General features: G+C 60.9%; 107 protein-coding genes (2 of these 107 running past the window's edge). 55 read left to right on the forward strand and 52 right to left on the reverse strand.

All coding sequences use genetic code 11. From position 1 onward, the window contains the following. The 4 genes in view from MB02_RS02300 to MB02_RS02315 are tightly spaced (at most 46 nt apart) and all read left to right on the forward strand, a layout consistent with a single transcriptional unit that may run on beyond the window. A protein-coding gene (locus MB02_RS02300) for an alkene reductase (RefSeq protein WP_082825909.1) crosses the window boundary here: on the forward strand, window positions 1-1076 show its 3' portion. Its footprint begins 4 nt before the window's first position; only the last 1076 of its 1080 coding nucleotides appear in the window; its start codon lies beyond the left edge, outside the window; it ends in the stop codon at window positions 1074-1076. Between the two features lie 46 nt (window positions 1077-1122). Next, complete coding sequence (locus tag MB02_RS02305) at window positions 1123-1914, forward strand: SDR family NAD(P)-dependent oxidoreductase (RefSeq protein WP_067531811.1); 792 nt, start codon at window positions 1123-1125, stop codon at window positions 1912-1914. A gap of 18 nt (window positions 1915-1932) precedes the next feature. Beyond that, on the forward strand, window positions 1933-2730 hold the full coding sequence (locus MB02_RS02310; RefSeq protein ID WP_067531813.1) for an SDR family NAD(P)-dependent oxidoreductase: 798 nt from the start codon (window positions 1933-1935) through the stop codon (window positions 2728-2730). Between the two features lie 7 nt (window positions 2731-2737). Next, window positions 2738-3493: an SDR family NAD(P)-dependent oxidoreductase gene (locus MB02_RS02315; RefSeq protein ID WP_170304603.1), complete on the forward strand. Its 756-nt coding sequence runs from the start codon at window positions 2738-2740 to the stop codon at window positions 3491-3493. A gap of 19 nt (window positions 3494-3512) precedes the next feature. Here the strand turns inward: MB02_RS02315 and MB02_RS02320 are convergent, their stop codons facing one another. From MB02_RS02320 to MB02_RS02350, 7 genes are all read right to left on the reverse strand, one after another. Beyond that, a complete protein-coding gene (locus tag MB02_RS02320; RefSeq protein ID WP_067531815.1) occupies window positions 3513-4313 on the reverse strand; it encodes an SDR family NAD(P)-dependent oxidoreductase in 801 nt (266 codons plus the stop codon). Then, window positions 4306-4962: a TetR/AcrR family transcriptional regulator gene (locus MB02_RS02325; protein WP_067531817.1), complete on the reverse strand. Its 657-nt coding sequence runs from the start codon at window positions 4960-4962 to the stop codon at window positions 4306-4308. Before MB02_RS02325 ends, MB02_RS02320 begins: the two co-directional genes overlap by 8 nt. 177 nt (window positions 4963-5139) lie before the next feature. Beyond that, a complete protein-coding gene (locus MB02_RS02330) occupies window positions 5140-5700 on the reverse strand; it encodes a carboxymuconolactone decarboxylase family protein (RefSeq protein WP_067531819.1) in 561 nt (186 codons plus the stop codon). Between the two features lie 73 nt (window positions 5701-5773). Then, a complete protein-coding gene (locus MB02_RS02335; RefSeq protein WP_235829395.1) occupies window positions 5774-6748 on the reverse strand; it encodes an alpha/beta hydrolase in 975 nt (324 codons plus the stop codon). 101 nt (window positions 6749-6849) lie between these two features. Next, the gene (locus MB02_RS02340; protein WP_067531821.1) at window positions 6850-7638 is read right to left on the reverse strand and encodes an SDR family NAD(P)-dependent oxidoreductase; all 789 of its coding nucleotides are present in this window, start codon (window positions 7636-7638) and stop codon (window positions 6850-6852) included. Between the two features lie 110 nt (window positions 7639-7748). After that, entirely contained in the window at window positions 7749-8747 is a 999-nt protein-coding gene (locus tag MB02_RS02345) for an alpha/beta hydrolase fold domain-containing protein (RefSeq protein ID WP_067531823.1), read from the reverse strand. 209 nt (window positions 8748-8956) lie between these two features. After that, entirely contained in the window at window positions 8957-9421 is a 465-nt protein-coding gene (locus MB02_RS02350; protein WP_067531825.1) for a VOC family protein, read from the reverse strand. Window positions 9422-9615: 194 nt separating this feature from the next. Between MB02_RS02350 and MB02_RS02355 the strand changes: the two genes are divergently transcribed. Next, window positions 9616-10152, forward strand: coding sequence for a nuclear transport factor 2 family protein (locus tag MB02_RS02355; protein ID WP_067531827.1), 537 nt, complete (start codon window positions 9616-9618; stop codon window positions 10150-10152). A 99-nt stretch (window positions 10153-10251) separates the two neighbouring features. On the opposite strand, the gene MB02_RS02360 is transcribed toward MB02_RS02355, so the two are convergent. Further along, the gene (locus MB02_RS02360; protein WP_067531829.1) at window positions 10252-10719 is read right to left on the reverse strand and encodes a nuclear transport factor 2 family protein; all 468 of its coding nucleotides are present in this window, start codon (window positions 10717-10719) and stop codon (window positions 10252-10254) included. Between the two features lie 164 nt (window positions 10720-10883). On the opposite strand from MB02_RS02360, the gene MB02_RS02365 reads away from it, so the two are divergent. Further along, on the forward strand, window positions 10884-11630 hold the full coding sequence (locus MB02_RS02365; RefSeq protein WP_067531832.1) for an SDR family NAD(P)-dependent oxidoreductase: 747 nt from the start codon (window positions 10884-10886) through the stop codon (window positions 11628-11630). 51 nt (window positions 11631-11681) lie between these two features. Then, window positions 11682-12644, forward strand: coding sequence for an aldo/keto reductase (locus tag MB02_RS02370; protein ID WP_067531834.1), 963 nt, complete (start codon window positions 11682-11684; stop codon window positions 12642-12644). 142 nt (window positions 12645-12786) lie between these two features. On the opposite strand, the gene MB02_RS02375 is transcribed toward MB02_RS02370, so the two are convergent. Genes MB02_RS02375 through MB02_RS02395 form a run of 5 tightly spaced genes read right to left on the reverse strand, consistent with a single transcriptional unit; the run spans window position 12787 to window position 16926 of the window. Beyond that, the gene (locus MB02_RS02375) at window positions 12787-13194 is read right to left on the reverse strand and encodes a VOC family protein (RefSeq protein ID WP_235829410.1); all 408 of its coding nucleotides are present in this window, start codon (window positions 13192-13194) and stop codon (window positions 12787-12789) included. 25 nt (window positions 13195-13219) lie between these two features. Then, window positions 13220-13828 carry an EthD domain-containing protein gene (locus tag MB02_RS02380; protein WP_067531838.1) on the reverse strand — a complete coding sequence of 203 codons (609 nt, stop codon included), beginning with the start codon at window positions 13826-13828 and terminating at the stop codon, window positions 13220-13222. 18 nt (window positions 13829-13846) lie between these two features. After that, window positions 13847-14773: a methylmalonyl Co-A mutase-associated GTPase MeaB gene (gene meaB / locus MB02_RS02385; RefSeq protein WP_067531840.1), complete on the reverse strand. Its 927-nt coding sequence runs from the start codon at window positions 14771-14773 to the stop codon at window positions 13847-13849. Continuing rightward, window positions 14773-15201 carry a cobalamin B12-binding domain-containing protein gene (locus tag MB02_RS02390; RefSeq protein ID WP_067531842.1) on the reverse strand — a complete coding sequence of 143 codons (429 nt, stop codon included), beginning with the start codon at window positions 15199-15201 and terminating at the stop codon, window positions 14773-14775. The genes meaB and MB02_RS02390 overlap by 1 nt, the downstream gene beginning before the upstream one ends. 3 nt (window positions 15202-15204) lie before the next feature. After that, on the reverse strand, window positions 15205-16926 hold the full coding sequence (locus tag MB02_RS02395) for a methylmalonyl-CoA mutase family protein (protein ID WP_067531844.1): 1722 nt from the start codon (window positions 16924-16926) through the stop codon (window positions 15205-15207). Between the two features lie 140 nt (window positions 16927-17066). On the opposite strand from MB02_RS02395, the gene MB02_RS02400 reads away from it, so the two are divergent. Continuing rightward, on the forward strand, window positions 17067-17936 hold the full coding sequence (locus MB02_RS02400) for a helix-turn-helix transcriptional regulator (RefSeq protein WP_067531846.1): 870 nt from the start codon (window positions 17067-17069) through the stop codon (window positions 17934-17936). Window positions 17937-18026: 90 nt separating this feature from the next. Here MB02_RS02400 and MB02_RS02405 read toward each other — a convergent pair whose 3' ends face one another. From MB02_RS02405 to MB02_RS02415, 3 genes are all read right to left on the reverse strand, one after another. Next, window positions 18027-18887 (reverse strand): SDR family NAD(P)-dependent oxidoreductase, encoded by an 861-nt coding sequence (locus tag MB02_RS02405; protein ID WP_067531847.1) that lies wholly within the window; start codon window positions 18885-18887, stop codon window positions 18027-18029. Continuing rightward, on the reverse strand, window positions 18884-19651 hold the full coding sequence (locus tag MB02_RS02410) for an SDR family NAD(P)-dependent oxidoreductase (RefSeq protein WP_067531850.1): 768 nt from the start codon (window positions 19649-19651) through the stop codon (window positions 18884-18886). The genes MB02_RS02405 and MB02_RS02410 overlap by 4 nt, the downstream gene beginning before the upstream one ends. A 107-nt stretch (window positions 19652-19758) precedes the next feature. After that, complete coding sequence (locus tag MB02_RS02415; protein WP_067532362.1) at window positions 19759-20844, reverse strand: Rieske 2Fe-2S domain-containing protein; 1086 nt, start codon at window positions 20842-20844, stop codon at window positions 19759-19761. A 119-nt stretch (window positions 20845-20963) separates the two neighbouring features. Between MB02_RS02415 and MB02_RS02420 the strand changes: the two genes are divergently transcribed. Beyond that, window positions 20964-21836, forward strand: coding sequence for a LysR family transcriptional regulator (locus MB02_RS02420; protein ID WP_170304604.1), 873 nt, complete (start codon window positions 20964-20966; stop codon window positions 21834-21836). On the opposite strand, the gene MB02_RS02425 is transcribed toward MB02_RS02420, so the two are convergent. Together MB02_RS02425 and MB02_RS02430 are read right to left on the reverse strand one after the other, a co-directional pair. Further along, window positions 21833-22906 carry a zinc-binding dehydrogenase gene (locus MB02_RS02425; RefSeq protein ID WP_067531853.1) on the reverse strand — a complete coding sequence of 358 codons (1074 nt, stop codon included), beginning with the start codon at window positions 22904-22906 and terminating at the stop codon, window positions 21833-21835. The two genes, MB02_RS02420 and MB02_RS02425, sit on opposite strands and share 4 nt — an antisense overlap. Beyond that, a complete protein-coding gene (locus tag MB02_RS02430) occupies window positions 22906-23430 on the reverse strand; it encodes a nuclear transport factor 2 family protein (RefSeq protein WP_067531854.1) in 525 nt (174 codons plus the stop codon). The genes MB02_RS02425 and MB02_RS02430 overlap by 1 nt, the downstream gene beginning before the upstream one ends. 165 nt (window positions 23431-23595) lie before the next feature. Between MB02_RS02430 and MB02_RS02435 the strand changes: the two genes are divergently transcribed. The 8 genes from MB02_RS02435 to MB02_RS02470 all read left to right on the forward strand — a co-directional run bounded on the left by MB02_RS02435 (window position 23596) and on the right by MB02_RS02470 (window position 32187). Next, window positions 23596-23997: a nuclear transport factor 2 family protein gene (locus MB02_RS02435; RefSeq protein ID WP_235829396.1), complete on the forward strand. Its 402-nt coding sequence runs from the start codon at window positions 23596-23598 to the stop codon at window positions 23995-23997. A gap of 56 nt (window positions 23998-24053) precedes the next feature. After that, window positions 24054-26168, forward strand: coding sequence for an oxidoreductase (locus MB02_RS02440; RefSeq protein WP_067531856.1), 2115 nt, complete (start codon window positions 24054-24056; stop codon window positions 26166-26168). Further along, the gene (locus MB02_RS02445) at window positions 26165-26971 is read left to right on the forward strand and encodes a sugar phosphate isomerase/epimerase family protein (RefSeq protein ID WP_067531860.1); all 807 of its coding nucleotides are present in this window, start codon (window positions 26165-26167) and stop codon (window positions 26969-26971) included. Before MB02_RS02440 ends, MB02_RS02445 begins: the two co-directional genes overlap by 4 nt. Window positions 26972-27208: 237 nt before the next feature. Then, on the forward strand, window positions 27209-28384 hold the full coding sequence (locus MB02_RS02450; protein WP_067531862.1) for a sulfotransferase family protein: 1176 nt from the start codon (window positions 27209-27211) through the stop codon (window positions 28382-28384). 11 nt (window positions 28385-28395) lie between these two features. Next, entirely contained in the window at window positions 28396-29343 is a 948-nt protein-coding gene (locus MB02_RS02455; RefSeq protein WP_082825911.1) for a haloalkane dehalogenase, read from the forward strand. Window positions 29344-29410: 67 nt separating this feature from the next. Continuing rightward, window positions 29411-30199, forward strand: a complete 789-nt coding sequence (locus tag MB02_RS02460) for an SDR family oxidoreductase (protein ID WP_067531864.1) — start codon at window positions 29411-29413, stop codon at window positions 30197-30199. Between the two features lie 89 nt (window positions 30200-30288). Further along, a complete protein-coding gene (locus MB02_RS02465; RefSeq protein WP_067531866.1) occupies window positions 30289-31146 on the forward strand; it encodes an SDR family NAD(P)-dependent oxidoreductase in 858 nt (285 codons plus the stop codon). A 12-nt stretch (window positions 31147-31158) separates the two neighbouring features. Further along, window positions 31159-32187 carry a zinc-dependent alcohol dehydrogenase gene (locus MB02_RS02470; protein WP_067531868.1) on the forward strand — a complete coding sequence of 343 codons (1029 nt, stop codon included), beginning with the start codon at window positions 31159-31161 and terminating at the stop codon, window positions 32185-32187. Window positions 32188-32205: 18 nt separating this feature from the next. Here MB02_RS02470 and MB02_RS02475 read toward each other — a convergent pair whose 3' ends face one another. After that, window positions 32206-33090: a helix-turn-helix domain-containing protein gene (locus MB02_RS02475; protein ID WP_170304605.1), complete on the reverse strand. Its 885-nt coding sequence runs from the start codon at window positions 33088-33090 to the stop codon at window positions 32206-32208. 117 nt (window positions 33091-33207) lie between these two features. On the opposite strand from MB02_RS02475, the gene MB02_RS02480 reads away from it, so the two are divergent. From MB02_RS02480 to MB02_RS02520, 9 genes are all read left to right on the forward strand, one after another. Beyond that, the gene (locus MB02_RS02480) at window positions 33208-34251 is read left to right on the forward strand and encodes a zinc-dependent alcohol dehydrogenase (protein WP_082825939.1); all 1044 of its coding nucleotides are present in this window, start codon (window positions 33208-33210) and stop codon (window positions 34249-34251) included. Beyond that, window positions 34248-35522, forward strand: a complete 1275-nt coding sequence (locus MB02_RS02485; protein WP_067531872.1) for a sulfotransferase family protein — start codon at window positions 34248-34250, stop codon at window positions 35520-35522. The genes MB02_RS02480 and MB02_RS02485 overlap by 4 nt, the downstream gene beginning before the upstream one ends. Window position 35523: 1 nt before the next feature. Beyond that, a complete protein-coding gene (locus tag MB02_RS02490) occupies window positions 35524-36765 on the forward strand; it encodes a DUF1214 domain-containing protein (protein WP_067531874.1) in 1242 nt (413 codons plus the stop codon). 5 nt (window positions 36766-36770) lie between these two features. After that, window positions 36771-37178, forward strand: a complete 408-nt coding sequence (locus tag MB02_RS02495) for a VOC family protein (RefSeq protein ID WP_067531875.1) — start codon at window positions 36771-36773, stop codon at window positions 37176-37178. Between the two features lies 1 nt (window position 37179). After that, complete coding sequence (locus MB02_RS02500) at window positions 37180-38037, forward strand: sugar phosphate isomerase/epimerase family protein (RefSeq protein ID WP_067531877.1); 858 nt, start codon at window positions 37180-37182, stop codon at window positions 38035-38037. Beyond that, window positions 38034-39161 carry a Gfo/Idh/MocA family protein gene (locus tag MB02_RS02505; RefSeq protein WP_067531879.1) on the forward strand — a complete coding sequence of 376 codons (1128 nt, stop codon included), beginning with the start codon at window positions 38034-38036 and terminating at the stop codon, window positions 39159-39161. Before MB02_RS02500 ends, MB02_RS02505 begins: the two co-directional genes overlap by 4 nt. After that, window positions 39158-39910 (forward strand): SDR family NAD(P)-dependent oxidoreductase, encoded by a 753-nt coding sequence (locus tag MB02_RS02510; protein ID WP_067531881.1) that lies wholly within the window; start codon window positions 39158-39160, stop codon window positions 39908-39910. The genes MB02_RS02505 and MB02_RS02510 overlap by 4 nt, the downstream gene beginning before the upstream one ends. Then, window positions 39910-40704, forward strand: a complete 795-nt coding sequence (locus MB02_RS02515) for an SDR family NAD(P)-dependent oxidoreductase (RefSeq protein ID WP_067531883.1) — start codon at window positions 39910-39912, stop codon at window positions 40702-40704. Before MB02_RS02510 ends, MB02_RS02515 begins: the two co-directional genes overlap by 1 nt. Before the next feature lie 167 nt (window positions 40705-40871). Next, entirely contained in the window at window positions 40872-42074 is a 1203-nt protein-coding gene (locus MB02_RS02520) for an amidohydrolase family protein (protein WP_067531885.1), read from the forward strand. Between the two features lie 48 nt (window positions 42075-42122). Here the strand turns inward: MB02_RS02520 and MB02_RS02525 are convergent, their stop codons facing one another. Together MB02_RS02525 and MB02_RS02530 are read right to left on the reverse strand one after the other, a co-directional pair. Then, a complete protein-coding gene (locus MB02_RS02525) occupies window positions 42123-42887 on the reverse strand; it encodes an SDR family oxidoreductase (RefSeq protein WP_067531887.1) in 765 nt (254 codons plus the stop codon). Between the two features lie 193 nt (window positions 42888-43080). Continuing rightward, the gene (locus tag MB02_RS02530; RefSeq protein WP_067531889.1) at window positions 43081-44295 is read right to left on the reverse strand and encodes an MFS transporter; all 1215 of its coding nucleotides are present in this window, start codon (window positions 44293-44295) and stop codon (window positions 43081-43083) included. A 227-nt stretch (window positions 44296-44522) separates the two neighbouring features. On the opposite strand from MB02_RS02530, the gene MB02_RS02535 reads away from it, so the two are divergent. From MB02_RS02535 to cofC, 6 genes are read left to right on the forward strand one after another with little or no spacing between them, the layout of a single operon-like run. Continuing rightward, window positions 44523-45398: an LLM class flavin-dependent oxidoreductase gene (locus MB02_RS02535; RefSeq protein ID WP_067531891.1), complete on the forward strand. Its 876-nt coding sequence runs from the start codon at window positions 44523-44525 to the stop codon at window positions 45396-45398. Window positions 45399-45404: 6 nt separating this feature from the next. Next, a complete protein-coding gene (cofH, locus tag MB02_RS02540; RefSeq protein WP_067531893.1) occupies window positions 45405-47813 on the forward strand; it encodes a 5-amino-6-(D-ribitylamino)uracil--L-tyrosine 4-hydroxyphenyl transferase CofH in 2409 nt (802 codons plus the stop codon). Continuing rightward, window positions 47806-48480, forward strand: coding sequence for an NADPH-dependent F420 reductase (gene npdG, locus MB02_RS02545; protein WP_067531895.1), 675 nt, complete (start codon window positions 47806-47808; stop codon window positions 48478-48480). Before cofH ends, npdG begins: the two co-directional genes overlap by 8 nt. Beyond that, window positions 48477-49238: a coenzyme F420-0:L-glutamate ligase gene (cofE, locus tag MB02_RS02550; RefSeq protein ID WP_067531897.1), complete on the forward strand. Its 762-nt coding sequence runs from the start codon at window positions 48477-48479 to the stop codon at window positions 49236-49238. The genes npdG and cofE overlap by 4 nt, the downstream gene beginning before the upstream one ends. Continuing rightward, window positions 49235-50194 (forward strand): 2-phospho-L-lactate transferase, encoded by a 960-nt coding sequence (gene cofD / locus MB02_RS02555; protein ID WP_067531900.1) that lies wholly within the window; start codon window positions 49235-49237, stop codon window positions 50192-50194. Before cofE ends, cofD begins: the two co-directional genes overlap by 4 nt. Window positions 50195-50196: 2 nt before the next feature. Then, entirely contained in the window at window positions 50197-50799 is a 603-nt protein-coding gene (cofC, locus tag MB02_RS02560) for a 2-phospho-L-lactate guanylyltransferase (protein WP_067531902.1), read from the forward strand. Window positions 50800-50802: 3 nt separating this feature from the next. Here the strand turns inward: cofC and MB02_RS02565 are convergent, their stop codons facing one another. The 6 genes from MB02_RS02565 to MB02_RS02590 all read right to left on the reverse strand — a co-directional run bounded on the left by MB02_RS02565 (window position 50803) and on the right by MB02_RS02590 (window position 58444). Beyond that, on the reverse strand, window positions 50803-51282 hold the full coding sequence (locus tag MB02_RS02565; protein WP_067531904.1) for a nuclear transport factor 2 family protein: 480 nt from the start codon (window positions 51280-51282) through the stop codon (window positions 50803-50805). A 61-nt stretch (window positions 51283-51343) separates the two neighbouring features. Then, complete coding sequence (locus MB02_RS17340; RefSeq protein WP_082825912.1) at window positions 51344-52030, reverse strand: energy transducer TonB family protein; 687 nt, start codon at window positions 52028-52030, stop codon at window positions 51344-51346. A 2-nt stretch (window positions 52031-52032) separates the two neighbouring features. Continuing rightward, the gene (locus MB02_RS02575; protein ID WP_067531906.1) at window positions 52033-54198 is read right to left on the reverse strand and encodes a TonB-dependent receptor; all 2166 of its coding nucleotides are present in this window, start codon (window positions 54196-54198) and stop codon (window positions 52033-52035) included. Window positions 54199-54381: 183 nt separating this feature from the next. After that, entirely contained in the window at window positions 54382-54816 is a 435-nt protein-coding gene (locus tag MB02_RS02580; protein WP_067531908.1) for a DUF2946 family protein, read from the reverse strand. A gap of 180 nt (window positions 54817-54996) precedes the next feature. Further along, on the reverse strand, window positions 54997-57234 hold the full coding sequence (locus MB02_RS02585; protein ID WP_082825913.1) for a TonB-dependent receptor: 2238 nt from the start codon (window positions 57232-57234) through the stop codon (window positions 54997-54999). A 244-nt stretch (window positions 57235-57478) separates the two neighbouring features. Continuing rightward, window positions 57479-58444, reverse strand: coding sequence for an asparaginase (locus tag MB02_RS02590; protein ID WP_170304606.1), 966 nt, complete (start codon window positions 58442-58444; stop codon window positions 57479-57481). Between the two features lie 98 nt (window positions 58445-58542). On the opposite strand from MB02_RS02590, the gene MB02_RS02595 reads away from it, so the two are divergent. After that, a complete protein-coding gene (locus MB02_RS02595) occupies window positions 58543-58842 on the forward strand; it encodes a non-heme iron oxygenase ferredoxin subunit (RefSeq protein WP_206598558.1) in 300 nt (99 codons plus the stop codon). Here the strand turns inward: MB02_RS02595 and MB02_RS02600 are convergent. Next, on the reverse strand, window positions 58839-60632 hold the full coding sequence (locus MB02_RS02600; protein ID WP_067532377.1) for a gamma-glutamyltransferase family protein: 1794 nt from the start codon (window positions 60630-60632) through the stop codon (window positions 58839-58841). The two genes, MB02_RS02595 and MB02_RS02600, sit on opposite strands and share 4 nt — an antisense overlap. A 74-nt stretch (window positions 60633-60706) precedes the next feature. On the opposite strand from MB02_RS02600, the gene MB02_RS02605 reads away from it, so the two are divergent. Next, the gene (locus MB02_RS02605; protein WP_067531914.1) at window positions 60707-61699 is read left to right on the forward strand and encodes a bile acid:sodium symporter family protein; all 993 of its coding nucleotides are present in this window, start codon (window positions 60707-60709) and stop codon (window positions 61697-61699) included. 24 nt (window positions 61700-61723) lie between these two features. Continuing rightward, window positions 61724-62983 carry an MFS transporter gene (locus tag MB02_RS02610; RefSeq protein WP_067531916.1) on the forward strand — a complete coding sequence of 420 codons (1260 nt, stop codon included), beginning with the start codon at window positions 61724-61726 and terminating at the stop codon, window positions 62981-62983. Window positions 62984-63106: 123 nt separating this feature from the next. Here the strand turns inward: MB02_RS02610 and MB02_RS02615 are convergent, their stop codons facing one another. Further along, window positions 63107-63919, reverse strand: a complete 813-nt coding sequence (locus tag MB02_RS02615) for a TauD/TfdA dioxygenase family protein (protein ID WP_067531918.1) — start codon at window positions 63917-63919, stop codon at window positions 63107-63109. 255 nt (window positions 63920-64174) lie between these two features. On the opposite strand from MB02_RS02615, the gene MB02_RS02620 reads away from it, so the two are divergent. From MB02_RS02620 to MB02_RS02630, 3 genes are all read left to right on the forward strand, one after another. Continuing rightward, a complete protein-coding gene (locus tag MB02_RS02620; protein ID WP_067531920.1) occupies window positions 64175-65008 on the forward strand; it encodes an aspartate dehydrogenase in 834 nt (277 codons plus the stop codon). 88 nt (window positions 65009-65096) lie between these two features. Beyond that, window positions 65097-66320, forward strand: a complete 1224-nt coding sequence (locus MB02_RS02625) for an FAD-dependent oxidoreductase (protein ID WP_067531922.1) — start codon at window positions 65097-65099, stop codon at window positions 66318-66320. A gap of 11 nt (window positions 66321-66331) precedes the next feature. Further along, window positions 66332-66868, forward strand: coding sequence for a cupin domain-containing protein (locus MB02_RS02630; protein WP_067531924.1), 537 nt, complete (start codon window positions 66332-66334; stop codon window positions 66866-66868). A 21-nt stretch (window positions 66869-66889) separates the two neighbouring features. Here MB02_RS02630 and MB02_RS02635 read toward each other — a convergent pair whose 3' ends face one another. From MB02_RS02635 to MB02_RS17585, 5 genes are read right to left on the reverse strand one after another with little or no spacing between them, the layout of a single operon-like run. Further along, window positions 66890-67702, reverse strand: a complete 813-nt coding sequence (locus MB02_RS02635; RefSeq protein ID WP_067531926.1) for a DODA-type extradiol aromatic ring-opening family dioxygenase — start codon at window positions 67700-67702, stop codon at window positions 66890-66892. Between the two features lie 4 nt (window positions 67703-67706). Further along, complete coding sequence (locus MB02_RS02640) at window positions 67707-67967, reverse strand: hypothetical protein (protein ID WP_067531928.1); 261 nt, start codon at window positions 67965-67967, stop codon at window positions 67707-67709. 1 nt (window position 67968) lies between these two features. Further along, entirely contained in the window at window positions 67969-68790 is an 822-nt protein-coding gene (locus MB02_RS02645) for an alpha/beta fold hydrolase (RefSeq protein ID WP_067531930.1), read from the reverse strand. Continuing rightward, complete coding sequence (locus MB02_RS02650; protein WP_082825915.1) at window positions 68790-69950, reverse strand: Rieske 2Fe-2S domain-containing protein; 1161 nt, start codon at window positions 69948-69950, stop codon at window positions 68790-68792. Before MB02_RS02650 ends, MB02_RS02645 begins: the two co-directional genes overlap by 1 nt. Further along, window positions 69947-70123, reverse strand: a complete 177-nt coding sequence (locus MB02_RS17585; RefSeq protein WP_156495384.1) for a hypothetical protein — start codon at window positions 70121-70123, stop codon at window positions 69947-69949. Before MB02_RS17585 ends, MB02_RS02650 begins: the two co-directional genes overlap by 4 nt. 73 nt (window positions 70124-70196) lie before the next feature. Between MB02_RS17585 and MB02_RS02655 the strand changes: the two genes are divergently transcribed. The 3 genes from MB02_RS02655 to MB02_RS02665 all read left to right on the forward strand — a co-directional run bounded on the left by MB02_RS02655 (window position 70197) and on the right by MB02_RS02665 (window position 73442). Then, a complete protein-coding gene (locus MB02_RS02655; protein ID WP_067531932.1) occupies window positions 70197-71177 on the forward strand; it encodes a 2Fe-2S iron-sulfur cluster binding domain-containing protein in 981 nt (326 codons plus the stop codon). Between the two features lie 76 nt (window positions 71178-71253). Next, a complete protein-coding gene (locus MB02_RS02660) occupies window positions 71254-72600 on the forward strand; it encodes a metal-dependent hydrolase family protein (protein WP_067531934.1) in 1347 nt (448 codons plus the stop codon). 131 nt (window positions 72601-72731) lie between these two features. Continuing rightward, on the forward strand, window positions 72732-73442 hold the full coding sequence (locus MB02_RS02665) for a GntR family transcriptional regulator (RefSeq protein WP_067531936.1): 711 nt from the start codon (window positions 72732-72734) through the stop codon (window positions 73440-73442). Window positions 73443-73499: 57 nt separating this feature from the next. Here the strand turns inward: MB02_RS02665 and MB02_RS02670 are convergent, their stop codons facing one another. The 3 genes from MB02_RS02670 to MB02_RS02680 are packed head-to-tail and all read right to left on the reverse strand — an operon-like array spanning window position 73500 to window position 76739. Then, window positions 73500-74258, reverse strand: coding sequence for an alpha/beta fold hydrolase (locus MB02_RS02670; RefSeq protein ID WP_170304607.1), 759 nt, complete (start codon window positions 74256-74258; stop codon window positions 73500-73502). A 10-nt stretch (window positions 74259-74268) separates the two neighbouring features. Beyond that, window positions 74269-75390, reverse strand: a complete 1122-nt coding sequence (locus MB02_RS02675) for an LLM class flavin-dependent oxidoreductase (RefSeq protein WP_067531940.1) — start codon at window positions 75388-75390, stop codon at window positions 74269-74271. 14 nt (window positions 75391-75404) lie between these two features. Continuing rightward, window positions 75405-76739, reverse strand: a complete 1335-nt coding sequence (locus tag MB02_RS02680; protein WP_170304608.1) for an MFS transporter — start codon at window positions 76737-76739, stop codon at window positions 75405-75407. A 284-nt stretch (window positions 76740-77023) separates the two neighbouring features. On the opposite strand from MB02_RS02680, the gene MB02_RS02685 reads away from it, so the two are divergent. Beyond that, on the forward strand, window positions 77024-79330 hold the full coding sequence (locus MB02_RS02685; RefSeq protein ID WP_082825918.1) for a TonB-dependent receptor: 2307 nt from the start codon (window positions 77024-77026) through the stop codon (window positions 79328-79330). Window positions 79331-79373: 43 nt separating this feature from the next. Here MB02_RS02685 and MB02_RS02690 read toward each other — a convergent pair whose 3' ends face one another. The 9 genes from MB02_RS02690 to MB02_RS02730 form a co-directional block, all read right to left on the reverse strand. Further along, entirely contained in the window at window positions 79374-81671 is a 2298-nt protein-coding gene (locus MB02_RS02690; RefSeq protein WP_235829397.1) for a TonB-dependent receptor domain-containing protein, read from the reverse strand. Next, complete coding sequence (locus MB02_RS02695) at window positions 81628-82581, reverse strand: FecR family protein (RefSeq protein WP_067531948.1); 954 nt, start codon at window positions 82579-82581, stop codon at window positions 81628-81630. Before MB02_RS02695 ends, MB02_RS02690 begins: the two co-directional genes overlap by 44 nt. Continuing rightward, complete coding sequence (locus MB02_RS02700; RefSeq protein WP_235829398.1) at window positions 82578-83159, reverse strand: RNA polymerase sigma factor; 582 nt, start codon at window positions 83157-83159, stop codon at window positions 82578-82580. The genes MB02_RS02695 and MB02_RS02700 overlap by 4 nt, the downstream gene beginning before the upstream one ends. Before the next feature lie 80 nt (window positions 83160-83239). After that, entirely contained in the window at window positions 83240-83854 is a 615-nt protein-coding gene (locus MB02_RS02705; RefSeq protein WP_067531952.1) for a class I SAM-dependent methyltransferase, read from the reverse strand. A 7-nt stretch (window positions 83855-83861) separates the two neighbouring features. Further along, complete coding sequence (locus tag MB02_RS02710; protein WP_067531954.1) at window positions 83862-84506, reverse strand: tetratricopeptide repeat protein; 645 nt, start codon at window positions 84504-84506, stop codon at window positions 83862-83864. A gap of 21 nt (window positions 84507-84527) precedes the next feature. Continuing rightward, window positions 84528-85283 carry an SDR family NAD(P)-dependent oxidoreductase gene (locus MB02_RS02715; RefSeq protein ID WP_067531956.1) on the reverse strand — a complete coding sequence of 252 codons (756 nt, stop codon included), beginning with the start codon at window positions 85281-85283 and terminating at the stop codon, window positions 84528-84530. Further along, on the reverse strand, window positions 85270-87321 hold the full coding sequence (locus tag MB02_RS02720; RefSeq protein ID WP_067531958.1) for an AMP-binding protein: 2052 nt from the start codon (window positions 87319-87321) through the stop codon (window positions 85270-85272). Before MB02_RS02720 ends, MB02_RS02715 begins: the two co-directional genes overlap by 14 nt. A 1-nt stretch (window position 87322) precedes the next feature. Continuing rightward, window positions 87323-87877, reverse strand: coding sequence for a thermostable hemolysin (locus tag MB02_RS02725; RefSeq protein WP_067531960.1), 555 nt, complete (start codon window positions 87875-87877; stop codon window positions 87323-87325). A gap of 115 nt (window positions 87878-87992) precedes the next feature. Further along, the gene (locus MB02_RS02730) at window positions 87993-89774 is read right to left on the reverse strand and encodes a DEAD/DEAH box helicase (protein WP_067531962.1); all 1782 of its coding nucleotides are present in this window, start codon (window positions 89772-89774) and stop codon (window positions 87993-87995) included. A gap of 332 nt (window positions 89775-90106) precedes the next feature. Between MB02_RS02730 and MB02_RS02735 the strand changes: the two genes are divergently transcribed. Then, window positions 90107-90862 (forward strand): SDR family NAD(P)-dependent oxidoreductase, encoded by a 756-nt coding sequence (locus MB02_RS02735; protein ID WP_067531964.1) that lies wholly within the window; start codon window positions 90107-90109, stop codon window positions 90860-90862. A gap of 98 nt (window positions 90863-90960) precedes the next feature. Here MB02_RS02735 and MB02_RS02740 read toward each other — a convergent pair whose 3' ends face one another. Next, entirely contained in the window at window positions 90961-91518 is a 558-nt protein-coding gene (locus tag MB02_RS02740; RefSeq protein ID WP_156495385.1) for a hypothetical protein, read from the reverse strand. A gap of 478 nt (window positions 91519-91996) precedes the next feature. Between MB02_RS02740 and MB02_RS02745 the strand changes: the two genes are divergently transcribed. From MB02_RS02745 to MB02_RS02760, 4 genes are all read left to right on the forward strand, one after another. Then, entirely contained in the window at window positions 91997-94459 is a 2463-nt protein-coding gene (locus MB02_RS02745) for a membrane-bound PQQ-dependent dehydrogenase, glucose/quinate/shikimate family (RefSeq protein ID WP_067531968.1), read from the forward strand. 393 nt (window positions 94460-94852) lie between these two features. After that, on the forward strand, window positions 94853-97189 hold the full coding sequence (locus MB02_RS02750) for a TonB-dependent receptor (protein WP_067531970.1): 2337 nt from the start codon (window positions 94853-94855) through the stop codon (window positions 97187-97189). Between the two features lie 60 nt (window positions 97190-97249). Then, window positions 97250-98026, forward strand: coding sequence for an SDR family NAD(P)-dependent oxidoreductase (locus tag MB02_RS02755; RefSeq protein WP_067531972.1), 777 nt, complete (start codon window positions 97250-97252; stop codon window positions 98024-98026). A gap of 76 nt (window positions 98027-98102) precedes the next feature. Further along, window positions 98103-99896, forward strand: coding sequence for a flavin-containing monooxygenase (locus MB02_RS02760; protein WP_067531974.1), 1794 nt, complete (start codon window positions 98103-98105; stop codon window positions 99894-99896). Here the strand turns inward: MB02_RS02760 and MB02_RS02765 are convergent. After that, window positions 99893-100702, reverse strand: coding sequence for an SDR family NAD(P)-dependent oxidoreductase (locus MB02_RS02765; RefSeq protein WP_067532380.1), 810 nt, complete (start codon window positions 100700-100702; stop codon window positions 99893-99895). The two genes, MB02_RS02760 and MB02_RS02765, sit on opposite strands and share 4 nt — an antisense overlap. A 135-nt stretch (window positions 100703-100837) precedes the next feature. Between MB02_RS02765 and MB02_RS02770 the strand changes: the two genes are divergently transcribed. Continuing rightward, window positions 100838-101464, forward strand: coding sequence for a Rossmann-fold NAD(P)-binding domain-containing protein (locus tag MB02_RS02770; protein ID WP_067531976.1), 627 nt, complete (start codon window positions 100838-100840; stop codon window positions 101462-101464). Further along, window positions 101458-102225 (forward strand): SDR family NAD(P)-dependent oxidoreductase, encoded by a 768-nt coding sequence (locus MB02_RS02775; RefSeq protein ID WP_067531978.1) that lies wholly within the window; start codon window positions 101458-101460, stop codon window positions 102223-102225. Before MB02_RS02770 ends, MB02_RS02775 begins: the two co-directional genes overlap by 7 nt. A gap of 1 nt (window position 102226) precedes the next feature. Here the strand turns inward: MB02_RS02775 and MB02_RS02780 are convergent, their stop codons facing one another. Together MB02_RS02780 and MB02_RS02785 are read right to left on the reverse strand one after the other, a co-directional pair. After that, window positions 102227-103441 carry a cytochrome P450 gene (locus MB02_RS02780; protein WP_170304609.1) on the reverse strand — a complete coding sequence of 405 codons (1215 nt, stop codon included), beginning with the start codon at window positions 103439-103441 and terminating at the stop codon, window positions 102227-102229. A gap of 10 nt (window positions 103442-103451) precedes the next feature. Next, complete coding sequence (locus MB02_RS02785; protein WP_067531982.1) at window positions 103452-104636, reverse strand: cytochrome P450; 1185 nt, start codon at window positions 104634-104636, stop codon at window positions 103452-103454. Between the two features lie 436 nt (window positions 104637-105072). Here MB02_RS02785 and MB02_RS02790 point away from each other — a divergent pair, with 436 nt between their 5' ends. The 6 genes from MB02_RS02790 to MB02_RS02815 all read left to right on the forward strand — a co-directional run bounded on the left by MB02_RS02790 (window position 105073) and on the right by MB02_RS02815 (window position 111643). Next, window positions 105073-105966: an LLM class F420-dependent oxidoreductase gene (locus MB02_RS02790; protein WP_170304610.1), complete on the forward strand. Its 894-nt coding sequence runs from the start codon at window positions 105073-105075 to the stop codon at window positions 105964-105966. 186 nt (window positions 105967-106152) lie between these two features. Next, window positions 106153-107910, forward strand: coding sequence for a cation:proton antiporter domain-containing protein (locus MB02_RS02795; protein WP_067531986.1), 1758 nt, complete (start codon window positions 106153-106155; stop codon window positions 107908-107910). Window positions 107911-108081: 171 nt separating this feature from the next. Further along, window positions 108082-108762, forward strand: a complete 681-nt coding sequence (locus MB02_RS02800) for a TetR/AcrR family transcriptional regulator (protein ID WP_067531988.1) — start codon at window positions 108082-108084, stop codon at window positions 108760-108762. 76 nt (window positions 108763-108838) lie between these two features. Then, window positions 108839-110299: an FAD-binding protein gene (locus tag MB02_RS02805; RefSeq protein ID WP_235829399.1), complete on the forward strand. Its 1461-nt coding sequence runs from the start codon at window positions 108839-108841 to the stop codon at window positions 110297-110299. Window positions 110300-110311: 12 nt separating this feature from the next. Further along, on the forward strand, window positions 110312-110842 hold the full coding sequence (locus MB02_RS02810) for a VOC family protein (protein WP_067531991.1): 531 nt from the start codon (window positions 110312-110314) through the stop codon (window positions 110840-110842). Between the two features lie 12 nt (window positions 110843-110854). Then, the gene (locus MB02_RS02815; RefSeq protein WP_082825941.1) at window positions 110855-111643 is read left to right on the forward strand and encodes an SDR family oxidoreductase; all 789 of its coding nucleotides are present in this window, start codon (window positions 110855-110857) and stop codon (window positions 111641-111643) included. A 98-nt stretch (window positions 111644-111741) separates the two neighbouring features. Here the strand turns inward: MB02_RS02815 and MB02_RS02820 are convergent, their stop codons facing one another. After that, window positions 111742-113028 (reverse strand): DUF1214 domain-containing protein, encoded by a 1287-nt coding sequence (locus MB02_RS02820; RefSeq protein ID WP_156495386.1) that lies wholly within the window; start codon window positions 113026-113028, stop codon window positions 111742-111744. A 159-nt stretch (window positions 113029-113187) separates the two neighbouring features. Then, window positions 113188-115343 carry the 3' portion of an arylsulfatase gene (locus MB02_RS02825; protein ID WP_067531996.1) on the reverse strand. The gene runs 232 nt beyond the window's last position, so the window shows 2156 of its 2388 coding nt (coding positions 233-2388); its start codon lies beyond the right edge, outside the window; the stop codon is at window positions 113188-113190.

Genomic DNA, 115343 nt, shown 5'->3' on the forward strand with positions numbered 1-115343 from the left:
GCGACGACATCTTCTCGCCTGTAAGGCTGGGCGATCTGGAACTGGCAAACCGCGTGGTAATGGCGCCGATGACGCGCGACCGCGCGGGGCCCGGCGACGTCCCGACCCCGGTGATGGCGGAATATTATCGTCAACGGGCGGGCGCCGGGCTGATCGTTACGGAAGGCACCCAGCCCTCACCCGCGGGCAAAGGCTATTGGCGCACCCCCGGCATTCACAGCGAGGAGCAAGTGGAAGGCTGGCGCGCAGTGGCCGATGCCGTTCATGCCGAAGGGGGCAGCATCGTCATGCAATTGATGCATGTCGGCCGCGCTGCCGTGCAGGCTAACAAGGACCCGGAGGCGGAAACCATCGCCCCTTCGGCTATCCCGTGCCCCGATCCAATTCCCGGTCCCGACGGTGTGCCAGTGGCCACGGCAATGCCACGCGCGTTGGAAACGGATGAAATCCCCGGCGTGATCGCGGAATATGTCAAGGCGGCTGAAAATGCCCGCAGGGCCGGGATCGACGGCGTGGAGCTGCACTGTGCCAGCGGCTACCTGCCGATGCAGTTCCTGTCATCCAACAGCAACCAGCGCACTGACGAATACGGCGGTCCGGCAGAAAATCGCATTCGCTTCGTGGTCGAAACGCTGGAAGCGCTGGCCAGGGCGATCGGCCCCGGCCGTGTCGGCTTTCGCATCTGCCCCGGCATCAAGCTCAACGGCATGGACGACGCCGACCCTAGGGAAACCTACAGCACCTTGTTGAAGGCGGTCGATGGTCTGGGCCTGGCCTATTGCCATCTGATCCACATTCCCAACGAGGGGTTCGATTCCCTCGACATGGTCAAGGCCAACTGGTCCGGACCGGTTATCGAAAACAACGGGTTGAAGCTGGATACCGCCAAGGCCGTTCTGGCCGAAGGCAAGGCCGACGCCGTGTCGTTCGGCTATCTGTTCATTGCCAACCCCGACCTTGTGGATCGCTTCCGCACCGGGGCCCCATTGGCCAGGGCGGACAAGGCCAACTTCTACACCGGCGATGGCGACGACCATCGCGGCTACACCGATTATCCAACGGCAACGGAAAACTGACCGCACGGGCTGATCCCGGCGGCGAAACAAAACGAGAGGTGTTTGAATGAGCAAGATGCTGGAAGGGCGCGTGGCGCTCATCACCGGTGGCGGTCAGGGCGTAGGCCAGGGCGTCGCGCGGGCCATGGCAGAGGCAGGTGCGCATATCGCAATTGCCCAGCGCAATGCCGAACAGGGCGAGGAAGAATGCGCATATCTCCGCGACACTTATGGCGTGGAAGCGATGTTCATAAAGACCGACGTGACCCAGCGCGATCAGGTGGACGCGATGGTCAAGGCCGTGGTCGACCGCTTCGGACGACTGGAAATTCTCGTCAACAACGCGGGCGGCAGCTTCCCCAAGCGGATAGAGAACCACACCGACGAAGACATGGAAGGCTCGTTCGCGCTTAATTACTACGCCGTGTTCTGGGCTATGCGCGCGGCATTCCCGACCATGAAGAAGCAGAAGTACGGCCGTGTCGTGAACATGGGTTCGCTGAACGGCGTCAATGCCCATATGTTCACCGTGGCTTACAACGCCAGCAAGGAAGCGATGCGCGCGCTCACCCGCACCGCGGCAGTCGAATGGGGTCCATACGGGATTACCTGCAACACCATTTGTCCTTCAGCGACCAGCCCGGCGGCCAAGGAATACTTCGAGCATAACCCGGAAATGGCCGAAGCAATTCTGTCGCAGGTTCCCGCCGGACGCTTCGGCGATTCCCAGAAGGACATCGGCCCGGTAGCCGTATTCCTCGCCAGTGAAGGCGGCGGCTATGTCAGCGGCGACACGCTGTTCGCCGACGGTGGTTCCCAGGTCAATGGCGTCTCCTGGCGCCCCGAAGTCGAAGACTGAGAGGAAACACCAATGCAAATGGAACGGCTCAAAGGGCTGCGTGCCGCCGTAACCGGCGGTGCGCAGGGGATCGGCGCGGCCATTGCCCGCCGCCTGGCAGAAGAAGGCGCGCGGGTTGCGGTGCTCGACATCAACGGAGACGGTGCGGCTAAAGTCCTGCCGTCGCCTCATATCGGCCTGGCCTGCGACGTTACGGACAGCGCTTCGGTCGACAAGGCGTTCGCTGAGATCAAAGCAGCGTTCGGCGGCATCGACGTGCTGGTCAACAATGCCGGACGCGGGTCCGCCCCCGGTGACGGGATGGACAAATACTATGCCGCTCAGGCCGAACAGGCAGAGGGCAAGGACGTGTTCATCGATCAGACGATCCATTGCGAAGATGCCGGATGGCTGGCGGTGATGGACATCACACTGAACGGCACCTTCCGTTGCACTCGGGCGGCGGTGCGCCTGATGGCGCAAGAGGGTATTGGCGGCTCGATTGTCAACATTGGCTCCACCGCCGCCGTGCAAGGCAACGGACCGATCCCCTATTGCACCGCCAAGGCCGCGATTGTCGGCATGACCCGGTCAATGGCTCGCGAACTGGCCGGGCGCGGTATCCGCGTGAACGCTGTCCATCCCGGTGCGACGGAGACTCCGATCTACAATGGTCTGCCTGATGAAGTGAAGCAGGCAGTCGCCAGCGACAGTTTGCTGAATCGCATGGCACAGCCGGAAGAAGTCGCTGGCGCAGTGGCGTTCCTCGCCGGATCGGACGGCAGCTTCGCCACCGGCAGCGTGGTCACTGTCAACGGCGGCGCCTATTTCATATAGAGGGAGCATGCCTGTGACATTGGAAGGCAAGGCTGCAATCGTGACCGGCGGCGCACGCGGTGTGGCCAAAGGCGTAGCCGCCGCACTGGTCAAGGCTGGCGCCAGTGTGCTGATCGTCGATCGCGAGGAAACCCTGGGCCGGGAGACAGAGGAGGAGTTGCGCGCATTTGGACAAGTCGCCTTCTTCCCGATGGATTTGACCCGGCATGACGACCTGCCCAGTATTGTCGATGCCGCTGTCGCACGCTTCGGCAGGCTCGACACCTTGGTCAACGCGGCGCAGGCATCTCGACAATTGTGGTTCATGGATACGACCGTCGCAGATGCCCGTGTCGCCTTCGACACTGGTTTCTGGCCGACTTTCATTCTGATGCAGGCGGCTTACCCGCATCTTCTGCAAAGTAAGGGGTCTGTCATCAATTTCGGCAGCGGCGTCGGTTTTTCAGGCAGCCCGACACAAGCATCCTATGCCGCCGCGAAAGAAGCGATCCGCGCCATTTCCAAAGTCGCGACCAACGAATGGGGCCCCAAGGGAATCCGCGTCAACGTAATCTGCCCGTTCGCCAATTCGGAAGGCGTACAGGCCTGGGCCGAACAAAACCCTGAAACTTACGCTGCCCAGCTCGCTGGCGTTTCGCTGCGCCGTATCGGTGATTGCGAAAAGGACATTGGCGCAGCAGCCGTATTTCTGGCCAGCGATGCTGCTGCCTATATCACCGGTCAGACATTGATGGTGGATGGCGGCCAGACCAAAACGGTCTGACCGCCATCCCATTTTCCGTTCAGCTGTCCGGTCCGAGATCCGGCACCCAGCCTGCACCGTTGATGTGCGATCCGCCATCGACGAAGAGCGTATTGCCGGTGAGGTAACATGCATCTTCGCTGGCCAGGAACACCGCAACGCCACCGATGTCCTTTTCCGGATCGCCCATGCGCCCCATCGGATTTGCCGCCGAGGTCGCGGCGGCCATCTCTGGCTGGAGCTCCTTGAACTTGCGATAGCTGGCCGAAACGGCCGCAGGGCAGATGATATTGGTACAAATGCCATAACCCGCCCATTCGCGCGCTGCGGTGCGGGTATAGGCGCGCAGGGCTTCCTTGCCCGCGTTGTAGTCAGCCGAACCCATGTGCGCATTCACCCCGTTGAGCGAAGCGATATTGATGATACGCCCCCAGTGTTGCGCCCGCATGTGAGGCAGCGCCGCTTCCATCGACCATTTCGCCGCATAGAGGCACATGGCCATGCAGCGTTCGAACACTTCGTCGCTTTTTTTCTCTATGCGGCTGATGGCGTCGCCTCGATAGGCATTGTTCACCAGGATATCGATCGAGCCGAACTTGTCGACGCAGGCGGCGACCGCACCGACAACGTCATCCTTCTTCGTTACATCGCAACGGAAGAATTCAGCCTTTGCGCCCAACTCGCGCAGTTCTTCCGCCACTTTCCTGCCGCGTTCCTCATCGAAGTCAGCGACCAGAACTGCCGCCCCTTCCTTCGCGAAACGCAATGCCATACCATGTCCGATACCGTCAGCCGCACCGGTAATCATCGCCGCACGGCCGGCCAATCTTCCTTCACTCATCTCTATCTCCCACTGTGTTGAGTGCGCCATGAAGGAACAGTTTCACGACCATTCCCGCATAACGCTCGATCTCTCCGCCACTCGGCAAGGGGTGGAGGAAACTGAAACAGCGCTGCCATTCGGCGAGCACCATGGCGAGGAACAGTTCCGCCCGTTCCTTCCCATCTTCCCCGGCCAGCCCCGCATCCCGCAGAAATTCAGCGATGGGACAGACCAGATGTTTGTGCTGGAGCACATCCACCGCGCGAACGATTTCCGGAAATTCCATACCTTCGCGCGAAACGAGGATGGAGAATCTGGCGCTGCTGTCGGATGACAACGTACGTGTGAGCGAAGATGCAAAAGTGTGGAGAGTCTGATCCACAGGCACCGCCGGATCGTAGGCGATGCGGGGGAAGGCACTCGACCCGGAATCCAGGCATGCTTCGAACAGGCTCAGCTTGCCCGGAAAACGATCATACAAGGTGCGGGTGGAAACTTCCGCCCTTTCCGCAACCTTGCGCATTGTCACCGCGCGATAGCCCAAGGCCGCGAACAGATCGCGCGCAACAGCCAGAAGATGCGCCGTCTTCAGTCGGGAATCCGCTGCTGTCGGCCGCCCCCTGCGGCGCGGCCCGGTTCCATCCACCGCCTTCCCACTTTGCGCCATAGCGCCCTCTCCTAGTCGATTCCCGGTCGCGCCGTTTATTCACAACGTATGTTGCAATTTTTTTCCGAGACAGCAAGAGACATGGCCGTTCCGGACCATGAAATTTTCTAATAGTAACGGTGAGAAAAATAATGCCCGTGCCGATTATCGGGCACGGGCATTATTCAGAACTTCGTCTTATTCGGCCGCTTCGGCAAACGGCAGGCAAACGCTGTCGAAACCGAGCACATGGGCAACACGCCCCAGCCCGATCCACGCGGCGACACAATGGGACAGATCGACAAGTTCAGCATCTGAATAAAGCGCATGGGCGCGTGTCCAGAAATCCTCATCGTCAGCCAGGACCTTCGGTTCTTCCGCGAAACGTTCCGCATATTCGATCGCAAGGCGCTCGCGCGGATTGAACACGGGCGACGTCCGCCATTCAGGCACAGCGGCGTAGAATTCTTCGTCCGGTGCGGGACCGTTGTCGGACACCAGATGCTCCGGGCGCTGACCGGTCGCCGCAAACATCGCCTGCACGTCACGCGCGGCGCGGAACTGCTGGCAGATTATACAGCCGTTGATCTGAGCAATACGCGACCGCGCACCCTCGAACTCCCGCAGGGGGAGCTGCGAATGTTGATAGACCGCCTTGGAAAACTCACTCGCGGCCGCCATGATTTCCCTGGCGTGAGTGCGCGAAGCATAGCCATAAGGGTCCGCCCCGTCGCTTTCGGGAAGCGAAATCCGGATCATAGTCATCTCTCCTGTCACTGCGGCAACCTGCGTGCCGTTGTAAATCTGTCGTGCCTGTTTTCAGGCGGCCCTATCACGAATTCCAGCAGTCCGCGACAAACCGCGCGATTTCGCGGCCCATTTCGCCATCTTCAGGTCCGGCGAAGAACCCGCCATGCGGCATCGCCTCGAAAACGTGCAGTTCCGCCGCGACATTGGCCTCACGCAACTTGCGGTACATGCGCACGGTGTTGGACAGGAACAGGTCCCGCGTACCCGATTGCAGAAGCGTGCGCGGGAAATCTTGCACATCACCGAACAGAGGTGACAGGAAGGGATCGTCCAGCGCATGTCTATCGGCATAGAGCGCGATGCTGTCGGTCAATCGTGATTTGAGCACGGTGTCGATGCCCAGCAGCGTCTCGAAACTGTCGCCGCTTTCGGTCAGATCGACTTCCGGCGACAGCAGGACCAGTCCGGCAGGCATCGGCAAGCCTGCCTCGCGTGCCCGCAGCATGAGTGCCGCCGCGAGATTGCCCCCTGCCGAACCGCCACCGACCACTATATTGCTCGCGCCCCTTTGCCCGACTTCATGCGCATAGACGGCCAGGCAATCATCGAGCGCAGCGGGATAGGGATGATCGGGCGGCATGCGATAATCCACCGCCAGCACCTCACTCCGATGCAAGGCAGCCTGCCGCACCGCACCCGCCCGGCAGAAAGCACCCGCACCGAAGACCAGCCCCCCGCCATGAATGTCGATATAGAGACGCCGGTCCTCCGCCCCCACCGTACCCGGCCGCGCCCGGTAGGCGGCAACGCCAGCCACGTTCTCCGTCTCAACCGCGATAGAGGGATCTTCCGGCGCCGAGTAATGTTCGGCCATGATCCGGTCGACCTGAGTGATCGCCTGCCGCCACGCTTCCTTGTCGGACGCCGGAGGCATAGGCAACGAGGGCACCGTTGCATTGGCACGGAGCGCCGCAGCCGCGGCCGCACTGATGGAGCGAGGCCACGGAATCTTCCGTGCGCCCAGCATCACACCTTCATCGTCGATATTATCCGTCACGGCATCCCCCCAATGCAATCCAGGTCGGCCATCCCACCGGTTCCGGGTGCCGGTATTCCGTATTGAACGGAGCACGGCACCCGCAAGCCAATGTGGAGCCCTTACGCTTCGGGAACGCCCGGAGCGCCCGGGAAGCCTTCGTAGTACTGGCCGACAGTCATGCCGCCATCGACCACGATCTCCGCGCCTGCGAGATAAGACGATTCATCGCTCGCCAGGAAGAGCGACGCCGCGGCCACTTCTTCCGGCCCGCTGACCCGCTGCAACGGCACATTGGTGAAGCGTTCGTTGACCTTGTCGCGCGAACTGCTGTCGAAATTGGTCATTGCCGTGTCGACGCCGCCGGGGTGGACCGAATTCACGCGGATACCGCGATGGCCCAGTTCCATGGTGGCAACCTTGGTCAGGCCTCGCACGCCCCACTTGCTCGATGCGTAGGCGCAAAGCCCGTTTGCACCCTTCATCCCATCGACCGAGGAAATGTTGACGATAGAGCCCTTGCCCCGTTCGATCATGCCTGGCGCAACAGCCTTGATGCCAAGGAATTCGCCAATCAGGTTGACCCGCAGCACGCGCTCGTAATCTTCCAACGTGGTCGACAGCAGGCTCTTGAACATCAGGATACCGGCATTGTTGACCAGCACATCCACCGGGCCGAGATCGGCTTCCACCTGCTTCACGATGCCTGCCCATTCCGCTTCGCTGGTAACGTCATGGCGATAGAAGCGCGCGGCATCGCCCAGCTCGGCGGCGAGGGCATTGCCTTCTTCTTCCAGCACGTCCGTGATGGCGACCTTGGCGCCTTCGGCCACGAACAGGCGGCTGGTCGCTGCCCCCATTCCCCGCGCACCGCCCGTGATGATCGCTACCTTGCCTGAAAGTCGGCCCATAAAAATCTCTCCTGTCGTTACAAATCAGATTGCGCGAGGTTCATCACCGCCAAGCGCATGTTACACAATCATTCCATCCCCGGTCCGGCTGGCAGGAAACGGCATTCCATTCACGTACTCCGGAGGTGCCGCAAAAAGAAATCGGCCATTACGTCGATTGCCTCTCGCGCTTCGGGCATATGCACCGTGTACCAGTGGGCATGGGGCATCGCCTCGTAAACGAAAAGGTCCGCAGCCACCCCGGCGCGACGCAATGCGCGATGGAACGAGGCAGTGGCGCTCAATATCGCATCTCTTGTCCCGCTCAACAGCAAGGTCGGCGGAAAATCCGCGAGTTCCCCCCTGATCGGCGAGACGCCAGGATCCTCTGGGTCGGCATCGCCGACATAGGCCCGGATCTCGCTGAGTTCATGATCGACCGGCAGAATTCCTTCGCCCCAGAACCCCATCAGTGTGAATATCTGGGCTGTATCGCCAAGATCGGTCAGGTCGCCGCCGGCAGTGAATACCCCACAGCAGGCAGGAAACGGCAAACCTTCACGCCGAAGCCGTACGACGGTCTGACCGGTCAGAAATCCGCCAGCGGAAGAGCCATAGATGCCGATCTGGCCCGGTTCATGATGGTCGAGCACTGCCTGGTAGACTGCCACCGCATCATCGACTGCCGCAGGATATGGATGTTCCGGTGCAAGACGATAGTCTACCGCAATCACGGGCACTCCGGTTGCTGCCGCGACCGGAATCGCTTCAATCAGCGATCCACCACCCAGCACGAATCCACCGCCATGCAGGTTTATCAGCACTTTGCCCGCGTTATCGGCGCGCACTTCCTTGGGCCGGACCATCGTGCATGGCACCCCGGCGATTTCCATCGGCTCCAGATCCACCGGATAGAATTGTTGCGCGATCCCGTTCAATGCCTGCAACTGCTTGTCGACATGATTGCGCAGGGCCCACATCGGGATCGGTGCATCCGCTGGCGGGGGCGAGCCATCGCCCCATGGCGGCGTGGCCAGGAATGTTTGTGCTTCCTCACTGATCCCGCGCGGCACCTGAACGAGCCGTCCACCGAGGTTCACTACACCGTCTTTGTCGATCCGGTAGGCCAATCAAGGCTCCTCCAGTTGGAATGTTTCAGGCGAAGTGGATCGGGTCAGGCAAACCGCGCAGTGCAGCGGTCCTGTCAATCATGGAAACGTGCGCATTTCGGGATCGGCCTGCAGCGCCCATGCCATACGGTTTGGACACCGTTACCACCGCGATTCTCCCAGTCGGATTTTATTTGTGAGGAGTAACTTATTTCGAACGCAGGAAGCCGTCAATTGGCCGGTTGATCAGGGTAGCCAGGCCAGATGGCACGCATTTGCACCAGTTCGATCCTCAGACCGTCGGGATCAGTGCAGAACATGATTTCGCCGTAACCCTGATCGCATCGGCTATCATCCAGCCTTTGCCCGCCATATTCCACTATCCGGCTGGCCGTCTGGTCGAGGTTTTCCACCCCGACGCACAGATGCACCCGCCCGCACTGGTTCGCAGGGCCGCCGGTTACGGATCCTGCCGGGGGATGATTTTTGACCGTCCAAAGTTCGATCCGCGGCCCTCCGGAACGATGTTCGAGAAACTGCGTCCGTGCGACAGCACCGGGAATACCGAGCAATGGACCGGCGGCATCGGTCGTCCCGCCATCCAGCGGGGTGAAGCCCAAGCCTTCGACATAGAATCGAATCGATTTGTCCATATCGGCGACATAGATTCCAAAATGGGGAAAGCTCAGAATCATTGCGTTGTCTCCCGGAAGAAATGTCCCGCTTTTGATTGTCGTGTCAGCTTATGGCGCTCAATATGCGTTGCAACTGTCACTCGATGATGCGCATATATTTCCATGTCCGCGATGGGAGAGCGAGTCTGGCAATGCTGCCAAACAGGCTCCGCTTCCCCATTCTTAGTGTAGAACGGAAACCTTTGGAGAGAAAAATGGCCTATACCCTGCAGCAGCTATCCGACCTGGAAGACATCCGCACGCTGAAGCATCGTTATTTCCGTGGCATCGACACGGCGGATGCCGATTTGCTGTCGGGCCTGTTCACGGATGATCTCGCGGTCGATTATCGTGGCGGCAATTACCGTGTGAGCCTGACCGGCCGTGAAAACATGCTCGAATTCCTGGCCAACAGCTTCCATTCAGAGGCTGTAGCCATGCACCACGGCCACATGCCGGAAATCACTCTGACAGGTGAAGATACGGCCACGGGTATCTGGTACCTCGAAGACATCTTCATCAATCTGATGAACCAGACTCACACGATCGGCAGCGCGATCTACAAGGACGAATACCGTCGTGAAAACGGACAGTGGAAGATCGCCCGCACCGAATATGATCGGATCTTTGAGCTGATCACGCCGATTGCCGACAGTGCGGAGCTGACCTCTCATCATCTCGCCAAATTCGGCCGCAAGCCGGAAGAACGGACCGACATCAGCGCGATGATTTCCTGGACCGAGGCTGCCTGAACGCGATTTGGGCCGGTGCCGAGTATTCTCGGCCCGGCCCCCTCGCCGATCCCGCCGCCATACCCAAGGCTGCGGGATCGACGCGAAGGCCGTAGGGATTTAGGCAGACAGATCCGCCATTTCCGGTATGGGCGGCATTTCGGGTGTGTTGTAGGCATAACCCATTTCTTCATACCGTTCCGAAATGCGCCACCCTTTCTCAGTGCGCACCAGCTTGTCCCGATACCACAGCCCGATGAAGAACACCTGCTCGGTGCCGTCATCCTTCTTGAAAACCATTGGATTGAACAGGATCGTGCGGCTCTTTGCCTCATCCCCGTTCAATTCCAGCTTGGTTGTCGCAACCATGTGCTGAAATCTGGGAAAGCGCTTCATGGCAGTGGCCAACCAGCTCTTGATCTCGCTGACAGTGCCCTTTTCGCCCCCGGTTTCCGTGTAGTCGATCCGGGCATCGGGTGTGAACACATCGTCCAGCCCATCCCAATTCCGCTCATCAATCGCGAAGGAATAGCGTGAGAACAGATCCTGAATCTCAAGCCGGTCGGAAATTTCCTGCAATGACATCATGGGGCATCCTCCTTATTTCTGCCAATCCGTTAACGCCGACGCCGAATCGAAACGCAATTTCGGCATGACTGCGTTGGACATAGTTGAAACGCGTAGCCGCTTGACGCAAGGCTACGTCGGGAATCGGTAATTCAGCCGGAAGCCATAAAGGCGGGAGAGGAAGTATGCGTTTCGAAGGAAAATCGGCGGTTGTAACCGGTGCGGCATCTGGCATCGGCCTTGCCGTTGCCCGCCGCCTGGCATCCGAAGGTGCGAATTTGGTCATCGGCGATCGCAATGCGGAAGGGCTGGAAGAAGCTGCCCGCTCGATCGGCGGTTCTACCGTTGCCATGCCACTGGACGTGACCGACGCTGGCTCCTGCACCGCGATCATCGAACGTGCGGTGGAACTCAACGGCGGCCTCGATGTCCTCTGCAATATTGCGGGCGTGCTCGATTTCGGGCGCGTGGGGGATATCGACGAAACCCGCTGGGCACGCGTCATCGCCGTCAATCTTACCGGCGTTTACCTGATGTCGCGCGCCGCGATACCGCACCTGATCGAAAGTCGCGGGAATGTGGTCAACATGGCGTCGGCTGCGGGCCTGGTCGGCGTGCCATTCAATGCCGCCTATACCGCATCGAAGCATGGAGTGGTCGGCCTGACCAAGTCCCTCGCTCTCGAACTTTCGAAAGAAGGCGTGCGGGTCAATGCCGTCTGCCCGACGGGGGTGAACACCCCGATGATCGCTGCCGCACCACCGGAAAACATCGACTGGGAACTGGTGATGCGGGCAACCCCCTGGCTAGATGGCGGGGAAAACTGCGAACCGGAAGACATTGCCGATGCCGTCGCCTTTCTCGCGTCACAGGAAGCCCGCCGGATTACCGGTATCGCATTCCCGGTCGATGGCGGCCAGACCGCAGCCTGATACCTACCTCGAATCCGCCCAAGTATTCCAAATTCACGCAAGGAGATTCACATGCTCAAGAAAGTCATTCTCGGCAGCACCGACCTCAATGTCAGCCAGCTATGCTACGGCACGAACATGTTCGGCACGGCCATCGACCAGGATCGTGCCAACGCCATTCTCGACAAGTTTGTCGAACTGGGCGGCAACTTCATCGACACCGCGCGTATGTATGGCGACTGGATTCCGGATGCGCCCACCGGCGCGAGCGAGCGTACGATCGGCGGCTGGCTTAAGGCGCGCGGCAATCGCTCCGACGTGGTTATCGCGACCAAGGGCGGCATGTTCGATTCCCGCGCAGGCGACTACCGCAACCGCGTAAACCCCGACGATATTGCCAAGGACCTCGGTGAGAGCCTCGATCACCTCGGCATCGACACGATCGACCTCTATTTCCTTCACATGGACAATCCGGAAGTGCCCGTGAAGGAACTGATCGACGCACTGGCCGAGCATCAGGCCGCAGGCAAGATCCGTTACTATGCTGCTTCCAACTGGGCTGCAGACCGTATTGTGGAGGCTAACGAATACGCGAAGTCGGCCGGAAAACCGGGTTTCATCGCCTCCGAAACGTTCTGGGGCCTTGCCAAGCCGAACGAGGAAGCGTCAAACCAGCAGGGCTACGTGCATTACTACGAAGGCGAATACGAAACGCTGCACAAGACCTTGCCGATTCTTCCCTATGCCGCCACCAGCGGCGGATATTTCGCCATGCGCGACAAGGGCGAAATCGCTGAACACATCGCTGCCCGTTACGCCAACCCGGCGAATGACAAGCGCTTTGCCATGGTGAAAGAGCTGGCCGGCAAGCACGGTGTTTCACTCAATGAAATCGTCCTGGCGTACCTCCTCAATCAGCCCAATCAGACCATTCCGATCTTCGGTGGTTCCAGTCCGCAGCGGATCGAGGAAGGCGTAAAGGCTACGGCGATCACGTTGACCGCCGATGAACTTGCGCAGCTCCGCGCGGACTAAGCAGGACAAAGAACTACCCCGGCCGAATACCGGGGTGGTTTGACCAAAAGCAGAGGGGCCCCGGTCATGCGACCGGCGGCCCCTTTGCTTGTCCACGAAGCGATCCGGAGCGACAACCCCAGACCAATTTGGCAAACTGTGGTCAGAGAATCTGAACGACCTCGATCAGATGGCCTTCGCAGTCTGTCACGAAGGCAACCTTTATCCCATGTTCGGGATCGGTCCTGGCAGCGTCCACCTCTGTGCCGCCTGCTGCCACCGCCCGCTCCACAAACCGATCGACATCGTCGGTCTGGAAGCCGAGAATGACTTCATCGTTGGTCGGTTTGGGAGCGTCGAGAAACTTGAGCAGGACGAAGGTCGGACCACCATCTGCCGTCGGCGCAAAGAGGATTTCGGAAATAGCTCTTCCCCCGATCCTCGCATCCACCCGGCCCGTCTCCACGAGGCCGCAAACGCTCTTGTAGAATGCCGATGTGGTTTCAAGGTCGTCCACCAGCAGCTTGGTGAATCCGAAATGAGTACTCCTGCCCTGCCCCATAGCCGCCACTTTCAATCGTAATATCCAGGAATGCTCATTCCGCTGCTGTCTTGAGCAGAAGCTCGACCGGAGTTTCCTCTCTCCTCACGCGGAGCTTGACCACATCCAACCCGCTTGGGGCGACGGTCTCGACCTCCAGAGGCAGCCACAACACGGCCTGAGCCGGAAACGCCGGGTCTTTCCACGAAGTGACAAAGTCAATCGACACGCCGGCCCGACCAGTGGCCAAGCGGCCAGCCCATGTCAGCACCTTGCTCCGCATTGATGTGTCGTCTTCGTCCCAACGCAAAAGCCACGCCTGTCGTTCGCTCGGGATTGGGTCAGCATGGGCGGAAAAGACATGTTCCTCCGCCCCTGCCGGAGCGATCTTCGACCGGTCCATGAACTTCAGTTCGTCCGCTCGCATGATTTCGCCTACCGGGCCGTCCATCAGGCCCGCCGTGCTTCCCATGTCGCCGCGTGCCCAGAACTCCGAAATGGTGTCGAAGCCGATATTCTCGTTATCGATCAGATGATTGCGGACATAACGGGCGAAAGGGAAATACTTGATCGCGAGCGGTGCGTGATTTTCTTCGTAATAGCGCTGGAACGCGTCACGCGTGGAATCCGGCTTGTGCACCAACACGCAAATGCTCTTCATCATGCCTGCTATCCTCTCTCCTCATCCCTGACCCGTCAGCTTTTCTATTGCGCTATAAGGATCGAGCTTACGCGCTTCGACTTCAGCCAGGATTGAATCGCCTGCATGGGCGATGGCTTCTCGTGCCAGTCTTTCCCGTAACAAGGCAAGCACTTGTTCACGCTCTCTCAGGCCGGACCGCTGGGCGAACCCTCCGCTTTCGTCCAGATGGGCCCGATGGGCGGCAATCGCATCGACAATCTCGACCGCCCCTTCGCCCGCATTCGCCACCGCCCGCAACAGCGGTGGCCGCCACGTTTCATCCGGCCGCGACTGTTCGCGCAGATGCAACATCAATTCGAATTGCCGCTGCGTAGCGGGATAGCCCTCACGATCGGCCTTGTTGACGACAAAGATTTCGCCTGCTTCCAGAATGCCGGCCTTCACCGCCTGCACTTCATCGCCCAGCCCGGGAACGCCGACGATAATGGTCGTATGCGCCAGATTGACGACGTCGATCTCATCCTGCCCCACGCCGACCGTCTCGACAATCACGGCATCGAAGCCCATCGCATCCAGCACGAGACAGGCATCGTGAGTGGAACGAGACAGGCCACCAGCCGAACCGCGCGTACCGATCGAGCGAATGAACACGCCTGGATCGAGCGTGTGTCGCGCCATTCGCACTCTGTCCCCCAGGATAGCGCCCCCGGTAAACGGGCTGGACGGGTCGATCGCAACCACGCCGACACGTTGTTCACGCGCACGCAGTTCCGCAACGATAATGTCGGTCAGCGTAGACTTGCCCGCACCGGGCGGCCCGGTGATGCCGATGACATGCGCTCTGCCGGTATGGGGAAAAATGCGCTTGATGACTTCCGCCCCGCGAGGGTCCCCGTCATCCAGCCAGGTAATCGCCCGGGCTCCGGCCCCGATCTTGCCGTCGAGCAAGTCTGCAGCGATGCCCATCAGACTGTTTCAGCGGCCTGCTTTTCCGACCACCATTCTTCCAGATAGCGGACAATCTCGCGCGTATCCGCACCCATAGTGAAGATCTTGTCGACGCCCGCTTCGAGCAGCACCGGCTTGTCCTCTTCGGGGACCACTCCTCCGGCAAGTAGCAGTTTGTCCTCTGCCCCCGCTTCCCGCAACAACCGCGCCAGTTTGGGCAGGCTGCGCGTATGGCCGGCCGACAGGGTCGATATGCCCACGACATCGACATCCTCCTGAATCGCTGCGGCGACAACCATTTCAGGGGTTTGCTTCAGGCCGGTGAAAATCACCTCGAGGCCAGCCTCGCGCAGGGCATGGCCGATCACTGTGACGCCAACGGTGTGAGTATCCATTCCCAGTTTCGCGAGCAATACGCGCATGCGGCGTGCCGGTTGTGCAGCCATAGCTCAAACTCCCGACATCTGGCTGTCGGGCGTGTGTACGCCAAACACATCGCGCATGGCATTGCACAGTTCACCGTGCGTTGCGTAGACCTTCACTGCTTCCAGGCACGGCGGCACCAGATTGTCTCCGGCACGCGCAGCCTCCCGCACTTTTTCCAACGCCGCATCGACGGCAGCCTGATCGCGGCGAGTACGCAGGTCACGGACCTTTTGCACCTGTTCGTCTTCCATATTGCCGTCGAGCCGGAATATCTCGATCTCCCGCTTCTCTTCTTCCAGCCGGAGATGATTGACGCCGATCCACTTGCGGCGCCCTTCCTCGATGTCCTTGTTCTGCTCGTATTGTTCATGGCCCAGCGCACGCTGGAAATAGCCCTGTGCAATCGCCTTGGTCGCACCCCCCATCGCGAAGATCTTGTCCAGTTCCTGAAACGCGGCATCCTCTATCTGCTTGGTCAGCGTTTCGACATAGTAAGAGCCGGCGAGAGGATCGATGGTCTCCGCCACGCCGGTTTCATGGGCGACGATGTGCTGCAAGGCGGCACCCACGCGAATGGCATCCTCTGCCGGCAGCGCATGCGCCTCGTCATAGAGCGGCGTCGTCATTGCCTCGCCCGCTCCGCCCAGCGCACAGGCCGTGGCCATGATCGCGAGACGCCCGATATTGTTCAAAGGTTGCTGTAATGTCAGCGCAATGGTGGTCGGGGACGTCATCATGCGGATCTTGAGCGCCTCTGGCCTGGTCGCTCCGTACCGCTCCTTCATCAGCCGCGCCCAGCATTTGCGGAATGCGCGGAATTTGCAGATCCCTTCGAAGAAATCCATGTCCACGTTGACGACGAAATGGTTGAGGTATGGCGCGACCGTGTCGATATCCAGGCCACGCTCCAGCGTCGCGTCGATATAGGCACAGGCAATCGCGAGGCTGAACGCAATCTCCTGTACCGGATTGGCCTTGGCGGGTTGCAACTGCGCCGAAATGATCGACAGCGGAGCCCAGTTCGGATGGTTGCGAATGATGTACTCGATGCAATCCGTCGCAATGCGAAGGCCATGTTCCGGCGGATAGATGTAACGCCCGACGCAGGTATATTCGATCAGGATTCCGTTGACGATGTGCAGCACGAAATCCTTGGGATCGACACCTTTCTTTTCCAGCGCGGCGATAATCATCGCCAGATTGACCGGCTGCGGCGCGTTGCACACGCTCATCAGGTACTGCAATTTGTCGAACGGCAAATCGAACGCGGCCTCCAGATCCTCGAGGCTATCCAGCGCCATGCCCGCGCGTCCGACTTCACCTTCGACCATCGGGTCGTCGCTGTCATAGCCGTTGGTGGTCGCCAGATCGTATTCGAGAATAAGGCCGGAGAGCCCCTGATCGAGCATATAGCGCGCACGCTTGGCCCAATCCGCGCCTTTCCCGAAGCCAGTCACCTGGGTCATGGTCCAGAAATCGGATCGATGGCCATTGGGGCGGGTCGAGCGGGTATAGGGATATTCCCCCGGATAGCCGCAGTCCGCGAGATAATCGAACCCGACCTGTTCGAGATCGGTCGGCGTATATAGCGGCTTGATCGGCCATTTGAGCGATTGCGTGACGAATGGATCGCGACGTTCCGGATGCTGCGAAACGAACGGAGCCCGTGTCTCGGCTTCCCAGCGTTGCGTCTCCGCTTCGATATTGTCGTTCGCTACGACGAAACTCTTGATTGGCTTGTTCATCCCGTGCCTCTCCTGCACCGACCACCTGCTTTTCCGGCATGCTATCGGCCCCGTGCAAAGCACCCAAAGGGAATCGGCAGGCGTAGAGCGCTTTGCAGCAATTTATCGCAATTTATAGCACTATATCGTATATATAGGCGATGACGCCGCTACCCATCCGTGAAGCGCAACGCCTGCCCAGTCTCGTGACCGGACGCATTCCCTTGCCCGGCGTTACGATCGAACTTTGCGCTTTCCCCGAGGTGCAGCCGGAAACCCTGGTTGTGACCGAGGAGGAATCATTGCTCTCGCTCGGTCTTTCCCGCATGCTTACGGGGTCGGAAGGGCGCATTGCAGGTGACCGCAGAGCTCCTTTCGTTCGCTTTGGCGCGTTAGGCTTCCGACCGGCCGGAATACCGATGGAGATGCGGTTCGACGGGGGCGCGTTTCATACGATACGTTGCCGGTTCGAACCATGGATGCTGGCCGACGGATTAAGCCCCACCCGCCTGACCGATACGCAACTGGCAGCCTGTTTCGACATTCGCGTCCAGACGATCGAGGAGGCCATGCTCCGGCTGGCGGCTGAAGCCGACCACCCCCGTCCGGACAGCGAAGCTCTCGCCTCCGCGCTCATCGCGACCATTCTGGTGGACCTGCGGCGCTACCTCGCAGATGCCCGTGACCGAACCGAGCGGCATAAGGGCGGGCTGCCGCCACGAATCCTGCGGCGTGCGTTGGAGCGGATCGACCGCCCCGGCCCGGCCCCTTCAATCGCAGAACTGGCTTCGCTTTGCGGCCTCAGCCGCTTTCACTTCATGCGCTGTTTTCGGGAAACGATGGGCACGGGCCCAGGGGCGTTCGTGCGCCAGGCCCGGATCACGCGGGCCAAGGCAATGCTGGCGGCGGATGAACGGCCGTTGGCCGAAATTGCGCGGGATCTGGGCTACAGCGGCCTGCCGGCGTTTTCTTCCGCGTTTCACAAGGCAACCGGGCGATCCCCCGGCGCCTATCGGGCAATCCTGCGCTGACTGCCGCACGCAAGAGATTGCAGCCCCAGGATACAGGACATCACGTCAATCCTGGGGAAGCACCTCGTTGCGGGATACCGTTGGCGTGTCTCAGGCAATGATTGCCGGATGCGGAATCCGCGGGTCGCCCAGCCGTGGGCGCCAGGACATCGGCTGTTTGCCACCTTCGTCGGTGATCCCGTATTTTTCGGCTATTTCGGCAGTGATCACCGTCTGGCCATTGAGTTCCGCAAGGTTGGGATCTTCATACAGGGCATGGATGACCTTGCCGTTGAATTCCGGTGTCTCCGCCACGTCCAGAATGGCACTGTACTGTTCCGGGCTTTCTTCCGCGGCACGTTTGCTGCGCTCGGTCGCCAGCATACCCATCCAGAGCGAGACGGCAGCCACACCGGTCCCGCGGAAATCCACGCCCATGTCGGCCGCGAACTTGTCCACTCCGGCCTTCTGCGCCCCATAGGCCGCACCATGCATGTAGCAGACCGATCCGAACGACGAGGTGAAGACGATAAGCCCCCGGCCCTGCTCGACCATGATCGGCGCCGCATGCCACGAAGCGATATAGTTCGACCGCAAACCGACATCGAGCAGGCCGACCAGATCAACTGACTTTTCCCAGAACGGGCCGGGTTTTATCAGGTCATCGTGCAAAGCCGCCGCATTGTTGACCAGGATATCCAGCCTGCCGCTTTCTTCCTTCACGCGATCGAACAAAGCGGCGATCTGCGCGTCATCGCCATGATCGACCTGGACTGCGATACCTTCGCCACCGGCATCGGTGACGGCCTGCGCCGCTGAACCGATCGTGCCTGGCAGATCGGCATCCCCTTCATTGAGCGTGCGGCCCGTCACATAGACGCGATAGCCCTGCTCTCCCAATGCGCGGGCGATGCCACGGCCTGCTCCACGGCTTGCGCCTGTAACGATAGCAACCTTGCGATCCGTGCTCATACTCCGAAACCTCCCGAAACCGAAATCGACTGACCAGTCGTGTATGCCCCTTCATCAGAGGCGAAATAAACGCAGGCATGGCCGATTTCTTCCGCCGTGCCCCAGCGCTTGATGCAGATCAGCTTGTGCGTCGCGGCCACCCAGCGATCGTCGATCTGCCCCTGCCGGGTCAGTTCGTGCAGCTGTCCTGCATCGATCACGCCGACCAGCACCGAATTGGCGCGGATCTTGTGCTTGCCTTCTTCCTTGGCGATGCCTTTCACCAATTGTTCGTTCGACGCCTTGACAGCGACCGACATCCCGTCGCGCGCCGGCCACCAGTCGTGCCCGGCCGATCCCAGAGTGACGAAGCTTCCGCCACCCATCTCGCGCATATGCGGAATGATGGCCTGCGCGACCGCGAAGAAACCATGCACTTCGACTTCGAAAGCGTGGCGCCATTCCTCCATCGGCGTTTCCGCGAGATAGCGCTGATTGACGAGCGGGCCCGCCGCCCAGACGACGCTGTGAATCCTTCCATGTTCGGCGATAACGGCGTCGATCGCGGACCGCAATTGTTCGGAATCGGTCACATCGGCAGCGTGGACACTGGCCTTGCGGCCTGCCGCACGGGCATGTTCGGCAACTTCCTCGGCAGGTTCCCGCTTGGTGCGGTAAACCACTGCGATATCACTGCCCCGATCGGCGAAAGTCCGCGCCACGCCGCGGCCAATGCCACCGCTGCCGCCGAACACAATAGTGCAGCCGGACGGAAATGTTGCCATGAATATACTCTCCCGGAATATCTTATAACGGCTGAACGCACCGCCTTACGATACGTTCAGCCGCCGGTCTTTATTGTATTGAATCCGGATTGTAGTGAATCCGGAAATCAGGCCGCCTTGCTGCTATCCGGCCGCAGATCCATGGTGACGACCAGGCCATCCGAACGCTTCTGCAGTTCAGGCGTCTTCTCGCGCGGGTTGAAGAACTGCTTGTACCACTGGCGCACCTTGCCATACGGACCGTCCTTGGGGATCGCCAGCGGGTTGAAGCAAGGCCGCTTGTTCGCCCAGATTTCAACGTCCTGCGCAAAGGCAAGCCGGCTGGCTTCCTGATAGGCCAGCGCATTGGCGCGATCTTCATCCGTGGTTTCGCGCGAACCGTCGTGGGTCTTGACCATCAGGGCATGCCACGCGCGCGACACACCATCCTCGATCGGCGTATTGGCAATCATGATGAAGGAATCGAAGGTTCCTTCCATTTCCGACTGCAGGAAGCCGGGGCCTTCATACCAGGTATCGAGCACCAGCTGATCTTCCGGGTCAGCGGTCAGCGTCCGGTGACCGGCGCTGTAATACTGGTGGACGATATGGCCCATGAACTCGTTGGCGAAATAGGTGAAATCCTTCGCGCCATGGATCGGCACGAAGTGGCCGAGATCGGCCATGTTGTCGACGATCTCGCATCCATGGACATTGAGGTCGCCCATGAAGTCGATCTTCCATTCGACCCAGCCCGGCTCACCATAATGGCCACCGAAATCGGGCAACGGCCATTCCGGCTCAAGCCCTTCGGGATCGTGCCACATCCAGATGATTCCGGCCCGTTCGATCACCGGATAATGGGCAAGCTTGGCCGCCTTCGGAATGAAATCTTCCGAATAGGGGATGTGGTTGCACTTCCCGTCGGGGCCGAAACGCCAACCGTGGAAGGGACAACGGATCGACTCGCCTTCGACATGCTCCCCGTCGAGCACGATGTACGACGTGGTGTTCTTGGCAAGGTGTGCGCCCATGTGCGGGCAATAGGCGTCAACCACGTAAGGCGTACCGGATTCGCCACGATACATGACGAGATCCTTGCCGAAATAACGCATAGATGTCGGTGTCTTGGTCGCATCCGCTGCAGGAGCGATCATGAACCAGCCCCGCGGGAAGTCGAACTCCCCAAATCCATATTCCTTGGTGGTTGCCATCGTGGTTTCTCCCAAACTCTTGCCGCCAGTTGCGGTGTGATGTGAGTGCATAATAGGCGAAATCGCCCCGTTAGGCGAAGTATCTTGCGCTGCACACCATTTGTGCAAAAATGCACCACATGGAATGGAGCGACCTCAAGGTATTCCTCGCCGCGGTGCGGACCGGATCCTACACTGCCGCAGGGCGGCGGCTGGGCATCAATCGCACGACCGTCGGCAGACGAATCGACTCTTTGGAAAACGCTTTAGGCGTCAGCCTGTTCCAGCAAACGCCGAACGGCCATGCACCGACTCGCGAAGGAGAAGAGCTGCTGGCCACGGCGTCGCTGATCGAAATGGAAATCGACGACCTGATGGCCCGGCTGGAATTCCCCGGCGAGGTTCCCGAAACCATCCGCATCGCCAGCAGCGGCGGCATCGCCAGCGAGTTCCTGCCCGAACTGGCTACCTTTCAGCAGCAGGAACCAAGAGCGGCCATAGAGCTGCTTGGCGAGCTCGACCCGCTCGACGCCGTGACCCAACGACGCGCGGATCTCGCCATCGCGCTCGTCCGCGTTCCTCCCGTTCGGCTGACGGGCATACATGTGGGCGCTCTTGCCCAGGCACCCTACGCACGGCGCGACAGTGCCGCCGATCGCGTATTGGGCTGGGGCCACGAGGTCGAAACCGCCGTTCCCGGCCAATGGACGATCACCAATCCCTCGGGCGAACTGGCGGAGGGGGCCGGAATTGCCCGCTTCAACAGCTGGCAGCAGCTCAAGCAGGCGGTTCTGGCGGGCATGGGCAGGGCCAGCCTGTGGTGCTTTGCCGCCGACGCCGAACCCACTCTCCAGCAGTTGTCCGAGCCTGATCCCCGCCAGGATTACCCGCTATGGCTGCTCCACCGCACCAAGTCGCCACCGGGGCCGCATCTGCGCAAGCTCGTCACCTACCTCGAACACGCACTGCGCGAACGGCTGGCCCCCGTCGCACGGGAAGGCGGGCAAGCCTAAACCGTGTGATCCAGCACTGCCCGAGTAACCTTGCCTGATTCCAATGCGGCAATGGCGTCTTCCACTTCGGCCAGCGGCCAGACCTGTGTAACCTGCCCGGCAATCTCCAGCTTGCCGTCTTGTGCCAGCTCGATCAGTTCAGGGTAATCGCGTTCGGGCCGCGCGCCCCCGTTCATGGTCGAAACGATCTCCCGCCCTGACAACACCGTATCCAGCGGCAGGGTTGCGGTTGCCCCGGCGGACGTCATGCCGATCAGGACGATACGGCCGCCCCGCTTTACCGCCAATACAGATGCCTCCACAGCAGAAGGCGCGCCACAGCATTCAACCGCGATGTCGATCGGCTCGAACGCCTTGCGCATGCGCGCAGCCAGCGCAGCGCCGTCTTCGCCGCGTTGCGCCACCAGAAACGCATCTGCGCCGAACGAACGCGCCACGTCTTCCTTCGCCGGATTCATGTCCACGGCGAGCACCGATGCACCGGCAAGCTTCGCCCCCTGGATGGCATTGACGCCGATCCCACCGACGCCAATCACTGCCACGCGATCCCCTTCACCGACTTCGCCCAGCACACGCGCCGCACAATAGCCGGTCGAAACCGCGCAACCGATCAATGCGGCCTGTTCCGGCGGCAGATCGCCGGTGGCGTATAGCTGACTGGCCTTGGCAACGATTTCCCCGGCAAAGGAGGAGACGTTGGCGAAATTGGCCACAGGCTTACCTTCCCATGTGAAGGGCCAATCCGATACGAATCCCCAGTTCACATCGCAGTTGGCAGGGGTGCCGCGCTGGCATTCACGGCAAGTGCCGCAGGGTGTCTGCGTTCCCACCATCACTGCATCGCCGACCTGCCATTCGGTCACGCCGGGCCCGACTTCCTCGACCACTCCGGCCGCTTCATGGCCGAGAACCACAGGCGCCTTCCCACCGGGCATATGCATCATGTTGATGTCACTGTGGCACAGGCCCGACCTCAGAACCTTGACCTTCACCTCACCTTCACCCGGCGCGCGGACTTCCAGCGCATCGGTGACAATCAGCTTCTGGCCGTCCCAGACGATACCACGCATCAGTTTTCTCCCAATCCGGCCAGAAGCGGGAAGGTCCAGGACGGATCCTTGCGATCCGCTGTGCCCTGCGCCGCGTCAGCAGCCAGTCGGCCAAACGATTCCTCATCAATTTCGCAAACTTCGCCCTGATCGAACACCAGCGAACGATAGACGAATTTCCAGACGCCATCGCGTCGCTCGTAACGATCGAGATAGCGACCGTAGACGATGAACTCCTTGCGCTTTGGCGGATGGGTGCGATGATAGGCGCGCACGTGATGCTCCCCTTCCGCAAGATCGCCATCGACCACGAACAGGCTGTTCATGATGCTGTGGATCGTCAATTCCCAGTGCGCCATGACTTCAGGCAACCAGGCAACGAAATCGTCAGGGTTCCCTTTGAACATACTGCCATGGTCGTCGATCGCATCGTCGTGATAAAGTGAACGGACAAGCGCGAAGTCGCGCCGGTCACAGCCACGGCAATAACGCATGACAAGATCACGCAAGGCGATCTGGTCGAGCAGGGATTGGTCCATCGTCATCGTCTCCCGGATTGCGCCGCCCTATTCTTGTCAGCTACAGATTCAGCAGGGAATCATGAAGCATCGGGCAGGAACGCGTAATAGGTTGGGCAAATCTGCTACGCAAATCAGCGTGATGCAAGGAGAGGATGGCATAATGCGAACTGCATCAAGGCAAACCCTCTGATGGACCACGCCGATCAGGCACTGAAACGCCGCCAGACCATGATGAAGGCTGCCCTGCAAGCCTATGTCGATCGGACCAATGCCGGGGATGCGGAAGGGCTCGTCGCTCTGTTCGCACCCGACGCCGTGATCGAAGACCCCATCGGGACACCAGCCAAGACCGGCAAAGAAATTCCGGTATGGTTTGCAGACTCGGTTGCATTCGACACCTGGATCACGCCCGTCGTCCCTGCACGCGGGTCCCATGCCCACGAAGCGGCCCTGGTGTTCGATGTCGAATTTACGCCACCCGAGGGGCCCCGGCTCCGCATTCGATCGCTGGACGTCTGCACATTCGACGACGCGGGCCTGATCACGCATCTGAAAGCCTACTGGGGGCCGGACGACATCGAACCGGCCTGACCCACGCCTAAACAAAAAAATGCCGCCACAGAGCGGTTCAGGAGAGGACGCCTCGCATGGCCAACAACAATTTCCCGACACTGACCAGCGCTGCCCGGATCGGCACTCTGACCATTCCCAACCGCATCGTCGTGACTGCCATGGGCGTCAGTCTCGCTGAAGAGGACGGTTCGGTTGGCGACCGGCTGATCGATTATCACGTCGCGCAGGCACGTGGTGGTGCGGGGCTGATCATCATGGGCGTGACCGGAGTCGCCTGGCCCGTTGGCGCGGTCCAACCCAATCAGACCGCCATTTCCGATGACAGGTTTCTGCCCGCCCTCACCCGTCTGGCCTCTGCCGTTCACACGGCAGGAGGACGCATTGCCGCGCAGCTTCATCATGGTGGCCTGGTCGCCACTCATTCGGCGCAAGACGGGCATCCCCTTTGGGCCCCGGCCATTCCGCCCGCCTTCGCAGGCGATTTTCCCGACTATTTCCTGCCGGAGGAAATGGCGGCTTTTGCGGGCGGCGTGGTGCCGGAAGTCAAGGTGTTGACGACGCAGGACATTGCCACCGCCGTCGGCCAATATGCTGCGGCAGCCGTCCGCGCGCTGAAAGCCGGAATGGATGGCGTGGAGATTCACGGGGGGCACGGCTACCTCCTCTCCTCCTTCATGTCGCCTTCGACCAATACGCGCGATGACGAGTATGGCGGTACGCTGGAAAATCGCGCGCGCCTGCTGCTCGAAGTCGTCGGCGCGGTGCGCGCGGCCGTCGGTCCAGACTTTCCCGTCTGGGTCAAACTCGATTCCCGCGAAATCGGCAAAAAAGTCGGTATCAAGCTGGAGGACGCCGAAAAAGTCGCCCCGATGATCGAAGCTGCCGGGGCCGACGCCATCACTGTGACCGCATACCACGACGTTGGTCAGGGCAAGCTCCATTCCGGCTCGAACATCCCGCACGAACCGGGCATGCATCTGGACGCGGCCAAGACAATCAGGAACGCGGTGTCCATCCCCATCATCGCATCGGGCCGGGTCGAGCTGGACATGGCCGAAACCGCCTTGCGCGCGGGCAAGATGGATTTTCTCGCAATGGGCCGGAAACTTCTGGCCGACCCTGAACTGCCGCGCAAAGCCGCCGAGGGGCGCGAGGCGGAGATCCGACCGTGCATTTACTGCTACACCTGCGTCAGCACCGCCTATGTCCGCGAACCGGTACGATGCGCGGTGCGTCCAGAGACGGCTCTGGAAGGTCAGGACTGGGCGCCGTCACCTGCAGTGAAGCGCGTGGTGGTGATCGGCGGCGGCCCTGCCGGAATGGAGGCCGCACGCAGGCTCGATGCCGCGGGCAAGCAGGTCGTCCTGATCGAACAATCCGAACGCCTGGGCGGTACGCTGCAATTTGCAGGACTGGCCTACGAACCCAACGAAAGACTGCTCAACTGGCTGCGCCGGGGAATCGAGGCCTCCGGCGTCGATGTCCGCTTGCGCACGAAGGCAACAGCGGAACTGGTGCAATCCCTTAACCCGGACATGGTGATCGTCGCCACTGGCGCGGTGCGCGACATGCCGCCGATTCCGGGCCACGACATGGACCACGTGTTGAGTGGTGACGACATGCGCGCCCTGATGCTCGGGCAGGATTCCGAAGCGCTCAAGCGCAAGACAAGCTGGACGACGCGTCTGGCGACCAAGGTTGGTGCGGCAACCGGCGTGACAGCCAATCTGGACGTGGTCCGCAGGGCGACCCATGCGTGGATGCCGCTCGGTCAGAAAGTGGCGATCATCGGCGGCGAACTCGTCGGCCTGGAACTGGCCGAGTTTCTCAACGAACGAGGCCGCGAAGTGACCGTCATCGGCGAAGCCGAAAAGTTCGGCGGCGGCCTCTTGCTGGTTCGACGCATGCGGCTTCTTGCCGAACTGCGCGAACATGGCGTCGCCATGTATCCAGGGGCAAGTGACATTGCGATTACCGCGAACGGGGTGACGTTCACCAGCAACGACGGATCGGCCGGCCAGGTCGCGGCAGACCACGTCATTGTCGCAACCGGAGCACACGGAGATTCCACTCTGGCCGACAGCCTCCGCGCTGCCGGGCTGCCGGTAGTGGAAGTGGGCGATGGCACTGGCGTAAGCTATATCGAAGGGGCCATTCGTGGCGCAGCGGAAGCGGTAGCCGCGTTGTGACCCTGCCTCCATTTTGCCTCAACGGGTTCAACGGTTCTTCCTACCTTGGCCAGCAGGCCGATCTGCCCGGCTGGATCGATGCCGCGGCACGGGCAGGTTTCCCGTTATTCGGTCCGGACGTTTTCTCGCTTGCAGCATGGCAGGAAAACGGAGGGATCATGGCCACGCTGGCCTGCCGGATGCGCGACGCGGGTGTTGGCTGCGGCTATATAGCCGCCGCAGGCATGCTCGGCGGAGAGGCTGCAATTCTTCCGGGATTGCTGCAAGCTGCCGACGCGGCCGACGCGCTCGGCGCGCCATTTCTGCAGGTCAATATGACCGGTGCCGACACCGCCACCCGCAAGGCGGCATTGGAGCAGGCTTGCGATGTTCTCGCCGGCAGAGGCCTGAAACTCGCTATCGAGTACATGCCCTACACCGGGCTGGCATCGGTTCGCGAAACCGTCTCGCTCGCGCACCATGTCGGTACGGACCGGGCTGGCGCGATGATCGACATCTGGCACCACAGCCGGGGGCCGGATAGCTGGAAAGACCTGGCCTCTGTTCCATTGGAGGCCATTGCCTATGTTGAATTGAACGACGCGCTGCCCGCGCTGAGCGATGATCAAACGGTCGAAACGCTTTCCCGCCGTACTTTCCCCGGCGCGGGGGAATTGGATGTCGATCGTTTCGTCACTCTGCTGCGCGACAAGGGCTATAACGGCATGGTGAGTGTGGAAGTGCTGAATGAAGAATGGCGCGGACGAGACCTGACGGAATTCGCCCGGCGCTGTCATGAGAGCACTGCTGCATTCTGGCGCTGACCGAAACGACAGGGCATGGAAACATATAAGGCAAGAACCGGGTTAGGGTCTCGATAGAGACCGGCAAGGGAAACTGAATCGGCTCGCCGGGAAACGACGTCCACCACGCGAGTTCGCAATCCTTAAAGCAAAATGCTCCGAATTTTGTTGCTTTCAGGGGCCTTGGATCAAGGAAAGCGTATTGCAGGGAACTGCCGGGCGCTCTAGGTTAAGCCCCAATACGAAAGAGAGAGGACCATGGCTACCACCGCCGACGTGACACAAACCCCCGCCTTCGATCGCGAAAACCTTCTTGCGCAAGCCCGCGAACGGGCCGGACTGAATGATTTCGGGGACACGTGGTTCCTCGAACCGATGGACAAGTTCATCGAATCCGCCAATGCGGAAGCCAAGCTGACTCCGGCCGGCTTTGCCGCCCAGACGGAAGTGGTCGTGAAGGGGCTGACCAGTCGGCTCCGGATGATCGAGGATATCAAGCAGCACCCGGAGATCCTCGACGAACAGATCGACGTTGCCGGCGTTATTCTCGGCTTACCGCGTACGGGCAGCACCATTTTCCACCGTCTGCTCGCCAGCGCGCCCGGCATGACTGCCATTCGCTGGTACGAAGCGCAGAATTTCGCACCTTTTCCTGGCGAAGAGCCCGGCAATCCGGTTGAACGACGCGCTTATGCAGAAGCCATGCTCAATGGCTGGCTGGAACTGTCGCCCGAACTCAATTCCATTCACCCCCTCGATTCAGAAGCCCCCGACGAAGAAATTCTCATCCTCGGGCAGATGTTCGTCAGCACGATGGTCGAAGGGATGACGTTCGTACCCGGCTTCACCCGCTGGCTCGACACGTATGACCAGTCCAGGGGGCACGAGGATCTCAAGACGATCCTCAAGTACCTCCAATGGCAGGACCCAACCCGCCGCGGCAAGAAATGGATTCTGAAAAGCCCATCGAACCTGCCCTATGCGGAATTGGTTGCCAACGCCTTCCCGAATGCCCTGCTGATCATGACGCATCGTGATCCGATGGACGTCGTCCCATCCTATGTCAGTATGGAAGCCGCTCTCTATAAGTTGAGCGCGACGCTTACCGACAAGGAAGTTGGCGAATTCTGGTTCCAGCGCCTGGCAGGCTGGATGCACCGCTTCCAGGAAGCCCGCGCACGGATCGGTGAAGATCGCTTCATCGACATCGACTATCGTGAGGTCGGCAAGGAGCCGCTGGTCCAGGCCGAGCGTGTTCTTTCCCGGATCGGCATCAAGACGGATGAACGGCTGGAAGAGGCGTTGACCGAATTTCTCGCCGGCAACAAGCGTGAGCAGCGGCCGATGCATGAGTATTCGCTTGAACGCTTCGGCCTCGACGAAGATGCGATCCGCCGCGAATTCGCCGATTATCGCGCCCGCTACATCAGCTAAGGCGATCGAAAGTGGAAATACGCGCCGGAATATTACGGACTCCGGATACTTGTTTCGACGGGCTTCCGGACTACCCTTTCGCACCCCATTACCTCGAAATCGAGGATCCGGAGCTCGGTCCGCTGCGGATGCACTACATTGACGAGGGGGAGCGTGATGCCCCCGTCGTCCTGATGGCCCACGGCAATCCGACATGGAGCTTTCTCTATCGCCACATGATCGGTCCGGTCGTGGCGGCGGGATACCGCGTCATTGCACCCGACATGATCGGGTTCGGCAAGTCGGACAAGCCGGCAGAACGCAGCGCCTATGGCTATGATCGGTTTGTCGCGTGGATGCGCACCTTTGTCGAGGCGCTCGACCTTTCGGACATCACCTTGATGTGCCAGGATTGGGGCGGGCCGATCAACCTGCGGGTTCTGTCGGAGATGCCGGAGCGTTTTTCCGCCGTGCTGGCCGCCAATACGCTGCTGCAAAATTGCGATCCGCCACCGCTCGGCGTGCCTGACTGGCCCGGTGAGGCGATTGCCGCCTGGATCGAAAGCTGCCGTACGAACGACGATCTGCCGCTGGATGAACTGATCGCCCGGACTTGCGTCACCCGGCCTGCCGAAGATGTGCTGGCTGCCTATGCCGCCCCCTACCCGGACGGACGCTACAAGGCCGGGCTGTTGCAGATAACCTGCAGCATCCCGATCGCCGAAGGTGCAGAAGGACTGGATACAAACCGGGAAGCGTGGCGTTTTCTGGAACAATGGGACAAACCGTTCCTTACAGCCTTCAGCGACAGCGATCCCTCGACGATAAACTGGGAAACCGTGTTTCAGAACCGCGTGGCCGGTGCGAAGGGGCAACCCCATACACGCATCGTCGGCGCAGGCCATTTCGTGCAGGAAGAACAGGGCCCGGCTCTGGCCAAAGTGCTCGTCGACTTTCTGCGCGCCAATCATACCAACTGACGGACAGGCTCGCGACGGGAATAACCCCGCGCCAGCCCATATGCACAATCGTACAAGGGGAGTTTACATGCTGCTGAAAGACAAGGTCGTCGTCGTGAACGGAGTCGGCCCCGGAATGGGTCAGGCAATCGCCAGAATAGCCGGTGCGGAAGGTGCGAAAGTCGTGCTCAGTGCCCGCAATAAGGCATTCATCGAACAGGTACGTGACGAAATCATCGCGGCTGGCGGTCAAGCGGTCGCCGTTCCCTGCGATATCGGCGATGCCGACCAGTGCAAAGCGCTGGCTCAGGCCGCGGCCGATGCTTTCAGTGGCCGGATCGACGGGTTGGTCAACAGCGCATTCTATCACGGCGACTGGAGCTTCGTCGAAAACGCCGACGAAGAAGACTGGTCGAAGATCTTCGACGTGAACTGCCTCGGCACCCTGCGCATGACCAAGGCCTGCGTGCCCTTCCTCAAGGATGGCGGCGCGGTCGTGAACGTATCGACCATGGCGACCATGCGTCCCTATGGCACCGAACACGGCATGGAAATGGGCTATGCGGTCTCGAAAGGCGGGATCAATGTCCTGAGCAAGTACATGGCATCCGACCTTGGCCGCTACGGCATTCGCGTGAACACTTGCCGGATGGGCTGGATTCACGGCGCGCCGGTTCAGGGTTATATCGACTCCGAAGTCGCGAAGGGACGCAGCGAGGCCGAAGTTATCGGCGAAGTCACGCACGACATCCCGCTGGGCAAGATTCCCCCGCAGGACGATTGCGCCCGTGCCGTTCTGATGATGATTTCGGACTTTGCCGCAGTCGTCACAGGCGCAGCTCTGGACGTCAACGGTGGCCACTGGATCGCCCCCTGATTGCTTGTTAGCAAAGGTCTCCATACAGGTTTGCCCATTCTGCAATGGGTGGGCAAACCCATTTACCTCTATCGGACGAGAGAAGATCCATGACCAATAACGAAGAGAAATTCGCTGGCGGCGTGGCTGTCATCACCGGCGCAGGCGCGGGGATAGGCTCCGGCCTTGCCCGCCGTGCAGGCCAGCTCGGCATGCATGTGGTGGTCACCGATATCAACAGTACTGCTGCCGAAACCGTGGCCGGGGAAATCCGCGATGCAGGCGGCAAGGCCGAAGCCATGGCCGTGGACGTTTCCAAACCGTCTGAACTCGACCGGCTGGCAGAGGAAGTCTTCGCCAAGCATGGCAGCGTGCGACTCCTCGTCAACAATGCCGGAATCGAAACGATCGGCTTCAGTTGGGAAATCCCGGCGGAACGCTGGGAATCCACGCTCAACATCAACCTTCATGGCGTAATTCACGGTGTGCGGGCCTTCGTCCCGAAAATGCTCGCCACCGGTGAAGAGTGCTGGGTCGCCAATCTCGCCTCCATCGGCGCTTTCGGCATGATGCCCACCCAGACAGCCTATATCGTCACCAAGCACGCCGTGGAATCGTTCAGCGAATGCCTGTATCTTGAAATGCAGTTGAAGAAGGCTCCGATCCACGTCTCTTCCGTCATCCCCGGGATGCTCAAGACCAGCATCTTCGACGCGGAAGCCGGTGCGGGCGAACCTGCGGATTCGGTCGGGCACCGCAAGGTGATGCATGACATGATGGCTGCATACGGCATGGACCTTGCCGAAGGTTGCCAGCGCATCATGGAAAAGATCGCCGCCAACGAATTCTGGGCGGATACCCAGCCTGAAATGACCGAACAGTCACTGGCCGGACGGATCAAGTTTTTCCAGCAACAAAGCAGCCCGGAAGTCGCCCCGCAGGCGCGCGGGCTGCTCGGTCTGGACTGAGGGAGCCGGACTATGCGGGCAGCGGTTTTCCATGAGGCGGGCCAACCGCTGCACATCGAAACGGTCGATGATCCCCGGCCCGGAGCCGGCCAGGTCGTCATTGCAGTCAGCGGATCGGGCATTTGCGGTTCGGACCTGCATATGACCCAATTTCCCGGTCACACTCCCGCAGGCCTGATCCTGGGGCATGAATATGCCGGAACAGTCGCAGCTATAGGCAGCGATGTTTCCGGCGACTGGAAAATCGGGGACCGGGTCACTGCCCTGCCCCTCTTTCCATGCCGTGACTGCGAAGCCTGCGAGGCGCATTTGCCCCAACTGTGCCTGAATGGCCGGTTTGCGGGAACCACGCTCGAAACCCCTGGGGCCTATGCCCAATACGTCGCAGCGCGAGCCGATATGCTGCAAAAGGTGCCCGCAGGGGTCAGCGATGTCGAGGCGGCCATGGTCGAACCGCTGGCGGTTGGCCATCATGTCGTCGAACGCGCGAACATTCGCAAAGGCGAAACGGTGCTGGTAATCGGTGGCGGGCCGATCGGGGCCGCAGTGGTCCTGTTCGCCCGTGCGGCCGGAGCCGGTCACGTCGTCGTCAGCGAACCAGCACCGGAACGGCGTGCGCGCTGCCTCGATCTTGGAGCAACTGCGGCCATCGATCCGCAGCGTGAAAACCTGGGCAAGCGGCTGGATGAACTGACCGGCACACGGCCCGCGGTAGTGTTCGAATGCGTGGGCATTCCCGGCATGGTCCAGCAGGCCGCCGACCTCGCCGGGGTGCGGGGGCGTGTCGTGGTTGCCGGTGTCCTGTTCGAGGAAGACCGGCTGTCCCACATTACCGGTCTCGGCAAGGAAGTGTCGATCATATACAGCCAGGCTTACACGGAACCCGATTTCGCAGCCGTGATCGACGCCTTGGCAACCAACGCGATCGACGCCACGCCGATGCATACCGCAACCGTAAGCCTCGACCAGTTGCCGGACATGTTCGAAAGCCTGCGCAACAACCCTGCGCAATGCAAGGTACTGATCGACCCGTCGCTGTGACGCGGACAGTTTTCGCCGTCAGGACAGCAGGCGCGCGAACTGCCGGGGGGTACGCCCCGTCATCCGGCGAAAGGCTACGGTAAACGCACTGGGCGTGGCGAAGCCAAGTGTGCGCGCAATCTCGTTCATTGCCATTGTCCCGGCCCGCATCATGTCCTGCGCACGTTCGAGCCGGACTGCCGCCGCGTGATCTGCCAAAGGCTTGCCGGTCGCCTCCATGAAGCTGCGCGAAAGGTGCGATCGGCTGATCCCGCACAGGGCAGCCAATTCTGCCGTAGTCGGCCACTCCCCCGCACAAGTGCGCAAGGCGTCTTCGATCCGGGCCAGTTGCCATGGCGCGAGGCCACCGCGCGCACCGGGCCGCCGCGCAGGCATCCGCAATTGCCGTCCGATATCGACCATCAGCAGCCGGACCAGCGATTCCGCCGCCATTTCCGATCCGAATCCCGGCGTGACGATCTCCCCCCGCAGCCTTTCCGCCAGGGCGAACATGGTCGAGGAGGTTATCATCGCACACCGCCGCAGCCGGACGGGGTCCCAGTCATCCAACCCGGTTGCCGCCTGGAAGCTGTCCGGAGCCATCCGGCAGGTCATGATATCCAGCACGCCACCGTCGCCGACTGAACGCATGGCGACACCTGCCGGACGGAACATCATTCGGCCCACCTTGTGCCCGCGCCGTTCCCCACCGTCGAACGCCACCGCACCACGCATCCCGCCGGCCCGCGGCATGGTGAGCGAAAAGATCGGCGCCTCGTCCAGCTCCAGCATCTCGTTGGGACTTGGCAGTTCATAACGGCGCAATTCGATCCGCGCCTCGGGAATCGTCAGCTCGGCCAGAACGGTCCAAGGCTTGGGCCTTGGGTCCCCCTTGGCCTCGGCGTTCATACGCAGGTCGATCACCGCATTTTGCATCACAGATAGACGATACCGGCACAATATCGACATAACAAGCACTGGCCGCCCATCGGCTCGAATGGCATGTTTTGCACCGAGAACAAGGACACACATGGAGAGACGATGACTGGCGATCTCATGCAATTGGCGCGCGTCCATGGGCCAGGCGATGTAAGACTCGACGATGTGCCAATCCCTCAACCGGGTGCCGGAGAAGCGATCGTTCGCGTCGCCGCCTGCGGCATCTGCGGCAGTGATCTTGGCTTTATCGCACAAGGCGGCATGGGTGGGGGTGAGCCTCTGGCCGAACCCTTGCCGATCGGCCACGAATTTGCCGGCGAGGTAGTCGCGGTTGGCCCCGGTGTCGAAGGCGTCGCACCGGGACTGCGCGTCGCCGTGAATCCCGACGATGGCTACATTGGCGGCGGCGGCCCCGAAGGTGCCATGGCGCCCTATATCCGCATTACCGGCGCGAAAGTGGGTGAGACTCTGTTCCCCCTGGCGGATCATGTCGATTATGCGGAGGCCGCACTGGCCGAACCGCTTTCCGTCGGCCTTCACGCCTTGCGCATTCTGGACGTGCAGGCACATCACAAGGTGGCGGTGCTGGGTGCCGGACCGATCGGGTTGTGCACGGTCGCCATGCTGCGCCACCTCGGTTGCCGCGACATCGCGATCTTCGACCGTGTCGAATCCCGGCTGGAACGCGCACGGGCGCTAGGTGCGGGGCTTGCCGTCAACGTCGCGGAGGAAAGCCTGCCGGATGCACTGGCACGCTATCACGGGGAAGGCGTGCGCTTCGGCACACGATTTGCCGAGACCGACATGTTCATCGATTGCGCAGGCTCCGAAGCGGCGTTCAAAGACGTCATTGCCATCGCGAAGTACCGTGCGCGGATCGCGATTGTCGCGCTCTATAAAAAGCCAGCCGCAGTCGACCTGTGGAAGATGATGGCGAACGAAATTCTCGTTACCGGCTCGATCGCTGTCGACCGCAAGGCGGAATTCGCGGAAGCCCTGACAATGGTCGCCAAGGGCGAACAGGACCTGTCCCCGCTGATCAGTCACCACATGGACTTTGCCCGCTTCAACGAAGCGCTCGACCTGGCCGCCAATTCGGACCTGTCCGCCAAGGTTATGCTGACCTTTCCGGAGACGGCAGCATGAGCGCCCCCAATGATATTCTGATTGACGATCTGGCCAACCCCCGCATCACCCCGGCCATTGCCGAGGCTCGTCAAGGCCCCGCCGGCTTCGACGAGAACATGACCGCCGATGACGTGTTGGCGCACGCGGTTGAACTGACAGGCGGTCTGACCGACTTTGGGGAGGATACCGGCTTTCGCGAACGGCTGGAGGTTACTCTCCAATCCCTCGCGGAGGATGAGGGGCTGACCCGTGGCGGACGCATCACTCTGATCGATCACGCGATCCGCGTAATGGCCAACCGGCTGCGCATCGAGGATCTGGTCAAACGTCACCCGGAAATCCTTGAAATCGAGATCGACCGCCCGCTCATCATTGCCGGGCTGCCGCGTTCGGGCACGACCCATCTTGTCAACTGGCTCGCTCGGGACGAGCGACTGCACTCGCTGACCCTGTGGGAATCGGAAGAACCTGTTCCTTCCGCCCCGCCACCGCCGCCGGGGGAACCCGACCCGCGCGAAGTGCGCAGTGCCGAATTCTGGGGGCATTTCGAAGCCATGCTGCCGCACATGGCGGCAATGCACGGCATGGAAGCCAGTTCGATCCACGAGGATAACGAACTGCTCTACATGGATCTCAATTGCTACAGTTGGGAATTCCAGAGCCGCATCCCGCGCTGGATCGACTACTATTTTTCCCACGACCGCACCGGCAGCTACCTTTACGAAAAAAAGGTGCTGCAAGTGCTCACCTGGTACCGTGCACAGAATGGCAAGGGCGAAGGGCGCTGGATCCTCAAATCGCCGCAGCACATGGAAAACCTTGCCCCGCTCAAGGCCGCCTTCCCCGATGCCCGTCTGGTCATTACCCACCGCGATCCGGTTGCGGTGATCCGGTCGCTGACCACGATGCTGTCCTATGGCGACCGTATTCGCCGCGATCCGGTAGACCCGCCTGGCCTTGCCCGCCATTGGTCGGAACGGATCGAACGCCTGCTGCGCGCCTGCCTGGAGCAGCGAGACAGTTGGGGGCCGGATCAGTCGCTCGACGTGCTGTTCCACGAATACATGGGCGATCAGGAAGCCACGCTGCGCCGTGTCTATGACATGGCCGACCTCGATCTCACGCCGGAGGCGGAGAACGCATTGCTGGGCTACCTCAACGAAAACCCGCGCCATCAGCATGGCCGCGTGATCTATGACCTCGAAGGCGTGTTTGAAGTCGACATCGATGCCCTGCGGGAGCGTTTCGGCTTCTACTATGACCGCTTTCCCGTCCGCTGGGAGAATTGAGATGGATGCGAACCAAATAGAAGCAAAGGCGGCTGAACGCCTGCTGTCGGGCCAGGCCTGGGAAGATTTCTGCGACACATTGAAAGTCGCAGGCAAGATGATCGACAAATTCGGAGATCAACCGTCGGATCTCGACCGGGCCGAATGGTATCGTTTTCTCACCCGCCTGACCCGATCCAGCTTCGAACGGCTGATCGAAAACGCCGAACCGACCCGGCCGCGTCTGCGCGACATGGTGTGGCGCCAGTCGATCAATTTCCAGACGGTCGATCAGGACCACCTGATGTGCCAGTTCGACGAAGCCCGCGATTATCGCATCACCGGCACGCGCGGCACGATCCCCTATTTCGTGATGGCCGTTCTGACTGCACCCGCGACCGCCGACGTGAGTGCTCGTGACTGGGCACCGGCAGGACTGGACGGACTGAAGGAATTCGACCCGTCCAACCTCAAGACCACGGGTTTTCTCGGCAGCCAGCAATTGCATGTCGAAGATGACGGGACTTTCGAAATCATCCTGTCGCAGAACGATCCGGGCGAAGGCAAGAACTGGCTGAAGCTCGACCCCGATACCAACTGCATTCTCATCCGCCTTGTCTGGAGCGATCGGGGTACGGAAGTTGCCCCGGGCATGACCATCGAACGGATGGATCATGCGGAACCCGTTCCTCTCAGCCCCGCGTTGATGGCCAATGGGCTTGCCTGGTCCGGACAGGCCGTGCTGGGTTATGCCGAACTGGTGCGCAACTGGTGGCAGGGCAACCAGGGCAATTTCTCGGCCAAGCTCAACCGGTTGGATTTCAGCCGCGCGCAGTACCTGTCCAACGGCGGCGTGCCGGATCGCCATGTCGCTTTCGGCGGTTGGCAGAAGGCGCTGGATGAAGCGCTGGTGCTGGAATTCACACCGCCCGAATGCGAATACTGGAATTTCCAGATCTGCAACATTTGGCAAGAGAATCTCGATACTTTCGAAGACGGCAACGGCTGGGTGAACAACTACCGCTACAATGCCGAGCCCGATGGCCGCGTCCGCATCGTCATAGCGGAGCGTGATCCCGGCATTGGCGGCAACTGGGTGAACAGCTTCGGCCATGACAAGGGGCAATGGGGCCTGCGCTTCGTGCGCACCGAAACCACCCCGCCGGTCAAGCTCTGGCGTCTGCCGCTGGCCGATCTCGAAGCTGCTGGCAGTCAGGCGCTGGATCCGGCCAGCGCGATCGACACCGGCCAGTTCGTGGATTGATCGCCATGACAGTCCGCACACTCGACCATGTGAATATCCGCAGCGCCGACGTACCGGCAACGACAGCCTTCTTCCGCGACCTGCTGGGTCTGGAGGCAGGCGTCGCCCCCGGCGCGCCCTCGATCGACAAAGGATGCTGGATTTACGATCCGGCCGGTCGACCGATCGTGCATATCGGCCCCGTCGATGCCACCTACCCCAGCGACGGCATGGCCCCCTTCACCGAAACCCGCGGCAGCGGCGCGGTCCATCACGTAGCGCTGGAATGCGACGATCACCCGGCGATGCTCGCCAAGCTGGAAGCGGCAGGGCTGGAAGTGTCGTTGAGCGACATTCCCCAAATCGGCTTGCGCCAGATCTTCGTGCACGAGCCCAACGGCGTGCTGCTCGAACTGAACTTCAGGGAAGGCTGACATGCTCGGTCCCAACGATCTGGCGCTATCCGCGCCACCGTTCGGCCACGTGCCCCTGCTCGATAGGCTCGCCCCTGCCCGCGATGCCGGCTTCACTGCCATTGCCGTAATGCCGGGTGACATCTGGGCCCTGGAAGAACAGGGCATGACAGCGGCGGAAGTCGGCCAGCGCATTGCCGATCATGGCCTCGGTATCAGCGAGGTCGACTGCACGGCTTGCTGGCTCCCCAACCAGCGGAAGCTCGAACCGACGGACGACATGGGCAGACTGCTCGGTTCCCTGACGCCGGAGAGAGTCATCGAGACTGCCGCCCGTGTCGGTGCGCGATCCGTGACGGCAGTGGAAATAAGCAGGATCCCGGTCGATGCTGACGAAGCCGTCGAAGCCTTTGCCGCCATGTGCGACATGGCCGCACCGCACGGAATCAAGATCCACATCGAATTTCTGCCGGTCGGCGGCATTCCCGATCTGCAAAGCGCATGGCGCATCGTGGAAGGTGCGGGCCGCCCCAACGGCGGGCTGACCATCGATAGCTGGCACTTCTTCCGCAGCGGCTCGACGCTGGAACAGCTCGCGCAGATTCCGGGCGACCGCATTCACACCGTGCAGATCAACGATGCCCCTGCGGTGCCGCAATCCGATTTGTGGAACGAGCTGATGACCGGGCGCCTACTGCCCGGAGAGGGCAGTCTGGATCTCATCGGGCTGATACGCACGCTCGATGCCATCGGCAGCACCGCCCCGATTGCCGTGGAGGTCTTCTCCGACAAACTGGCATCACAATCCACCGCCGCCGCCGTCCGCACTCTGGCGGAAGCAGGCGCGGCCATCATCCGACAGGCGAGGACAGGACAATGAGTACACAAGGCAATCTTCCCGGCGCAGTCGTCGTCGGCACAGGCTTCGGTCTGTTCACCCACGTGCGCGCCCTGCGCGAAGCGGGCTTCGAAGTCCGCGCCATTGTGGGGCGCAATCTGGAACGCACGAAAGAACGGGCCGCACCGCTCGATATTCCGGTAGCCTCCAACGATCTGGAAGCGGTTCTGGCAGACGATCCGGCAATCCGGCTGGTTACCGTGGCAACCCCGCCGCACGCGCATTACACGCCGGTCATGCAAGCCATCGCCGCCGGGCGCAACGTGGTCTGCGAGAAGCCATTCGCGAAGGATCTGGTCCAGGCACGCGAAATGCTCGATGCTGCCGAGAAGGCAGGTGTCATCCATATGCTCGGCGCCGAATTCCGGTTCGACAGTGCGCAGGCCCTGCTGCGCCGGATCGTTCAGGACGGTGCGATCGGCGACCCTGTGATGTTCAGCCGCATCTATCAGCAGCCGGGCGGCGATCCGGACGAACCGCTGGCCGACTGGTGGACCGATGCCAATCAGGGCGGCGGTTTCCTCGGCGCGTTCGGAACGCACATGATCGATCAGGCCCGCTCCACATTGGGCGAGATCGTGGCGGTCAGTGCGATCCTGCGTAAACTCACCCCCGGCCGTCCGCACATGACATCGGACGATTATTACAACCTGCAGTTCGAAACGGAGCGCGGGTGCAAGGGCGTGATCGAAGCGGCGATGGAGTTCCCCGGCCCGTTTGTCATGGCGACCAAGGTTGCCGGCACCAAGGGCGCGGCCTGGATCCAGTCCGGCGCAGCCTTCGGCGATCCGGAGGAGGTCTGGGTACAGGATGGAAACGGCGCACGGCAAGTGCCGATGCCGGCTGAACTGGTCAATCCCGCACCGGAGCCGTTCCCGATCAAGGAACTGATCCAGACCGAAATGGATCGCTGGCACACGCAGGGGTTCGACGTTGCCCCTTACGCCAAGTTGTTCGGCCAGATGAAGGCCCTGATGGAAGGGCGTGAAACACCGCTGCCTGAACCGGCTGGCGATTTCCGTGATGCGGCGGCCGGTCAGGCAGTTCTCGATGCAGCGCGCCGTTCCGCGGCTGAGCGGCGCTGGGTAGAGGTTGAAAAGGTATGAGCAAGGTTTCCTACGACTATTCCGACGCACATGTTCTGGTGACCGGCGGCACGAGCGGCATCGGCGCTGCGACTGCGGCTGCCTATCGCGATGCCGGTGCGCACGTGACGATCACCGGGACACGTGGCGACGCATCCGATTACGACGACGACCTGAGCGGCTATCGCTATCTGCAAATGGATGCGGAGAGTTCCGACAGCATCGACGCGGTTGCCGCCGCGCTCCCGCGGCTCGACATCCTGGTGAACAACGCCGGGATGGCCCTGCCCAGTCTGGGGCTGGACGAATACGAACCGGATGTGTTCAACCGCGCGGTAAACATGCTGCTGCTCGGGCCGTTCCGGATGGCGCGCCGCTGTGTCGACCTGATCGCAGAAAGCAAGCTCGAAGGTGGCGGTTCGGTCATCGGGATTGCGTCGATGAGTTCCTATTTCGGGATTGCTATCGTGCCCGGATATGGCGCGGCCAAGACCGGATTGCTGGGCCTGACCCGTACGCTGGCAGTCGAATGGGGGACCCGCGGAATCCGCGTCAACTCGGTCGCGGCCGGAATCACTCGCAGCCGGATGACCGCAGGGACATTCGCCGCCGAAGAATGGACTGCCCCGACACTCGCTCGTACGCCGCTGGGCCGTCTGGGTGAGCCGGAGGATATTGCCGGGCCGATCCTGTTCCTCACCAGTCCGGCAGCGGCATGGGTCACCGGCCAGACACTGCCGATTGACGGCGGCTACACCGTTTCAGGCTGATGTCTCTGGTCGACCGATATGGCGATTGGGCCCTGATCGCCGGTGGCTCCGAAGGGGTGGGCGAAAGTTTCGCCCGCCAACTTGCCGCAGCGGGCCTGAACCTGGTGCTGATCGCGCGCAATCCAGGCCCATTGGATGCTCTGGCGGCGGATATCCGCCAGAGCATCGGGCGCGAGGTTCGCACCTTGGCGCTCGACCTGTCCCGGCCCGATGCGATCGACGAAGCACGCAAGCTGACGGACGATGTCGCTGTCGGCATGCTGATATTCATGGCTGGGGCCGGACATCGCGTCGAAGATTTCCATGCGGTGCCACTGGAAGAATGGCTGACGACATTGAACTGCAATGTCCACGGCCAGACGGCGTTCGCTCACCATTATGGCGGCCTGATGAAGCAGCGCGGCAAAGGGGCCATGGTTCTTGTCGGTTCCATGGCCGGCCTTGCAGGCAGTGCCAGACTAGCCGTTTACAGCGCGGCCAAGGCTTACAGCACTACCCTGGCCGAAGCGCTATGGTATGAACTCAGGCCGCACGGGGTGGACGTTCTGGCGCTTGTGCTGACAGCGACCAGGACCCCGGCGATGGCCCGTATGGGCCTAGACATGGATCACCCGGACTTTCCGGCTGCCGAACCCGACGACGTGGCGGCGGAAGGGCTGGCCCATCTGGCCGACGGTCCGGTTTGGATCGCCAGCGGCGCGGCGGCGCATGGCGACCACATTCGCAGCCTTTCACGGCGCGATGCCGTGATCGAAATGTCGCGCAACACGGCCAGCATTTCCGATCAGGACTAAGGCTTTCCTCCACCGGGTCCCTGGCCCCCTCCCGGCCTTGAGGTTCCGTCTTTCGTCAGGTATAAGTAAGTGAACGCTTAACAGTCGAATGCGCGACTCGCATGGCGTTTGCACGGACGTACCGCAGATCACCCGGCAAGAGATCGGGGATATGAAGGAGAGACCCGATGAGCCTTGTTATCGATGTCGATGCCCACTTCGAACCGGGTGAGGAATGGCTGGCCAAATATCCCGACCTTGCCGCCCGGTTGCCCAAACTCGACAGTGGCGCGCTGGCCGTGAAAGTGATCTGCGGCGATCTCGTCGCTTCGATGCCTGAAGACCGGCGTCCGCCGCTGGAAGAACTGAACCCGCCGGGCCTCCTGACCTTGTTCGCGCAGGAAAAGGCCGGTGAAAAGGATCGCCGCAAGGAATTCGAAGGCAAGAACCAGATGGAGGTCGCCAATACCAGGGCCCGCCTCAAATGGATGGACGAACAGGGCATAGACATCCAGAATGTCATCTGCCTGTCCGGCATCACTTACCAGACGTTCCTTGACGATGGCGCATTACGTCAGGAAGTCATCCGTGCAGCCAACGACTGGCTGGCCGACACCTGCGACGAAGCCAATGGTCGCCTCCTTCCCGTTACCGCGCTCGACTACGCCGATCTCGGCTGGGCAATCGAAGAACTCACCCGCATGCGAAAACGCGGCAGCCGCATCGTGCTGATCCCCGGATCGCCGATCAATGGCAAGTCGATCGTCCATCCCGACTGGGACGCATTCTGGCAGGCGGTGACTGACAATGGCATGATCGCCATGCTCCACACGGGATTTGAACGCATGTCGTTCGATCCGGGATGGTCGAATATGAATGCCGATGCCACGGTGCTGCGCCAGTTCGGCAGCAGTTTCCGCCATGTCACCGCGATGATGGTCATCAATGCGATGGTCTTTTCAGGCCTGTTCGAGCGTCACCCGACACTGACCGTCATGTTTGCCGAACTCGGGTCGGGCTGGCTACCGTTCATGCTCAGTGACATTGACGAACGGGCAGCACCAACGGCGGAATTGTTCCTCGGAGAATGGAAGTATCCGATGAAGCCGAGCGAATATATCAGACGCAATATCCGCGTGACTCCACTCGCAAGCGGCAGCGACTCCCCGCTCGATACGATCATGGAACAATTGCCTGCGGAAATGATGGTCTTTTCGTCAGACTTTCCGCACTTCGAAGGGTTCTCCACTCCGAAGGCCCATTACGAGGCTTTCTTTGCCGAACACCCCCATCTGACACGCGAAGCCTTCATGGGCGGCAATACGCTCAAGATCTTCGAACGAATGGGCGATCCGCTGGAAGTTGCACAAGCGCGCCGGGAACCGGCCTAGCAGGGGCAGTCGGGGCGCCGCATCGCATATGCGGCGCCCCGACGAATATCAGATCACTTCAGGCCGCAGGATGATGTCCGTGCCACCGTCGATGTAAATGATCTGCCCGACCAGATAGTGATTGGCGTAGCCGAGCAGAAAGCCGAGCAGTTCGGCAATCTCTTCCGGTGCGGCATAGCCATTCACTGCAATCGGATTGGATTTCTGGACCATTGCCACCATTTCCGGTTCTTTCAGCAACGGTGCGGTCATCGGTGTTTCAACAACGCCCGGCCCGACCCCGTTGAGAAGAATGCCTGAACCGGCCCACTCAGGTTTGCCCGCCGTGCGGCGAACCCACAGTGCCAGCGCGCGCTTGGAATCGAGATAGGCCGTCTGGGGCGCGGCGGCGATCCGGTCGAGCGCTTCGGCTTCGTTGCCTGCGAGGCAGCTTTCAACCACACTCTCATTCCCGGGCAGCATGGCCGCTGTCGAACAGATGGCCACGGCCCTTGGCCGTTCCGATTTCGCCAGCAGCGGCCGCAGACCTTCGAGCGTCGCGACTGCGCCGAAATAGTTGATGCCCACCGTTTCCCGCGGCATTTCCATTTTGGAAATACCCGCAGCCGCCAGCACGGCATCAAGCCCGTTCGGAGCGAGCCGTTCGGCCTCCGAAACCAGCTTTGCCCGGCCTTCCGCAGTTCCGAGATCTGCCTCGATTTCCGCGTTTGCGATATCGACCCCGATCACCCGGTCGCCCGCAGCTTCGCACAACTGAGCGGTCGCCCGTCCGATACCCGATGCAGCGCCAGTGATGAGAATGGTCCGTGCCATATTTGTTGCTCTCCTGAACTAAATCAGCCGGTCGCCTCGAAAAAGGGGTGGGCGCCTGCTTGAGAGGGGTGTTCGTATGCAACGATCCGGCCAACGGCAAGCGGAACATGCCCCCCATGATCGCACAATTTTTTCGGGGTCAGACGGCTGTCGAAAACTTTGGAACAGCCATCCCGGTGCGGCGTATCGGCTGTCAGGCCGCTGCCCTCCGACGAGCCAGCCCGGCCAGCGATACCAGGAACAATCCCCCTGCAAGCAGGAAGGCACTGCCTACGATCGTGAAAGCGTCGGCAATACCCCATGTCGTCCGCAATGGCCCCATCACCAGTGGGTTGAAGAACTGGCCGAGGAACATCGCGGCAAGATTGATGCCCATCGCCCGGTCATGCAGCCGTTCTGGCGTCCGGCTCAATGTTTCCGATGCAATGGTCGGCTCGATGATGCCGATACCCATGCCGATCACGACGGCGGCCACGCCATATGCGAACATGCCCGGAAATACGCCCGCGATAATCATACCGCCCCCGCCGGTCAGCGACGCGTAGGCCATCATGCCTGCAAATCCGAGGTGTCGCCGCATGAAACCGTAGGCGAAAGCGCCAATCGCGCCGAAAGTGGAAGTCACCGCCAGCAGCAGGCCGATCGTTGTTGCCGATCCAATGCCTCTCTCGGTCAACAGAAAGGGCGATTGCACCGCCGTCATGTAGATCAGGATCGTATAGACGACGATCAGCAGGTAAAGCGGCCACAACCGCAACGTCTGGGCCCAGCCACCGGGTACGGGATGATTGCTGATCCTGCCGTGATGCAAGGCGATCCATGCCGGCGGAACCAGCAACAGGGCGATGCCGAACAGACCGAACATCGCGCGCCAGCCCAGCCAGTCGACAATCATCCCCCCGATCACGAACAGCAGGACGGAGACGACCGAGCTGAACATCGAAATGAAGCCCAGCATCCATTCGCGCGCATCGCCTTCGTAATATTCGCCGATCGTCGCGTAAGTCGCCGTCAGCATCATGCCGCTCACGAACCCCGCAGCCGCACGGGTAATCGCCAGCACGGTAACGTTCGGTGCGATCATGCCACCCATCCCGGCGATAGCGTAAACCAGCAGCCCTGCGATGATGACTCGCCTGCGGCCGACCATTTCGCTGAGCAGGCCGGCGACCAAAGCCCCGGCGATCATCATGACCGCCGCCAGGGAAAATACCAGTTGGGCAATCATGGTCCCGTCTTCCCCATGCCCGAATTCGACAGCCATGCTGGGCAAGGCAGGCGACAGACCGGTGAACAACAACGCGATCAGACCCGATACGCCGAGACAAACTGCTGCGACGCCCGCCGTCCCACGCCGCGGAGCACGGACGCCGCTTTCCACTTCAGGCGCATCGCCGAGGATTTCCATTCCCACGCTCTCCCATGCGGCACCGATGTGCCGAAGCTGTCGATGCAGCCCTTTCAGGGCAGGGATAGTCCGGTCAGTATTTGTCAACGTCAAGGAAATTTGGCTCGCATTGCCATGCGCAAAAATGCACTATAGGCGGGCGACGCTGAACGCGGCCCGTTTCACTTGTTTCCATCCATCGGAAACGGTTAATTGCCCGCCACAAACACACTTTCCGGGAGAGAGAAATGCGGTTCCACTATGCCGAAAGCATGACCCAGGTCGGCAACTATATTCCACTGGCGCAGGCGGCAGAAGCAAACGGGTATGCCGGCTATGTCATTCCGGACAGCCTGATTTACCCCAAGGCGTCCGACACCACCTATTCCTACACCGAAGACGGCGGGCGCGAGTTTCTGGAAAACAAGCCTTTCGTTGAAAGCTTCATTCTCGCCACCGCGATCGGCACAGTCACCAAGAAGCTGGAAATGACGACCAATGTCGTCAAGCTTCCGGTGCGCCCACCGCTCTATTCCGCCAAGCTCGCGGCCTCGATCGCAGCGCTGACGAACAATCGCTTCAATCTCGGCGTCGGGCTCAGCGTATGGCCGGAAGACTATGAAGTCATGGGCGTGCCCTATGCCAAGCGCGGCAAGCGGTTCGACGAATGCATCGCCATCGTGCGCGGCCTTTGCGCGGGCGGCTACTTCGAATTCCATGGCGAGTTTTACGACCTGCCTCCCGTCAAGCTGAACCCGGTGCCGACGGAACCCCTGCCGATCCTGATCGGCGGCTTCTCCGATGCCGCGCTGAAGCGTGCCGCACGCAACGACGGCTTCATGTACGCCGGCGGCGATGGCGGTACGGACGAACTCCGCGGCATGATCGACAAGATCAACGAATATCGCGCAGAAGCCGGCACGCTGGACAAGCCGTTCCGCATCTTCGCCACGGCCATGGGCGAACTGACGCTCGACATCGTCAAGCGGCATCAGGATCTTGGCGTTACCGACATGCCGGTGGCGTTCCGCAACCTCTACGCGATGGAAGAGGACACCCAGCCGCTGCAGGACAAGATCGACGATCTCAAGCGGTTTTCCGACAACGTCATCGCGAAAGTCTAATTTGGGATGACCCATGGCGGGATGAATGCGGACGAATTGCGGCGTATCGCAGCGGCCGAGCCGCTCGATACGCTGATGGCGCGCGCCGCGCTTGTGCGGGACGAGAGCTTCGGCGCGCTCGTCACTTATTCGCGCAAGGTATTCATCCCGCTGACCCGGCTGTGCCGCGACGTCTGTTCCTATTGCACCTTCGCCAAGCCGCCCCGAAAGGGGGAACGGTGCTACCTCACGCCCGAGGAAGTGCTCGCAATCGCCCGCGCGGGCGAGGCCGCCGGATGCCGCGAGGCATTGTTCACGCTGGGCGACAAGCCAGAGCTGCGCTATCGCGCCGCACGCGATGAACTGGCCGATCTCGGCTATGCCAGCACGATCGAATATCTCGCCGCCATGTGCCGGCTTGTCTTGCAGGAGACGAGCCTGTTCCCCCACGCCAATCCCGGGGTCATGGAACGCGGCGACATTGCCGCCTTGCGGGAAGTCTCGATCTCCCAGGGGTTGATGCTGGAAAGCACGGCCCTGCACTTGTGCGAACGCGGCGGGCCCCATTTCGGATCGCCTGACAAGCATCCTGCCGCGCGGCTCGAAACGATCCGCCTGGCAGGCGAGGAACAGGTCCCCTTCACGAGCGGCATCCTGATCGGCATCGGGGAAACCCGCGAGGAGCGGATCGACGCCATGCTCGCCCTGCGGGCCCTGCACGAAGAATATGGCCACCTGCAGGAAATCATCGTCCAGAATTTCCGCGCCAAGGCGGATACCCGGATGGCCTTTGCCGACGAGCCGGACCGGGAAGAGTTGCTCTGGACGATTGCCATTGCCCGGCTCTGCTTCGGCGCGGCGATGACGATACAGGCCCCGCCCAACCTGGCCGGCAGCGGCTTCGGCGAACTGATAGAAGCAGGGATCAACGATTGGGGCGGCGTTTCCCCCGTGACTCCCGATCACGTCAATCCCGAGGCACCATGGCCGGCGCTCGCGCGACTGGCCGAAGAGACCGCCCGCCATGGCGGCATCCTCGCAGAGCGTCTGGCCACCCACCCTTCCCACCTGCGCGATCTCGCCCGCTGGCAGGATGAAGCGCTCCACCGCCCGCTGCGTGAGGCGATCGACACGCAGGGCCTCCCCCGCATCGATGGCTGGCGGGTCGGCGGCACCCTGCCTGTTCCGCAACTGGCGATGGAACCGAGCGAAATACGGGATGGGCGCGTTGCGGACGCACTGGCGACGATCCAGCGCGGCGAGGTGCCCGACGAAGCAGCGATCGTGGCCTTGCTCGGCGCGCGCGGTCCCGATTTCACCGCCGTCTGCACTATGGCCGATCGATTGCGGCGTGAGACCGTGGGCGATACCGTTCGGTTCGTCGTCAATCGCAACATCAACTACACCAACATCTGTTTCCACCGCTGTGCGTTCTGCGCCTTTTCCAAGGGTAAGCTCGCCGCGGAACTTCGCGGTCCCGCCTACGATCTGGATCTTGCAGAAGTGACCCGCCGCACCGCCGAGGCATGGGAACGCGGCGCTACCGAAGTCTGCATGCAGGGCGGCATCCATCCGCACTATACCGGACAGACCTATCTCGAACTGCTGGCTGCGGCCAAGGCGGGCGCGCCCGATATCCATGTCCACGCCTTTTCCCCGCTGGAGGTACGCCATGGCGCGGAATCCCTGGGCATTGGCGTGCCTGAATTTCTCGCCATGCTGCGCGACGCGGGCCTCGGCAGTTTGCCCGGCACCGCTGCGGAGATTCTGGCTGACGAAGTGCGGGAAACGCTCTGCCCTGAAAAGCTCACTGCGGGTGAATGGCTGGAAGTGATCGAGGCTGCCCACGGGGTAGGTCTGCGCACCACGGCCACCATCATGTATGGCCATATCGAACAGGCGGAGCATCAGGCACAGCATCTTCTAGCCATCCGTGCCTTGCAGGAACGGACCGGCGGCTTCACGGAATTCGTGCCCCTGCCATTCGTAGCCATGGAAGCGCCGATCTATCTCAAGGGGCAGGCACGGCCAGGTCCGACATTTCGCGAGGCGGTGCTGATGCACGCGGTCGCACGGCTCGTGCTGCACCCTGTCATTACCAACATTCAGGTTTCCTGGGTCAAGATGGGCGAAGAAGGCGTGCGCGCTGCGCTTGCTGCCGGAGTCAACGACCTAGGAGGAACGCTGATGAACGAAAGCATCTCCCGCGCTGCCGGGGCCTCTCATGGGCAGGAATTGCCTCCGGAAGAGATGGAGCGTGTGATTAAATCCTCCGGAAGGCTTCCGGCCCAGCGCAACACACTCTATGGCCCCGTTTCACAGGAACGGAGCGAAGCGGGGCGTCTTGCGCAACCCCTCGCGCCGATGGAACAGACGGCGCCGAAAAAGCGGCCCCGCAAGGACAGGAAAGAAGGAGCCCTCCTCGGACATGAGTGAGAACCAGGCAGTCATCGCCGTACTGGGCGGCACCGGCCATGAAGGAGCCGGTCTGGCAGCCCGCTGGGCCAAGGCCGGCTATCCCGTCGTAATCGGATCGCGCGATGCGGCGCGCGCCGCAGCAGCCGCAGCGGAAATGGCCGCTGCAACGGGCGGCAACGTAACCGGCAAAGCCAATGCGGAGGCCGCCGCCGCAGGTGAAATCGTGGTACTCGCCGTGCCCTACGCGGGGCAACAGCCCCTTGCCGAAGAAGTCCGTCCGCAACTCGAAGGCAAAGTGCTGATCGACGTTACCGTGCCTTTGAAGCCGCCGAAAGTTGCGCGCGTGCAGCTGCCCGAAGGAGGCTCTGCCGTCGAAGCCCTTCAGCACAAGCTGGGCGACGGTGTGCGCGTGGTGGCCGCATTCCAGAATGTCTCGGCACATCAGTTGGCCGATCTCGAAAGCGAAGTGAACTGCGACGTGCTGGTTACGGGCGATGACGTCGAGGCCCGCGAAACCGTTTGCCAACTCGCCAAGGCGATCGGGATTACCGCCCTTCATGCCGGGCCGCTCGCCAATTCGGCAGCGGCGGAAGCGCTGACATCAGTGCTGATTTCGATCAACAAGCGATACAAGATCGCCGATGGCGCAGGCATTCGCATCACTGGCATCCCGGAACAACTGTGAGCAATCGCCGCCTGACACTGGTCGGGCTGGACCGGATCGGTGATGTCGCGGCAGGGGACGACCTGCCCGCGATGCTCGTGGATGCCATAGCTGCGGCAGGCGAAAGTCTGGAGCCGGGCGACATCGTCGCCGTCGCCCAGAAGATCGTATCCAAGAGCGAAGGCCGCACAGTACGCCTGGCCGACGTGTCGCCCGATGACGAGGCAAACCAGCTGGCCGCCAGTACCGGGAAGGACCCGCGCCTTGCCCAGCTTCTGTTGCGTGAAACCCGCACAGTCATGCGGCAACGCGAAGGGCTGGTGATTGTCGAGGATGTCCGCGGGCTGGTGCTGGCCAATGCCGGAATCGACGCGTCCAACGTATCTGCCGATGGGCAAAGCGTGCTGCTGCTGCCCGCCGATCCCGATGCCAGCGCCCGCCAGCTGCGCGCTGGGCTGGCGAAATTGACAGGCGTCGCCCCCGGCGTTCTCGTGCTCGACAGTATCGGCCGGGCGTGGCGGCAGGGAACTGTCGGCACAGCCATCGGCGTAGCGGGAATGCCCGCCCTGCTCGATCTGCGCGGCAAACCCGACATGCATGGGCGGCCGCTGGAAACCAGCGAACTGGGCGTAGCCGATGAAGTGGCCGCCGCCGCATCCCTGCTGATGGGCCAAGCAGACGAACGCTGCCCCGCCGTGTTGATCCGGGGACTGGAACTGACTGGCGACGGCAAGGCAGTCGACTTGCAACGCCCCAGCAATATGGACCTGTTCCGATGAAACCGCGCGTGCTGGCCCTATGCGGCGGAATTGGTGGAGCCAAGCTGGCGCTCGGGCTCTCTCACATCCTTCCGCCCTCCGAATTGGCCATTCTGGTCAATACCGGCGACGATTTCGAGCATCTCGGCCTGTCTGTTTCCCCTGATGTCGACACCGTCACTTACACTCTGGCCGGGCTCAACAACACCGAACTGGGATGGGGTCTGGCGAGCGAAACCTGGGCCTTCATGGACCAGTTGAAGAAGCTCGGCGGGGAAGACTGGTTCAATCTGGGCGACCGCGACCTGGCATTGCATGTCGAACGTACCCGGCGGCTGCACGCTGGCGAGAGCCTCACCGCCATTACCGCCGACCTGACGCCCAGGCTGGGCGTAGCCCCGGCAATCTGGCCAATGTCCGACGACCCGGTGCGCACTGTGCTGGAAACGGATGAGGGCATTCTCGCGTTTCAGCGTTATTTCGTCGGGCGCCGCGCCGAACCTGCGGTGCAGTCCATCGCCTACGAAGGTTCCGACACCGCGCAACCGAACCCGCTCGCGCTGGAAGCCCTGAACGACCCGGCGCTCGAAGCGGTCGTGATTTGCCCGTCCAATCCCTGGCTCAGCGTGGCCCCCTTGCTTGCCATGCCTGCCCTGCGCGCAGCTCTGGCGGGCACTTCAGCTCCGGTTATCGCCGTTTCGCCCATTGTAGGCGGCAGGGCAATCAAGGGGCCGACAGCCAAGCTGATGGGCGAACTGGGGCTACCCGTGACAGCAGCCTCGGTCGCACAATTCTACGCAGGCCTGATCGACGGCTACGTTCTGGACGAGGCGGATCGCGATCTTGCCGATGCCATTGCCGGGCAAGGCCCTGCAGTGGACATTGTGCCCACTGTGATGACCGATCTCGCATCCAGGCAAACGCTTGCCCGCGATGTTCTCGCCTTTGCCGGACGGTTGCGAAACGCTACCGCCTGACAATGCTCTGGACGCTGATTCCGGCCAAATCCTTTCGCCACTCAAAACAGCGGCTCGCCCCGGTGCTGGACGAGGAACAGCGGGCCGCGCTCAGCGCTGCGATGCTTGCCCGGACCATCCGGACGGCCAAGGCCGCTTTCGGTGATCAGCCACTGATAGTCGTCACCCCGGACCACGCCGTTTCACAGCTCGCGCTGGAGGCTGGCGCAGACCGGGCCATTATCGCCGAGGCGGAAGGGCTGAACCCCCAGTTGGCAGAAGCCGCAGCACTGATCCCCCCCGATGACGCTTTGCTGGTTCTGCATGCCGACCTGCCATTGCTCCAGCCCGATGATCTGGTGGCATTGGCGAGTCAGAATGCGCCGATAGTCATCGCCCCGGACCACACCGGAACCGGCACCAACGCGCTGCTGCAGCGCATTCCTGACCGCTTTTTCGCTTTCGGAGCGGGAAGCCGCGCGAAGCATGAAAGGGAAGCCAGTGAACGCGGAGTCGATCCTGTTTGCATCCGCCGCGAAGGGCTGGCGTGCGATCTCGACGATCCCGGCGACTGGAACAGGTTGGGTCTGCCTGTTGCGGCGCTACTCGACCGCCTCACCCGCTAGTCCTCAGTCCAGTACCCGGCGCATGAGCGCCCTTGCATCCGCCGAACCATCGAGCAGACGATTGGTGCGCTGTTCGATACGCCAGCCACCATCCACCCGCACCAGCGTCCAGTGGTTGATCGCCGCGCGGTAGAGAAACCATTCCCCGTCACGGTGCCTGGCAACATAGGAATAAGCCAGCGCCTCCGCACGGTCGCCGTGTAGCGTGATGTGCGGCGTCGCGGTCAGATGCGAACACCCCGCATGGATCAGGCCCTGATGTTCCGGCCCCTCATAGGCGGCCACGAGCCCGTCGGGCGCCGTTGCCGCCGGACCGCCACTGTAATCGTACAGGCCGCCATCGACCCACAGGTCAGCGGCTGCTTCGCTTTCGCCGCTATCGACCATCGGGCCATAGCTGTTGAGCAGGCGTATGATCGCCAGTTCATCTTCCGCAGCCTGCATGCGCGCTTCCAGCGCGGCCAGCCGTTCGTCGACAGTCATCGTGTTCCTCTCGCTTTCATCCCATCAGCAGGACGCTACCGCATGGCGGGTGGCAAGGTCATCAATGGAAATTCATTGGTAGTGTGAAAACAAGGCGATCTTCAGACACATCCTGCGGAGGCGCCGGAAATGGCGCCGCCGTCCGTAACGCACGCAAAGCCAGCCGGTCGAGGTTCATGTTGCCGCAGGAACGCGCGATATCCGAAGAAACGAGCGCACCTGTCCGGTCCAGTCTGAAGCGTAGCAGCACCGATCCCTCCCCCCGCACACCACGCGGGCGCCGGTCCATGATCTGCTGCCACACTGCGCTCTTGTAGGCGGCCAACGGATCCTGGGGCGATGCAGGCGCGGCTTCCACTTCCGGCATCGCGACCGGACGTAGCGCGGGCATAACGGCGGGCTTTGCAGGCAGGAGAGTTGGTGACGAGACGGCGGCCTGAGCCGCTGCCTTTGTCACTGTCTCCTCCGCAGCCGCCTGAGGCACGTTTCGCTGCTTTTGCTCTGCAGGTGCTGGAGGTGGTGAGACTGGCGGTGCCGGCGCCGATACATCGAATGTCGCGATGGCAGATGCGGGCAGGATCGCCGGTGGGGCATTTTCCCACACGCCTGCAATCGCCGCCAGCACCCCTGCAGCATGCAGCGCAAAGGTTGCACCCGCCGCACACCAGCGGACGCGGGCAGGCGTGCGGAGGAGACCGGAAGTCCGGCCTCCTGCCGACATGTCTGCCTCACGATCCACCATCGTCATATTCAGAAGCTGGTGCTCAGCCCGACATTGATCGAACGGCCACGACCGGGCACCGGGCGCAGATCCCCGGTGGCCTTGTAATCGCCGAGAGAGACCCCGCCCAGTGGCAAGTCGTAGTCTTTGTCGAAGAGGTTTTCCGCCTCCACGCTCAATCTCACGCCGGACAGGGTATAGGCCGCCCGCAGGTTTACCAGCGCATAGTCGCTGGTGCGCGGTTCGTTGCGGGTCGCATCCACGCGATTCTTCTCCGCGACCCATTCGACATCGGCACCCAGTTCCAGCGCGCCCTGGCGATGATCGATGCCGAACTGCACTTTCAACGGCATCTGATGGTAAAGCGGCCCATCATCGGTGAGATTTTGCCCACGCACATAGCTCAAGCCAGCCGTCAGGCCGGTATGGCTGTCATCCTCGCCATGATGCAGAGTGACTGCCCCTGAAAGGTCCACGCCATAGAATTCTGCCTTCTGGTTGGCGAACTGTAGTTGCACGAAGCCGGTAGGCATCATCATCATGTCCGTCAGGTCCTTCACGAAGACCGCGTCGATGTAATCGTCCACATGGGTATAGTATGGCGCGATACGCAGCGACCAGCCATTGTCGCGCCCGGTAAACTCCAGCGCAGCGCTGACCGTATCGGCCCGTTCCGGCTTGAGATCGACATTGCCGACATAGCCGTTTCCGTCACCGTACCAGCCGATCATGCGGCTCGCCATCGAACCCCGGCCCCAGCTATACCGTTCGTAGATGTTGGGTGAACGCGCCTTGTGGGCATAGCCCAGTTCGATCGCCACCCCGTCGGTCGGGGCATAAGTGACAAGAGCCGATGCACTCCAGTTATTGTCCCGCCTGCTGCGGTCGGCCGCATTGAAAGCCATGGCTGCCATCTGGTCGTCCATGCTCATCATGCTGGTCCATGAATACGGCTGGACCTCTCCGGTATTCATCGTCACCCGGTCATAGCGCACGCCGGCAAGGGTCGAGAGACGATCCGTCCAGTGGCGTTCCCACTCGGCGTAGGCACCCAGCCGGTTCCGCGTCGCGCCATTGACGTTGATGTAGGTGTCCGGGCCCATCATCATATTGCCCGGCACTGCAGGCCAGTAATCGTCCAGCCACTGGTGATGGTATTCGCCGCCGATGCGCAGGGTATCGCGCACTGACACCGGCAGATCGAATTTCAAAGCCGTGCTGAACGTGTGCACTTCGGTCAGCATCGGCATATCGCCGGGCAGCTTGTCTTCGAGGAAATTCATCTTGTGATCGGTATCGCGGTAATCCGCCTGCCAGCGGACTGTGCCCCAGTCGAATACACCATCGTAATGCGCGTTCAGAAACCAGCTCTTGTTGGACACCATGTCCATCCACTGGTTGGCAAACCCTTCGTAGGGGGAAAAGTGATAGCCGCCCTTCACTGCGAACAGCCCGAGGTCGTTTTGCCAGGCCAGGGCCAGCGCATGATCCGTCTTCGCGTACTCCGTCGACCGGACGAGACCGCGCTTGCCACCGCCCTCGTACTGGTCGGACTGCGTATAGGACCCTGTATACGTTGCACTGACATGCTCGCTCGCCGCCGTCAGTGTGACTGCGCCGCCGAAGCCGTCGCCGTTGGATCGGTAGAAGGCGGACAGATCGCCAGTGAACAGCCCCTCCGGGCCGGTAGCGAATTTCGGTGGCGCGCTTTCCACGCTGATGACACCGCCGATGTTGTCGCCACCCATGCTGACCGGGGCGACCCCGGTCACGACATGGATAGAATCGATCGTCTGGGGATCGGTGTAGGAAAGCGGCGAATTCATATCATTGGGGCAAGCCGCGTCGATCGGATGCCCATCGACGACGATCTTCAACCTCTGCTCCGTCATGCCCCGGATCGCTGGCATCGACGAAAACCCCCCTCCCGAATTGGCGCTGACGCCCGGCAGCTTGGTCAACAATGCCCCCGTATCGGAAGAATTGCCCTGATGCCGTGCGAGGTCATCGCGCGACAGGGTAACGCCGGAAAGTGGCGCAGTACCGATGGTTTCCGAAGGATTGGCGGTTTCGACATCGACCGGCGGCAGCGCGGTGGTTTCTTTCTGCCCAGCGTCCTGAGCAAAGGCTGCAACCGGCAGCACACAACAGGTGGCGGCAAGGGCAACGTGGAAGGCACGTTTGAACTGTTTCATGAAAAGTCTTTCTATTCCGGAATTTCGCTGAATCGCGCGAGGCGGCTACTGGCCGCACGGTGCACGCCGCTGCCCTTCCCCACAGGAAGAAGCGTGCGGCAAAAGGCTGGAGCGACAACGCCAGCCGACAGGAAGGCACGCACCTTTCGCGCGGCCTGCCGTCAGCCTGTCTGGTTCAGCCTGTCAGGCGAAATGCGGAGGGCCGCGCAAGGGCGGCGTGAAAAATGCAGGACGTTCAACCCGCGGGCTTCGCACCTTTGCGAAACCAAGCGCAAGAATGAACAACAGCGCGACTGCCAGCAGGGCAGCGTCCGCGCCGGAAAGCGAAGCCATGGAAAGCGCCGTGTAAGGGCAAACCCCGTTATGGCTCTTGTCATGCCCCCCATCGTCTTGCGATCCGGGAGCAGCATTCTTTTCATCCTGTGGGATAACGATCTGGTGGCTAACCGGACCGTCAAGCGATGCAGTACAAAGCTGGACGTTCAGCACCGTGGAATCGGGGCTGGCATTGCCGATCATGTAGCCGGCGGGCACCAGCGCCTTCATGCACAAGGCCAGAGCCAGCAGCGAAGCCGCCAGCCAGGCGTGAGTCTGAAAGAAGGCGCGCAATATCGGCATCGCGGGCGCGCGCTTAGCCGATCATTCGCCCACTGTCACCGAATTTGAACGACGGAGCCGCCATCCGGCAGCACCCATTCACACCGGGCAGCCCGCCCATGCTACAGACAAAAGCAGGCAGGTCCGAACCACCAAAGAGTGATCCGGACCCGCCCTGACATTATACCAGGTGTATTCGGACTAGAAGCGTCTGGTAACGCTGGCGGATATGACGCGTGGACGCCCGGGACGGCCCGCGATCGCCGCCGTGTAATTGGCGGTTCCTAGAATGTACTGCTGATCGAATATATTCGATCCGGTCAGCACCACTTTCCAAAGATCGGAAGCGCTGCTCCAGCCGAGGCGCGCATTCACAAGGCCATAGCCCTTCTGCTGCTCGGGATATCCGGTCACGCCATTCACGCCATCATTGGCCGCCGTAAAGAAGACCCGCGACTGGACGTGCGCATCGACTCCTCCGAAAATCGCACCGCCATCGTTCAGTTCATGCGTGTAGGAGGCACCGAACGTCGCGGACCATTTCGGGGCATTGTTCAATCGTTTGTCATGAGCGTCGAAATTGGCGAACTGGGTCACGAATGCGCTGGGATAGCTGCGATAGCGCGCATCCAGATAGGACACGTTGGCAAACAGTTCGAGCCCTCGGGCCGGCTTGCCCATCAGTTCCAGTTCGACGCCCTTGACCCGGGCCGTCGCCGCGTTTTGCGTAATCGCGCCGAAAGTCAGGCCGTCCTGAACGAAGTTCTGCACCTGAAGGTCGGTGTAATCGTAAAGGAACGCATTCACGTTCGCGCGCAATTTACCGTCGAGCAGATCGGTCTTGGCCCCGATTTCATATGACCAGAGATATTCCGGACCATAACCCGCCGCCGCAGCCGCGGCGTTTGTGGAACCGAGGTCATATCCCCCGCTCTTGAAGCCACGCGTGGCGGACGCATAGAGCAGCACGCCGTCACGTGGGCGGAAATTGATGCCGAATTTCGGAGTGAAGGCATCGGCCTTGCGCTTCACATCCACATGATAGGGATCGACGAAGCCGGGGACGCCAACAAGCTTGGGCGCCTGTTCCGCGACTTCGGGATCAGGATCGGACGAGAAGACATAGAAATTGTCCAGCTCGAAATGCTTGCTTTCCTTGGTCCAGCGGAGCCCCGCGACCAGCGAGAGCGTATCGGTCAGTTCAATGTCCGCCTGCCCGAAAAAGGCATAGGATTCCGCCGTGACGAATGGCCGTTGGACAAATGTGATGCCCGCCGGGATGATGTTCAGCGTCAGCGGTTCGGCATTGCGTTCACGGAAATAGTATCCACCGCCGACAAAGTGCACCGGGCCGACCCTTGCATCGAGCGTCAGCTCCTGACTGAACTGGTGCTGGCGGATGTCGCCAATGGTCGTGCGCAAAATGGGCATCGCGCTGGAATCGGCATCGGAAACGATCCGTCCACGAAACTCGCGATAGGCCGTCAGCGAGTGCAAGGTCACCGTATCGCCCAAGGGCAATGTCAGATCCGCTGCACCGCCATAGTTCTTCGTGACCGTGCGGTTATCGAGATCCATCGACACTTTGCCGTAATCGCCCAGGATCGCATCGTCCTGAGGGAAGCCCGTGGGCCGCAGCAGCTTGGGATACTGCCCTAATGCCCCGCTCTGCCGCGACCAGTCCGCCCGCAGTATCAAGTCCCCTTCACCAACGGGAACGAGTAGCTGGCCACGGACACCGCGCGACCGGCCATTTTCAATGTCATTGCCGGTAGAAACATTCTTGCGATAGGCATCGTGGCCGGAAACGTCAGCGGCAATGCTCGCCCGGATACCGGATTCCGTCAGCGGTCCGGAAACATAGCCTTTGAACCCGTACGTGCCATATGTGCCGAGTTCGGCCTGCACTTCCCCGGTCAAATCGGCGGATGGCCGACGGGATACGACATTGATCGTGCCCCCCACCGAATTACGGCCATACAGCGTGCCTTGCGGGCCGCGCAGCACTTCGATCCGTTCGACATCGAGGAAGTCGTTAAAGTAGCTCAACGGCCGAGCCATGTAGACGCCGTCCACATGGATAGTCGTGCTGGGGTCAGAACCGATGAACACGATGTTCGAGCCGATCCCGCGAATGTAGAGTTGGGTGAAGCCGCTGAGATCGGAAACCTGCAGGCTGGGCACATAGGCTTTCAGATCCTGAACGTCCGTAATCCCGCGTTCGGACAGTTCCTCCCCACCGATGGCGGACACCGCGAGCGGGGTATCCTGCAGGCGGGTTTCGCCCATGCGGCTGGCTGTGACGATAATGTCGGCAAGGCCATCGTCTGCCGAAGTTTCGGCTTCCTGGCCGTAGGCTGGCCCTTGTGCAGCCAATACGAAGCCCAGCGCGCTGCCCAATGTTCCGCAGGCGAACCTCCGGATTGAACTCCTTGTCATGTCATCTCCCCTTGCAACGTTTTTGTCTTTACTTCTGGTCGCAGTCAGGCCCCGACTTCCAACAGGTTCCGGCGTTATGCCGTGTGCCCTGCTGCCCCGTGTCCGGCCAGACGAGCAACCATATAGCAGTCTAGGACAGAATAGAAAAATGCACCCCCTCAAAATTGAGGGGGGATGACGAATTTCATCGTTGCTTATGCGTTGTTTACAAACGCAAGGGTGTCGATGCCGGCGCGAAACGCGCCTAGGCCAACGATAACGTCTGGAGCATAGCACTGGCTTCGCTGCCGCTGCGCCCTCCCAGAACACAGGCCATCAATATCCGCATCTTGCGCGCTGACAGGCTTCCGGCGAAACAGGCGCCCGCACGCTCCAGGTCGGCGGCCGAGCCATAAGCGGTTCCCGCCCCGCCCTCGGCGCTCGCAGCCACCGCAAGCAGAACGCCGCGCACGAGTACGTGGCGAGCAGCCTCCAGCATGTCTTCAGAGACATTGCCCATGCCCAATCCCTGCAGGACCACCCCGCGAACAGGCGGTTGCGCGAGACGTTCCAACGTCCGCCCGCTGGTGCCAAGCCCCACGAGCAGAAGTTCAACTTCCTCGTCAGGCGTTTCGCATGCAATTTTCGGACAAGCGGATTCGATCCGATCGATATGAGCCCCAGCGGCGTCGACAGTTCCAACCGCGATGGAATGCGGGCCGAATGCCGCCAATGAGCGGGTATGGATTTTGGAGCAACGCCATGCCGGCAATATCCAGCCGCCAAACACCACGAGCACACCCGCACCATGCGCTGCGTGATGTCGTGCCACGACTATCGCATCCCGCAGATTGGTCACGCCATCGAATCCGGAATGTTCCGGTGTCCGCTGCGCTCCTGTAAAAATTACCGGCTTCGTGGTCCGCAACAGCAGTTGCGCCATGAAGAATACTTCTTCCATGGTGTCGGTTCCATGGGCCACCACCACGGCATGGACATCTTCCCGTGCGGCCTGAGCTTCGATCATGGCAACGATCCGCCGGGCGTCAGCCAAGCTCAAATTCTCGCTCAGCCCCGTTCCTGTCGCATGAATTTCACACCTTTCGCCGATCGTCCGGGGGAGCAGGTTCAATGTCTGCCCAATCCCGCCAGCCGAGCGGAAAGCGCCATCAGGCCCGCTTGTCGCAGAGATCGTGCCACCGGCATCGATAATAGCGATCTTCTGATGCATTATGCCCGCCTTCCAATCAATTGACTTGCGCATTTTTGTATGACAATCATACATACATGGCAACCGAATCCTTGATTGATACCGACGCTGGAGCGGGCATGAAACTCTGCAATGTGGACGACCTCAAACCGGGGGAAATGATGCGTTTCGAACCGGACGGCATGGACCCGATCCTGCTGTGCAACGATGGCGGGGTGTTCCGCCTTGTGGAAGACGAATGCACGCATGCCATTGCGTCATTGTCCGAAGGGCGTCTGGAAGGCCATATCCTGTTTTGCCCGCTGCATGGTGGCAGCTTCGACATTCGCACCGGAAAAGCAGCCAGCCTGCCCTGCAAGATGGCGCTCAACACCTTCGACGTGGAAGTCCGCAACGGCGAAGTCTGGATGATCGACTAACGTCCCACTGCATAGGCCTGCATCAGGCGCGGGGTCGCCGCGCCTGAGAGAATCCCATCCCTGTCGCGCTCGATCGCGGTCAACCGGCCAGCGCTCCATTCCGGTGCCACCTGGACGTCGTGCCCGCGATGGCGGAGATCCTCGATAATATCAGTCCCCCAGTTTTCCTCGACCACTGCGACACCGGGCAGAGCCTGCCGCGGATAGAACGAGGCCGGGAAATGCACCGAATGGTAGAGCGGCTGATCAATTGCCTGCTGCAGGCTCGCCCCGGCCAGTATCCGCCGCAGGAGAAGCTGGAGTTGCCACTGGTCCTGCTGATCTCCACCCGGAGTGCCGCAGATCAGCGCCGGTCGGCCTTCGAAATGCGCCAGCGTCGGGGTAAGGGTCGTTCTCGGTCGTTTGCCGGGAACGAGCGTTCCGGGAAGGCCGGGCTCCAGCCAGAACATTTGTGCCCGTGTGTTGAGCGCGAAACCAAGCCCCGGCACCGTGGGGGACGATTGCGGCCATCCCCCCGATGGCGTGGCGGAGACCATATTGCCCCAACGATCCGCAACGTCGAGATGCACGGTATCGCCCGGTTTGATGGTCGGCTTCAGATGAACCATTGTCGGTTCACCGATCCCCAACCCGCCGGCCGAAGGATCGGCGGGACGGATCTGCGCCAGGGAACGTGCGACCTGTTCTTCAAAACCCGGTACCACGCCCGGCCGGATATCCAGCGACGCCGTCTCGTCGATCAGTCCCGCCCGCTCTGTGGCGTAGTCGCGGGAAAGCAGCGCTCCCAGCGGGACATCCACGAAATCGGGATCGCCATAATATGCCTCGCGATCGGCGAAGGCGAGTTTCAACGCCTCCAGCACGACATGAACGCCAGCTGCCTCACCCAGCGCCTCCGCTCCTACTCCTTTCGCCTCGAGAATGGCGAGAGCCTGCAACAGGACTGGCCCTTGCCCCCACGGCCCCGTCTTGCAGATCGTCCAGTCGCCGAAGTCATGCGTAACAGGCGTTTCATACCTCGCCTGCCAATTGGCCATGTCTTCCCCCCGCAACAGGCCGCGATGCTTTTCACCGCTCGCATCCATCAGGGGTTCCGCCATGAAGAACCGCTCGATCGCATCGGCAACAAAGCCCTGCGACCATGCATTGCGGGCTCTTTCAATTCGCGCTTCACGCGAGCCATGCGTTCCCGCTTCCGCCAGAATCCGTTTCCAGGTCGCTGCAAGAACCGGATTGCGAAACAGCTTGCCTGCAACGGGGGGATTGCCGCCGGGCAGCCAGACCTCCATGCCGCTCTGCCATTCGTACCGCAGCGCATCGGCGACATCGGCAATTGCCCGCGCCGCGCCGGGCAGTAAAGGATACCCATGTTCAAGATAATGGATTGCCGGGGCCAGCACTTCATCCAACGGCATGGTTCCATGATCGCGCAGCAACTGCATCCAGGCGTCGAATGCGCCCGGCACGACCGCCGCGATCATGCCGGAACCCGGAACCATATCGAGGCCCAGATTGCGGAAAGTTTCGACCTTCGCCGCCACCGGAGCCACACCCTGGCCACACAGCACTTCCGTCTTTCCGGTGCGGGCCGAATGGAACACAATCGGCACCTCGCCCGCCGGGCCGTTCAGATGCGGTTCCACGGCATGCAGGACAAAACCCGCCGCAACAGCGCCATCGAATGCATTTCCGCCGCGTTCCATCACGCCCATGGCCGTTGCCGCAACCGCCCAATGGGTTGCCGCAGCGACGCCGAAAGTTCCCCTGATGTCCGGACGCGTCGTAAACATTTCGCCACCTTCTGCGATACCTATTGCAGTTTGTATGACAGTCTGACAAATAATGTGCAAGCAAGGAGCTCACGATGACAAGACTGATCCGGGAAATCGATCGCTACAGTCTTCTCCTTCTGGCAACGGTTCTGCTGGCCACGCTTCTGCCCGCTTCCGGGCAGTTTGCGGTCGCGCTCGGCTGGGTGACCAAGCTGGCAATCGCCATGCTGTTCTTCCTCCATGGCGCGAAGCTGTCGCGTCAGGCGATATTGTCCGGCATCACCAACTGGAAACTGCACATCGTGGTCTTTCTCGCCACCTTCATGCTGTTTCCCTTGCTGGGGGTCGCCTTTTCGGAAGGGACGGCCTTTTTCCTCGATCCAATGCTGGTCACCGGCATTCTGTTTCTGACGCTGCTTCCATCCACCGTCCAGTCGTCGATCGCGTTCACGTCGATCGCAGGCGGCAATGTCCCGGCAGCAGTGTGCGCAGCGTCCCTGTCCAATTTCGCGGGTATTTTCATCACGCCGGTGCTGACGGCCCTGCTGATCGGAGCACATGGCAGCGGCGGCGATTCCCTGGCCGCGATCCAGGCCATCATGATCCAGTTGCTGTTACCGTTCCTGGCCGGGCACTTGCTCCGCCCGCTGGTTGGCGGGATCATCAGCCGTCACAAGTATGTCGTCTCGCTGCTTGATCGCGGATCGATCCTGCTCGTTGTCTATTCGGCGTTCAGCGCCGCCGTGATCGAGGGCCTGTGGCAGAGCGTGCCGGTCTGGCAGCTTCTCGTAACCGTGGCAGTGTGCATACTGCTTCTGGCGCTAGTGCTGGCAATTACACACTATTCGGGCAGGGCCCTCGGCTTTTCACCCGCCGATCGGGCAACGATCCTGTTTTGCGGTTCGAAAAAGAGCCTCGCCTCCGGCGTTCCCATGGCCGGCGTCCTGTTCCCGGCAGCGCAGGTCGGCGCCATCATCCTGCCCCTGATGATATTCCACCAGCTGCAGCTGCTCGTTTGCGCGGCAATAGCCCAGCGCTGGGCGCGCAAGCCCGATGTAGCCGGGCCCGCAGCAATGGCCAATTGATCCCCCCTATGGAGTGCCTTCCCGATGAACCAGCCTGACGCCCCACGCAAATTCTATTACGGCTGGATCATCGTGGGGGTTTGCCTGTTCGGCATATCAACCGGCCCGGCAGCTTTCGGTCTTGCTTCGATGGGGCTGTTCTCCGAATCCCTCCACCAGACATTCGGCTGGTCCCGGACGGAAATCAGCGCGGCCGTCTCCATCATGATGCTGTCTACTGCACTGGCAATGCCATTGGCCGGGAGAATGGTCGACCGGTGGGGCGCACGCCGGGTTCTCATTCCTTCGATCGTACTGCTCGCCCTGTGTCTCCTCGCCATGCCCATGGTGACGCAATACTGGCAGTTCATCGCGGTTTATCTCGGGATGGGGACCATTGCCGTCGGCACCAATTCCGTGCCGTACATGCGGATCATCGCCTCGTGGTTCGACCGGCGCAGAGGCCTGGCGATCGGCATTGCGGGAAGCGGTACGGGACTGGGCTTTGCTTATGTGCCGCTGTTGACCGAAGCTCTGGTTTCCCGCGGTGGGTGGCAAACCGGCTATATCGGGCTTGCCGCCGTACTGCTCCTCGTTACGCTGCCTCTCACCATCTTCGTCTTGCGCGAAAGCCCTCGCGATATCGGTCTTTCAATCGACGGCGGAGCCGCAACGGAAGAACAGGTTGAAGACCATACGGGGCTTTCCCCCAGGGAGGCTCTTCGCAGCCGTAATTTCTGGGTTCTGGCCTCGATTTTCGTCGGGCTCGCCTTCGTTCTCTATGGGCTCATCCCCCATCTCGTTCCGATGTTGACCGACAATGGCCTCTCCAGCGGCACCGCCGCCCTGATTGCCTCGGTCTTCGGCCTGGCAGCCTTCGGAGGACGCCTGCTGATCGGTTTCCTGATCGACAAATACGATGCACGGCGGATCGCCCTGCTGTTCTTCTCATTGTCTGCCGTCGGCCTGGTCATTCTCGCCACGCCAGCCCCGCCCGGAGTGCTGGTTCTGGTTGCGGTGCTGCTCGGGGGAAGCCTCGGCGCGGAAGTGGACATGCTGGCCTATCTCGCCAGCCGTTACTTCGGCCTGCGATGTTTTGCGCAAATCTTCTCGCTGCTCTTTTCCGCAGTGCTGGTGGCGATGGGCCTTGGCCCTCTGGCATTCGGGCTCGTTTATGACATCACCGGCAGTTATGGCGCGATTCTCGCTCTCGGCGTTCCGATCTGCATCGCTGCAATTCTGCTTGTCCTGCTGCTTCAGCCTTATGGCGAACGCGCCCGGGGCGGTCAGATTTCCCGCACCTGAACTACCGCGCAACCGAGCCAGGCCCCGCTCCGTTCCGGATCGGTTCCCTCTGCCGACGATAAAAAGAAGGCCCCGCAACAGCGTTGCGGGGCCTTCGCCGTATAGCCTGACCAAAGGCCGATGTCAGGCTGCGGCAGGGAAGCCGTTATCTTCGATCTGGACCCGGAAGCCTGAGCGAACTGCAGGATAATAATCCCAGATTGCGAGATGCTGTGTACAACGATTGTCCCAGAAAGCTACCGAATGCGGTTCCCAACGGAAGCGCACCTGAAAATATTCATTGGCGCAATGCTGGAACAGGAAGTGCAGGATCGCATCGCTTTCCTGCTTGGACAGTTCGTTGATGTGGCTGGTGAAGCCCGGATTGACGAAGATCACCTTGCGGCCGGTCACGGGATGCACCCGGATTAGGGGATGAACTGCCACCGGGTAATTGCCCGACGGATCGAAGCGGCCGAAAGCCAGCTTGCCGTCATGCGTTGCGGTAAGACCTTCCAGATAAGTCTTCATGCGATCGGACAACGCATCATACGCCGCATACATACTGGCGAAGACGGTATCTCCTCCCAGGGGCGGCAACGTGTGCAGATACAGAATACTTCCCATCGGCGGGTGTTCCGCACAGGTCATGTCCGAATGCCATTCTTCGCCTGCGACATGTTTCGATGTCTCGTCGGCGTGCAACTTGCGGACTTCCGGATGGTCCGGCAGGCCCTTTAACGCGTGACGGGCCAATGGACCGAAATGCAGCCCCACACGCTTCAGCGATTCGGGATCGAGGTTCTGGTCTCTGAAGAAGATTACCTGATGATCGGCCAGTGCCTTGCCCAAGTCGGCGACCTGAGCATTCGTCAACGGCGCGGACAAGTCCACTCCGCTGATAATTGCCCCGATACGCGGGGTGAGCTTTTCCGCCGTCAAAGTATCATATTGCATAGTTTCGCCGACCTTTCCGGAAGTCAGGTTGCTGATATTTTGTCATACAATATTATCTTCTAGCTCGAATTTCCGCAAGTGCTTTCAAACCGCACATGATGTCCCTTGGCAATCCGCGCACAGTGCAAACAGCAAACAGGCCACAAGCTGACTAGCTGGCCTGGCCGGTCAGTGCACCTGCAATGAAGCCCGCCCTTCCCAAATGAGCCACCACGATATAATGTATTATTGTATGACATTTTTATGGAGTGCTTCATGGAGTTTTCCGCTGGCGTGTTCGGATCGGGGGCAAAGCGTATCGGCCTGATCGGTCATGGCGCGATCGGTGCAGAAATTACGGCTGCACTCAGCCGGCTAGGGGAAGATAGCCGGCATGTTGCAACGCTCGTCCGTCCTGGGCGTCCTGCGCCCAAGGCCGTTCACGACCTTGATTCTCTCATCGCCACGGCACCGGATTGCGTGATCGAATGCGCGGGTCACGGCGCGGCGGGCGCATACGCGGTACCACTGTTGCATGCCGGGATCGACATTGTCCTTTCCTCTGTCGGCATTCTGGCCGATCCGGACTTCACTGCCAGACTGCTTGCTGCCGAGGCCGTTGGCGGCGGCCGCGCAATGTTGCCTGCCGGCGCAATCGCCGGCCTCGACGGGCTGATCGCGGCAACCCTGGCCGGCACCGATCGTGTGACCTATATTTCCTACAAACCGCCCGAGGCCTGGCAAGGTACTCCGGCCCAGGACCTGATCGACCTCGATCACGCGGAAAGCGAGATATGCTTTTTCGAAGGGACGGCCCGCGAAGCAGCCGCCAACTACCCGAAAAATGCCAATGTCGCAGTTGCAGTGGGACTGTCCGGAATCGGCCTCGACCGCACAAGGGTCCGGCTCGTATCATCCCGTGAAGTGGACGATCCGCTCGGTGTTATCGAGGCGGATGGCCCCTTTGGCCGCTTCCGCTTCGAAATCCTTGCCCTTGCCGCGCCGAGCAATCCCAAGACTTCCGCACTGACGGCCTACAGCCTCCTGCAATGCGCACGGCTGGGCAATGCCTGGCCGATTTCCGCACTGGCAGCAAGCATGCCCGCATGAATATGCGCACCTAGTCAACTTGTATGCTTTTATTATTGTCATACAAGTTGAGAGAGGATAGCTTGGCGGTAATTCGGAAAGGAGTCCCATGGCTGACAGTGACCGAGTGATTATCGTTGGGGCCGGCCCGGTGGGCAGTGTATTGGCGCTGGCTCTGCGGCAGGCAAATATCCCGGTCACATTGATCGAGGCCCTGCCCGCACCGGAAAAGGATTGCCGCGCAGCGTCCTGCCATCCCCCAACCATCGCCATGCTCGAACGCCTGGGGTTACTGGAAACGGGCATCGAACAGGGGCTTATCTCGCCCGTCATGCACTTCCACGATCGCGTCACCGGCGAAGTACTGGGGCGGTTCGATCTGCGAAAAATGAAGGATCCACCGGCCCACCCGTATGTTCTGCAATGGGAACAATACAAGCTGGCCGGCACGATCATTGAATTACTGGAAAAAGATCCCGGCTGCGAAATCCGGATGAACACGAGGATTGAGGATTTCGCGGAGCAGGATGATGGAATCACCGCCATCGTCACGAATGCGCAAGGCGAAACCGAGCGCCTCCCCGGGCGATATCTGGTCGGCTGTGACGGCGGACGCAGCACAGTGCGCAAGCTGGCCGGAATCGAATTCGAAGGTTTTACCTGGCCCGAACGCTTCCTGAAGATCGACACCCGTTTCGATTTTTCCAGTCTCGGCCCGCACATCGCCAATCGCAACTATTTCTCCGATCCTGACGAATGGCTCAACCTGTTCAAGGCCCGTGGCGAGGATGGTTCCGGCATGTGGCGCGCAGTGGGGCCGACCCTGCCCGAACAAAGCGAGGAAGAGGTTCTCGATCCCGCTGCGGTGGAGGCCCGGCTGCAGAAGTTCTGCCCCCGTGACGAACCCTATGAAATCGTCACCGTTGCCTTGTACAAGGTTCACCAGCGTGTGGCGGAAACCTTCAACAAGGGGCGCGTGCTGCTGGCCGGAGACGCAGCCCATGTGAACAACCCGGTCGGCGGCATGGGGATGAACGGCGGCATTCACGACGCGATCAATCTGGCCGACAAACTGGCGCAGATCTGGCACGCAGGGGCCGATCCAAAACCACTTCTCGACCATTACACCCGCCAGCGCCGCAAGGGGCAGGTCGACGGGGTTCAGGCACAAAGTATCGCCAACAAACGAACCCTTGCAGAGCGCGACCCGACCATGCGCGAGCAGAATCTCGAAGAAATCCGAACGGCGGCGGCAACGCCTGAACTGCACGACGCCTTCATTCGCCGCGCCTGCATGATTGACAGTTTCGCTGCCGCGGAAGCGCTGGAATAGGGAGCACATCCATGAGCAACATCGCACGTCACCCGCGTCCGGCGGAAATCGCGGACTGGAGCCTGGAACAGATCATGGCGCGGTATGTCGCCAAGTTCGGCACCCGGACAGCCGACTGGGACGCGTTTTCCGACGCCAGCATCGAAGGGTATCGCCGCGCGCAGTATCGCTTCGTCGGCGCCGGAGCCTCCGGCAAACACGATGACGCCAACATCGTACCTGCCGGAAATTTTACCGTTTCTATCATGGAAGTGCCCCCTGGGCAGGGCAATGCCCCCCATACTCACGAGGTGGAGGAAGTCTTCTTCATCCTTCAGGGCCGCTGTGTCGTGTTCGTGGAAGACGAACAGGGCAACCGCGTTTCCGACGAGCTCGGCCCATGGGAAATGGTCAGCTGCCCGCCGGGCGTGATTCACGGCTATCAGAACGATCGCGACGAACCCTGTTTCCTGCAGGTCATGCTGGGTCGGGGCAAACCGGACGTCGCTGGCTTTGCCAGTCAGGAACTGTTCGACAAGCGCGACGCCCACTTGTCCAAGGACGCCTGAATCAACCTGTTGTATGGCCGGTCAGGCCGGGTGGAGTTCCACACCGGCCATTCCGGTCGCCCATGCCGGGATCGCTTCGTAGAACAGGCATTCTCCCGGAGCCCCCGGAACTGCGCCGGCAAGCGCGATCCACGCGCCGATTTCGAGACCGCCATTGCCTGCCGTGGCCAGGATATCCGCGTTTTCGAGCGCTGACAGGTCCGTTCCCCGGCCTTGCACCATAGCGTCGAGTACTGCGCGGTCCCATTCTTCGACGACCGTACCTTCCCGCTTCATCCCAACCCAGTGGGAAAGTCCCCCGGCAGCGAGCAACACCACGCGTTCGTCTGCGGGCCGGGTCGCGACGTATTCGGCGATCAATGCCCCGAACCGCAGGCATTCCGCGGGCGATGGATCGGGATAGAAGACGCTGTTGACGAAAGCCGGGACCATCGGAATTTCACGCTGCGGATCGACAATCCCCAAAGGGATCATGACACCGTGATCCGGTTGCAGCGACTCAGCGGCCGTCAACACGGGCCCTTCCCTGGCTACGGCAAAGTCGAGCAGGCCACCGGCAAAGGCCGCATGGCCGGGCACGGGATCGCGCGGCAGGCCCATATCTCCGCACGGGACAAATTCCGCGGCCGTCCCCACAGCAAAAGGTGCTGGCGTCGCCAGACTGAAGTTGTTGAGATGATCGCTGGTGAGGATCACGATGAGCGTCGGCTCCAGCGCTCTCACCCGTCGTCCGATCTCGCGCATGCCCTGGAACACGCGCTCGGATTGTTCCTCCACTCCATCCGGAGCCCCGAGTTGGTGCGACATGGCGAATGCGCCGACGATCTTGCCCATTGTCCTATCTCCGGTCGAAAAAGTGACTTATCGCGAAGAACGGCATGGTGGGGCGCCCCGACCAGATCAGCCATTTGATCACGTAATTGCCGTGGATGCCCAACGCGGATAGCTCGTCCCGGCTGCCGGACAGCAGGACCGGCCGAGCCGCAGTGTCCACTTCGAAGCGTTCGAGCAATTGTTCCGGCGCTTCCTTCACCAATGCTCTCTCGACGGGATGGCGCACGAGATGTTCGATCAGTTCGTGAACCCCGCATGGCGCCATGTCAGTGGTCCTGTTCCAGAAAAGTCGTCACGGCGGCGCAGAAGTCTTCGGTGGCCTCGATCATGGCCCAGTGGCCACAGTGGGGCACGATGTAGCCCCAGCTGTTTTCGATCAGTTCGAGGAACTTCATCGCCCGCGGCAGGATGGAAACGCCATCCTGCTTGCCATTGACCACAAGCACCGGCTGACGAATGCGCGCGACAAAGTCCTCGGTATAATTCAGCGTGCCCTTGCGGGTTTCCGCATTGATGGCCGCCAGCGCGGCCTGAGCCTCCGGCGTATCCACCAGATCATAGCGATACTTCACCATTTCTTCGCTCGGCTCGAAACCCGGAGCGGTCAGGCCACCGATGACACGGCGCATGCCGTCCATGGTGAAATCGTAGCGCAGGTTGTGCATCAGATCCGGCGAGGGCTTGGGCGGAATTGGAAGCCCCGCGCTGCCCATCAGCACCATCTTTCCGATCAGTTCGGGGTATTCGACCGCCACGCCGATTCCTGTGGCCCCGCCCATGGAATTCCCGACATAGGCCACGCCGGAAAGATCCATCGCTTTCAGGAAATCGGCCATATGCCGGTTTCGTCCCGGCTGATCGTAAACATATGCGTCCGGCGATGGCTTGTCGGTCTTGCCGAAGCCGATCATGTCAGGCGCGATGACATGAAATTGTTTGGCAAAGATCGGGATGCAATCAGACCAGTTGCCAAGACTGTCCGCACCCGCACCCCCGCCGTGCACCAGCACGAGCGGTGGCCCTTCCCCCGCTTCGAGATAATGCGTGCGGACACCCCCGGCGTCGATGAAACGGGATGTCCATTCCATCAGCGGAGATCCTGCTTGGTCTGGATGCCGCGCCCATGGTCGCTGGCCAGCCTGCGCCATTCGAGGATCGTCGTATCCGGTTCGCACAGCATTTCATCCACCCAGCCGTAATCGTCAGCATAGAACGGTTCGGTCACTTCACGCGCCCAGATGTCGTCGCCATTGAAGCCATCGAGGCCATGGGGCTTCCAATGGGTTTCGAACTTGTTCGCGAAATCCACCCGCTCCTGCTCGGTCGTGCACACCTGGCCCAGCGTCTGGACATAGAGGTGCCGTTTTTCGTCGAGCGGGACGTACCATTCGAATTGCGTGATGCCCGGCATCGGAAAGCTGTTGACCTTGAGCACACCGGGCAACCAGATCGACGTACCCACTGAAGCGGAAGTGCCCTTCACCTTGTCGAGCTTCGGGCCACGAATGACCACTTGGCCATCGATTTCGCCATCCCAGACGGGATGGTGCTTGGAAAAGTCATCCTCCACGCCCTTGGGGCCGTCTTCATCCTCCACCCGGGTGACCGCACCAGGGAGCGGCGTGTGACCCAGCGGGAAATTGAATTCCCTGAAGTGGCGCAGGGTCGAATCCTTGTGAATGAAGATGTGCAGCGTGTCGAAGCCGTTTTCGGCCCCCATCCGCCAATTGGATTCCACCACGCGGTGCTTGCCCAGGACCATCAGATCCTCATCGAGGAAGCCGGGCGGGACATCCTTCTTCAGTTCATGAACCTTATCTTCGTCCCCCAGGAAGACGAAGATAAGGCCCTTCGCCTCCTCACAAGGATACGTGACGATCTTGCGGCGTCCGCACAGACGGCTGTCGGGGACTGCGAGAATGTTGACCAGTTCGCCGGTCTGGAACCGGTAGGTGTACCCGTGATACCAGCAGGTGATCGTATCCTTGGTGTAGCAATCCGGCTTGCGCGACAAGGGCACCCCACGGTGCAGGCAACGATCGCGCATCGCATAAACCTTGCCGTCGATCCGCTTCAGCAGCAGGCGTTCGCCGAGCAACTGGATCACCTCGATCGCACCTTCATCCAGCTCCTTGGAAAAACGGACCGGATACCAGTGGTTGCGGAAGCCCAGTTTGGCTTCGACGTAACCCCGCCAGTCTCCGACCATTGCCGCCACTTCCGGGTTTACGAGAGGCTCTTCACTCACGCGCTATTCTCCTGATCGGATGCTGAAAAACATGGAGGAATGACATTGGCAGGGCCAATCCGTGCCCACACCGCATTCCCCACTGCAACGCCCCCATCGGGCCACATCGCCACCGCATGGCTGGACGGATCGAAACCCCCGGATTGCCATGCAAGAAATTCGGTTGCAGTCATAGCATCATCTTATATGATTGTATGACAAAATCAACGGCATTTTTCGACGAGGTTGGCGATGCATAGAGCACGATTGGAATTCGACGACGGCGCCTGGATCGAACTGAATGTCGATGATGAGGAAACCGTGGCAGAAGCGGCGATGCGCCAGGATTCTCCACTCCGGGTGGACTGCCTGTCCGGCGAATGCGGGGCCTGTCTCGCGCATTGTTCCGACAGCTCGCAAATTCTTCGCAATGAAGCCCCGGTCATCACGGCCAGCGAGGCAACGCGAGGTCTTGTCGCCACATGCCGCACCCGGCTTCGAGGGCAGGCGAGCTTCCGGCTCGACTATCCCCTCTCACCCCGACCAAGCGAACCCGCGAAACTGCGTGGCGAAGTCGCCCGGCACGATCGCCTGTGCGAAACGGTGTCCCGGCTGATCATCGAACTGCATGACTGCGAAGAGTTTGTCTTCCAGGCCGGGCAATACCTGCGCCTACGGCCGCCTGGTCTGCGCGTGGCGCGGCCATATTCCATTGCCAGCACAATGGCCGATCTGCCGTTCGTCGAGCTGCTCATCCGACATGTGCCGGGGGGGCAGGTGAGCGGCTGGCTGAACGATCGGGCAACGGCAGGCGACAAGGTCACAGTGCAAGCCCCACTGGGCGGATTCGCCGCAGACACGCGGGCGGCCAGACAGATATTTCTGGCCGGAGGGACAGGACTGGCGCCAGTCCTGTCCATGATTCGCGAGCAGGCGCAAACTGGCCGCGATCTAACCCTGTGCTTCGGCTGCTCCTCGCCCGCAGAACTTTTCATGTATGACGAATTGCAGGAACTGGCACACAATACACCCAGCCTGGACGTGCGCATCGCGCTCCTGCGTGATGCGGCTGGACCGATCAGTGAGGGAACCGCGCTTTCCCTTCTTCGCGATACCGATTTCACGCCGGAGACGAGTTTCCATCTCTGCGGACCACCCCCCATGATCGCCAGCGCGCAGCAGATCTTCGAGGACCGCGGCGTTGCGGATCGCCGCATCCGGGCAGAGCGCTTCCTCGCCTCTGTCTAGTTTATGCTTGCTTGTATGATTGTATGATAATAGCTTGCTTCGCACCTGCAACATTGCATGCCTGCAAGGAGACAAGATGAGCTTCGCCCACTCGATAAACGCCGGCTTGCGCCGCCTTGGTCTCGCTTCCGCCCTGACGGCTGCTTCTCTCGGCCTCTTCGCCACCCCGGCCCAGGCAGCGGAAAAAGTCATCCATGCAGGCAAGTTGTTCGATGCGGACAGCGGCACGCTCAAAGGTCCGTCCAGCATCGTGATCGAAGACGAGAGGATCGTTTCCGTTCAGCCAGGCTTCGTTTCTCCCGAAGGGGCCGAAGTGATCGACCTTTCGAGCCTGACCGTACTGCCCGGCCTGATCGATTCGCATACTCATGTCACTTCACTGCCCCGTACCGGGAACAGTATCGCCAAGACGATGACCTATTCACCGCTCGACGTTGTTCTGGCGGCAACGGTAAACGCACGGAACATGCTGTTGGCGGGCGTTACCACGATCCGCGACCTCGGCGCGCTCTACGGTGCCGATACCGCGCTGAAAGCAGCAATCGGCCGGGGCTCGGTCATAGGTCCACGAATGTGGATTGCGGGTGAAGCCATCGGCCCGACGGCAGGCCACAACGACTGGAGCAGCGGAATTGCGCCGGATGTGAGCCGCCCCGAATTTGGCGCCGGTCTCGCCGACGGCCCGGATGCTGTGCTGGCTCTTGTCCGCATGGAACACAAACTGGGCGCGACTGTAATCAAGATCATGCCCTCCGGCGGTGTCGTCAGCCAGAACGACAATCCCAAGCACAAGCTGATGACCGACGCCGAAATCGCCGCGGCGGTGGAAGGCGCCCACATGGTCGGCCTGAAGATCGCGGCCCATGGCCATGGCAAGGAGGCGATCGACACCGCTGTGCGCCTGGGCGTCGATTCCATCGAACACGGCACATACGCTGACGACGAGAGTTTCCGCCTCATGCGGCAGCACGGGACCTATTTCGTCCCCACTCTGCTCACCACTCACAAGCTCTATGATACCGCCACCAACCGGCCGGAAGCTCTCAACCCCTCGACGCGCGCAAAGGTCCTCGCCATGGGCACCGGCAGCGACAAACTGACCCGCGCCTATCGGGCCGGAGTGAAAATCGCACTGGGCAGCGATACGGGTTTTGGCGAGAATCTGAAAGAGGCCGCATTGATGAAAGCCGCCGGGATGAGTTCGCTGGACGTGCTCCTCTCCGCTACAGCCAATGCAGCCGATCTCATTGGATCGGACGAGATCGGAAAAATTCTGCCCGGCCGCTACGCCGACATCGTCGCGGTCGACGGCGATCCACTGGCAGACGTTTCACTGCTCGAACATGTCGTGTTTGTGATGAAAGGTGGCACGGTCTACAAGGTGGGTGGTGAAGAAGTCGTCGTGCCGCTCGTCAATCCCTGAAGCCTTCGGTTCGTGATCGTGTGAGACCGCGACTGACAAATTTCATCATTTGGAATTGCAGATTGTCGGACTGACTTATTATACGATGACCCGACGACCCATGTCGTCAACCGAATTTGGGGGAGTGGAAATTGGACGTTGAAGACCTTCGGATAGACGCGAATCCGACACTTGTTCGGGAACATGCGCTCGCGAAGCTGAGAGCGGCCATCGCCACCGGGCTTTATCCCCCGGGCAAACGGCTGGTCGAACGCGAACTGTGCGAAGCGCTGGGCGTCAGCCGTACCTCGGTTCGCGAAGCCTTGCGCCAGCTTCAGGCCGAAGGGCTGATCGAAGTCGGGCCACGCCGCAACATCATCGTTGCCCGCGTCAGTCTGGAAGATGCCCGCGACATCTACGATCTGCGCAATCTGATAGAAACCGCGGCCATTCGCCGGTTGGTCGAACGGGCCGATCCCAAGACAATCAAGCGGCTGCAGGCCATGCAGAAAACGATAGCCCGACTGGCCCGGAGCGGGGACATCGCCTCTCTTGCCGAGCAGGCGGGCAGTTTCTACGAAGAAATTCTCGACGGATCGGCAAGCCGCATCATAGCGGAAACCGGCAAGCAACTGCTCAAGCGCGTCTCTTACCTGCGACTGGCCTCGATGTCCGCGCCCCATCGTCTCGAACACGGCATCGCCGAATGGGAGAGGATCGTGTCGGCCATAGTCGCAGGCGATGCGGACGCTGCTGCCAGCGCTCTTGAACAACATATCGCCAATTCACGCGATACCATCGTCGCGTCGATCGAACGGCAGGAACAGGCCGACCAGGCCCGGCAAACCGTGGGTGCCGACTGATTGAAGGAATATGGCGGGCACGCACATGCGCCGTGCCCGCCTATGCGACCCGCCGGCTCAGGCGTATTCCCGATTGGCCACGATAAAGGCTGGCCCCTTGTCCAGGAAATGTCGCATGACCCGGAACATCCGCTCCGGCTGATCGACCTGTGCCCCGTGCCCGGCATCATAGAGATAGGTCAGTTTGCAATTCGGAAGATGGCGGGCGAGATATTGGCCGGATTGGGCCGGGACCACGGCATCGAGCGTACCCATGATAACCAGTGTCGGCTGATGTATCCCCGGCAGCAGGTCTGCCAGCATCGGGTCGGACGGAGCGGTTCCGCCATAGGCCCGAAAGGCTTCTGAATTCGCTTTGGCAGTGGCCGCATCGGGCAACAGGTCTTTCGCCTTTTCAGGATAGGCAAACAGAGTCGGCCTGCCTGCAGTGGGCGGACCTGCGACAACACCCGAAGGGGCTTCCAGCACCATGGTTTCAACGCAGTCGGCGTGATTGGCTGCGAGATGGAGCGCCACCTGGCCACCGAAAGAACCGCCAAACACATCGACCGGACTTTCCCCGATGACCTCATGTTTGAACGCTGCCACCCAATCGGCCAACCCGCCGACATCGTTCACCCCGTCCACCATCTCGCTACCGCCAAAACCGGGCAGTACGGGCATATAGACTTGCCGCCCTGTCGAAAGGAGCTCCAGCAGAGGCGTCCAGAGCGGGCCGCCAGAGGTGTGAAGCACGAGCAACTCAGGACCATTCCCCGCACGGACATAGCTCGCGGGACGCCCCGCAACCGTAGCGACCAGCTTTTCACAGGACATGACTTGCTCCTCAAAGATCACGGACATGCGGCAATACCTCGGCGTGGAAGAGGTCCATGCCCTTGCGCACCATGGGGATGGGCAGATTGCCGATCTGCATGCTCAGATTGATGCCGCCGCAACCGAGTTCGCGGCCAAAGCGGCGAATTTGCTCTGTTACGCTTTTCGGGCTGCCGCAGAAGATGGATCCCGCTTCGATCATTTCGTCGATCGATTTTCGCGCAACGACCTTGTCGAGACGGCTATCATAGCTCGCACCAGCCTTCTGCCTTGTGAAGTAGCCCGCCTGAGCCACCAGCTTGAGCGCATCGTAAGTCGGTTTCATCAGCGTATCGTGGAAATAATCGAGCGCGCTGGCGAACACGTCATGCGCCTCCGCATCCGTTTCGCAAATGCAGGTGCTGGCCCCCATCAGGACATGATCCACGGTGGGTTCCCAGCCGCATTCCCGGGCCACACGATGATATGTCTCCACATTGGCGCGGGCCGCCTTGAGATCATGGATCAACCCCATGGCCATAATCGCGCGGCTTTGCGCTGCGACTGTGGCGGACTCTTCATTGCTGGCGGACATCAGCACGCGCGGCGGCTGCTGAATGGGACGAGGCCAGATCGAGATCGAACGGAACTGGTAGTGCTGGCCTTCCCAGCCGAAGGGCTCCGGCTCGGTCCAGCATTTCATGACCAGCTCCGCGGCTTCCTTCTGCCGGTCGCGCGATTCCGCGGGCGGCGAGTTGTAGGCGATATATTCGTGCGGCACGCCGCGCATGAAACCTGCAATCAGGCGCCCGCCGCTCATCACATCAATCATGGCATATTCCTCTGCCACACGGACGGGGTTCGACAGGGGCAGGAGATTCCCGATCATGGCCAGGCCGATGGTCCTGGTTTCACGCGCCAGGATCGAACCGATCAGGTTGCAGTTCGCCATCGTGCCATAGGGGCTGAAATGGTGTTCGTTGCAGGCCACCCAGTCGAAGCCGCAAGCCTCGGCATGAACCAGCAGGTCGACATAGTCGTTATAGAGGCGCTGCCCGATCTCTGGGTCATAGTCCCGATTGGGCGTCGGATAGACCTTCGGCGGCTCCGGATAATGGGGCCAGGGCATCAGATTGAAAAAGCCGAATTTCATGATTGGGCTGCTCCTTACGTAGAGGAAAGCTGGCGGTTTTCCGCCGATGCACGGCGCAACATCCCACGCCCGAGCAACAAGAGGGCACAGCCACCCACTGCCCCCGCCCCGCCGACAATGGCCATCGATTTTCCAAGGCTGTCCGGAGAGCCGAACACCGTGTCGGTCAGAAATGCAGTGACCAGCGCGACGATCGCCTGCCCCAGAATATTCTGCACGAAGAAGAAGCTGGCGACATACAGCCCCCGCATGCGATTTGGGGCAACGGCGGCGGCGACTACCGCGTGATGGCCGACCGAGGCGCAGACCAGAAAGACGAGCAAGGCCAGAGCGGCAAAAGCGAGCTTGGTATCGGCAAGCAACGGCATCGCGATCGCTGTCGGGACCAGCAGTACGGCACAGGCCGCCCCTGTAAGAAATGGCGCGTCAGCATGTCCGCGCGCCACCATCCGGTCCGTGACTGCTGCACCGAACCACTGGCCAAGGATGGTCGGAATCAGGAATATCAGCGCGAGTGGGACGCCAATGTCCGCAGGCCCCATGCCGTGGACACGCTCGAACAGAGCCGGCCCCCACAACATGAAGCCCGCAAAGGACAGGTTTATAAAGCTGTATCCGAGGAAATATGTCGCCGATACGCCTCGGTTACGCCTGATGAAGTGGACGAAAGCCCCCTTCTCAATCCGTTCCTCAAGCTTGTCTCCCCGGCGTGGTGGCTCACGCATGGTAAGAGTGAGCAAGGCCAGAAGCAGGCCCGGCAGACCCACTGCGACGAACACGAAACGCCATGCTGCCAGGTCACCAAAAAGAGGAAGCGCGATCCCCCCTGCCTGTGAGGCAAAGCCGATGAGCTGACCTCCGACGAAATAGGCAATGCTCGCCCCCAGAGAAACGCCCAGGGTATAGATCGCGACAGCCCGGCCCCGCCTTTCCGGAGGAAAGTAGTCCGCTATCAACGAATAGGCCGCAGGCGCCAGCGCCGCCTCGCCAATGCCGACACCGACTCGGCTGAGAAACAACCAGCCGAAAGTGGCGGCAAGTGCCGTTCCGATGGTGGCGAGGCTCCAGATCGCGACTCCCACTGCCACAATCGTGCGTCTCGGATAACGGTCGACCAGCCAGCCGATCGGAAGACCTGCCGTTACATAGAATAGCGAAAACGCCACCCCACCGACCAATGCAAACTGCATGTCGTTGAGCTGCAAGTCCGTGGAAACAGGGCGAATCAGAATCGCCAGAATGATCCGGTCGATGAAGGCCACGATGTAGGCGAGAAACAGCAGCAGCAGCGCCCAGTTGGCTTGCCTTCGTGGCGGCCAGCCATCGTCTGGAATGCATTCGTCGGACATATCCATGGCCCCACCGTTATATGTCATACTGTATGACAATCTTATTCGTGGGGATATTGCAAGCCGATTGTGCGCAACCGCAAAAAAATGTTGCATTGCGGCAAATCAAATTTTGCGCTTGCCGAACGGATTTTTTTGTATGACAATCACATAATAAGACGGAAGGTTTTCGGGACCGTTTCTGCGATTCCGCAAGCCCCTACCGACGACTGCGAAACAACGCAGCGTAAAACGCTCCGCAGGAGGAGTGGTGATCAAATAACTGATCGATAAGGGGAATTGAGATGAACCATATCACCCGCTCCAATGGTTTTCGAACTTCTATAAAGGCTCTAGTCACAACGATATCATTGCCAGCCATCGCAATCGCTACACCGTCGATGGCTCAGGAAGCGTCGGAAACTGCCGCTTCCGAGTCGCAAGCCAGAGAAACGTATTCAGGCGATGTCATCGTCGTTACCGCAACGCGGCGAGACGACGCCAAGATCACCGATACGGCTCTCGCCCTCTCCGCTTTTTCGGGTGAAACGCTCGAACGCATGAACGTGACCGACCTCAGCGACCTCCGTGCGCTCGATCCTTCGGTGAACATCCAGACGTTCGGCGCGGCCCAGACCAAGATCATCTTGCGCGGCATCCAGTCGGACGTGGGCGCCACGTCGGCGCTGTATGTCGACGAGTCCGCCATTCTCGGCGGCCAGGGCGGAAACATCCTGGGCGACGGCAAGCCCGGCCTGCGACTGCATGACATCGAGCGGGTCGAAATCCTCAAGGGGCCTCAGGGCACTCTTTTCGGCACGAGTTCGATGAGCGGCACCGTTCGCGTCATCACCAACAAGCCCGACCTTTATGACTGGGGCGGTTCGGCCGAATTCGGGGTTGCGGCAATCGACGGCGGCAATGCCCTGGGCGAGGGCAATGTGACGGTCAATGCACCTCTGGCGCCCGGCAAGCTGGCCTTGCGCGTTACCGGGTGGATGGAACGCGGCGGCGGTTATGTCGACCAGCTCATCCACGGAACCGACTCCTACAAGAACGGCAACGATCAGTTCGTGCGCGGCATCCGCGGCCAGCTCAAGTGGCAGGTCAACGACGACTTCTCGCTGTTGGCTTCCCTGACGCACCAGCGGATCGATGTCGATGGCAGCCAAGCCTACCAGCTCGCCAACGGGCCGTATCTGAACACGTCACCCACCATCGAACTCTACAAGGACAAGTACACGCTCGCATCGCTGACCGCTGATTATGATCTGGGCTTCGGCTCGGTCATCGCCAGCGCCAGCTACAGCCGCCAGAACGTGCTTGCAGCGAAGGATTCGACGCCGACGAACTATATGTTCGGCCTGCCCTACGATCTCAGCTTCGTTCCCCGGGTATGGTTCAAGGATTACAATGCCGAGATCCGCTTCCTGTCGAATTTCGATGGCCCGTTCCAGATCGTCACCGGCGCCTATTACGAACACACCAACAGCGTCTATCAGACCAATGCCATACAGGCGCCGAATGCCATCCCGGTCTGCTTCAGCTATGCCGATTGCCGGCCGTTCGTGCAGCCCGGTTCCGGCAATAGCCCCTATGAATTCGGCACGAACACCGACCGCACGATCGACCAGTTCGCGTTCTATGGCCAGATCGACTACGAGATCGTTCCCTCTCTCACCGCAACTGTCGGCATCCGCTATTTCAGTGCCGACATTCGCGATGTGGTGACGAACCTCCAGACAGTTTATCCGGACTTCGTCTTCGGTCAGGTAACGGAACCCAGCATAACGGGCGACAACAGCGGCACGAACAAGCAGACGAGCTACAATTTCGCCCTGCTGTGGGAAGTGACGCCCGAAATCAGCCTCTATGCCCGTGCGGCGTCCGGTTTCCGGATTGGCGGCGTGAACACTGCCACCTCGCTCGCACAGGAAGCCGGAGTAATCTTCCCGAGCACGTTCGATCCTGACAGCCTGTGGAGCTATGAAGCGGGTATCAAGGGCTACCTGTTCGACCGGGCGATCTATTTCGATCTGACCGCCTATCACGTCGACTGGACCGATCAGCAGCTTTCGGCCAGCGCCGCCGGTGCCTTCGGCTACACGATCAATGCAGGCCGGACGTCCTCGAACGGCGTGGAACTGAATGTCACTGCCACGCCCGTCGAAGGGCTAAGCCTGGCGGGTAGCGTCACTTACGTGGATTCCAAACTGGAAGAGGATCTTCCCGAGGACGTCCTCGAAGCCGGTACGATCGGCTACGCTGGCGACCGGGTTCCGCTGTCCCCCCGCTGGTCGGCATCGGCCCGCGCGGAATACGAATTCCCGGTTTCCGATAGCCTGAACGCATTCGTAGGCGGAAATGTCACCTATCAGGGCGACAGTTACAGCAGCTTCAATGACGCCAACGAGTTCTACACTTACCTCCCGGATTATGTCCTGTTCGGTGCCCGCATGGGTGTCAGGGGCGACGGCTGGGAAGCGAGCGTCTATGGCGAAAACCTGACCAACAAAGCGGCGGTCCTGGGTGTGGTGCCCTCGATCGACGGTGTTCGGATATTCTCCAATCGTCCGATGACGATGGGTCTGCGTGTCCGCACCAGCTTCTGAAAACCTTTCCCCGGCGGCGATCCATCGTTGCCGGGGACTTCTCCTAAAAAGACTTCCTGACGGCCAACGATACGCGCAGAGGGCTCTGCGGCGTGTATTGGCGCATCGTCGCAAAACGCAGCGGATTGCCGAAGGCAAAGCTGTCATCCCTGCGATTGAACAGGTTTTCGCCAGCAAGGGCAAAATCGCAACCAGCCCATTGGGCCGTCACTTCCACCTTGCTTTCAAGTATGCGGCCCATCGGCCGGTCCAGCAACGGGTCGAAACTGAGGCGGGCCGGGCCGATGTAGCGCATGCTTAGATGAAAGGATGCATCCGCATCGCCGATGCTGAAATCGTGGCTCAATGCCCCTCGCACGGTGTAGTCGGGAACCACGGGCAGATGCCGATCCTCGATTTCATAGCCCAGTGCATTCTTGAGCAATCTGGCACGCTCATAGGTTGCCCCAGCCGCCAGCTTCCAGCCTGAACCGAGTGGCTGTTCGAACGCGATTTCCGCGCCCATGATTTGCGCGTTCCCGGCATTGACCGTCTCGATCAATCCGTCGGAACGCAGGGTATCGGACTGGACATTTTCCCACCATGACCAATGCACGCCAATGTCCAGGCTGGCGCCACCAGGCAATTGTTCGCGCCAGCCTGCCTCGATTGTCGCCAGTTCATCGCTTTTCAGCACATCGAGATCACCGCCAGTGCCGATATCGGCCCCACCCTGCCGCAGGGCCGATCCATACCGCACATAGATGAGCCGCCCCCCGTGTGGGCGCCATGAAAGCGCCAGGCTTGGCGTCATCCCATTGCGCCGCAATTCGTGGGTCACAGTGTTGTCCGCCAGTACGCGCGTTTCCTCGACCACGCTGCGGAACAGCCGCGCACCGACGTCGAGCGAGACCCGGCTCGTCAACGGCAGGGTCACATCGCCGAACAACGCCGTCTCACTGCTCACGCGCCGGTCATCGACAAGCGCCAGCGAAGTGGCTGCCGCCGAAAGCGTCCACAAGTTGCTCTGGCGGGCTTCCACGTGCGACAGCCCCCCCAGCCATTGCAGGTGCCCCCACGCCCCGCTCAGACGCACTTCGCTGTCCCACACGCGGTATTCGCGCTGATCGTCGAGCACTTGCGGGTTCGTCAGGCCAAATGCGTCGGCACCGATAGTGGCATCCATCGTATCGCTGACTTCGTGCCAGGTTATCGCGCTGTTCATGACGATATTCAGCTTGCCGCCTTCGCGTCCGATGCGGGCGGAGAGATGCCGCAAGTCGTTGTCATGCGGCTCCGCAATCTGCCCCGGACGAACATAGGCCTCCGGACTATAGACATACTGGCTGTCGTCGGCTTCAAGCCATTGGGCAAAGGCGGTGACATCGGCCCGCCAGCCATCACCGGGAACCAGACCGAGCCCTGCCCGTGCGCCAAGCACTCTGCCGGAATTCGCGTCCGCGCGCGTACCGGTATCGACCCAGCCCGGCTCCCTCGCATGATAGCCCACCAGGCGCAAAGCGGCCGCGCCCGCGACCAGCGGCAGGTTCGCAACAGCGGATACGGAATAGCCCGCCCCTCCATGCGCCACGGTTTCCGCCCCCGCGGACATGTCGAGGCTGGTTTCATCCAGTTCCGCCCGGCGCGTGACAATATGATAGATTCCGCCAAGTGCGCCGGTGCCATAGAGCGAGCCTTGCGGCCCTTTCAGCACCTCAACCCTGTCCACATCGATCAGGCGAATATCGGGATCGGGCGCGGAATAGGTAAGGCGCGCATCGTCAAGCAGCACGGCAACGGTCGACTGGCTTTCCCCGTTGAACGCGCTGTCGGCCACACCCCGCACGAACATCCGGTTGCGGCCCGGACCAAGCCCGGTCAGCGACAGCCCTTCCATTTCACCCGCAAGCCAGACGGTGCCCCCTCTCGGATCGACCCGATGCATGGAATCGAGAGATACCACCGTCACCCCCATCGGAAGGTCGGCCAGAATCTGCCCTCGCTTGGCTGCCGTCACCACGATGGGTTGATCAAGGACAGGATTGACCGTGGTAGGGGCAACGGGTTGCTTCGCGCGCGCTTCGCGCTCGATACGCCAGGCATTCTCACCCACCCGGCGGGCGACATAGCCCGACCCCGCAAGCAGACGGGCCAGTGCCGCTTCCACACTCATCCTGCCCCGCACGGCAGGTGTCGCTATGTGCGGCAACGCCCCCTGCGCGCCGATCGAAACATGCGCTTCGCGCGATAGTTCGGTAATCGCCTCCGGCAGCGTGGAGGCGGGAATGTTCAGCGGGGTCCGATCGGCTTCGCGCGCCTCAGCGCCGCTGCTCCAGGCGATAGCCATCAGGCCCGCGGACAAGCTCCAGATCCATGAGCTGGGAGAGATCCCGCAGCGCCGCTTCCCCATCGCCGACGACCAAACTTCCCGAAAAACGCCGGTCGCGCAATGCATCCGGCAGAGTGACATTCACTCCAGCATAGCGGGCCAGATCGGCGGCCACCAGCGTCAATGGTGCGGAATCGAACGTCAGACGGCCTGAACGCCATTCGCCGATGTCCGTATCTTGCACCGGCGAGACAAGCGCGGTTCCGCGGCTGCCGTCGAACAACAATCCTCGCCCACGGGTAAGCCGGATCGGCTGGGCCAGTGCCTGGGATGCCACTTGCACCGCACCCTCGCCCACTTCGACACGGACCTGTCCCTTGTCAGCCTGTACATCGAACTTGGTCCCGATGTCGGTGATCCGGACATCGCCCGCCGCGATTTCCAGCGACCGTGAGGGATCATGGCGAATATCAAACCACGCACCACCGGTCAGGGCCATACGCATCTGCCGATCGTCTTCAATCGTCAACCGGCTGTGCGGAGCCAGCAAGACCGAAGACCCGTCGGCAAGAGCCACTTGCCGCGTCGCACTACCGGTTTGATAGATTGCGGGATCGGACTTCAGGAACTGCGGCACGACCATTACTGCGACCAGCGAGGCTGCGATAGCCAGCCCGGCCCAAGTCTGCCAGCCCCCCGCCACGCGGCCAGCGGACCGGCGCAGAGCAACGACCCGGGGCTCCGCTTCTGCCGTATCAACGACAACCTGCGACCCACGACATTCGTCAACCAGCGCACCAGCCAGCGCGACTTCGTCATAGGCCGTACGGTGACGTGGGTCGGCTTCCAGCCATTGGGTGAAACCGTCCCAATCCATATCGTCCCGCTCGCTGGCGACATGCCAGGCGGCAGCCTGTTCTATGATCCGGTCATCGTCGCTCATGTTCCCGTGTCCTTCCGCGGTTCCCCTCCGCGAATTGCCTTCTTTTCCTTGGACGCCACCGGCGCAATCAATCCGCAGTCCGCCAGCGCATTTCGCAGGTGCTTCATCGCCACGGCGAGATGTTTTTCCACCCCACTGCGGCTAATCCCCATGACTTGCGCCACTTCGGCCTGCCCCAGCCCTTCCAGCCTGTGAAGCCGCAACGCCTTCTGTGCCCCTGGCGGCAGGGCCGCGATAGCCTGGCGCACCAGTTCCGCTTCCTGCTGCTTCACAATGGTTTCGTCCGCCGGCAGGGCAGGATCAGGCCGTTTTTCCGGCACGTCCGCCATCTGGCCTTCCGCCTCGAGCCAGTTGTGATCCCGCGCCATTGCCCGTTGGCGCGCGCGCCGCTGATCGAGAACCAGATTGTTAGCCATACGGAACAGATAGGCGCGGCCATTGGCAATTGGGTCGGCAGGCTGCCCCGACGCCTTGATCCACAATTCCTGCAACAGGTCTTCCGCTTCTTCCCGGTCACCGCAGCGCGCTGTGAGAAAGCGGAGCAGTTCCCCTCGATGAGACTCGAAGATGCCCGTCAACCAGTCTCCCGAACCGGATGTCTCGTTTCCGGATGTCTCCGTGTTATCCGATCCCATACTCGCTTGCAGGCCTCGAAACGCTAGCGCTCTGCATATGTCAGTAACCCCTTAACGCCGCTTGCGATAGCCACAGAGTGAATTGCCAAACTGGCCCGGTCAAATCCCCCGGCGACCAGCAGATCGGCCAGGCTGGCTTCATCGAACAGGCGATGGAGCCCCTGGTGCGCGAACCGCCAGTTATTCATCGTCTCGCGATGCGTCACATAGACAATCAGCCTGCCACCGGGGCGCAGAACCCGGCGGAGATTGACAACCATCTGGCCATCCGGGTCGCAGAAATACAACACATTGAGCGCCAGCACCGCGTCGAATGCCTCATCGGGAAAAGGCAGGTCCGGCATCTCGGCCCGGCAGAGCGTTGCCGCCGCACCGAGCTTCGCAGCCGCCGCAGCGAGCATCGTCGCAGAGATGTCGACGCCGGTAAGCTGACAGGGCGCCCGCCGCAAAACCTCCGCCATTGCACTGCCGGTTCCACAACCCGCATCCAGTATTCGTTCGCCTTCCATCGGCCGCAGCAGGTCGATTGCCAGCCTTGTCGGCCTGCGATTGGCGAAATCCATCACTTTGCCGACCAGTTCACCTGCCAGCCCACTGGGCCGGGCAAGTTGTCCGGCGAAACCGAGGGAAAAATTCATCGGAAAATCAGGCCGCCTTCGCCAGCAATTGCTGCACCTCGCGCCGACGGCCCGCGTCCCATGCTGGCCGGGAGGGATCGTGCGGCGCCTTCAGCGCTTTTTGAAGATACGAACGCGCGGCAGCCTTGTCCCCTTGATCGAGCAGGAAATCGCCATAGAAATAGTTGGCATCCAGCCCATTGGGATCGAGCGCCAGCGCCTCTTTCAAAAGCCTGCGGGCCTTGTCCTTGTCGCCAAAGCCGATGGGCGAACCGGGCACCTTGTAGTACAGAACACCCAGGCTCATCGCCACACCGCCGTCGGCGGCTGACCGATCGATAGCATAGGCTTTGGCCAGAATGTCTCGCGCCCTGGTCGCCAGGCCGAGCTTGTGAAAGATATTGGCCCGGTTGGCCTGTTCGCTGACAACAATGCCCTGCCACAGCAACGGTTCGGCCTTGCCCGGATAACGGGCGACGAGCGCGGCTGCATCCTTGGCCAGTTTGTCCAGCGCCTTGGTCTGTGTGCTCGACCCATGGACTTCATAGGTAATGTGGGCCCAGCCATCGTTGATGGCTTTCACGTCATCGGACATGGTGGCGGATGCGGCGACCGGGGTCGCCACCATCAGCACGGCAGCTATCGTCGCCGCCAGCGTGAAGCGCTGCTTCATGGTTGGATACTCCTTTGCAGTTCAGGAAAACTCGGCGCGTGCGCGCCGGATCTGGGAGGCGAGGCCGTTGTCGATCAGCTTGGGGGCAATGGTATTCAGCACGGCATAAAGCCGCTCCATCAGCCCGATCGACACTGTCTCGCGACGGGTAAGGATTGCGGAAACGATCCTTTGCGCGACCCATTCGGGTTCATCGGTTCTCATGCCGGTAACCGCGAGGAAACGCGCCACGTCACCGGTATTGAACGGGGTACGGGCAGCACGCGGATTGATGTGGCAAACAGTCACCCCGCTGCCGATCAGTTCGCGTCGCAGCCCCTGGCTCAGCGCGGATAGGCCGGCCTTGCTGCTCGAATAGGCTGCGAACCAGGGATAGGGGATTGCGCCGAGCACAGAGCCGATATTGACGATCTGGCCCGATCCCCGCTGGCGCATCGGTGCTGCGACCGTGCGCGCAAGCACCGCCGGCACGACCAAGTTTACCTGATAGCATAACGCCAGCGCTTCCGGGGTCTGGTCTTCGTGTAGACCGAACCGAATGATGCCCGCGACGTTGACTAGAATATCGGGCACATTGCCGGCCAGCCGCCCGGCCAGCGATCCCAGTTCATTTGCATCGGACAGATCGACAATCTGGGTTTCGTCGCAATCGCCACACGCGACCCGGTCGATACCGGTCACCCGCGCCCCGGCCTGCCGCAACAGCCGGGCAACCGGAGCCCCGATGCCGCCTGCCGCGCCGGTGACGACCGCGCGCTTCCCCTCAAGCGGCAGCACGAGTGCCCTCCAGATCAATGGAGGCGAACACGCCGCCGTAAAGGTCGAACATATCCTTGGCCATTTGCGTAATCGCCCGCCTGTCCGCCGGGTCGGAAAGACCGTTCACCACATCGGCAAAGAAACGCACGTGATCCTGATCGAGCGCGCCGTGCGAAGTGAGATAGGTGAACGCTTCCGGTGGCAGGCCGAGATGGTCCGCAACAGCGGCGGCCCCGCGCTGCGCCAGAACCACGCTGACGCTTTCCAGGACATAGACCATCCCGAAAAAGCCGATGGGATTGTCGTGCCGGATACGATCATAGGCATGGCTGACCATTGCCCGGGTCGCCGCGGCAGGCACGCTCTGCTCCACCGCTGCGGCATCACCGCCAGCAGCCGCAATGTCCGCAAGTATCCACCGCTCGTGACCGGTTTCTTCGGCTATGTATTCATCCAGCGTCGCGACCAGTTCGGGCCGATGCCCCACCCGGTCCCGCGTTGCACGCAACAAGGGGACGGTGTGGCTGACATGATGATACGCCTGAGTGAGATAGGCGATGTAGGTTTCGCGGCTGATTGCTCCGCTCAGACCTGCCTGAAGCTGCGGGATCGCAAGGAAACGCAGTCGTTCACGAACAGTGGCCGCCTCCAGTTCGGTGAAAAAGTCGGGCTCCTTGTCCAGATAGCAACTGGCGATAGCGTCACGCCGCAGGCGACCGTTCCCGGTCAGGCGGCCGTTGAGCGGGGTAAAATGAGCCGCCTCGCGCCACCGGCCCACCCGTGCATAGGCTGGCAAGGTCGCATTGGCGGCTTCGACCGCTGCATGGAGATCGGCGTCGGGGCTGGCCGGCACCAGCAACGCTTCGGCTGCGGGCAAGCTGTCGCCATACACCATCGCCTGCGCGATTGCAGGCTGGGCCAACAACGCCGCTTCGACCCATTCAGGGGAGACATTGCGGCCAAAGCTGGTGACGATCACATTGGATTTGCGGCCTTCGATCCATAGGCGGCCTGCCTCGTCGATCCGGCCGATATCCCCGGTCACCAGCGGCCCCGGCGGTTGCGGTTCCCCAATCGCACCGAGACACAACGGACCGTCGAGCATGATCTCGCCATCCGACGCCAGCCATGCGCGCATGTGGCGTAGCGGTTGCCCGGCGGAACCGGGCACATCGCCAGTGTCATCTTCCAGCGAAACCACCGATCCACACTCTGTCAGGCCGTAACCCTGTCGCACGGGCAAACCCAGCAAGCGTGCCCGCGCGATCAGCGCTGGCGGCGTACGCGCGCCGCCCACCGCCACCAGCGTCAGTTCCGGCAGGCGCAGGCCGCCCGCCTCCATCGCTCCAACCAGTCCGGCGAGATATTCAGGTACGAGAATAAGGGAGGTGATTTTCCAATCGGCAATCGCTTGCGCCAATGCCCTGAAATCCGGGCGAAACGGATCCGCCAGGCCGATCGCATCCTGGCCCGCGCAGACATAGGTCCCACCCGCCAGCAGGGTACTGAAAAAGCCTGCCACCGTTTCCAGCAATATGCCTGGGGGCAACACGGAGAGGTGTCGACCGGCGTGTTCCGCGCCGACAGCCTCAATAACGCTCGCGGCAACGCCCAGCATATGTGCGGCAGACAGGCATATGCCCTTGGGCCGTCCCGTCGAACCGGACGTAAAAGTAATCCGCGCCGTCCCCTGGGGTAGAGGGACAGGCGCGGTGCCGGTGCTTTTCGCAACAGCAAGGGAGTCAGCGCCGAAGAGCACCTGCGCACCGCAGGCATCCATTGCATGCGCAACCTGCTCGTTCGTGAAAAACCCCGGCAACGACAGCACCGGGAGCCCGGCTTCCAGCAGCGCGAGTTCAAGTGCCGCCGTGGCGATACCGTGATCGAGTTGCAAAGCGACAGGCCGGTCGGGCAGATACTCTTCTCTCAGTTGCCCTGCGAGATCGGCAATCTCATCGGCCAGTTCAGCATAGCTTATCCGCCCGCCATCCGGCTCTTCCAAGGCAATCCGACCGGGATTTTCCGCACCATGCCTGCGCAACGCGTCCAACAGCATTTCAGGCAGCCTCCCGCCGTGATTGCCGCCGCGCCATGAATGCAGCGATGGCATTCTGGCCCTCCGCAATCACGCCCATGCAGACTTGCGGATCGAATTCGTAGTATTGCCCCCAATCGCAACTGCCAGTGCCGAGCCGTTCCGGATTGGCAGGAGCCAGCACCGTGACCGGCACTCCGATCCGGGCGAACATCCGCCGCAGCGGGGCAGTCAGTGTGGCCACTGCCAGTTCACCCGCCGCGCCCAGATCATTGGCCGCGGCGCCCCACAGCTCCACCATTGTCAGGGCATTGTCAGCCGCAAAATTGCCGATTTCGACAATCTGCTCCCGCGCAACATGCCGCCCGCAGGCGGCGCTCACCAGTTCTTCAATTGCCTGATCGAGATAAGCTTCCAGGAAAAGCGGCCCACTGTCCGCCCGGCAATAACCAAGCGCAGCCCCCGTGCGCCCCTGCGCCCCGCACCCGATATAGCTGTCGAAAGATGGCGTGATCGCCGCACCGAAGGCATCACGGTATCTCCGGCAAATCAGCGATAGTTCAGTGGAATCGGGCATTGGCGGCTCCTTGCTGTCAGTTGCAAGACGCCGCCCTTTGGGAAGATCATCAGTTCAGATGGAATTTTTACGCAAAATTCCCCTTGCGATGCCCGGTGATCTTCCCGGCCTTCGTTCAACCCTTCTTGGGCCGTTTCCTACCGCCGGGTTTGCCGCCGGTGTTGCCGGGGCCTTTCTTCCGCCCCTTGAACGGTCCGCGTGGCGGAGCGTCGTGGGTCGGGCGCGGCTTGTACCTCTCACGCGGGCCAGGGCCGTTCCGCTTGCGATTATCGCGCGCCTGCTCTCGCGGGCCGCTTTCCGACGGTTCGATCAGAACGCGATCCTCGTCACTTTCCTCGCGCCCGGTCCGTTGCAGCGCATCGGAGAATTTATCGGCGATCGTGCGGGGAATCTGGAAATGCGTTTCATCCCGCGCAATCCGGATAGCACCAATCTCATTGCGGGTGATATGCCCCCGCCGGCACAGCAACGGCAAAATCCAGCGCGGTTCGGCATTATGGTTGCGGCCAACCGCGATGCGGAACCAAACGGTGTCCTCAAAACCCGGACGATGCCGCTCCTTCTGTGCCGCCCGCTGAGCCTCGGGCGTATTTGCAATCATTTCTTCCGGCTGCGGCATTGTCTGCCGGTGCGCATGGACCAATGCCGCGGCAATATCTTCCGCAGAGCGTTGCTCCATCAGCTGCCGAGCCAATGCGCGATCCTCGTCATCGTAGTCGACCGGCGCCAGCAGCATCGCCATCAGGCGTTCGCGATCCTTCACCCGGATGGCTTCCGGGCTTGGCACGTCGATCCAGCTGGCATTGATTTTCGCACTGCGCAGCATCGTTTCCACACGCCGGCGGCGGGGGTAGGGAACGATCAGCACTGCCGTTCCTTTCTTGCCTGCACGGCCGGTGCGCCCCGAACGATGCTGCAACGTTTCGGCGTCCCGCGGAATCTCCACATGAACGACAAGGCTGAGCGTGGGCAGATCGATCCCGCGCGCCGCTACGTCGGTCGCGACACAGACCCGCACGCGACGGTCGCGAAGGGCCTGCAAGGCCTGATTACGTTCCGACTGCGAGTGTTCGCCCGAGAGAGCGACCACTGCGAAGCCCCGTTCCTGCAAGGTTGCGTGCAGGTGTCGCACGTTGTCGCGCGTGGCACAGAACAGGATCGCCGTTTCCGCCTCGTGAAAGCGCAGGAGGTTGACCACGGCATTCTCGATCTCCGACGGCGATACCGTCATCGCCTGGTATTCAATATCGCCATGACCTCGATCTTCCCCGACCAGGGAAATGCGCAGGGCGTCGGTCTGGTAGCGCTTGGCAAGGGCTACGATCGGACGTGGCATGGTCGCGGAAAACAGCAAGGTGCGGCGCCCGTCGGGCGTTGCATCGAGAATTTCCTCCAGATCTTCCCGGAAACCCATGTCCAGCATCTCGTCCGCTTCGTCGAGCACGACCGCGGCCAAGGCCGAAAGGTCGAGCGCCCCGCGTTCCAGATGGTCACGCAGGCGCCCCGGGGTGCCGACGACAATCGCCGGGCCGGAGCGCAGCGTGCGCCGCTCCTTCGAAGGATCCATGCCGCCTACGCATGTGGCGATACGCAGCCCCGCCTTGCCGTACAGCCATGACAATTCACGGCTGACCTGCATTGCAAGTTCGCGCGTAGGTGCGATCACCAATGCACGCGGCAATTGAGAATTGGGCTGGTTTTCACCGTCGGTGAGGAGCTCCCCCGCAATGGCGAGGCCGAAGGCCACCGTCTTGCCGGAACCGGTCTGCGCCGAAACGACGAGATCCCGGCCCAAGGCTTCGGATTGCAATACGGCGGCCTGAACGGGCGTGGGTTCGGCATAGCCGCGTTCGGCAAGCGCTTCGCCAAGCGATGGCACGAGATTGGAAAAAGTCATGATACTCACAAAAAAGTGGTGCCAGCCGGATGGCAAGGAAGCGGGAAACGCACGGCAAGGCCCGGATCAGTGGAGAGAATGGTATAACTCTTGCCAAGCATATCAGGGTTCGACAGGCCCCATACATGGCTTGGCCCCTTATGGCTTGCACTGATTTCCATCAGCGGTGAAAGAGCCGCTGTATTGCCAGCCCGCGCTGGACTTCCCGACGACTGGTGATTTCCCGCAGGCTGAAGCAAATTACCATGCTCCTTGCCGCCCTCCCCGCTCGACGCGATGCGGGGACAGCGGTACACGGGGCCCCGCAAACTTTTGGAGAGGATCCGGAACGAATGAAAGATATGCAGGGTAAAGTCGCACTGGTCACTGGCGCGGGCGGCGGAATTGGACGCGCAACTGCGAAGCTTTTCGCGAAGCAGGGCGCAAAAGTCGTCGTCGCCGACTATCTGGCCGAGGCTGGCGAGGAAACGGTTTCCCAGATCACCGCTGATGGCGGTACGGCAAGCTTCGCATCATGCGATGTTTCTGTTCCCGATCAGGTGGCGGCCATGGTCCGGTACACTGTCGATACTTATGGCGGACTGGATTATGCCGTGAACAATGCGGGCATCGATCCGGAATTCGCACTGGAAGCGGACTGGTCGCTGGATTCATTCGACCGAATCATGTCCATCAACGCACGCGGCGTGTTCCTGTGCATGAAGGAAGAAATCGCCCGGATGAAAGGCAAAGGCGGCTCGATCGTCAATGTCGGCTCGTTCGCTTCCTTTGCCGGGGTGCCGAACAAGCCATCCTATTCCGCCAGCAAGCACGCAGTGCTGGGGCTGACCCGTTCAGCCGCGTTGCAGTACGCACGCGAAGGCATTCGCATCAACGCCGTTTGCCCGGGCGGCGTAAAAACCGCCATCATGGCCGATAATCTCGGTTCGCTTCCCGAAGGTGGTGAAGATCTGGTGGCGCAGAACCATCCGATCGGACGGATTGCAGAGCCGGAGGAAATTGCCGAAACGATTGTCTGGGTCGCCGGTTCGGCGAGCTACATGGTCGGCCACGGTCTCATTGTCGATGGCGGCCTAGCCGCAGGATAATTGACGACGCGACAGGGGCATGTTTCTCATGCCCCTGTCAGCGCGTTCTAAACTTTGGAAACCGCTTCAGTCATCGCCGACGAAGCATACTGTTCCCGTCAGGCGGACAGTTCCGAGGCCGGAGCGGCCTTCCCCGCACCTTTGCTGGCAAGTTTGGTGCCCACCTGTACCAGGATGAAGGTATAGATGGCCGCAACGACGATAGCCTGCCCGATTGCCGACAGCGTCGTTCCTTCGTGCAGCGCGGGAATCGTGCCAACGGTCAGGAACAGCATGAACGCATTGTTCACGAGAATGGGCAGCCACCCCATGATAATGAAATAGATCGCCAACAGCACGAGGACCAATGCCAGCGCCATGCCGGCTTCCGCTCCGAGCGCAGCTGGCAACGCCTGAAGTCCATAGGCCAACGCCAGGCCACCAAACGACCCGATCAGCGCAGGCACGAACTTGTCCATCTGGGCATGGCAGAAGGCAGTCCAGTAAAGCACGAACAAAAAGCCGCCATAAAGTGCCGAAAGGCCCAATGCCGCGGCAATGGCAATCAACAGCCCGACGGCAACCACGACACCACCCAGAACGAAGAGACCTTTAACCGGGGAAAGTCCTGCCTGGGATGCCGCCCCATCGGCAGCTTGTTCACTTGTACCTGTCACGCTCGAATCCTCTCTCGATTTTCTGCCTTTGCGGCATATTACCCGCGATAACCGGCTTGCGGCAAGCCACGGCCCGCTCTGGGCTCGATCTGCACCGTATCACGAAGTCATCCATTCTGACTGCTTTGCGGCCGCAAGGCCAGCCCGCACAATCAGGCCATTCTGATGATACGCAATTTACCGTGAAGTCATCCACCAGATTGCGATTTTCGATATTAGATTTTCCCGTTCAAACCAATATCTGAGGAGAAATGTGGATCAGGCGGCCGGACACATCGCACTTCTGACTGAAATGACAGAGAAATAGTAAATGCAATAGAGCCCACCCGGAGCCACATTGACCGGCTACATTCTCCTTCAAAATCGCACAACGATACCTTTTTGAGAAGGAACGGGACACCTATCTCAATGAATTCGGAACAGCATCGAACGCCATTCATTAAAGGAGCAGACTAGCCAGAATTTTGGAGAGTACGCCATGGATGCCGCAGAAGGAGCCCGGTCCACAAGACGATCCGCTGCCGGATGGATAGTGGGGTTCGTGTTTGGCCTCATCGGAATCATTCTCGCAATCGGCGGTGCGTGGCTGCTTTTTGCTGGCGGGTCCCCCTATTACCTGTTGGCCGGTATCGGCCTGGTGGTGTCGGCTGTGCTGCTCGTCCGCGGCAATCGGCTGGGCATTTGGGTCTATGTGCTGGTCTTCGCTCTAACAGTGCCATGGGCGCTCTGGGAAAGCGGAGCGGACCCGTGGGCACTGGTTCCCCGGCTGGTCGGCCCGTCCATCCTGCTCGCCTTGCTGGCCCTGCTTGCGCCCTTGATCGATGGACGCACCCCGTGGCGCCAGGCAATCATCGGAGCGGTGGGCAGCCTCGCTCTGCTCGGCGTAATCCTGTTAGGCGCCTCGATCGCCCAGCCCAGCCATCAGCATAACCCGTTTCCAGCAGCAGCCAGAATCATGGCGTCCAATCAAGCCGCTGGAAGCGATTGGCCCGCGTGGGGCGGCACCCAGGCCGGTCAGCGCTATTCACGACTCGATCAGATCACGCCGGACAACGCATCGAGGCTGAAAGTTGCCTGGACGGCGCACACGGGCGACCTGCCCAAAGGGGCAGGCATCGGAAAATATGCGGCTGAGACTACCCCCCTCAAGATCGGCGATCGGCTCTATCTGTGCAGCGCGATGAATATCCTCATCGCCCTCGACGCGGCGACAGGTGAGGAAATCTGGCGCTACGATCCCAAGGTGTCCACTGCGGCAATCCCCTATTCCGCATCATGCCGGGGCGTGACCGCATGGCGGAAGAATACGTCCCCGGCGAAGAACGATGCAGGCCTGTCCGGGGCGGTGCCAGCCTTGCGCAGTTTTGTCGGTGTGGCGCAGAAGCCCCAACCTTGCGCGCTGCGCATCATCGAAGGTACCCTGGATGGTCGCCTGATCGCAGTCGATGCGGAAACCGGCCGCCCATGTGCCGACTTCGGGCTGAACGGGCAGGTCGACATCAAACAAGGTATGGGCCCGGTCAATCCGGGCATGGTTTCCATTACCGCCCCGCCTGTCGTGGTTCGCGGCAAAATCATCACCGGCCATCAAGTGCTGGACGGGCAAAAGAACAACGCACCTTCCGGCGTGATCCAGGCATTCGACGCAGAAACCGGGAAATTCGCATGGGCATGGGATCTCGGACGCCCCGGCGAATACGGTCCACCGGCACCCGGTGAGCAATACACGCGCGGCACACCCAACATGTGGACCACCGCATCGGCGGATGAAAAGCTCGGGCTGGTCTATCTGCCGATGGGCAACAGCGCAGTCGATTACTGGAGCAGCGACCGCAGCCCGCAGGAGAACACCTTTTCCAGTTCGCTGGTCGCACTCAATGCGGAAACCGGCGAACCTGTCTGGCGCTTCCAGACTGTCCACATGGATGTGTGGGATTATGACCTTGGCAGTCAGGCCACGCTTGTGGATTTGCCTGATGGAACGCCCGCGCTGATCCTGCCTTCGAAGGAAGGCGACATGTATGTACTCGACCGTCGCGACGGCACCCCGATCCATGACGTGAAGGAAGTAAAGGCGCCCCGGGGCGGAGTGGAACCGCAGATGCGCAGCCCGACCCAGCCCCATTCACTGTTCCATACCTTGCGCCAGCCTGTTCTGCGCGAACGGGATATGTGGGGTATGACCCCTATCGACCAGATGATCTGCCGCATTCAGTTCCGGCAATCGGCTTATGACGGCTACTTCACTGCCCCGACCGCCGATCGGCACTGGATTGAGTATCCCGGCTATAACGGCGGATCCGATTGGGGTTCCGTCGCAGTGGATCCGCTTCGCGGGGTGATTGTCGCAAACTACAACGACATGCCCAACTACAACCAGCTGGTCCCCCGCAAGAAGGCGGATGCACGCGGATGGCAACCGCGCGGCCCGGAAGGGAACACAGGCAATGGCCATGCGGAAGGGGCTGGCGATCCCCAGGCCGGCACCCCCTACGCGATTGATGTGAACGCGGGCTGGCGCCTGGGCCTAACCGGCCTGCTGTGCAAAGAGCCCCCCTATGGCGGTATTCGCGCCATAGACCTCCTGACCGGCAAGACGATCTGGGACCGCCCGTTCGGTTCAGCGCGCGCAAATGGCCCATGGGGCACCAGCCTTGGTCTGCCGTTCGAAATCGGCACTCCGAACAACGGTGGCAGCGTGGTCACTGCGGGTGGGCTGGTGTTCATCGCCGCTGCTACCGATAACCTGATCCGGGCGATAGATCTCGAAACGGGCAAGACGGTATGGCATGATGAATTGCCCGGCGGCGGGCAAGCCAATGTCATGACCTATTCGCAAGACGGAAGGCAATTCGTGGTCGTTATGGCCGGCGGACACCACTTCATGGAAACACCCATCAGTGACGCCATGGTCGCCTATGCCCTGCCGATGGGTGGCTGAGCCAGGGGGCTAACAATTTCCCCACATGGTTCCAGCCATGTGGCCCTTGGTCAGGCATGGCGGAAACGGCCAGAACATGAAGTTATTCCTACTACCCCCGCAGCAACCCCCGCACCGGAAATACAAGAATAGTGGTCATATTCTGTCTATATTGACGTGTTTTCCCACAAGAGGTCAATGTAATTAATGTATGATGTAAATAAATACTGTTCGGATTGATTCCTTCAAAACAAGGAGCATCCCATCATTTCGGATATGCGGAACGGACGCAATTTACAGATACATTATCATTTCCCGATCGAATACTCCCCAAGGCAGTTTCTGACTGCTGTAGAGGCCGTCGCGAGACAATCAGCGGACTGAAGCCGCAACGGCCCCAGATGGGGAGATGGTATGACCAGAATCTCGACGGGAGCCGTTGGGCTTTCCCTTCTTGCAATCCAGCTAACGTTTGCGCCGACGGCGAGGGCAGCAACCACGAACGATACGCCCGACACTTCGGCGGAACAGGTCTCCACCTCCGGAGGTCTGGAAACAATCGTCGTTACGGCCCGACGGTCCAGCGAAAAACTGCAAAACGTCCCGGTCGCGGTGACTGCACTTTCCGGAGAATTTCTCGACCGCCAGAACATCGTCGATGCGACCGCACTGCCTCGTTTTGCCCCGAACCTGCTCGTCGCGGCGCTGCCGTCAAACCTGTCCGGAGCCACAGTCTATATCCGTGGCATCGGCAACAATGAGCCATCGTCAGTGGCCGAACAAGGCGTCGGCATTTATCTTGACGGCGTCTATATCGCCCGTTCCGCCGGAACGCTGTTCGATGTCGCAGATATCGAACGTGTCGAAGTCCTTCGCGGACCGCAAGGTACATTGTTTGGCCGCAATACCATTGGCGGAGCCGTGCAGTTCGTCTCCCGAAAACCACGCGACGAATTCGCGATGGAAGCAAAGGCGGGTTACGGCCGCTATAATGACTGGTTCGTTCGCAGTCGTGTCGACACCGGCTTTATCGGCTCTTCCCCGATCAAGCTGTCTATAACCGCACAGCACCGCCAGAATGACGGCTACATAAACAGCACGGTCACACCGGATTCGCAGGATCCGGGATCGGTCAAGAATGACAGCATCGTTATCGGGGCCGAAGCGGATCTCGGCGATGTGACGGCAACCTACAGCTTCGACTACAATAACAGGCGGGGCACTACGCCATTCTTCCAGATCGTTGCGGCAACGCAGGACATCATCAAGTATTACAGCGCGTCACCGGATTATGGCGGCCCAGCGTTTCTGATCAGCCCGGAACGTCAGCAAACCGTTCAGGAGACGGGTTTCGTCGACAGCTCCGGCCGCCGCGGATACGGTTCGAAAGTCAAGGTGTGGGGCCACGCACTGAATCTCACGTACGAGGCATCACCCGCCCTGACGCTCAAATCCATTACCGGATATCGACGCTTCTTTCAGGATACGATCACGGATCTCAGCGGGAATGGCGACCTGCAAGGGGTGGTACTCGATCCGATCACATTTGACCCGTCGATCGCATCGGTCACACCATATACCGGCCGGATCAACCCCGCGAAACAACGCCAGTTCAGCCAGGAATTTCAGGCACTGGGCACCGTTGGCGACTTCAGTTACCTCGCCGGCGCATACTATTTCCACGAGAGGGTATCGGAATACTACGATCAACGGCTGACCTTCGTCCTCGAAGGCGGCGATGCTGGTATCAATCTGAACCCGATACAGGCCATACGGGGCAAGGCAGAGTCCAGGGCCCTGTTCGGTCAGGTAAGCTGGAAACCATCGGCACTGGATCAGAAACTGGAGCTGACAGGCGGCCTGCGGTACACCCGGGACAAGAAAACCCTGACTCTCGCCGGTGACGTACAACCCAATCTCACAGGCAAGGTGAGTTCGGAAAACCTTTCATGGCTGGCTTCCGCCTCATACGAACTGGCGCCTGACCTCATGGTATATGCCCGCGTTTCGACCGGCTATCGCTCTGGCGGCATCAACCCCCGCGCGACAGTCATCAATACGTTCAAGCCGGAAAAGGCAATGGCCTACGAAGCCGGCATCAAGTCGGAATTCTTCGATCATCGCCTCCGGCTTAACCTGGCGGGATACATCACCAACTACACCGACCGTCAGCTGACCCAGTTCGCAGCGGGTAGCGCAGGGGCAACCGGGCTCATCGTCAATGCGGGCAAAGTACGGCTGCAAGGCTTCGAAGCAGAATTTGCCGCAACCCCGCTGCCGGGCTTCAGCCTCGACGGATCGGTGGGCTATGTGCATACCGAGTACCGCCAATTCCTGTTCCGCGACCCGGTCACCGACATCGTCAGTGACGTCGCCGACGCCGCCAAGCCGATCTACACACCGAAGTGGACCCTGCATCTGGGCGGCGAATATGCCTATGAATTCACTGGCGGGCTGGCCCGCCTGCGGATCGATTATTCACTTCGCACGTCGATCTATTTCAACGCCCTCGATGCGACCACGCCATTCAACGAAAATATCAAATCCGGCACAGACCGGAATGTGAAGGCACGACTTTCGCTGGAAGATATCGACATCGGCGGCACGAAGATGGAATTCGGGGTTTGGGGTGACAACCTGACCAACCAGAAGAACATCGCCTATGGTATCGACTTCGGGAGTCTCGGCTTCGCCGGCGCGATCTTCAAGAAACCGATTACCTATGGCGTCGACATGAAAATCGTCTTCTGAGACCCATTCGCCAACGGCAACGACCGACCCCCGTGAAGAATCGATGATCGGAACTACACCATGACAACACCCACGGACCGGACAGACAGAAATGCCCGTTATCGCGGACGACGCGTCTATATCACCGGCGCGGCATCCGGGATCGGCCTTGCGACCGCCCGCATTCTCGCACAGGAAGGGGCCGCACTGGCCATGGTCGACATCGACGCGGCGGGATTGCAGTCTGCGGTCGACGAACTGGGTGGGCATTGCCTGCCGGTCGATCTCACCGATGGTGATGCGGTCGACCGGTCAGTCGCCTCGGCGGCGGAACTGCTGGGCGGACTGGACTGCGTCATCAATGTCGCGGGCGTGCCCGAGGGACGCGGACTGGCAGAGCTGGACCCGGAGATCTGGGCCCGCGTGTTCGCGATCAACCTGACCGCCCCATACCGGATTTGCCGGGCAGCCCTTCCCTTCCTTTCTGCACAGGATGGCTCCGCAATCGTCAACGTTGCCAGCGGCGAGGCCCTGCTGCCAAGCGCGGCCGGCACACCCGCCTACGCGGCCTCGAAAGGCGGACTGATTTCGTTCACCAAGGCATTGGCAGCAGGTCTGGCACCGACAATCCGGGCAAATGCCATCTGCCCCGGCTTGACCGATACACCCATGGTTGCCCCCTACCTGCATGGCCCCGGCAACGAGCAACTAGCTGCAAGTTTCGCAGCCCGATACAGCATGAAACGCGCCGCCCAGCCGGTCGAAATCGCGGAGGCGATAGCCTTCCTGGGCAGTCACGAGGCATCCTACATCACGGGCGCCACTCTGGCCGTCGACGGCGGACGGTCATTCCACTGACGCGGACCATGAACTTCCCTTCAATCGCCTGGCAAAAGACACCAACAGGCGCTGCAAGCGCCGGGAGAGCACCGGATTGAAACAGACACCGGAATCCAGCGACCTTGAAATCGATATCGAGGCATTGGAGCAGAAGTACGCCGAGGAACGGAGAAAGCGCCTGCGGGCAGATGGGCTCAACCAGTATGCGCCATTGGAAGGGAAGTTCGCGGACTTCGCGAAGGACCCTCACGCCGATCCAACGCTGAAACGCGATCCGGTGGCGGAAGAGATCGATGTCGCTATCATCGGGGGCGGATTTTCCGGTCTGCTGGTCGGATGCCGTCTGCGTCAGGCAGGAACAGAGGATGTCCGGATAATCGAGAAAGGCGCCGACTTCGGCGGGACCTGGTACTGGAACCGCTATCCCGGCGCCGCATGCGATGTGGAATCGTACATCTACATGCCGCTGCTCGAAGAACTGAGTTATATTCCGACCGAAAAATACGCACGGGCGGCGGAAATTCATGACCATTGCCGGAGGATAGGCGAACGGTTCGGCCTTTATGAAAAGGCACTGTTCCAGACCACGGTTACACAGGCGGCGTGGGACGCCGACAGGTGCAGGTGGATCGTGCGAACGGATCGGGGGGACACACTCGCGGCACGCTTCCTTGTTTCCTGCATCGGCGTGCTGAGCACACCCAAGCTCCCCGGCATTCCCGGCATCGCCGGTTTTTCCGGCCATGCCTTTCACACCAGCCGCTGGGACTACGCCTATACCGGCGGCGATGCCAACGGCGGAATGACCGGTCTGGAAGACAAGGTCGTGGGGATTATCGGCACCGGCGCGACCGGCATACAGTGCACCCCTTACCTGGCGCGTTCAGCCAAACATCTCTTCGTCATCCAGCGAACCCCTTCCTCCATTGACGCACGCGGCAACCGCCCCACCGACCCCGACTGGGTTCAGGAACTCAAACCCGGCTGGGCGCAAGAACGCAGAGACAATTTCACAGCTGTAACGTCAGGCGCCAATGCGAGCCGGGACTTGGTGAACGACGGCTGGACCACACTGTTCCAGACACTCATGGGCACAGGCGGCGATGCCGCTACCACACCGCCGACTCCCGAGGCATTGAGGTTGGCGGAAATGCGCAAGATGGAGGAAACGCGGCAAAAGATCGACAGCATCGTACATGATCCAGACACCGCTGCCGCGCTCAAACCCTATTACCACTATATGTGCAAGCGCCCGGGTTTCAGCGACGATTATCTCGACACGTTCAATCGCGACAATGTGACTCTGCTGGATACCGCGGGCCGGGGCGTGGAACGGATCACCGCGAAAGGCATCGTCGTCAATGGCGAGGAATACCCGCTCGATTGCCTGATTTTCGCAACTGGCTTCGCTTTCATGACGGATTTCACGAAGGAAGCGGGCTTCGACATCGTCGGGGAAGGCGGACAGCCGTTAAGCCGGCACTGGGCGGAAGGGGCCCGCACCCTTTACGGCATGCAGACCCACGGCTTCCCCAATTTCATGCTCATCAGCTATGTTCAGTCCGGCGCATCAATCAATTACGTGCACATCGCCGACGAGCAGGCGCTGCACATCGCGCATATCGTCACGACCTGCCTCGACCGGGGGATCGCCGCCATCCAGCCGACGGAGCAGGCCGAAGCCGGCTGGGTCAACGAAGTGCTGGAATCGTCCGCACAAAGGCGGGCGTTTCTCGAAACCTGTACGCCGGGCATCTACAATTTCGAAGGGAAGCGCGGCCGGGCCCAGCAACTGAACGACTTATACAACGGCAACCCGATGGACTATCTGGCCCGGCTACGCACATGGCGGGAGGCAGGAACCCTGCAAGGCATGGAAACCCGTTAGCCCCCGCTGCGCTTCAGGAACTCCGCATAGGCGGGATGATGTATCAGCAGCCCGCCATCCACCGAAATGATCTGCCCGGTGACGAATGCCGCCGCAGGGGAAGCGAGAAACACCGCCACCGACGCGATATCCTCTGGCCGGCCCAGGCTGGGCGTCAGGTGGCTGCGTTCATAGATTTCGATTTCCTCGCGCGAAATATTGGCGGCAAGCGCAGGCGTCTGGATCACCCCGGGTGCAATCGCGTTGCACCTGATGTTCTGCTTGCCATAAAGCGTCGCCACATAACGGGTGAGCGTATTGAGCCCGCCCTTGGAAGCCCCGTAGGCCGGACGCGCGAGATCCCCGGCCAGACCGGAGGCGGACGAAGTGTTTATGATCGCACCACCGCCGCGCTTGAGCATTTCGGGAATGGCATATTTGCAACCGAGCATCGGGCCTCGCAAATTCACTGCAAATGCCTCGTCCCACACCTCCGCATCCATTGAGACGATATCGCAATCGCGATTCATCAATGACGGTGACGATGCCGCCGCATTGTTGTGCAGAATGTCCAACCCGCCAAAACGATCGACAGCCGCTTCGATAGCCGCCTTGATGTCCGCTTCCTTGGACGCGTCCATGCGAACGCCAGTCGCGCGATAACCCTGGGCCACGATTTCATCCGCGACCCGTTCGGCCCCGGTACCGTCGAGGTCGGCAACAACCACAGCGGCACCGGCACGAGCCATGGCGAGAGAAGTCGCCCGGCCAATGCCCGAAGCCCCGCCAGTGACCATGGCCACCTTTTCAGAAAGCATCTCTTCCATAAATTTCTCCATTTTACGCATTCTCGTTATTTTTCCGATATTCGCGTTGATCCAATGGTATTTTCAAATACAAATTGACACTCTCCGGGTTACGGATCCGATCATCCAGAGACATAAGAACGGTAGGAGAGGTCATTGGCACGCACAGATGTCACGGTCATTGGGTACGATGACAGTGAAGCCTGCCGCATCGCACAGGAATTTGATGCACGCTTCATTCCCCTCGCCCGCGATGCCGATGACGACACTTTAGCCGCATGGCGGGATACGACCGGGTCAGGCCCACGATCAGGCAGTGTTGTCGTGGCGTTGTTTCCGAAGCTGCAAGACCATGCCCCGATATCGTCCGTCGCATCCCCCGACTGGGACAGTCGCGCGGATACCCCGCTCTTGCATTGGATGGTCGCTCTTGGCGCGTCCGCGTTGCTGTGCGCCGATGAAGGCACAATCGTCGCCGTCACCGATTGCCCCCCTCCGCTGGATGCCGCGGGCCTTGCGCCCGAGGCCGCGGTGGCAGAGGCGGTTTCCGCCCTCACCCGCTCGCTGGCTCTCTCCGAAGGCAAGCGTGGCGTGCGTGCCAACACGATCCTGACACCTTGCCGCCTGGTCACGGATCCCCCGATCGCACCTGCACCGCCTTTGCCGGGGTTTCCCGGCACGATGGAGGAGGATGTCCTGAACGCAGTGAAACTTATCCTGTCTCCAGAGGCAGCGCATCTTAGCGGGCACGTTCTTCCCGCAGATCGGGGGCGGTCATGGTGAAATCCGGCAAGCGCAGTGTACTTATTACCGGTGCCAGCGGCGGCGTTGGCCGTGGTATCGCACTGGCCTGCGGCGAAGCGGGCTGGAATGTGTGGATCGCTGCACGCCGTGCGGCAGAAGGCGAAGCCGTGGCCAAGGAAGTCACTGATGCAGGCGGCACCGGCCACTTCGTGAGTTGCGACGTGACGGACGAAAGCTCCGTCGCTGATGCCCTGGCCACTGTCGTTGCCACCGATGGCAAGCTCGACGGCGCGGTACACAACGCCACAAGCGACCTGTCGGCAACCAAGCATGCCGTGTTGCCGGACTTCACAATTGGGGAAATTCGGCACCAGATGGCGGTGTCGATGCGTGGCAGCTATCTTCTGGCTCACCTCGCGTATCCTCATCTGAAGGAAAGCCGGGGAGCCTTGCTGCTGCTGACATCCGAGGCCGGTTTCGAAGGCAAGGCGAAACTGCCCGTCTATGCATCGGTCAAGGCGGCGCAACGGGGATTTGGCCGGGCTCTTGCCCGCGAATGGGGGCCGGAAGGGATCAGGGTAAACTGCCTGGCACCACTCGCCACCACGCCCGCGCTCGACGTGGCATTCGTCAACGACCCGTCGATGAAAGCCCGGGTCATGGGCCGCAACCCTTTGGGCCGGCTTGGCGACCCCATGCAGGATATCGGCCGCGCCGCGCGCTTCCTGCTTTCGGAGGATAGCGCCTACGTTACCGGGCACACGCTGATGGCCGATGGCGGAAGCTGCCCGGTGACATGAATTAACTGGCGACGAGGTCGAGCCGTTCGGGCCCATATTCGAGATGGTGTGCAACACATCGCCACTCGAAGCCGGGCTTGAACGCCAGACTGGCTTCCGGGAACTGCGCCAGCATTTCTTCCAGCACGACACGTCCGATCATGCGGGTGAGATGGTTGCCCAGGCACGTGTGCGGACCATACCCAAACGCGATATGATTGCGGGGATTCTCCCGATCCAGCCGGAATTCGCCGGCGTCGGGAAAGACTGAAGGATCGCGATTGGCCGCCGCGATACCCAGCATGATATGCTCCCCTTTGTGAACCGGGCACCCACCGATCTCGCCCTCTTCCCGCGCCGTGCGGAAAAGGAATGAAACCGGCGATTCATGGCGGAGCGATTCATCCACCGCAGGCGGGATCAAGGCGGGATCCGTCCTGAGAGCCTGCCGGAAGTCCGCATCCCGAACGAAGCGATAGAGGAGATTGCCGAGCATGTAGCTGGCGGAAAGCGAACCCGAGAGAATATTGACCATCAGCGTGCGGATGTGGTGGGCGCCGATTTGCCAGCCGTCGTCACCGCGCGCCTGGATCATCGTCGTAATCAGGTCGTCGGGCGCCTCTGCCCCCGCTTCTTCGCGTTCCGAAATCAGACCGTCGAGCACGGCGGAAAATTCCGGAAACGCCCCCTTGATCCCCACCCCGCGATCGGTCTTGCCATGGGACGGCCATGTGCTGTGGAGCAGTTCATCGCACCATTCCATGACCTGTTCATGCAATTCGTCGGGGATGCCCAGGACGTGCGCAGAGACGGAGCCCGGCAAGGGAATTGCAAGCGCCTTCATCAAGTCGCCGCCGCCCGCCTCGGCAAAGCGCTCCAGCCGCCGCCGTACATTGTCACGGGCCCAGCCTTCGGCAGCGATAGCGGCCTTGGGCGTGAACTGCCGCATGAGCACCGCCCGAATCCTGGGATGCAGCGGAGCGTCAATTTCGCCAAGGAAGCTTTCCTCCACCGGCACGGTAACGCCGGGGGCCCGCATGTCCCCCACGGATGAAAACCGCACGATGTCCATGAACGCATCGCGCGTGTCCTTCCATCGCGTGGTCAGCACCATATCCGCAGCCGGACGACATACCGGCTTGGTGGCCCGGATGCGGTCCATCAGGGCGAAGTCCTTGGATTTCGAGGTATCGTGCGGATCGAAAGCGAATTGGTCGTCGATCGGTTGGCTGCCCATTTTCATTTCCTCATCCAAAGACAATCGGCACACTCGCGAGGCCCCGTGTCGGAACCAGCTGGTTACGGACCACGCCACTCTCCACAATGTCGAATTCCGGGGCCACTTCGAGCAGCGCCTGCAACGCGACGCGAGTTTCCAGCCGTGCGACGGCAGCCCCCAGACAAGTGTGAATGCCTTGGCCGAAGCTCCAATGCGTTTTCACGCGGGGCCGGTCGAAATCGAGACAGCCGGGATTATCGAAGACATCCTCGTCGTGGTTCGCAGATCCATAGAGGATCAGCACCTGATCGCCTGCCGGAATGGTCACACCGTGCAGTTCCACATCGCAGGTGGTCACGCGGGCGAGACCCTGCACCGGGGATACGAACCTGATGAGTTCTTCCAGCGCGGTGGACCACCGCGACGGATCAGCTGTCAGCTTCCGCCGTTCGTCCGGGTTACGCCCCAGAGCGATCACCCCGTTGGCGATCATGTTCATCGTCGTGTTCTGTGACGCGTCATGCAGCAGCGAACAAAAGCCCGCGATTTCGGCATCGCTGAGTTCCAGACCGGCCTTGTCATGGTGCAGGATCTGGGAAATCAGGTCCGATCCCTTGTTAACGCGGCGTTCCGCGACAAGCCGCTTCCAATAGGCGTCCATTTCCCCATACGCCTTGAGAGCGGCGGGGCTGGTAAAGTCCGAGCCGGCAAGCGTGTCGAGATTCCAGCGCAGGAACTGGGCCCTGTCCTCGGTCGGCAGATCCATCAGCGCACACATCGTGAGTGTCGGGATCAGCTGGGCAAAATCGGTCGCCGCATCCAGACGGCCTGCGGGCGCCAGTTCCCGCACGATCTCTCTCGCCGAACGGGCAATATCGGGTTCGAGATCCGTCACGCGCCGGGGCGTCAACACGCGCGCAAGGATCGCGCGAAGCTCATCATGCCGTGGCGGGTCCATGTTGAAGATGTTCGGCGGGATCAGTGTGATGTCGGTGTCGATCAATGTTCCCTTGGCCGAAGAGAACCGCCGCCAGTCCTTCAATGCCGCATCGATATCCTCAGCCCGGCTCAACATCCAGTAGTGGGGCCAGATACGGTGATCGGCGATCTCACGCTTGTAGACCGGATGTTCCCGACGCATCACCTTGTAGGCGGAAAACGGGTCCTCGAAGAATTCCGGTGCGAACGGATCGAAATAAAATGAACTATTCACCGCGCTCTCCCTTTGCAGTCCGGAAGCATGGAGCCCCCATCAGGCAAAGCTTCGGCAGCACCGACAACCGAAAAGCACTCATCCGGAAGCCGTCGCATACCTCTGCCCATCATCGGCCAGCGGCACTCATGAGAGAGCGATCCGGCTTTCCCGGTCGCAACTGTATGAAGTCCTGAGCCGGACTTTCATTCATAGCCTCTCCGCCAACTTGTATTCTTGGCCTGTCCAGCAGACGACAAATCGAAACCTGACGCTGCCGTCAAGTTCACAATATCCGGTTTGGCAAATCGCCCATGCCGCACCCCTCGAATTCCGAGGATGCGGAAATTAGTGAAGCAGCCGTTGGAACCGGCTGTGCAAATGGGCTCCAAAGAGCTGGAGTGTCTGATTTGCGTTTCGTGGAGGTATGCCTGCACATGACGAAGAGCCCCGCGTTGTGAAAATCTCCGTCCAACTGCTCATCACCGGGGAGGAGCAGGAACCGCTGCCGCTGTTTCTCGCAGAAGCCGCCCGCATTCTCGAACAACGCGGGATTGCCGGTGTATGGGCCGCGGAACATGTCGTGGCTTTCAGCGACTATGACCCGAAATACAGTTATCCCTACAGTGACGACGGGCGACCGCCCGCACAACTGTCCCAGGCCGGCCTTGTCGAACCTTTGACAGTGCTCACCGCACTTGCCCTGCACAGCACCACTTTGCGGCTCGGAACCGGCATTGCCATTCTGCCGCAACGCAACCCCGTCTATTTCGCCAAAACCGCCGCCGCCCTCGATCTGTTGTCCAATGGCAGATTCATAGCCGGCATCGGGCTCGGCTGGAGCGGACAGGAATATGCCGCCACCAATACCCCGTTCGAACGCAGGGGCGCTCGGCTGAACGATTACATCCAGGTGATACGAACCCTCTGGGAAGACCCCGTTTCGGAATATCACGGCGAATTCTACGATCTGCCGGCCTGCATACACTTGCCCAAACCGGTGCAGCGCCCCCACCCGCCCCTGTATTTCGGCGGTGAGAGCATCCCCGCCATGCGCCGGGTCGCCAGATTCGGGCAAGGATGGTTCGCCATGCGCATGACGCCGGATATTCTCCGCCCCAAGCTCGCGGCACTCCAGGACCTCCTGGCCGAGCATGGGCGATCACCGACGGACGTCGACATCGTTGCGTCACCCGGCGATCGCGAGTGCAATGCCGATATGATCGCATCCTTTGCCGAGCTCGGCGTGTCCGAAGTGGTGGTGCCAATTTTCGCAAATTCCGTCGATGCTTTCCGCCGCGACGCGGATCTGATTCAGAGCGGTCTGGTGGAACCTTCCACACACTTCTGATTCCTCGCTTGGGGATCGCAGCTCGCCCACCGCCTGACGATGGCGGGGCATCAGATTCACATGGTAACCTTGGCGATGATCGGGCAAGGCAGGGCCTGTCACGTTTGCCCGGCAGCTTCGTGGCACCGGTGAAAGTAAGAATGTCCCGCCAGGGTGCGACATTCCGGATAATTGGGGACGGTCCCGATGCATGACGTTAGCCAGACGTCCTTGTTAAGCGAAGGCGTGATCCTGCTGGGCTTTGCCCTGGTGTTCGTGCTGCTGTTCAGGAAACTGGGCCTTGGCGCCACGCTGGGATACCTTCTCGCCGGGGCTCTGGTCGGTCCACAAGTCCTCGGATTGGCAGGTGATGCGGAAGGGAAGATCAGCATCGCCGAACTGGGCATTACCCTGCTGCTGTTCGTGGTCGGGCTCGAGCTCAACCCCGCCCGCCTCTGGCGGATGCGGCGCGACATCCTCGGCCTCGGCTTGATGCAGGTGGCGGCCTGCGGCCTGGTTGTCTCGGCGATCATTGCCATTTTCGCGCACTTTTCCATTCCTGCGGCACTGGCGCTGGGATTACCGCTGGCGCTCTCTTCCACGGCGCAGGTCCTGCCCATGCTCCAGTCTTCGGGCCGTCTGCGTACCCCCTTCGGCGAACGCGCCTTCGCCATCCTGTTGTTTCAGGACCTGTCGATCATCCCCCTCATCACGATCATTGCCGCGCTCAGCCGGAATCCCGCCGACGCAGGGGGGCCAGCGGGCTGGCTGCTGGCAATCTACACGGTCATCGCCATCGCCGGATTGATCGCGGCGGGCCGGTTCGTCATTCGCCCCCTGTTCCGCCTGATCGGCAATCTCGGCGAACGCGAAATGTTCGTGGTCGCAGCCCTGTTCACAGTGGTCGGCTCGGCAGTGGTGATGGAATGGCTGGGGCTGTCCACTGCTCTGGGCGCATTCGTCGCCGGTGTGATGCTGGCAGATTCCCCATACCGGCATGAACTGGAAGCGGATGTCGAACCGTTTCGCTCGATTCTCCTCGGCCTGTTCTTTCTGGCCGTGGGCATGCAGCTGGACCTTGGGGCTATCGCCGATCGCCCGCTGTTCGTCGTCTCGATGGCATTGGCGCTGATTGCCGCGAAAACATCCATCATCATGGGCATCGGGCTCGCCTTTCGGATGGAATGGCGCAACGCGCTCGCCCTGGGCCTGTTACTCAGCCAGGGGGGTGAATTCGGCTTTGTCCTGTTCACCCAGGCGCAAAACGCCCTTTTGATCGCGCCCGAGGCTGCGAGCATATTCGGTGCCATCGTCACTCTGTCGATGGCGACGACACCGTTCCTGATGGCCGCCACGCGCCGTATCAGGGAAGCTCCGCCTGCCCGGGATCAAGTACGCGAAAAGCCGCATGCCGAAGGCGCGAATGCGATCGTCGTCGGGTATGGCCGATTCGGTCAGACAGTAGCCCAGATGATGATCGCCAACGACATCCCGGTGACCCTGATCGACAATGATATCGAGATGATCGATGTCGCCAGCCAGTTCGGTGCCAAGGTCTATTTCGGCGACGGCACCAGGCTCGATCTGCTGCGTCAGGCAGGCGCGAACGAGGCCAAGCTGATCCTGTTTTGCATCGATGGCAACCAGCTCAACGCGGAAATGCTCGAAGGCGTGCATGAGGCATTTCCCGACGCAACGCTGTATGTGCGCGCGTTCGACCGTCGCACTGTGTTCCACTTGCGGGGCGCACCGGTAAAGCATGTGGTGCGCGAGGTGCTGGAATCCGCCGTGAAAATGGCAAGGTTCGCGCTGGAAGATCTCGGCATCAATCTGGAGGAAATCGACCGCACAGAGGACATGTATCGTGCGCGCGACAAGGAACGGATGAAACGACAGATCGAAACCGGCGATCTGCACGCCGCGAGAGACCAGATATTTACCAGACCGGGCCAATCGCTGGAATAGCGCGAGAGCGATCAGCGGCTGTCCACAGGCCTGCCCCGCATGGTAGGGCATTGCGCGCGAAGGACGGAGAACCGTCGCCACGCTTTAGTGGCACGTCTATTTGCCATACCGGCATCCACCGCCGATAGAGCGTGATAACATCGGTTCAGGAATTATCGAGAAGACGCAATCATGACCAAAGGCGCAGCCGTCTCCAAACCGGAAACCCGGCGCGGCCGGCCACCCGGCAGAACTGCCTATCAGGAGCAGAAACGCCGCGAGAGCCGAAAGGCCATCCTCGATGCCGCGGTGGAGATCTTCTCATCCACGCAGTACATCAATGCGACGATCGACGACATTATCCGGACCGCTCAGGTCAGCCGGGCGACCTTCTATGGCCACTTCGAATCCAAGCTGGCTCTTGCGATTCAGATTTACGATGGCATCGTCGCCGACTGGCAGAACCATTTCGACAAACTGGCCGACAAGGACACCCTCCAGCCGGGCCGGCTTGAACAATGGATCGAAGCCCTGGCGCAACTCTATATTGCGCATGGCTACGTAACTCCGTTGGTCGAACAACTGGTCATCTTCGAGGACAATTTCAGATTGCGCCTCGATCGGGATCGGGACGCCGTTATCGACCGGCTTGCGCGGACCGGCTTGCAGGGTTTTGCCTGTGCAATGGGCCCCGGCCATGACGCGCTGCTGCAGCGTACACGCATCCGTCTGCTGCTCCACCGCCTCGATCAGGTTTGCGGAATGATCTCGCGGCCCGGCCACGTCTCCGCTCAGGACAAGGCCGCATATATCGAGGTGCTGGCCGACGAATTGCGGCAACTTCTCGCGCAGGAGGCAGCAGCCCGCGAATAAGCGCGCCCGGCATCGCAGACAGGTTGACCAGACTGACAGTTCAGCATAATTCATGGCGCAAAGGGAGAGGATCGCCGTGAACAATTCGGACGAACAACTTATCGTCGATGCATCGACTGTCGACCATTGGGCAAACAGCGCAGATGTGGTCATCGCGGGCTTCGGCATGGCAGGCGCCTGCGCGGCGATCGAAGCGGCGGAAACCGGCGCTTCGGTCATTGTCATAGAACGGAGCAGCGGCGGCACGGGCAGCACGTCGGCCGCCGCCGGCCACTTCTATCTCGGTGGCGGCACCGCAGTGCAAAAGGCATGCGGCTTCGACGACGACGCGACCGAGATGGCCCGCTATCTCGAAGCGACGTCGGTTGATCCCGACCATGAAAAGATCCGTCTCTATTCCGAAGGCAGCGTCGCGCACTTCGACTGGCTGGAAGCCCAGGGCGTGCCGTTTGAACGCAGTTTCTATCCAGAAAAGAACGTCGTCCAGCCAGGTCCCGAATGTCTGATCTGGACGGGAAACGAACAGGTCTGGCCTTATCGGGAAAAGGCCAAGCCCGCCCCGCGAGGGCATAAGGTAGCATTCGATGGCGAAGAAGGTGGAGGCGCGCTCGCGCTGCGCATTCTCTCCGAAAACGCCACGGCATGCGTCTCCAAGGTCATGACCGACACGAAAGTCGAGGCCCTCGTCCGCGATGGTGATCGGATCGTCGGGGTTCGCGTCAAACAATATGGAGAAACAAGTTTCATCCGTGCGCACAAGGCCGTGATCCTGGCAGGCGGAGGCTTTGGCCAAAATACCGAGATGGTGGCGAAATACGTTCCCATCATGCAGTCATGCTTCGTACAGGGCAGCCCTTACGATGACGGGCTGGCCATTCGCATGGGCGAAGCCGCCGGCGGTGGACTGATGTTCATGGATCAGCCGTTCCTGACATCGCCATTCTATCCACCCCAGGATCTGCTCAAGGGCATTCTCGTCAACCGCGAAGGCAAACGGTTCGTAGCGGAAGATTCCTATCACAGCCGGTCCAGCATCCATGCCGCGCACCAGCCGGAAGGGATCGCCTATCTGATCGTCGATGAAGAGATTTTCGCTTATCCGCGCTTTGCCGAACTGACCAATCAGCAACTGATCGACGGCTTTGAAACGATTGCGGAAATGGAAGCCGCCCTGGCCCTTCCCGATGGCAGCTTGCAGGCAACAATGGCGGCCTACAACGAAAACGCGGCCAAGGGCGAAGATCCGGAATTTCACAAGTATCCGAAGTGGATCAAGCCGCTCGACAAAGGCCCCTATGCCGCGTTCGACCTTTCGTTCGGCAAGGCCGTCTATACCGGCTTCACTCTGGGCGGCCTCAAGGTGTCGGCCAATGGGGAAGTGCTGACCGAAGGTGGCCTTACCGTACCCGGCCTTTACGCGGCAGGCGCCTGTGCATCCAACCTGGCACAGGACAGCAACGGTTACGCATCCGGTACCCGGCTGGGCGAGGCATCGTTTTTCGGACGCCGCGCCGGACGACATTCCGCAACATCATAAGGAGACAGGATCATGAGCATGGCAAAGCACGGGCCGATCGACCAGATCGGCGTTCTGGTCGACGACCTCGACGCCGGGATACGCCATTGGAAGGACGTGCTGGGCGTCGGCCCATGGACGGTGTTCCGCAACGTATCCATGCAAGGCAATTATCGCGGCCAGGACGGTGTGGTGATGATGGACGTCGCCATGGGCTATCAGGGCGAAACCCAGATCGAACTCATCAAGGTTACCAACGATGCACCCTCGCCTTATCGCGATGGAACCGGTGCGCCGATCATCGGCCTTCATCATCTGGCCTGGCTGGTCGACGATCTCGATCAGACGGTGGCCGATGTCACGGCTGACGGCATGACCGTGATCTTCCAAGCATCCAACCCTGGCACACGCGTCGCCTATTGCGAAATCGAAGGGGAACCAGGCCCCCTGTTCGAATTCATCGAAGGTGCTCAAACCGCGGAACTGTTCAAGTCCGGCCGGGAGGCGACCAAGACATGGGACGGCAGCAATCCGATCACCGAATTCGACTTCACGGCAATGTAGGCGAACATGGGCATGGACCGGAGATTGGACGGCAAGAAGGCGCTCGTTCTGGGTGTCGCCCCGCAAAACATCGGTGCGGCGATTGCGAGAAAATTCATCGACCACGGCGCAGAAGTGGTGATCGCAGGCCGGCGTGAAGAACCCTTGCGCGAAATTGCGGAAGAGATCGGTGCCGGATGGGTCGGTTGCGACATAACCGACGAGAACAGCCTGAACTGCGCCGTGGCCGAAAGTGCGGCCAAAATGGGCGGCCTCAATGTCGGGGTGAACAGCACCGGGTGGGGATTGCTGAAGCCATTTCTGGAAACCGACCGCTCCGAGCTGGAGCAGATGGCCGCCTTGCAGTTCACCGGTCCGTTCCAGTTCTTCCAAGCCCTGCTGCGCAATATGACAGATGGCGGATCGATCATCCAGATTTCGTCAGTGACAGCAACCATCATGTTCGAGGATCACGCCGCCTACATGGGCACCAAGGCCGGGATCGATCATGTCATTCGCTGCGTGGCGAACGAATTCGGGCACAAAGGCATACGGGCCAATTCGATTGCGGCGGGCGGAATTGCGGACGCCCCGATGTCGGGCGGAGGCATGGCCCTGCCCGCGATGCGTGACCTCTATATGCGGGAAATCCCCCTTCAACGGCCGGGTGTGGCAGCCGACGTCGCCAATGCCGCCTTGTGGCTGGCAAGCGAGGAATCAGACTTCGTCACAGGCCAGACCATTCATGTCAGCGGAGGGCAGACACTACGTCGCAACCCATCGATCGCCGAAGTCTATGCCGTGTTCGGAGAAGCCGGCTAAGTCCCTGAATCCGGGTGATCGGCCTGTGACATAAAACCGGCATCCGGCGCCACGGGAGCATGCTCCCGTGGCGCCCTGCATGAGCGGACGTCCAGCAATTACCACAGGATCCTTTGCAGGAAGGCTGCCCGCCGATCGCGAACCTGCTGCTCACGCTGTTCCCCGCTGACAGTGGGGGTGTCAGCCGGCAGATACTTGCGAACTTCCGCCAGCTTGATCTTCTTCAGCGAGGGCATGGGCTGCGCATTGCAGTCGGTCCACCGCCCCTGAACCACGCCGGTCGGATTACCGGCCGTGTCCAGCCAGTTGGGCACACCCGGATCCCGCGCCGAAATGACGATCCGCAGCTTGCCATCCTTGTCCACCTGCGATTGCGTATCGTTGAGACTGCTCTGATTGTTCACCCAATCGGTCGTCTCGAATAGATCGTTGGTGAGGATCGTAGAATAATATCCGCACTGTGAAGGCACAGTGGTTTCCAGAATGAGCGCTTCATCGTCCGCCAGTTCATAGACGCCGTGGTAATAGAATTGCCCGATCAAGCCACCCATGCCCGAAATCACATCGAAAATGCGCAGCTTGTTGACATAACCCTGCTCGCGAAGCTCGCCGGGAATACCGACGAGAAACAGTGCTGTCCTGGCAGTCCTGGCTGCCAGTTCATCCATGCGCTTACGCAGCGATGCGGCGCTTTCGCGCGGACGCTGTACCGGTTTGTCCAACCGTTCTATGGCCACGGTGGGATCCCGCTCTTTGCCCCAGTCGGCGGAAACCTGGCGAATGACCAGGCTGCGCGCACCCGGTTCCAGTTTCCACCAGTCCCCTTCGTAGCCTTCGGGCTTCACGGGGCTCAGCAGGACATCGTACCGGCCATCCTCATCAGTGGCTAGGGCATTGAAATCGCCATACGCCAAAGGCACCACAGGCCCCGTGCCATCGGCACCCGCCACGGACATTTGCCCCAGCTTGAATATCCGCACCGATCCGCGCGTCCCGCGCAAGCGATAGCTCCCGGCCGGATCAATCAACGCTTCCTTGTAAATCGTATCCGAGTTTGGCTGATAGATATTCAACGTCTGGTTCAACGACGGCAAAAACACCGGATGCTCCGGATCGGCGCTGACGGCTTCAAGCGACCTTGCCGCCAGTGCCTCCAGCATCAACCTGCCTATCTCCTGGCGGATTTGAGGATCGGATTGCTGCGCAGCAGGCAGTTTTTCGAGAATGCGCGTCGGCAGATCCCGCAGGCCATCGAGGAAATCGGTCCAGCCTGGCGTTACCTCGCCATCCGCACCAACAGGGGTTTGCGCATGTCCACTCGATGCGATGCCAAGCGACAACGCCGCCAGCATGGACATCGCCGGTCTTTGTAGTTTTCTTCTCATCTGCTCACTCTCCCGATGTGTTGATTATCTGTTGGATCGCGCCCTTGCCCGTTCATCGCGTTTCCCTGGTCCCTCCGACAGGTATCACAATTCCACTCCTGCAGTGAAAGCTGACCGGCAAGTTGTTGCGCACGGGTATCCAAGAGCTTCCTTCCCCTTCTACCGATGTCCTTCCGCTTCCGGCAGAGTGACGTCGATTCTGTTCAGGCTGCCGTTGAAATGGGGATTTTCCGGGTAGTCGGCCACGACATGAGTGCCGGAATCATCGCCAATATCGAAAGTCTCGGTCGCCTCCGCCATGAAAGGGGAAATGCCCTCCACCCGGCCGCGCGCCACCTCTTGTCCTCCAACCGTGATCGTCATCGTACCGCCACGCCGACTGGCCGGGCCCGCATCAGGATCGAAACGATAGCCAATGCGATTGGGCCCCGGACGGACCGGTGCCGGTGCGGAAACCCGGCAACGATCTTCTGGCCGTTGCGATTGCGCATAGACCACCGTTGGTCGGCCTTTGTCGAAATAGAAGGCCCAACCGCCAAACCGGCCACCCGATGCCAGCAGGACTCCTTCGGCCCCGTCTGCAGGGATCACCACATCGGCATCGACTGAAAACGCCCCCGGTCCCAGCCGGGGGGCGGATTCTTCTGCGATATGGAGGTTCGTTCCCCAATATGTGTAACTGGTCCGGCCCTGCTTGTACGGATTTATCCGCAGTCTGGCCAAAGTGCTGTCATCCAGTGGGTAAACATGATTTTCCCGCGCTTGCTTGTCCCATAACTCCTGCATGGAACGCAGTTTTTCCGGATAGCGATCCGCGAGATTGTGAGCCTGCGCAAAATCATGTCTGAGATCATAGAGTTCCCATGGCCATTGCGTGATTGCAATCGGATCTTTGGCCGCACTCTCCCATGGGACCCGGTTGGGCGTGGTTCCTGCCCACCAGCCGTCGTGATACAGGCCGCGGTTTCCGAACAGTTCGAAATACTGGATGTGCCGGCGATCCGGCGCATCGGCCTTTCCGAACGTATATACGAAACTGATCCCATCCATGCGTTGCTGTTCAATGCCGTTGACTTCCTGTGGTATCGGCACTTTCGCCGCTTCCAGCACTGTCGGCATGACATCCGTCACATCGAGGAACTGACTACGCAACCCGCGCTGTGCGATCTGCCCAGGCCAGGAAACGACCATCGGATTCCTCGTTCCTCCCAGATGCGAGGCCACCTGCTTGAACCACGGAAAGGGCGCATTCAACGCCCAGGCCCAGCCTGTCGGGAAGTGCCCGTAAGTATTCTCGCTGCCCAGTTCGTCCAGTTGGGACAGCAACCAGTCGGGATCTTCACGAATAGCACCGGAAATGGCCGCGGCCCAGTTGGTCGTGCCATGCAGGCCGCCTTCCGGACTGGTTCCATTGTCCCCTTCGATAAAGATCACCAGCGTATCGTCGGTCTCACCCATGCGGTCGATTTCGTCGAGCACGCGTCCGACCTGAGCATCCTGGTAAGCCACCATCCCCGCGAACACTTCCATCATTCTCGCGGCGACAGCCTTCTCCTCAGGAGAAAGCGTATCCCATGCAGGCAACCCTTCCGGGCGCGCCGTCACGGCCGTGTCCGCAGGAATGATCCCTTCCTGTTTCTGCCGGGCCACGATCCGGTCACGCAACCGGTCCCAACCATCGTCGAACGCTCCCTTGAAACGCGCAATCCACTCCCGCGGAGCCTGATGAGGCGCGTGGGCGGTGCCGGGCGCATAATAAATGAAAAACGGCTTGTCCGGCGCCGAAGCCTTCTGCTCGTGAATCCAGTGGATCGCATCGTCAGCAAGGAATCTGTCCAGCACGGAATCCGTGCCACCGGCATCTGGCGGCGCTACGCGATTGGTGCCGCGCACCAACGCCGGATCCCATTGGTTCGTCTCTCCACCGATGAAACCGTAGAAGTAGTCGAAACCAAGACCGGTCGGCCAATGATCGAACCGGCCTGCGGGCGAGGTTTCCCAGATCGGAACGTTATGATGCTTGCCGAACATGGCCGTACTGTAGCCATTCTGACGCAGCACTTCGGCAACCGTCGCCGCGCTTTTGGGAATAATCGAATTGTAGCCGGGATATCCGGTCGCCATGTCGGTGACCACACCCATCCCCACCGCATGATGATTGCGCCCGGTCAACAGGGCCGCGCGGGTTGGGGAGCATAGCGCAGTGGTGTGGAACCGGTTATAGATCAATCCGCGAGCCGCCAAACGGTCCAGATTGGGTGTCGGCACAGGGCCACCGAAAGTGCCAGCGGCGCCAAAACCTATGTCATCGGTCA

The sequence above is a fragment of the Croceicoccus estronivorus genome (assembly GCF_001625325.1).
GTDB classification, from domain to species: Bacteria; Pseudomonadota; Alphaproteobacteria; order Sphingomonadales; family Sphingomonadaceae; genus Caenibius; species Caenibius estronivorus.

Coding starts and splice junctions, on each gene's coding strand:
- MB02_RS02355 (WP_067531827.1), top strand. CDS start 9,616: ATGGCCTATACCCTGCAGCAGCTATCCGACCTGGAAGACATCCGCACG.
- MB02_RS02490 (WP_067531874.1), top strand. CDS start 35,524: ATGGATGCGAACCAAATAGAAGCAAAGGCGGCTGAACGCCTGCTGTCG.
- MB02_RS02500 (WP_067531877.1), top strand. CDS start 37,180: ATGCTCGGTCCCAACGATCTGGCGCTATCCGCGCCACCGTTCGGCCAC.
- MB02_RS02755 (WP_067531972.1), top strand. CDS start 97,250: ATGACAACACCCACGGACCGGACAGACAGAAATGCCCGTTATCGCGGA.
- MB02_RS02575 (WP_067531906.1), bottom strand. CDS start 54,198: ATGAAACAGTTCAAACGTGCCTTCCACGTTGCCCTTGCCGCCACCTGT.
- MB02_RS02685 (WP_082825918.1), top strand. CDS start 77,024: ATGAACCATATCACCCGCTCCAATGGTTTTCGAACTTCTATAAAGGCT.
- MB02_RS02705 (WP_067531952.1), bottom strand. CDS start 83,854: ATGAATTTTTCCCTCGGTTTCGCCGGACAACTTGCCCGGCCCAGTGGG.
- npdG (WP_067531895.1), top strand. CDS start 47,806: ATGAGTGAGAACCAGGCAGTCATCGCCGTACTGGGCGGCACCGGCCAT.
- MB02_RS02360 (WP_067531829.1), bottom strand. CDS start 10,719: ATGATGTCATTGCAGGAAATTTCCGACCGGCTTGAGATTCAGGATCTG.
- MB02_RS02625 (WP_067531922.1), top strand. CDS start 65,097: ATGGCTGACAGTGACCGAGTGATTATCGTTGGGGCCGGCCCGGTGGGC.
- MB02_RS02595 (WP_206598558.1), top strand. CDS start 58,543: ATGAAACTCTGCAATGTGGACGACCTCAAACCGGGGGAAATGATGCGT.
- MB02_RS02315 (WP_170304603.1), top strand. CDS start 2,738: ATGCCTGTGACATTGGAAGGCAAGGCTGCAATCGTGACCGGCGGCGCA.
- MB02_RS02495 (WP_067531875.1), top strand. CDS start 36,771: ATGACAGTCCGCACACTCGACCATGTGAATATCCGCAGCGCCGACGTA.
- MB02_RS02435 (WP_235829396.1), top strand. CDS start 23,596: ATGGACCACGCCGATCAGGCACTGAAACGCCGCCAGACCATGATGAAG.
- MB02_RS02645 (WP_067531930.1), bottom strand. CDS start 68,790: ATGGAATGGACATCCCGTTTCATCGACGCCGGGGGTGTCCGCACGCAT.
- MB02_RS02635 (WP_067531926.1), bottom strand. CDS start 67,702: ATGGGCAAGATCGTCGGCGCATTCGCCATGTCGCACCAACTCGGGGCT.
- MB02_RS02585 (WP_082825913.1), bottom strand. CDS start 57,234: ATGACAAGGAGTTCAATCCGGAGGTTCGCCTGCGGAACATTGGGCAGC.
- MB02_RS02485 (WP_067531872.1), top strand. CDS start 34,248: ATGAGCGCCCCCAATGATATTCTGATTGACGATCTGGCCAACCCCCGC.
- MB02_RS02520 (WP_067531885.1), top strand. CDS start 40,872: ATGAGCCTTGTTATCGATGTCGATGCCCACTTCGAACCGGGTGAGGAA.
- MB02_RS02640 (WP_067531928.1), bottom strand. CDS start 67,967: ATGGCGCCATGCGGGGTTCACGAACTGATCGAACATCTCGTGCGCCAT.
- MB02_RS02630 (WP_067531924.1), top strand. CDS start 66,332: ATGAGCAACATCGCACGTCACCCGCGTCCGGCGGAAATCGCGGACTGG.
- MB02_RS02600 (WP_067532377.1), bottom strand. CDS start 60,632: ATGTTTACGACGCGTCCGGACATCAGGGGAACTTTCGGCGTCGCTGCG.
- MB02_RS02340 (WP_067531821.1), bottom strand. CDS start 7,638: ATGGGCCGACTTTCAGGCAAGGTAGCGATCATCACGGGCGGTGCGCGG.
- MB02_RS02380 (WP_067531838.1), bottom strand. CDS start 13,828: ATGATGAAGAGCATTTGCGTGTTGGTGCACAAGCCGGATTCCACGCGT.
- MB02_RS02365 (WP_067531832.1), top strand. CDS start 10,884: ATGCGTTTCGAAGGAAAATCGGCGGTTGTAACCGGTGCGGCATCTGGC.
- MB02_RS17340 (WP_082825912.1), bottom strand. CDS start 52,030: ATGACGATGGTGGATCGTGAGGCAGACATGTCGGCAGGAGGCCGGACT.
- MB02_RS02675 (WP_067531940.1), bottom strand. CDS start 75,390: ATGAAATTCGGCTTTTTCAATCTGATGCCCTGGCCCCATTATCCGGAG.
- MB02_RS02730 (WP_067531962.1), bottom strand. CDS start 89,774: ATGACTTTTTCCAATCTCGTGCCATCGCTTGGCGAAGCGCTTGCCGAA.
- meaB (WP_067531840.1), bottom strand. CDS start 14,773: ATGGGCATCGCTGCAGACTTGCTCGACGGCAAGATCGGGGCCGGAGCC.
- MB02_RS02590 (WP_170304606.1), bottom strand. CDS start 58,444: ATGCATCAGAAGATCGCTATTATCGATGCCGGTGGCACGATCTCTGCG.
- MB02_RS02610 (WP_067531916.1), top strand. CDS start 61,724: ATGAACCAGCCTGACGCCCCACGCAAATTCTATTACGGCTGGATCATC.
- MB02_RS17585 (WP_156495384.1), bottom strand. CDS start 70,123: ATGACTGCAACCGAATTTCTTGCATGGCAATCCGGGGGTTTCGATCCG.
- MB02_RS02565 (WP_067531904.1), bottom strand. CDS start 51,282: ATGACTGTCGACGAACGGCTGGCCGCGCTGGAAGCGCGCATGCAGGCT.
- MB02_RS02530 (WP_067531889.1), bottom strand. CDS start 44,295: ATGGAAATCCTCGGCGATGCGCCTGAAGTGGAAAGCGGCGTCCGTGCT.
- MB02_RS02780 (WP_170304609.1), bottom strand. CDS start 103,441: ATGGGCAGCCAACCGATCGACGACCAATTCGCTTTCGATCCGCACGAT.
- MB02_RS02695 (WP_067531948.1), bottom strand. CDS start 82,581: ATGAGCGACGATGACCGGATCATAGAACAGGCTGCCGCCTGGCATGTC.
- MB02_RS02395 (WP_067531844.1), bottom strand. CDS start 16,926: ATGAACAAGCCAATCAAGAGTTTCGTCGTAGCGAACGACAATATCGAA.
- MB02_RS02330 (WP_067531819.1), bottom strand. CDS start 5,700: ATGATCCGGATTTCGCTTCCCGAAAGCGACGGGGCGGACCCTTATGGC.
- MB02_RS02750 (WP_067531970.1), top strand. CDS start 94,853: ATGACCAGAATCTCGACGGGAGCCGTTGGGCTTTCCCTTCTTGCAATC.
- MB02_RS02800 (WP_067531988.1), top strand. CDS start 108,082: ATGACCAAAGGCGCAGCCGTCTCCAAACCGGAAACCCGGCGCGGCCGG.
- MB02_RS02735 (WP_067531964.1), top strand. CDS start 90,107: ATGAAAGATATGCAGGGTAAAGTCGCACTGGTCACTGGCGCGGGCGGC.
- MB02_RS02310 (WP_067531813.1), top strand. CDS start 1,933: ATGGAACGGCTCAAAGGGCTGCGTGCCGCCGTAACCGGCGGTGCGCAG.
- MB02_RS02510 (WP_067531881.1), top strand. CDS start 39,158: ATGAGCAAGGTTTCCTACGACTATTCCGACGCACATGTTCTGGTGACC.
- MB02_RS02775 (WP_067531978.1), top strand. CDS start 101,458: ATGGTGAAATCCGGCAAGCGCAGTGTACTTATTACCGGTGCCAGCGGC.
- MB02_RS02710 (WP_067531954.1), bottom strand. CDS start 84,506: ATGAAGCAGCGCTTCACGCTGGCGGCGACGATAGCTGCCGTGCTGATG.
- MB02_RS02745 (WP_067531968.1), top strand. CDS start 91,997: ATGGATGCCGCAGAAGGAGCCCGGTCCACAAGACGATCCGCTGCCGGA.
- MB02_RS02460 (WP_067531864.1), top strand. CDS start 29,411: ATGCTGCTGAAAGACAAGGTCGTCGTCGTGAACGGAGTCGGCCCCGGA.
- cofC (WP_067531902.1), top strand. CDS start 50,197: ATGCTCTGGACGCTGATTCCGGCCAAATCCTTTCGCCACTCAAAACAG.
- MB02_RS02480 (WP_082825939.1), top strand. CDS start 33,208: ATGACTGGCGATCTCATGCAATTGGCGCGCGTCCATGGGCCAGGCGAT.
- MB02_RS02400 (WP_067531846.1), top strand. CDS start 17,067: ATGACGCCGCTACCCATCCGTGAAGCGCAACGCCTGCCCAGTCTCGTG.
- MB02_RS02795 (WP_067531986.1), top strand. CDS start 106,153: ATGCATGACGTTAGCCAGACGTCCTTGTTAAGCGAAGGCGTGATCCTG.
- MB02_RS02620 (WP_067531920.1), top strand. CDS start 64,175: ATGGAGTTTTCCGCTGGCGTGTTCGGATCGGGGGCAAAGCGTATCGGC.
- MB02_RS02810 (WP_067531991.1), top strand. CDS start 110,312: ATGAGCATGGCAAAGCACGGGCCGATCGACCAGATCGGCGTTCTGGTC.
- MB02_RS02370 (WP_067531834.1), top strand. CDS start 11,682: ATGCTCAAGAAAGTCATTCTCGGCAGCACCGACCTCAATGTCAGCCAG.
- MB02_RS02605 (WP_067531914.1), top strand. CDS start 60,707: ATGACAAGACTGATCCGGGAAATCGATCGCTACAGTCTTCTCCTTCTG.
- MB02_RS02725 (WP_067531960.1), bottom strand. CDS start 87,877: ATGCCCGATTCCACTGAACTATCGCTGATTTGCCGGAGATACCGTGAT.
- MB02_RS02405 (WP_067531847.1), bottom strand. CDS start 18,887: ATGAGCACGGATCGCAAGGTTGCTATCGTTACAGGCGCAAGCCGTGGA.
- MB02_RS02680 (WP_170304608.1), bottom strand. CDS start 76,739: ATGTCCGACGAATGCATTCCAGACGATGGCTGGCCGCCACGAAGGCAA.
- MB02_RS02615 (WP_067531918.1), bottom strand. CDS start 63,919: ATGCAATATGATACTTTGACGGCGGAAAAGCTCACCCCGCGTATCGGG.
- cofD (WP_067531900.1), top strand. CDS start 49,235: ATGAAACCGCGCGTGCTGGCCCTATGCGGCGGAATTGGTGGAGCCAAG.
- MB02_RS02765 (WP_067532380.1), bottom strand. CDS start 100,702: ATGGAAGAGATGCTTTCTGAAAAGGTGGCCATGGTCACTGGCGGGGCT.
- MB02_RS02525 (WP_067531887.1), bottom strand. CDS start 42,887: ATGGCACGGACCATTCTCATCACTGGCGCTGCATCGGGTATCGGACGG.
- MB02_RS02305 (WP_067531811.1), top strand. CDS start 1,123: ATGAGCAAGATGCTGGAAGGGCGCGTGGCGCTCATCACCGGTGGCGGT.
- MB02_RS02815 (WP_082825941.1), top strand. CDS start 110,855: ATGGACCGGAGATTGGACGGCAAGAAGGCGCTCGTTCTGGGTGTCGCC.
- MB02_RS02390 (WP_067531842.1), bottom strand. CDS start 15,201: ATGGCTGCACAACCGGCACGCCGCATGCGCGTATTGCTCGCGAAACTG.
- MB02_RS02410 (WP_067531850.1), bottom strand. CDS start 19,651: ATGGCAACATTTCCGTCCGGCTGCACTATTGTGTTCGGCGGCAGCGGT.
- MB02_RS02535 (WP_067531891.1), top strand. CDS start 44,523: ATGCGGTTCCACTATGCCGAAAGCATGACCCAGGTCGGCAACTATATT.
- MB02_RS02465 (WP_067531866.1), top strand. CDS start 30,289: ATGACCAATAACGAAGAGAAATTCGCTGGCGGCGTGGCTGTCATCACC.
- MB02_RS02720 (WP_067531958.1), bottom strand. CDS start 87,321: ATGCTGTTGGACGCGTTGCGCAGGCATGGTGCGGAAAATCCCGGTCGG.
- MB02_RS02515 (WP_067531883.1), top strand. CDS start 39,910: ATGTCTCTGGTCGACCGATATGGCGATTGGGCCCTGATCGCCGGTGGC.
- MB02_RS02320 (WP_067531815.1), bottom strand. CDS start 4,313: ATGAGTGAAGGAAGATTGGCCGGCCGTGCGGCGATGATTACCGGTGCG.
- MB02_RS02415 (WP_067532362.1), bottom strand. CDS start 20,844: ATGGCAACCACCAAGGAATATGGATTTGGGGAGTTCGACTTCCCGCGG.
- MB02_RS02325 (WP_067531817.1), bottom strand. CDS start 4,962: ATGGCGCAAAGTGGGAAGGCGGTGGATGGAACCGGGCCGCGCCGCAGG.
- MB02_RS02420 (WP_170304604.1), top strand. CDS start 20,964: ATGGAATGGAGCGACCTCAAGGTATTCCTCGCCGCGGTGCGGACCGGA.
- MB02_RS02820 (WP_156495386.1), bottom strand. CDS start 113,028: ATGAGAAGAAAACTACAAAGACCGGCGATGTCCATGCTGGCGGCGTTG.
- MB02_RS02430 (WP_067531854.1), bottom strand. CDS start 23,430: ATGACGATGGACCAATCCCTGCTCGACCAGATCGCCTTGCGTGATCTT.
- MB02_RS02670 (WP_170304607.1), bottom strand. CDS start 74,258: ATGTCCTGTGAAAAGCTGGTCGCTACGGTTGCGGGGCGTCCCGCGAGC.
- MB02_RS02580 (WP_067531908.1), bottom strand. CDS start 54,816: ATGCCGATATTGCGCGCCTTCTTTCAGACTCACGCCTGGCTGGCGGCT.
- MB02_RS02470 (WP_067531868.1), top strand. CDS start 31,159: ATGCGGGCAGCGGTTTTCCATGAGGCGGGCCAACCGCTGCACATCGAA.
- MB02_RS02660 (WP_067531934.1), top strand. CDS start 71,254: ATGAGCTTCGCCCACTCGATAAACGCCGGCTTGCGCCGCCTTGGTCTC.
- MB02_RS02450 (WP_067531862.1), top strand. CDS start 27,209: ATGGCTACCACCGCCGACGTGACACAAACCCCCGCCTTCGATCGCGAA.
- MB02_RS02505 (WP_067531879.1), top strand. CDS start 38,034: ATGAGTACACAAGGCAATCTTCCCGGCGCAGTCGTCGTCGGCACAGGC.
- MB02_RS02350 (WP_067531825.1), bottom strand. CDS start 9,421: ATGATTCTGAGCTTTCCCCATTTTGGAATCTATGTCGCCGATATGGAC.
- MB02_RS02425 (WP_067531853.1), bottom strand. CDS start 22,906: ATGCGTGGTATCGTCTGGGACGGCCAGAAGCTGATTGTCACCGATGCG.
- MB02_RS02440 (WP_067531856.1), top strand. CDS start 24,054: ATGGCCAACAACAATTTCCCGACACTGACCAGCGCTGCCCGGATCGGC.
- cofH (WP_067531893.1), top strand. CDS start 45,405: ATGACCCATGGCGGGATGAATGCGGACGAATTGCGGCGTATCGCAGCG.